Below are 114,064 nucleotides of genomic sequence, written 5' to 3'. Positions count from 1 at the left end.
TACAGCCCGATCAGCGGCACCATCGTCGAGGTCAACTCGGCACTGGCCGACAAGCCGGAAACCATCAACGAAGACGCCTACGGCGATGGCTGGATGTTCGTCGTCGAAGTGTCCAACAGCGACGAGCTCAACGAGCTGCTGGACCCGGACGCGTACGCCGAAGGCCTGGAAGACGAAGAGCACTGAGTCGTCGTTTCCCCGGTACGAAAACGGCCACCCTCGGGTGGCCGTTTTCGTTTTGGGGGAGGCTTCGAACTTATGCCGGCCGGTTCGCCGCATGCCATCGCCATGGCATCAGTCGGTGTTGAGCGCGGGCAAAAGGCGTGCGCAGTTTTGCGCAAATCCGCGTTTCCACCCCCGCGGCGGCGCGCCCGGATGTGAAAAGTTTTTGGCCTTGTTGCAGGTCCGTTGTGCTGGCGTTGGCGCGTGCGTTGCCATGCATGGCCGCGCCGCCGCGTAGTGTTCCGCTTCAGGCCCCTACATGACGCAGAGTGCTTATTTCAAGTGTTTTTTCTTCGCTGTTCGTGCGCAGTCGATGGCAGCGACGATGCGCGATGCAGTGTTTGCCGGCGCTCGCGGAGGAACATCGGCAGGCGCGGGAAGGGCTTCCGGGACGCGGCGGATGTGAAAATTTTTCGCGGGGGTTGTTGACAGTAAAAAAAACCGTGATTAGGTTTCGCCTCAGCAGACCTTGCCTGCCAAACCGAGTGCGCAGAATCAATCGTCCGATGCGAAGCAGCCCCTCGAAGACCACCGCGATCCTGACGACGGTGGAGATGGCCCCGCTTCCCCTCGAGAAATGCAAGGCAACCCCTGTTCCGATGCCTGCTCCGCCGATCGTGGCGGGCATCACCGCATCCGTAACGGCGCGCCCGACGCGCCGGCGGTCCCCGCACGCAGCATGGGCGGGTTTGATCCACCTGGGCGTTTCAACTCCCTATCACTGACGAGGAGCCATCACCATGGCAACCAAGAAAGCTGCGAAGAAAAAGCCCGCCGCCAAGAAAGCGGTGAAGAAGGTCGCCAAGAAGGCCGCTGCCAAGAAGGCAGTGAAGAAGGTCGCGAAGAAGGCGACTGCCAAGAAGGCAGTGAAGAAGGCTGCCAAGAAGGTCGCCAAGAAGGCCACGGCGAAGAAGACAGTGAAGAAGGCGGCCAAGAAGGTAGCCAAGAAGTCCGCTGCCAAGAAGGCCGTAAAGAAGACCGCGAAGAAGGCCGTCAAGAAGGTAGCCAAGAAGGCCACCAAGAAGACTGCCAAGAAAGCCGCCAAGAAGACCACTGCCCGCAAGCCGGCCAAGAAGGTCGCCAAGAAGGCAGTGAAGAAGGCGACAAAGAAGACCGCCAAGAAGGCAGTGAAGAAGACTGCGAAGAAGGCGACCAAGAAGGCTGCCCCGAAGAAGGCTGCCAAGAAGGTTGCCAAGCGCAAGCCGGCCGCCCGCAAGAAGAAGGCCGCTCCGGTGGCCCTTCCGGCAACTCCGGCACCGCTGATCTAAGTACTTCCCGATAGCCGTACCCTGAGACCCCTTCCCCGACTGCCCAGCGGGGAGGGGGTTTTTTTATGGGCTGCCTGCGCCTGGCCAGCTGCGTTCACCCGCTGCGTCGCAGGGAAACCGCTCGACCAGGAAATCCACGAAGCTGCGCAGCCGGGTCGAGTGATAACGGTCGTGCGGATAGACCACGTGCATGGGCCGACCGCGCCGGCCATGTTCCGGCAGCAACGGGACCAGGCCACCCGCATCGATGTCCGCTGCCAGCAGCAGGCTCGACTGCAGGATGATGCCCAGGCCCTGCAGCGCGGCCAGTCGCAACGCTTCGCCGTTGTTGATCTGCAACCGTCCCGAAGGCGGCGCTGGCAATGCCACTTCGTTGCCCAGCCAGTGCGACAGCGCAGCCGGATCCAGCGACAGGCATTGATGCTGCTGCAGCTCCTGCGCGTTGTGCGGCGTGCCATGCCGTGCGAGATAGGCCGGTGATGCACACAGGGTCAGCCGGTAGGGGCTGAGCGGGCGCGCCACCAGATGCGTGGCGTCGGCAAGCGTGCCGATGCGGATGGCGGCCTCGAATCCCTCATCGGCCAGTTCGACCACGCGATCGGTCAGGACCAGTTCGACACTGACCTCGGGGTAGCGGTCCATGTAGGTCGACAGTGCCGGCACCAGCGCATGGGTGCCGAAGATCACCGGTGCACTGATCCGCAGCGTGCCCGCCGGTGCCAGATGGTGGTGCTGGGCCTGCGCATCGGTTTCCTCCACCAGGCGCAGGATCTCTTTGCAGCGGCCGTAGTAGGCCTCACCGAAAGCGGTCATGTGCTGCCGACGGGTCGTGCGGTTCAACAGCTGCATGCCCAGCCGTTCTTCCAGGGCGCGCAGGTGCTTGCCGGCCATCGTCGCGGAGATGGCCAGTGCCGATGCCGCGGCACTGAGGCTGCCCTTTTCCACGGCCAGCACATAGACCTGCATGCTCTCCAACAGGTTCATCTGACACCCCGGGTTCTGAATGTTGAAACCTCGCCGGAGTTTATCAATCGAGGGTGTTCAAAGAGCATGTCCGCACGGCCAGATGGGCCGGAGAACCTGGCAGGGCAACACATGAAACTGGATCTTGAAGGACGTACCGCGCTGGTCACCGGCGCAGGCAGTGGCATCGGCGCAGGTGTTGCGCGGGTACTGGCGAGGCAGGGTGTGCGCGTGGCGATCACCGCGCGGCGGCAGGCGCCGTTGCAATCGGTGGCGGCCGCAATCGAGGCGGCGGGTGGACCGGTACCCGTCGTGTTGGTGGGCGATCTGACCGACGCTGACGATGTGCAGCGCATCGCCAGCGCTTCGCTGCAGGCGCTGCAGCACGTGGACATCCTGGTCAACGCGGCTGGTGGTGCACGGATGGCCGGGGTGGCCGCAGCAGACGAGGTGTGGGACGAGGCGATGGCACTGAACTTCTCGGCGGCACGACGGCTGACGCAGGCGTTGCTGCCGTCGATGCGGGCCAATGGCTGGGGGCGTGTGATCAACCTCAGCGGGTCGATGGAGCCGCGTGCGGTGAATGCCGCGAGCCCGGCGAAGGCGGCGCTGCATCTGTGGAGCAAGGGGCTGTCCTGCGATGTGGCGGGCGAGGGCATCACCATCAACTCGATCGCGCCGGGGCGGATCAACAGCGCGCAGATCCTGGATCGGCTGCATCCCACGGAAGAGAGCCGGCGTGAGTTCATCGCCCGCAACATCCCGATGGGGCGTTTCGGCGAACCAGAGGAGGTCGCGCACCTGGTTGCGTTCCTGGCGTCGCCGTTGGCGGGGTACATCACCGGGGCGGTGATTCCGGTGGATGGCGGAATGCACTACTTCGCCCACTAACCTCCGGCACGAACGGCAAGGGCTTGGCGTCACGTGGAAGACGCGCAAGCGCATACGAAAAAGGGCGACCCGAGGGCCGCCCTTCTGCTTAACGTCGAGCTCGCCAGCTCAGCGCGGCGAGGCCACCGCGCGGTTGCCCGAGGCACCCTTGCCCTTGCGCTTGTCCTGCTGTGCCGGGGTGGCGCCCTCGGCCATCAGGTTGTCGCTGCCGAAGTCGGTGTCCACGTCCAGCCAACGCTGCGACGGCAGGCCGAGGGCTGCGTCGAGCACGGTCGGCAGCAGGCCGCTGGGCAGGCCGCTTTCGCCGTTCCACATGATGGCGATGCCGAGGTCGCGCTCGGGCACCAGTGCAACAAGGCCGCGGTAGCCCTGCACCGCGCCGGCATGGAACACGACATCGTGACCGGCGTAGTCGAAGGTGCGCCAGCCCAGCGCGTAGCCGGCCGAGTGCAGGCGTTCGCGGCGCCAGCCCGAACGCATCTCGCCCGGTGTGTTGATCAGGCTGGAGTGCAGCGTGGCCAGCAGCGGCGCCGGCAGCACGTCCGGACGGTGGCCGGTATGGGCCAGCAACCACTGCGCCATGTCACTGGCGCTGGCGTTGACGCCGGCAGCAGGGGCGACGCGGTAATAGGTCGGCTTCGGCGTCAGCGATACCCAGCCATTGCGGCTGCGCACGTGCGGGCGCGCCCAGCGCGAGCTGGCCTGGATGCCGGCCAGGCCGAGGCTGGCATCGTTCATGCCCAGCGGCTTGAAGATGCGGCGTTCGACCGACTGCTCGTAGAAGCTGCCGGAGGCCGCATACACGACGTCGCCGATCAGGCTGAAGGCCACGTTCTGGTAGGCGTAGCAGTCGCCCGGCAGGCACTTCAGGCTGGTGTTGGCCAGCTTCTGGGTCAGCGCGTAGTACTCGGCATTGCCTTCGATGTCGCGGTCATAGGCGTTGTACGGCAGGCCGACGCGGTGGCTGAGTACATCGGCCACGGTCAGGCGGTCGGTGGCCTCCGGCGAGTTCAGGCGGAAGCCCGGCACGTAGTCGGTGACCTTGCTGTCCCAGCGCAGGGTGCCATCGTTGACCAGCAGGCCAGCCATGGTGCCGGCGAAGGCCTTGGACAGCGACGCCAGGCGGAACACGGTGTGGGCATCGACCGGCAACGGGTTGTTGACGTCGGTGACACCGTAGCCGCGCGCGCTGAGCACGCGGCCGCCCTGCACGATGGCCACTGCCATGCCCGGCACGCGCTCGCCATAGGTGAGCTGCTGCGCCATCGATTCGATGTTGGCGACGTTGAAACCGGCAGCCGGCAACTGCACCTGCGGCACCAGCCCGGTGCGGTAGGCCGCAGGCCGGGTGTGAGCGACGGCGCCACCGGCGGCGGTTTCGATGTTGGTCGGCATCGGCGGCAACGCCGGCGGGGTCTGCGCGGTGGTGGACAAGGCAAGGGGCATCAACATGCCCAGCAAACCGGTGGCCGCCGAACGGATCGGACGACGCAGGCTGTTCTTTTTCATCGGTTGGAACCCGTGCGCGACTGCTGGGGATGATTCTAGCGCCGCTTTTCGCCTGTGCACAAACAAAGCGAAGATGAATGCGCATCTCGTTGAAAAAGTTGGATTTTTGACGCCAGAAAAGCGTGTATCACAAGGTGTCCGCCGGCCCAGTCCGTGACACTGCGTTGCAGCCATCGGCGCCGCCTGCGCTGGCGATGTTGCAGTGCATTGGATAACGTACGCGCTTCACTGCCCCCGGAGCCTGCCATGCCGCTGTCCAACCGCCGTTTGCGGGCGAGGGGAGCCGCGTGAGCGCGGCGCGGGAGAGCGGGGCACTGAAGGGCCTGCTGGCCGCGCTGCGCGAGTCGCCGGCGCTGTGGTGGTCGTTCCTGTACTTCTTCTGCCTGCTCAGCGGCTACTACGTGCTGCGGCCGGTACGTGAGGCGATGGCCGCTTCGGCCGACCTGGAGACGGTGTTCCCGGCGGCGTTGATCGCCTGGTTCGCCAGCCATGGCATCGCCCTGAAGGACTTCGTCCTGCAGTTCCTGTTCTCCTGCGTGTTCGTGATCATGCTGGTGCTGCAGCCGGTCTATGGCTGGCTGGTCAGCCGCTTCCCGCGGCGGGTGTTCCTGCCGGCGGTATACGGCTTCTTCATCGCCACCCTGCTGGGCTTCTACGCACTGTTCGACAGCGGCGTACCCGGGCGAGGCATGGCGTTCTTCTTCTGGATCACCGTGTTCAACCTGTTTGCGGTCGCGGTGTTCTGGAGCTTCATGGCCGATGTGTTCTCCAATGCGCAGGCGCGGGCCTACTACGGCTACATCGGTGCGGCCGGCACTGTTGGCGCCTTCCTCGGCCCGATCATCACCAGTGCGCTGGTGCAGCGGGTGGGCATCGCCAACCTGATGCTGGTTTCGGCCGGCTTCCTGGTCGTATGCCTGTTGTGCATCTGGCGCCTGCGCCACTGGGCGGTGCTGCGCGAGCGTGAGCAGCAGTTGGTGTCGGGTGAGCAGCCGATGGGCGGCAGCGTGCTCGATGGCCTGAAGCTGATCGTGCGCGAGCCCCTGCTGCGCTGGCTGGCGATCATGGTGGTGTTCGGCGTGGGTGTCGGCACCTTGCTGTACAACCAGCAGGCCAGCATCGTACGTGCCTCGTTCAACGATGCAGGCGCTGCCACCGCCTTCTTCTCGCGCATCGACCTGGCGGTGAACGCGCTGGCGCTGTTGATGCAGCTCGGGCTGACCCGCTGGTTGCTGTCGCGCCACGGCATCGCCCCGGCGTTGCTGATTCCCGGTTTTGCGATCCTGATCGGCTTCTCGGTGCTGGCCGCATCGCCGATGCCGCTGATGGTGGCGGTGGTGCAGGTGATGACCCGCGCCAGCGAGTTCGCCCTGGCCAAGCCGGCCCGCGAAACCATCTACACCCGCGTGGACCGGCAGTGGCGCTACAAGGCCGGCGCAGCGATCGACACGGTGGTGTACCGCGGCGCCGACCTGACCTTCGCCTGGCTGCACAAGGGGCTGTCGCTGTTCGGTTCGCACGTGGTGTTCGTCGGTGGCGTGGTCGTCGCCGGCTTGATGACCCTGGCGGCGTTCGGTGTGCTGCGCGAAGAGAAGAAGCTGCCGCGCGACCGTTGATTTTCCGGGGTCGGATCCCTTTCCCACAGGGTAAGGGATCCGACCCCATTCTCCATCCCTGTCCAAGGAACTGCCCATGTACTGGATCGCGCTCGCCCTGACCCTGCTGGTCGCTCTGCTGCACGTTTATTTCCTGGTGCTGGAGATGTTCCTGTGGACCCGGCCGCTGGGCCTGAAGACGTTCCGCAATTCACCGGAGAAGGCGGAGACCACGCGCGTGCTGGCGGCCAACCAGGGCCTGTACAACGGCTTCCTGGCGGCGGGCATCGTGGTGGGGCTGGTGCTGGCGCAGCCGGTGCTGGTGACGTTCTCGCTGGTGTGCGTGGTGGTGGCGGGGTGCTATGGCGCCTACAGCGTGAGCCGACGCATCTTCATGATCCAGGCGGTGCCGGCGATCCTGGCGTTGGTGTTTCGCGCACTGGCGTGATTTCCGGCCAACGGCACAGCCCCTCGTGGGTTGGTCGCGTAGAGCAGTTCATGTGTTTGGTGGGACGGGTGGGCCGTGCAGGGGACGCTGCAAGTACGTCCTTGTAAGCTCGATGGCGCCATCCATGGCGCCAACGCCCCTGCACGGCCCACCCGCCCGACCCCTGACAGGTTCCGTGCGCGGCCAGCCCACGAAGAAGAAAAGAAGATCAAGAGCAACAGCGGGTCGCTGCGTTCGTGGGTTCTGCGCGCATGAAAAAAGCGGCCACCGGGCCGCTTTTGTTTTTGCTTTTGCTCTTCTTTTTCTCTTGCGTGGGTGGACGCCGCAGCGATCTGTCAGAGGCCGGAGGGATGGGATGCGCAGGGGCGTAAGCGCCATGGATGGCGCGCCCGAGCCTACAGGGACGTATTCACGGCGTCCCCTGGGCATCCCACCCCTCCGGCCCAACCGATGAACCGCTTTTCAGCATCCACCCACGAGGGGCTGCGCCGTTCGCGGCAACATCACTTCGCCGGCGACACCCACATGTCGATGACCGCGCTGAACACCTCCGTCCCCGCGCGGTCGCGCACACTCACCGTCACCGGCAACGCATAGCCTTCGGTCGCCACCACGATCGGCTGCGCCGGCAATGCCGTCGCCTGCAGCGTGCCGCGCGCCTTGGCCAGGTACTGCACCTGCATGCCCTTCGGGATCCAGCGCATGCCCTTGGGCAGCGACGCATCGACCATCAGCCCGGCGGTCAGTTCGGCCAGGTTGCACATTGCGATCGCGTGCACCGTGCCGATGTGGTTGCGCACCTTGCGGCGGTCGGCCAGCGTGCCCTCGCAGCGGCCGTTCTCCAGGCGCGTGATGCGCGGGGCGATGCTGGCGAAATAGGGCGCCTTGAAGCACACCGCGCGCGAGAACAGCCAGGTGCCGGCAGGCCAGCGCTGCAGGCGGTGATAGAGCGAAAGCAGGGGCGTGGACATGGCGGTTTCCGGTCGGCGGACAAAGCGACGGCGGGCCAGGCCCGCCGTCGAGGCAACGCGTGTCGCGGGCGATCAGGCCGCCTGCGAGTGCGGGTCCTTGTTCTGGCGGTCGTAGTAGCTGGCCGCACGCAGTTCGTGGGTGTCGAAGTCATCCACGGTGATGGTGTCCAGGGTCAGCGTACGCAGCTCTTCCAGCAGGCTGCGCTCGTCCTGGGTGATCACGCCTTCGGCCACGGCCTCGTCGAGCTGGCTGTTGAAGTCCAGCGCCTCGATGCCCTTGCTCTTCAGCGCCTTCAGGAACTTGCGCTCCACCGGCTCGGCCATGATCGCCTTGCTCAGGTAGCTGTTGATGCGGCCACCCGGGTTGTTCTCGCACGGGGTCAGGAACACGCCGCTGGCGAGGCGGTCGCGGGCTTCGTTCGGGGCCATCAGCAGCGCAGCCACGCGACGGCTCAGGCGGTCGCCCGGGGCCTCGGCACGACGGCCCAGCGGGAAGATCAGTGCCCACATCAACCAGCCGATCGGACGGATCGGGAAGTTGCGCAGGGCAGCCGACAGCGATTCCTCGATCTTGTGCACGCTGTCATGGAAGGCCCAGGCCAGCAGCGGCTGGTCCGCCTGCGGCGCGCCTTCGTCGTGGTAACGCTTGAGCATGGCGCTGGTCATGTAGACATGGCTCAGCACGTCGCCCAGGCGGCCGGACAGCGATTCCTTGAACTTCAGCTTGCCGCCGAGCGTCATCATCGAGATGTCGGCCATCAGCGCCAGGTTGGCCGAGTAACGGTCCAGCTTGCGGAAGTAGCGGCGGGTGTAGGCGTCGCCCGGGGCAGCGCCGAAGCGTGCGCCGGTCAGGCCGAACCAGAACGAACGAACGGCGTTGGAGATGCCGTAGCGGATGTGGCCGAACAGGCTGCGGTCGAAGTCCTGCAGGCCCGCACGGGTGTCGGGGTCCTGCGCGGCCTTCATTTCCTTCAGCACCCACGGGTGGCAGAGGATCGCACCCTGGCCGAAGATCAGCAGGCTGCGGGTCATGATGTTGGCGCCTTCCACCGTGATGGCGATCGGCGCGGCCTGCCAGCTGCGGCCGGCGAAGTTGCGCGGCCCCAGGATGATGCCCTTGCCGCCGATCACGTCCATCATGTCCGAGATGACTTCGCGGCTCATGTTGGTGCAGTGGTACTTGGCGATCGCCGACGGCACCGACGGCACGTCACCGCGGTCCACAGCAGCGGCGGTGGCCTGCGACAGCGCGCTGATCTTGTACGCCTTGCCACCGATGCGGGCCAGCGCTTCTTCCACGCCTTCGAAGCGGCCGACCGACAGGCCGAACTGCTTGCGGATGCGCGCATAGGCGCCGGTGACTGCGGCACCGGCCTTGGCACCGCCGCTGGCGGTGGAAGGCAGGGTGATCGAACGACCCACGGCCAGGCACTCGTTGAGCATGTTCCAGCCCTTGCCGGCCATCGCAGCGCCACCGATCAGCTGGGTCAGCGGAATGAACACGTCCTTGCCGCGGATCGGGCCGTTCTGGAACGTCGAGTTCAGCGGGAAGTGGCGACGGCCGATCTCGACGCCGGCGGTCTCGCGCGGCAGCAGGCCCAGGGTGATGCCGATGTCGCGGGTCTGGCCGATCAGGCCATCCGGATCGTACATGCGGAAGGCCAGGCCGATCAGCGAGGCGACCGGCGCCAGGGTGATGTAGCGCTTGTCGAAGGTCAGCTTGACGCCGAGCACCTGCTCGCCGTTCCACTCGCCCTTGCAGACGATGCCATAGTCGGGAATCGAGGTCGCGTCGGAGCCGGCGAACGGACCGGTCAGGCCGAAGCAGGGCACTTCACGGCCATCGGCCAGACGCGGCAGGTACTGGTCCTTCTGTTCCTGGGTGCCGTAATGCACCAGCAGTTCACCCGGGCCCAGCGAGTTGGGCACGCCGACGGTGGAACTGACCACCGAAGACACCGAGGCCAGCTTCTGGATCACCTTGTGGTGGGCCAGCGCGGAGAAGCCCAGGCCGCCGTATTCCTTCGGAATGATCATGCCGAAGAACTTGTTCTTCTTGATGAAGGCCCACAGTTCCGGCGGCAGGTCGGCATGGACGTGGGTGATTTCCCAGTCGTTGACCATCGTGCACAGCTGTTCGACCGGGCCATCGAGGAAGGCCTGTTCTTCAGCGGTCAGCTGCGGCTTGGGGTAGTTCAGCAGGATGTTCCAGTCCGGATCACCGGTGAACAGTTCGCCTTCGAAGCCGACCGAGCCGGTTTCCAGGGCGATGCGCTCGGTCTGCGACAGCGGCGGCAGCACCTTGCGGAACACCTTCATCATCGGGCCGGTCAGCAGCGGCTTGCGGATGAACGGCAGCAGCAGCGGCACGACGATCACGGCCAGTATCGCGGCAGCGACGATCGTGGCGGTCTGGTTGACGTAGGGGATGAACCAGCAGGCCACCAGCAGGGCCACGCTGATCAGCGTCCAGGTCAGCAGGCGCATGCGGTGGTAGGCGACGAACGCGCCTGCCAGCAGCAGGGCGAGGAAGGGAATGACGAGGCTCATGAGCGTGCTCCGGTGACGTGCTCGTTTATGGCGGACGAAGCTGCAGCATCCGCTGCGGGCAACACGTCCAGATAGTCCAACACAGTAGCGGTAAAGGCGTCGTTGTCATCACCGGCGACCATGTGCGTGGCCTGCGGCAACTGTACGTGGCGTGCGTGTGGCGCCAATGCCAGGAATTCGGCCACCGTCTGCGGGGTGACCAGATCGCTGCGGCCACCGCTGACCAGCAGCAGGGGGCACTTCACCTGGCGCGCGGCTTCGGCCAGTGCGTCCTGGTGCTGCTCGCTGTCACGTGCCAGTTCGGCCACCAGGCGCGGGTCCCAGTGCCAGCGCCAGCGACCGTGGCCATCTTCGCGCAGCAGCGCGCGCAGTGAGTCTTCGGACTTGCGCGGGCGATGCGGCGCATAGGCCGAAATCACATCGGCAGCCTGCGACAGCGAGGCGAATCCTTCCGGATGCGCGGTCATGAAGGCGAGGATGCGCTCGACGCCAGCGGTATCCCAGCGCGGGGTGATATCCACCAGCACCATGGCCGAGAACAGGCCTGGCCAGCGCGATTCGGCCAGCAGGCCGAACAGGCCACCCATCGAGGCGGCCACCAGCACCGGCGGTCGCGGCTGTTCGCCGGCCAGCACGATCAGGTCATCGGCGAACTGCTCACCGTGGTACGCCAGATCGGCCGCATTCCAGTCGGAATCGCCGTGCCCCCGGGCGTCGTAAGCCAGGGTCTGCAGGCCGGCAGCCGACAATGCCTTGGCCGTAGTCGTCCAGGCATGGCGGGTCTGGCCAAATCCATGCGCGAACAATACGCGCCCGCGACGGCCGGAGGTGCTGGCGGTTGCCGCCAGCGAGGCACCGTGGGCCGCCTCCAGGCGCAGGTCATGGAATGCAGCGGGAGTAGGGGACGTAACCATACTCGCTAGTATGGATGGGTTCGGCAGGATGTCAATACTGCACGGTATGGTGCGCTGCGGGAATGCCTCTCGGCTCGGCTGCCGACGGTTTCGGCCGCAACCGCGTACTGCAACGAACCCCGGCGTATGGTTAAATCAGCACATGAATCAACCTGACGCTTCCGCCGGCGAACCGCGTGCCGGCCGCAACAGCCGCCTGAGTGCCGAAGACTGGGCCCAGGCGGCCCTCGATCTGATTGCCGAGCAAGGTGTGAGCGCCGTCGCGGTGGAGCCGCTGGCGCGCCGCCTTGGCGTGACCAAGGGCAGTTTCTACTGGCATTTCCCCTCGCGTGATGCACTGCTGCAGGCCGCGCTGGAACGCTGGGAACTGTTCGAGCAGGAACAGGTGTTCGGCAGCCTGGAAGACGTGCCGGATCCGCGCGTGCGCCTGCGCCAGCTGTTCCAGATGGTGGCGCACGAAGTGCAGCCGCACATCATCTACAGCGAGCTGCTGAAAGCGTTGGACCATCCGATGGTGCGGCCGGTGATCGACCGAGTGTCGCAGCGACGGCTCGATTACCTGATCGCCTCATTCCGCCAGGCGGGCCTGAGCTCGACCGATGCACGCCATCGCGCACGCCTTGCGTATGCAGCGTATGTGGGCTTCCTGCAGTTGTCGCTGCAGCTGCAGCAGCCCAAGCAGGCGCGCGAGGATTTCGAAGCGTATGTCGAACACCTGATCGACACGCTGATTCCGAACGGCTGAGCGTTCTTCATCGCTGGACGCAGAAAGGTCGCGGCAGTGCCGCGGCCTTTTTCGTTGGTGTTGACGCCAGCAACGAGCGCACAAAAAACAACGGCCCCTTGCGGGGCCGTTGCTGCATCAGCTGATCAGTGGAGCGATCAGAACTTCTGCTTGTACTGCATGTACATGTAGCGGCCCGGCAGGTCGTACTGCGGGTCGAACATGTTGTACGAGGTCGAGTAAGAGACCGGCGGCTGCTTGTCCCATGCGTTGTTCAGACCCAGCATGATCGTGCCCTTCCACGGGGTGTTGTAGCGCACCTGGATGTCGTGGTAAGTGGTCGAGCCCATGTGGTTCTTGCGGCCATCCGGATCGGAGCAGTAGCTGCGCAGTGCGCCGCCCAGCAGGCAGTCTTCGGTCATGCCGGACTTGTAACGCAGGCCGTAATTGACGCCGAAGTCGCCGAAGGACCAGTCGACGTACAGGTTGGAGCGGATGCGCCAGTACGGATCCTGGTCGAGATAGCGACCCTGGCGGCCTTCCACCTCGGAATCTTCGGTGGCCTTGGTTTCCCACTTGGAAAGGTAGGTGCTGTCCCAGCTGACGGTGAACTGGCCGAACGAGGTTTCCGGCAGGCGGTACAGCACGCCCAGATCCCAGCCTTCCACCTTGTACGACGCCAGATTCTGCAGCGGCATGTCGACGTTGGTGATGGTGTAGCGTTCTTCGATGGTGCCGTAGGCTGGATCACGGGTGATCAGACCGCAGTACGCGGCCTGTTCTGCCGGGGAACCACCGTAGCAGTAGTTCATGATGTCCTGGATCGCCGGACGGGTGATGGCGTCTTCGATCTTGATCTGCCACCAGTCCAGGGTCACGTTCAGGCCGCTGACAAAGCTCGGGCTCCACACCAGGCCCAGCGTCTTGCTGGTCGAGGTTTCCGGCTTCAGGTTCGGGTTCGACTTCCAGGTGAACGGCTCGGCAGTCTGGGCCGCGCCCGACTGCGGAACGCCATCGTCGTCCTTGGTGTTGGGCTGGACGAAGCCAGCCGGAACGCCCTGGGCGATACACTGGGCCAGCACCGCACCGGTCGGGCCGTTGGCAGCCGCGCACGGATCGGCGTAGGTTTCGAACGAGTCGCCGTCACCGCCATACAGGTTGCTGATGCTCGGCGCGCGGAAGCCTTCCGAGTAGTTGCCGCGGATCATCAGGTCGTCGATCGGCTTCCAGCGGAAACCGAACTTGTTGTTGGTGGTATTGCCGAAGTTGCTGTACTTCGAGTAGCGGGTCGCCGCGCTGAAGTCGAGCAGCTTGGCGCCCGGCAGGTCGGCCAGCACCGGGATCGACAGTTCCAGGAAGACTTCATCCAGGTCGTAGCCGCCCTTGGTCGGCTTTGCGCCGTTGCCGGTGCTCAGGCCTGCAGCGATGAAGGCGTCCGGATCGAACTGACCGGTCTCCTTGCGGTACTCGTAACCGGCAGCGAAGGCCAGAGCGCCGGCCGGCAGCTGCACGATTTCACCGGAGATGTTGGCGTAGTAGCCCTTGGACACCAGGCTGGCCGAATCGTGTGCGGTGAACGAAGTGTAGTCGAGCGCGGCCTGGCTGATCGAGCCTTCCGGGCCCAGAGCGTTGACCGGCACGCACTCCGGAATGATGTCGCCGCCCGGGGCGGTGACGCAGACCGGCACGCCGCCACGCATTTCGGACGGGCCGTAAGCGTTGCGCAGGTTGGCCAGATTGAACAGGCCGTAGGTCAGGTCGTTCTGGTCGGTCTTGTCGTAGCGGTAGCCGACATCCCAGTCGAAGTTACGGTCCGCGAACTCGAAGAAGCCTTCGAAGCCACCGTAGAAGTGCCAGTTCTTGACGTTCTGGTTGAACGAACGGCCGCCGCTTTCATTGAAACGACGGTTGACGCCGGTCAGGTCTTCACCCGTCGGGTTGTACATGCTGTTGGCGCTGAGGCGCATGCTGGTGACCGGCATGGCCGCCAGCAGCTGCTCGGACTTGCGCTCGTTGTACATCGCCTCGGTACGGAAGGTGATGTTGTCGGTAACGTTGTACGAACCAGAAGCGAACAGCGACGTACGTTCCTGCGGGGTCAACAGGTAGTTGTCCGGGGCGGTGTTGTAGCCGTGGACGTTGGCGTTGAACGGCGTCTCCACGCCGTTGATCAGCACATAGCGCTCGTCGTTGCGGATGTAGGAGCCCGGCATGCCGGTGCTGCTCTGGCCGTCGAAGAACGGCGGGCCACCGGCGGAGATCTTGCGATCGCCGGCCATGACCTTGCCTTCCTTGACGTAGGAGACACCCAGCATCAGCGATGCGCGATCGGTGGTGGTGCCGATGGTGAAATCGGCTGCTTCACGCTCGCCGTCACCGTCGCTGTACTGGCCCTTGTAGAAGTTCGCTTCGGCGCCGTCGAAGTTCTGCTTGGTGATGATGTTCACCACGCCGGCGATGGCATCCGAACCATAGATGGTCGAAGCGCCGTCCTTCAGGATGTCGATGCGCTCGATCATCGCGGTCGGGATGGTGTTCAGGTCGACGCTGCCGTCCAGACCAGTGGTCCAGCGACGGCCATTGACCAGCACCAGGGTACGGTCCGAGCCGAGGTTGCGCAGGCTGATACCGGCCGAGCCGTCACCGCCGTTGTTGAAGGTGCGGTTCAGGGCGGCACCGTTGGCGGCAACGCGCTGCAGGATGTCGGCGACCGAGGTCACACCCTGCTTTTCGATGTCGGCGCGGGTCAGGCTCAGGACCGGCTGCGAGGTTTCGATGTCGGTGCTCTTGATGCGCGAACCGGTCACCGAGATGCGATCCAGGTTGGTCGCTTCCTGCGCCTGGGCCGTTACGGACGTCGCCGCACCGGCGATCAGCGCGACGACGACAGCGTCACGCAGCTTGTTGGACTGGAAATTCATTGGCTCTCTCTCTCCAAGAAATCTTGGCTGGGGTAGTGCCTGCGCGGCGGTGCCAAAAAAGAAGGCTCCAAAATCGCGAGGCTGAATCGATAGTAACGGCCCCCAGCCAAAAATTAAAGCTGCGTTAATTCACGCTGTGGTTACACATGAATGCGCTTTGATTTCTTTTATTTCAATGAGTTATCTGAATGTGGGAAGGGGCGCAACCGCGCCTGCCTGCCCTCGACGCACAAAAAAGTTTCAGTTGATGCATGTCGTGATGTATCCGTTTGTAACGGATGGGTGCTTTTCGCACTTGACAGATGCGTCCAGAAACAATTCGGGCGCCCCTGGGCGCCCGATGTTCAACACAGCTTGTTCGCAGTCGATGAGCGACTACAGATCCTGCTCGTAGCGCACGTACGGCACGGTGCCGTCATCGTTGCTTTCGTTGCGCGGGGAGAACGGGTTCTTGCCGCGGCTGATGACGTTTTCCGCGCCGACGGTGAGCTGGCCGGACCACGGGGTGCGCCAGGTCAGGCCGATGCCCAGGCCTTCCCACTTGCCGGGCTTGCCGGGAACGTCAACCACGCGGCCGATGATGCTGCCGCTGAAATTGCCGTAGCCGGCGCCCAGGCTCAGGCTCTTGCTGTCCCAGCGGTCAACGATGGCCGGTGAGGCGTCAGCCAGGGGTACCAGGCGTGCCTTGGCATAGGTGCCGGCGATGGAGACAAAGCCTTCGCGACCGATGTTTTTCTGTGCGAACACGGTCAGGTCATTCTGTTCGGCGCGCAGCGATGGGGTCTTGCTGGGCGCGGCCAGCCAGGCGGGCAGGGTCTCGCGGCCGGTGCCGGCAGTGATTCCCAGGCGGCCGGTGCCACGGTTGAGCGCGGCGGTGCCGGTCAGACGCCGGTTGGAGCCGATGGCATCGTCGTCGTCGCCCAGGCTGGCCAGCATGCAATGGCTGGCCAAGCCGCTGATGCTGGAGCCGCTGCTGCTGTTGCACAGCAGGCCGAGCGAGTCGCCTGAAGACAGGCCGAAGGCGGCATCGAGCGAATTGCGGCCGAAATGCCAGCGTGCGCCCACGGCCTGTTCACCGGTCGGTTCCAGGTACAGCAGGGCCTCGACCTTGCCACTGCCCTTGTTCCAGACCGGAATGACGGTGCGGGTGTCCTTGCTCTGCGCATGCACGCCCGTGATCGCGCCAAGGGCGATCAGCAGGGCCAGCGGTAGACGCAGGAAGGTACGCATCGGACCAGTTCAGACAGGGACGGGCAGTGAAAGTTCCCGCTGGGGCGGGAACTCGATCCTAGGGTGTTTATGAATTCTTAACAAGCCTTGTTCCTCCCCAGATACAAGACTCATTCGTTTTTACTGAAGGCGTTCAGGTGCCGGTACAGCCCCCTGGGCACCGTGGAACAGTATGCCGAACTCCGTCAACGGAAAGTGATACTCCTGTCCGCAGAATTCGCAACGCACGTCCACGGCGCCGGTGTCTTCGGCAGCCGCACGGGCCTCTTCCTCGCCCAGCGAGACCAGCATCGAGGCAACCCGTTCACGCGAGCAGGAGCAGGCGAAGGACAGGGCCTTGTCACCCACCAGCTCCGCCTTCTCCTCGTGGAACAACCGGTGCAGGAGTTCCTCGGCCGGGGTGGCCAGCAGCTCCGCCTTGCCCAGGGTGTCGAACAGCGCGCTGGCGCGGGACCAGCCATCGTCGTCGCCTTCGTCGCCCGGCAGCTTCTGCAGCAGCAGGCCGGCAGTGCCGTCGCGGCCGGCGGCCAGCAGCAGTCGCGTCGGCAGCTGCTCGGACTGGCGGAAGTAGTCTTCGAATGCTTCATCCAGTTCCGGCGCGGTCAGTGCGACCAGGCTCTGGTAGCGCTGCGGCTCGCGCGGGTCCAGGCCGGGATTCTCGATGGTGATGGCCAGCAGGGCGTCCCGGCCCAGGTCGGTCAGGTCACGGGGGGCGTCACCGCCCTCGGCAATCTGGACGATGCCGCGCAGGGTGCCGGCGGCGGTGCATTCGGCGAACAGGGTACGCAGGGCGGTATTGCTGCGCAGCTGGATCGACAGGCGGCCGTCCACCTTGGTGTGGCCGGTGAACAGGGCCGATGCCACGCAGGCTTCGCCGAGCAGTTCGGTGGCGCTGTCCGGATACTCGCCGTGGGACTGGATGTCCTGCCAGGTGGCCTGCAGGCGCACGTGGACGCCACGGACACCGGCGTCGGGGAGCAGGAAACGGATAAGGGAATCGGATTGGGCGGTCATCGGCTCACATCGCGCGGAAACGGGGATGGTTGCCGGATAATGCGCCGACAACCAGGCATAAGAAGGATGCACCAGTAATGGGGGCAGGGGGAGAGCAGGACAAGGTAGTGGCCGCCGCCGACGCGGCACCGCGCAGGCGCTGGCGCTGGAAGCGGCTGCTGTGGCTGCCGGTGCTGTTCGTGGCCTTCAGCTGCCTGCAGGTGCTGGTGCTGCGTTTCATCGATCCGCCGCTGTCCACGGTGATGGTCTGGCGTTTCGGTGAGGCACTGGGTGAAGGCGACTGGTCCTACCGGCTGCACTACCAGTGGCGGGACCTTGACCAGATGGCGCCGAGCCTGCCGATTTCGCTGGTGGCCGCAGAAGACCAGCGCTTCCCCGACCACAGCGGGTTCGACCTGCAGGCCATTGAAAAGGCGCGCGACCACAACGCGCGGGGCGGGCGCCTGCGCGGGGCCAGCACGATCAGCCAGCAGGTGGCCAAGAACCTGTTCCTGTGGCAGGGCCGCAGCTGGATCCGCAAGGGCCTGGAGGTCTGGTACACGGTGCTGATCGAAGCCTTCTGGCCGAAGCAGCGGATCCTGGAAATGTACGCCAACATCGCCGAGTTCGGCGACGGTGTGTATGGCGCCCAGGCAGCGGCGCAGACATTCTGGGGCAAGGACGCCGCGCGGCTGAGCCCTGCCGAGAGCGCGCGTCTGGCGGCAGTGCTGCCGGCGCCGCGCCGCTACAACGCGGCCAAGCCAGGCCCCTACGTGCAGCGTCGTGCGGCGTGGATCCAGCGGCAGGCACGGCAGCTGGGTGGAGCGGGGTACCTGGCGGAGGACTGAGGGGCCACGACACCAGGTGTCCGTGGTGCCTTCCGATGCGGGAAGCGGGTATTTCGAACGCTGGACTGACGGGCTGCATCCCCGTCAACGACGTACAATCCGGCGATGACTCGTGAGCGTCTTACCTTCGTCATCGCCGCACACAACGAAGAGCTGGTGCTGCCCCAGCTGCATCCGCGATTGTGCGCGGTACTGGACGGCCTGGCCGGAATCGATGGTCATATCCTGTACGTGGATGACGGCAGCAGTGACACGACCTGGTCGTTGATCGCCTCGCTGGCCCAGGCCGACCCGCGGGTATCGGCGCTGAAGCTGTCGCGCAACTTCGGCAAGGAGGCGGCGCTGACCGCCGGCCTGGACCATGTGCGCGAAGGCGCGGCGATGATCCTCGACGCTGATGGCCAGGACCCGCCGGAACTGGTGCCGCACTTTGTCGAACGTTGGCGGCAGGGCTACGACAACGTCTACGGCACGCGCCTGGTACGTGACGGTGAGAGCTGGAGCAAGCGTGCTGCCGCATCGGTGTTCTACCGGGTGATTGGTCGCCTCTCGCGCACGCCCATTCCGGCCGATACCGGCGATTTCCGCTTGTTGTCGCCGCGCGCGCTGAGCGCATTGCGCGAGATGCGCGAACGTCACCGGTTCATGAAGGGGCTCTTCAGCTGGGTCGGTTTCCGCCGCGTGGCGGTGCCGTATCACCGGCATGCCCGTTTGGCCGGCAGCAGCAAGTTCAGCCTGTGGCGGCTGTGGAACTTCGCACTGGAAGGGATCACCGGCTTCTCGACGGTCCCGCTGCGGGCGGCCACCTACATGGGGCTGGCCACCGCAGGCGTGGCCTTCGTGTTTGCCATCTGGGTGATTGCGAAGGCGGCGTTGTACGGCGACCGGGTGGCCGGGTGGCCGACCATGATGGCGGTGATCCTGTTCCTCGGGGGCGTGCAGTTGATCGCGCTGGGGCTTATCGGCGAGTACCTGGGACGCCTGTACGAGGAGTCCAAGCAACGGCCGTTGTACCTGGTTGACGCATGGTTGGCCCCTTCCGTGGCAGACTCGGAGCTGCAACCCACCCTGGGAGGGCAGGCAGATGACGTCGGTACGGCAACTGTTGGACGGCAAGTCCCCTGAAGTGCATGCGGTCGCGCCAGGCGCGGCGGTGATCGATGCGATCCGGTTGATGGCGCAGAAGGGCATCGGCGCGGTGCTGGTGATGGATGGCCCGCGACTGGTCGGGATCCTCTCCGAGCGTGATTACGCACGCAAGATCGTGCTCCACGATCGTTCGTCGCGTGACACCGCAGTGTCGGAAATCATGACCGCGAAAGTAGTGACGGTGAGTCCCGGTGAGCAGGTGGAACACTGCCTGCAGCTGGTGACCGATTACCGCATCCGCCATCTGCCGGTGGTCGAGGGCGGGCAGGTACTGGGGGTGATTTCCATCGGTGACCTGGTGAAGTCGGTGATCGATGCGCAGCGGCGCGAGCTGGATCAGCTGCAGCAGTACATCGTGGCGGGGTGAGTTCTGTCGCTGGCGGGCCTGCGGCCCGCCGGCCCGCTTTTTCAAGCAACTGCCAAAGCCAAAGCCAAAGCCAAAGCAGCGCCTTGCTGTTACGCAGGGTAGGCGGAGGACATGGCCGTGCAGGACACGCCGTAAACCCGTCCATGGGGGCTCGATGGCGCCATCCATGGCGCCAACGGTCCTGCACGCCCATGCCCTCCACCTCAGGACACGTTCCTGCGAGCGCGGCTGGCTTCAGCCCCGACAATCTGCCGTTGGTAGATACCAACCTTGGTTGGCACTGCTTTTGATTCTGCTTTCTTCTTTTGATCTTGAATTTCTGCTCTCGTTCCGCGCGTGCAGAAACTGTCCGAAGCCGGAGCAAGGCGGCAGGCAGGACCGTGAGGCGCATGGATGCGCCGACCGAGCCCCCATGGACGGGTTTACGGCGTGTCCTGCCTGTCGCCTTGCTCCGGCTCTCCGCACGGAAAAAAGGCGCCGAACGCCCGCTCTACTTCGCGTAGTGCCCACCGCAGTCGGCATCCTTGCCCGGCCCCAGTTCGATGGTGGCCAGCAGTGCCGCCGGCGGCGCGATGCTGCCCAGCGTCAACGCGACCGCACCCCGGATACCCAGCGCCTTGAAGTCCGGGCGGAACGACGGGTCCTTGAAGCTGCCGCCGATGCGCAGCGGCGAGCGCAGCACCAGGATGCTTCTGTCCTTCGGTCGTGGCTTCAGCAGCAGGTCCAGCGTTTCATCGCGCAGGCTGACATCGCCCTCGCCGAGGATGATCGTATCGGTGGTGTCCACTGCCATCGACCGGGTATGCATCAGGCCCTCGCGCACGCCGAAGTCGGCGAAGGCGCAGCGCAGCGGAATCTGTTTGTCGCCGGTGAACAGGAATTTCAACGACTCGGTGATGTCCAGTCCCGCCACTTCCATCAGCAGGTTGCCGACGTGGCCGCGGCCCATGCCCAGCGCCACGTTGCCGCTGCTGCTGCCGAGCATCGCTGCGATCGAGTTGCCGTTGCCGGTCAGGTCAATGGCGCCGCTGATACCCCCCTTGGCCTGTTCGGCCAGCTTGGCGTCGGGGAACAACTGGCCCAGCTGCACACCGCGCACGCTGGCCTTCAACGAGGTTGCAATCTGCGGGCGACGTGCGTCCATGCGGATCGTGCTGCGGATGTCGCCGCCGGCAACGCCGAAGTTCAGCGGGTCCAGCCGCAGTACACCATCGTCCAGCAGCAGGTGTGCATCCATGTCGTCCAGCGGCAGCTTGGGTGCATTGATGCGCTGGGCCTTCCAGCGCACGTCGGCATCCATCGCGCGCAGCTTGCCCAGGTTGTACGGCGTGGCCGGCAGCACTTTGGCGCTGGCGGCCACGCGCGCAGCCTCGGCCCGCTGTTCTGCATTGGCGGTCTCGCTGCCACCGGTCTTCGGGGGGGCACCGACGAAGCCGGCGAGGTCGTCGAAATCGAGGCGGCGCGACACCAGGTTCGCGGTCATCCGTGGGCGTTCCCTGGAGACATCGAACTGCACATCACCGCCCAGGTCGCTGTCGCCGACTTTGCCGGTGAAGCGCTCGTAACGCCACACCTGGTGATCGCGCTTCAGGCGGCCATCCAGTGCGTAGGGCGGGGAAGGCGGAATGGCGATGCCCAGCAATGGATACAGGTCGGCCAGGTCTTGACCGCTCAGCGCGAACTGCAGATCGAATACCTGCAGCTGGAACGGGTTGGTCAAGGTGCCGCTGGCAACGGCATGGGTGGCCCCGGCGCGGCCATCCAGATGGATGCGGAAGGGGTGTGCGCTGTCGGTCAGTTCCAGCGGCGATTCGGTGCCGCCGCTCAGGGTAAAGGGATTGCCCTGCCAGCGGCCCTTGCCGGCCACCAGCAACGGTGGTGCGGCGTCGGCCTGTTTCGGTTGCCCGCTGCGCACGTTCACCAGGATGTCGGTGCGGCCGAGTGCGTCGAGGAACTGCAGGCGACCGTCGTCGATGAGCAGGCGCTTGAGCTGCGGCGTGGCGCCCCCCTTGCTGTCGCCGAGAAAGTCCCAATTGCCGGGGTCACCTTTGCGCGGGGCGGTTTCCAGCAGTACGTCCGGACGGGTCAGGCGCACTTCGGGCAATTGCACGCTGCCACGCAGCAGCGGCCACACCCGGACGTCGATCTCGACCCGGTCGGCGCTGACCATGGTGGGCTGCTTCGCCCAAGGCGCATTGGCAAAGGTGAGGGTATCGGCGCGAACGGTGCTGGTGCGGCCGAGGTCGACATCCAGGTTGCCGATGTGCAGGGCGCGGCCGGTGCGCGCCTGTACCGCACGTTCGACCGGGCCCTTGAACCAGTTCCAATCCCAAAGGGCGATGAGGACCAGCAGTGCCGCGAGCAGGAACACCAGCACGGCCAGCCAGCGCTGCCCGCGTGGGCCGGGGCGACGCAGGCGCCAGCGCGACGCCTTGGGATCAGCAGGAGCAGAGGCAGCATTCACACCGCCATGGTTGCCCCGTCGGGGTGGACGGGGCGCGAAGCGATCATGTGCATCGTGTGCAGGGCCGGTGCCTGCTCGCCGGGCAGGGGCCTGGCGTTACCCTCAATACGGGGTCACAGCACCTGTCGAGTCACGGCGACGAAGTGGCAGACGCTGCCACCGATCACGAACAGATGCCAGATCGCGTGCGAATAGGGGATGGATTCGCGGTGGTAGAAGTACGTGCCCAGCGTATAGGACAGGCCACCGCCGAACAGCCAGGCAAGCGTCCCACCATCGATCGAGGCCCACATCGGCTTGATCGCCACCACCACCAGCCAGCCCATGGCGATGTAGATCACCGTGGACAGCAGCTTGAAGCGGCCGGTGTAGAACAGCTTGAACACCACGCCGCCGAGCGCCAGCGCCCAGATCGCGGTGAACATGCCCCAGCCCCAGGGGCCGCGCAGGCCGATCAGGGTGAACGGGGTATAGGTACCGGCGATCAGCACATAGATCGCGCAATGGTCGAACACCTTCAGGCGGCCCTTGGCCTGCGGGTGTTGGATGGCGTGGTACAGCGTGGAGGCGGTGTACAGCAGCAGCAGGGCGATGCCGAACACGATCGCACTGGCCAGCTGCCAGCCATCGCCGTAGATCGCGGCCAGGGTGATCAACACCGCGCTGGCGGCCAGGGCAAGCACCGCACCCAGCCCGTGGGTCAGGGCGCTGGCAATTTCTTCGCGGATCGAATCAACGGAAGTCGTGGACATGGCATGGGCATCGTCTGCAGGGAGGGGGACCTGCACCCCCCTATCATCGCCGCGATGGCGGGCGCGTGCACCCCCGCCACCGTATGGTCGCTGGAATCAGTTGCCGGTGACCGTATGCGCGGCTTCACGGGTTGCCGAGAAACGCACGTCCGGCGCACGTTCCTGCGCCAGCTGCAGGTTGACCCGGGTCGGCGCCAGGTAGACCAGGTGGCCGGCCGCGTCGAGGGCCAGGTTCAGCGCGTTCTTCTCGCGGAACTCCTCCAGCTTCTTCTCGTTGCTGCAGTGGACCCAGCGCGCCGTGGTCACGCTGACCTGCTCGAAGGTGGCTTCCACGCCGTATTCGTCCTTCAGGCGGTAGGCGGCCACATCGAACTGCAGCACACCCACCGCGCCCAGGATCAGGTCATTGCTGGTCAGCGGACGGAAGAACTGGGTCGCGCCTTCCTCGGACAGCTGTGCCAGGCCCTTCTGCAGCTGCTTGAGCTTGAGCGGATCGCGCAGGCGGGCGCGACGGAACAGTTCCGGGGCGAAGTTGGGGATGCCGGTGAAGGTGATCGCCTCGCCTTCGGTGAAGGTGTCGCCGATGGAAATCGTGCCGTGGTTGTGGATGCCGATGACATCGCCCGGCCACGCCTCGGCGGCGATTTCACGGTCGCTGGCCATGAAGGTCAGCGCATTGGCCAGCTTCATGTCCTTGCCGGTGCGCACGTGCAGGGTCTTCATGCCGGCAGTGAACCGGCCCGAGCAGACGCGCATGAACGCCACGCGGTCACGGTGCTGCGGATCCATGTTGGCCTGGATCTTGAACACGAAGCCGGTCAGCTTCGGCTCCTGCGGGGCGACGTCGCGACCGGTGGTGGAGCGCGCCTGCGGCGACGGTGCGTGTTCGACGAAGAAGTCCAGCAGCGGCTGCACGCCGAAGTTGTTCACGCCCGAACCGAAGAACACCGGGGTCTGCTTGCCGGCCCGGTAGGCCTGCAGGTCGAACGGGTGGCTGGCACCCTGCACCAGTTCCAGTTCGTCGCGCAGGTCGGCCAGCATCCGCTCGCCGATCTTCTCGGCCAGCCCGGGCGAATCGATCGAGGGGAAGATGGTCGAATCCTGACGGGTGAAGTTGCGGCCCTGCTCGTACAGATGCACTTCGCCGGTGATCAGGTGGACCACGCCCTTCAGGCGCTGGCCCATGCCGATCGGCCAGGTGACCGGTGCGCACTGGATGCCGAGCACGCTTTCAACCTCGTCCAGCAGGTCGATCGGCTCCTTGCCCTCACGATCGAGCTTGTTGATGAAGGTCATGATCGGGGTGTCGCGCAGGCGGCACACTTCCATCAGCTTGATGGTGCGCTCTTCCACGCCCTTGGCCACGTCGATCACCATCAGCGCCGAGTCCACCGCGGTCAGCACGCGGTAGGTGTCCTCGCCGAAGTCGGCGTGGCCCGGGGTGTCGAGCAGGTTGATGATCTTGCCTTCGTACGGGAACTGCATCACCGAGGAGGTGACGGAGATGCCGCGCTCCTTTTCCAGCGCCATCCAGTCCGAGGTGGCGTGGCGGGCAGCCTTGCGGCCCTTCACCGAGCCGGCCATCTGGATCGCGCCTCCGAACAGCAGCAGCTTTTCGGTCAGCGTGGTCTTGCCGGCGTCAGGGTGGGAAATGATGGCGAACGTGCGGCGACGCGACGCTTCGGTGGCGACTTCGGACATGGCAGTGGCGCCCGCACGGGGCGCTTTTCAAAGAGATAAGCGCCCGATTATACCGGCCTGCCGGCGTCGGCGGGTCAGCGCCCGGCGCTGGCGTCCCCGCCGCCCTCACGGGCGAAGTGCAATTCGCCCTGCGGGGCGAGGATGCGCACCGGCACCGAACGCAGCCCCATGCCCCGGTTGAGCTGCACCACGAAGTGCAGGTGCGGTGCGGTGCTGTAGCCACTGTTGCCGGACAGGCCGATCGGCTGCCCGGCCTGCACGGCCTGGCCGGGACGCACGCGCATGCCGCCGGCCTGCAGGTGGGCGTACATCGCCATGCTGCCGTCGCTGTGCAGGATACGAACGAAGTTGGCGCGTCCGGCATCGCGTTCACGGTCCAGGCCATTGCCGCGGAAACCGTCCTGTACCTGCATCACCGTACCCTCGCGGGCGGCCAGGACCTGCGTTGCTTCGGGCAGGGCAAAGTCGATGGCGTCGCGGTTCTCCTCGTCATCGTGGCTGAACCGGCCCTGCGGGGCCTGATCCACGCGCAGCTGGGCAGCCTGGAACGGCAGGCGATAGGCGACGTCTTCGGCGCGCGCGGCCGGATTGCCCGGCACCGACTGCAGACGAAGATCCAGTGCCTTGCCGTTGGCAGGAGAGGGAAGATGGCCCACCACCAGGCTGCCGGTGGCCTGCACCAGTGACTGTAGCGGCAGGCCCTCGACCTGTGTGCCGGGGGCCGCGCGCAGCTCGATCTGCACCGGGCCGGACAGTGGATTGTCGATCCGCGCCTGCCACTGGTCGCCCAGCGACTGCAGGCGCAGGCGGGCCATCGGCGCCGCGTGCGGCGTGGCGTCGGCCGTGCGCGCGGCCGGCGTCTGTGGCACCAGTCCCCAGCCCTGGCGCCAGTCGGCAGCGTTCGCGGGGGCGCTCGCCAACAGGGGCAGCAGGAGGCAGGGCAGGGGCAGGCGGCGCATCGAAGGCTCCAGCGACATGGACCGCCGGGACTCTACGCAAGCTGTCGGGACGGGGGAAGGGTGGGGGCTTTGCATTCATCCATCTCTTTATCCGCATGAAGGGATTGACATGCCCGAAAAGGACTGGCATCGTGGCTCCACCATCGAGACCGGCAGAGGGACAGGCCCTTTGAAGCCGGGGCAGCCCGCAGACGCGAAAGCGCCTGCGTAGGTGCCAAATCCTGCGGGGACCGTGGCGTCCACCGAAAGATGGTTCGAACCTGCACCCAACGTGCACTTCGAACGCGAGCCCCGCGAAGGCTCGATGGCCGATTTCCCTACCGGAACCCGCCATGAGCTTCGCCACCAGCACCGTGCTTCGCCCCGAACCCTTTGTCCCCGTCAGCGTGCCGGTCGATGACCGCGTGCACGCCGAGCGCGGCGAGTTCGCCGCCGTGCTGTCGATGCGTCATGCCGGCCCCTGCCCGGTGCGCCTGCGCTATGAGTGGGTCGGTCCGGTCAACGCACCGGTGGTGGTGCTGGCCGGCGGCATTTCCGCGCACCGCCATGTGGCCTCCAATGCGCAGTTCAGCGAGAAGGGCTGGGCCGAAGGCCTGGTCGGCAGTGGCCGCGCACTGGATCCGCAGCAGCTGCGTGTGCTCGCGTTCGATTTCATCGGCGCCGACGGTGCGTTGGATGTGCCGATCGATACCGCCGACCAGGCCGATGCGTTGGCGCTGCTGCTGGATCACCTCGGCATCCGCGCATTGAAGGCATTCGTCGGCTATTCCTACGGCGCGCTGGTCGGCCAGCAGTTCGCGATCCGCCACCGTGCCCGGGTACGCCAGCTGGTGCTGGCCAGCGGTGCGCACCGCCCGCACCCGTATGCCGCCGCCTGGCGTGCGCTGCAGCGCCGTGCCGTGGCGCTGGGCCAGTTGCAGTGTGGCGAAGACCACGGCCTGGCGCTGGCCCGCCAGTTCGCCATGCTCAGCTACCGCACACCGGAAGAATTCGGCGAACGCTTCGACGCAGCACCGGAGGTGGTCAATGGCCGCGTCCGTGTCGCGGCCGAAGATTACCTCGACGCGGCTGGTGCGCAGTACGTCGCGCGCACGCCGGTCAATGCCTACCTGCGCCTGTCCGAGTCGATCGACCTGCATCGCGTGGACCCGAGCGCGATCCTGCCGCCGACCGTGGTGGTTGCCGTTGAAGGCGACCGCCTGGTTCCGCTTGCCGACCTGGTCGGCCTGGTCGAGGGACTGGGCCCACGCGGCAGCCTGCGCGTGCTGCGCTCGCCCTACGGTCACGACGCCTTCCTGAAAGAAACCGATCGCATCGACGCGATCCTCGCCACCGCCTTCCGCACTTCTGGAGAGTCCGCATGAGCCTGCACGCCGCTGAACCGTCCTGTTGTCGCACCACCGCCGCCGTCCGCGCCGGCATCGATCGGGACACCGCCCATGGCGCGGTCACGCCGCCGATCGTGCTGTCGTCGAACTTCAGCTTTGAAGGCTTCGGCAACAAGCGCCAGTACGACTACACCCGCAGTGGCAATCCCACGCGCGACCTGCTGGGTGAGGCGCTGGCCGAACTGGAAGGCGGCGCCGGCGGTGTGGTGACCGCCACCGGCATGGGCGCGATCAACCTGGTGCTGAACGCGCTGCTGCAGCCCGGCGACACCCTGGTGGTGCCACACGATGCGTACGGTGGCAGCTGGCGCCTGTTCAATGCGCTGGCGAAGAAGGGCCATTTCGAACTGGTCACTGCCGACCTGACCGACCCGCGCGCGCTGGCCCAGGCCCTGGCCACGCAGCCGAAGCTGGTGCTGGTGGAAACCCCGTCCAACCCACTGCTGCGCATCACTGACCTGCGCTTCGTGATCGACGCGGCGCACAAAGCCGGTGCGCTGGTGGTGGTCGACAACACGTTCCTGTCGCCGGCATTGCAGCAACCGCTGTCGTTCGGCGCGGACCTGGTGCTGCACTCCACCACCAAGTACATCAACGGCCACAGCGACGTGGTCGGTGGTGCGGTGATTGCCCGCGATCCCGCCGTGCATGAACAGCTGGTGTGGTGGGGCAATGCCCTGGGCCTTACCGGCTCGCCGTTCGATGCGTTCCTGACCCTGCGTGGCCTGCGTACGCTGGATGCACGCCTGCGCGCGCACCAGGAAAACACCGCCGCGATCGTGGCGCTGCTTGATGCGCATCCTGTGGTGGCCAAGGTCTACTACCCGGGCCTGGCCGATCATCCGGGCCACGCCGTTGCCGCGCGTCAGCAGAGTGGTTTCGGCGCGATGCTGTCCTTCGAACTGGCCAGCTGTGCCGGCGATGATCCGCATGCTGCTGTACGTGCGTTTGTCGATGGTCTGCGTTACTTCACGCTGGCCGAGTCGCTGGGAGGCGTGGAAAGTCTGATCGCACACCCGGCGACCATGACCCACGCGGCAATGACTGCCGAAGCACGCGCGGCTGCGGGCATCAGTGAAGGCCTGCTGCGTCTGTCGGTCGGTATCGAGGGCGAGCGCGACCTGCTGGCCGATCTGGGCAGCGCTCTGGCGCGCGCCGAGGCGGTGATCGATGCGGTGGCGCGCGGCAAACAGGTGGCAGACGCATGAGCGCTTTGCCTGTCGAGATTCCGCTGCTGGGTACCGGCCGCCTGGCGCTGCTCGGAACCGGCACCGTCGGTTCGGCCTTCGTGCAGCGCTACCAGGCGTTGCAGGCGCGTGGGCTGGACCTGCCCAGCGTGCAGTGGCTGGCCAATTCACGCACCGCGCTGGCGATCGACCGCGATCTGGCGTTGCCGCTGGAACTGGCACGGCGTGCGCCGCGTGATGGGCAGAGTTCGCCGCCGTGGGCCAGCGCTGAAGGGCTGGAGCGTGGCGACGTGGTGGTCGATGCCACCGCCAGCGAAGATGTAGCGGCGCGCCACGTGCAGTGGTTGGCGCGCGGTGTGCACGTGGTGACCGCCAACAAGCTTGGCCGCGGTGCGCAGCTGTCGCGCGCGCAGGCCATCGCCGATCGTTGCGCCGACAGTGGTGCGCGTTACGGCGACAGCGCCACCGTCGGCGCCGGCCTGCCGTTGCTCAGCAGCCTGCGCGCGCTGGTTGCCGGTGGCGATCACATCCATGCCATCGAGGGCGTGCTTTCCGGTTCGCTGGCGTGGCTGTTCAATCGTTATGACGGCCAGTCGCCGTTCTCGGCGGCGGTGCGTGAAGCGCTGGCGGCCGGCTACACCGAGCCGGACCCGCGGCTGGATCTTTCCGGCGAGGATGTGCGCCGCAAGCTGTTGATCCTGGCCCGCAGCAGCGGATTGGCGCTGGACGCGTCGCAGGTGCAGGTCGACTCACTGGTGCCGGATGCGCTGGCTGCGCTGCCGCTGGAAGATGCAGTGAATGCGCTGGAGCAGCTGGATGCACCGCTGCAGGCACGTTGGCAGCGGGCGCGCGACAACGGCCGGGTGCTGCGTTTTGTCGGGCGCGTCGATGGCGAGGGTGCGCAGGTGGGCCTGCGTGAGTTGGCTGCCGACCATCCGCTGGCGCAGGGCGCGGGCACCGACAACCGCGTGGCCATCCACAGCGATCGCTACCGCGCGCAGCCGCTGTTGATCCAGGGGCCGGGCGCGGGTGCGGAAGTGACCGCAGCGGCGCTGCTGGATGACGTGCTGCGGATCGTGGGGTGAGCCCGGCCGCTGCTGCGCTCGCCGGGCGTGGCCCGGCGCTACCCACGCCGATCCTCGTAGCGCCGGGCCATGCCCGGCGGTTATGGAACTTCAACGCGCTTTGAGTGCCTTCAACAATGCGGCATTGAACTGCTTCGGGTCCTGCACCTGCGGCGAATGGCCCAGTGCCGCGAACTCGACCAGGGTCGAGCCGGGTATCGCCGCCGCTGCCGCTTTGCCCAGTGCCGGGTAGTTGCCCAGCGTCGACTTCAGTTCGGGCGATGCCTGGTCACGGCCGATCGCCGTGCGGTCCTTCTGGCCGATGAACAAGGTGGTCGGCACCTGCAGGTTCTTCAGTTCGTAGACGACGGGTTGGTTGAACACCATGTCCGAGGTCAGTGCCTGGCTCCAGGCCACCTGCTGCTTGCCCGCGCCTTCGTACATGCCCGACTGCATGCGCGCCCACGGTTCGTACGCCGGCTTCCACTTGCCGTCGTAGTACACATCCAGCTGGTAGCGGCGGATGCTGTCATAGCTGATGTTCATTTCGCCGGCATACCACGCGTCCACGCTGCGCCAGGGCACGCCCAGCGCCTTCCAGTCTTCCAGCCCGATCGGATTGACCAGCGAAAGACTGCGCATGTCCTGCGGATACATCAGCGCATAACGGATGGCCAGCATGCCGCCCATCGAATGGCCGACCACGTGCACCGGTACATCACCCAGCTGCAGCTGCTGCAGCAGCGCATGGGTATTGTCGGCCAGCTGCCCGAACGAATACTGGTAGCGCTCGGGCTTGCTGGATTTGCAGAAACCCACCTGGTCCGGCGCGATCACCCGGTAGCCTGCCGCCACCAGCGGCTTGATCGTCTCCTTCCAGGTTGCCGCGCAGAAGTTCTTGCCATGCAGCAGCACCACCACGCCGATCGGCTTCTTCTTCGGCGCAACATCCAGATAGGCCATCTCCAAGGCCTGGCGCTGCGATTCCAGTGCAAAGGTCTTCACTGGATAGCCGTAGTCGAAGCCCTCCAGCCGCGGCCCGTAGGTTGGCGCAGCGAGAGCGGACAGCGGAAGGCAGGCGAGCAGGGCGGTGGCGATCACGCGCATGGGACATTCCGGGGCAGGGGGATGCCCGAGCCTAACCGGAAAACGGTGACGGTGTTGTCCGGTCGAGAACGGCACTGCAGAGCCGGGTCGATGCCCGGCCCTGCAGTAGAGCCAGGCCATGCCTGGCCCTGCAGACCATCAGCACTCGATGACGTTCACCGCCAGGCCGCCGCGGCTGGTTTCCTTGTACTTGTCCTGCATGTCGCGGCCGGTATCGCGCATGGTCTTGATGACCTTGTCCAGCGACACCTTGTGCTTGCCGTCGCCGCGCATGGCCATGCGCGAGGCGTTGATCGCCTTCACCGCACCCATCGCGTTGCGCTCGATGCACGGAATCTGCACCAGGCCACCGATCGGATCGCAGGTCAGACCCAGGTTGTGCTCCATGCCGATTTCCGCGGCGTTCTCGATCTGGCTCGGGTTGCCGCCCAGCGCCGCGACCAGGCCACCGGCGGCCATCGAACAGGCTACGCCGACCTCGCCCTGGCAGCCCACTTCGGCGCCGGAGATCGAGGCGTTTTCCTTGTACAGGATGCCGATCGCCGCCGAGGTCAGCAGGAAGTCGAACACCCGCTGTTCGTTCGCGCCCGGGCAGAAGCGGTCGAAGTAGTGCAGCACCGCCGGCAGTACACCCGCCGCGCCGTTGGTGGGTGCGGTGACCACGCGGCCACCGGCAGCGTTCTCTTCGTTCACGGCCAGTGCGTACAGGTTGACCCAGTCCAGCGTGGTCAACGGGTCGCGCATCGCCGCTTCCGGCTTCGACGACAGCTCGCGGTACAGCGCCGGCGCGCGGCGGCCCACTTTCAGGCCACCCGGCAGCACGCCTTCCTCGCGGATGCCGCGCGCCACGCAGGCCTGCATTGCGCTCCAGATCTCGCGCAGGTTGTCGCGGATCTCGTCCTCGCTGCGCCAGCATTTCTCGTTCTCGAACATCAACTGGGCGATGCTCAGGCCACTGCGCGCGGTCTGCGCCAGCAGCTCGTCGCCGCTCTTGAACGGGTAGGGCAGCGGCGTTTCGTCAGGCACGATACGGTCATCGGCCGCATCGTCCTGGTTGACCACGAAGCCACCACCGACCGAGTAGTAATCGCGGGTGGCCAGCACTTCGTCATCGGCGTTGTACGCGGTGAAGCGCATGCCGTTGGTGTGGTAGGGCAGCTTCTGCCGCTTGTTCAGGCCGAGGTCGCGCTTTTCGTCGAAGGCGATCTCGTGCTGGCCCATCAGCATGATCCGCTTGCTGCTGCGGATGCGCTCCAGCGTGGACGGAATGATGTCCGGGTCGATCAGGTTCGGACGCTGCCCTTCCAGGCCGAGGAGGATCGCCTTGTCGGTGCCGTGGCCGCGACCGGTCAGTGCCAGCGAGCCGTACACGTCGGCACGGATGCGCGCGACCTGCGCAAGCTTGCCCGGGTCGAGCAGCCACCGATGGATGAAGCGCTCGGCGGCCCTCATCGGCCCGACGGTGTGCGAGGAGCTCGGGCCAATGCCGATCTTGAAAACGTCGAACGTGCTGACAGCCATGGTTGCCGTACTGCGGGTACCGGGAGAGACCGCTATTCTAGCGGTTCACGCCGCACTTCCATGACTGCGGCGCAGCATTTCCGCCAAGGGAGCAAACCCCGGTGTTGACCCTGTTCCAGCGTGACGACTGCCATCTGTGTGACATGGCCCTGGCCGAACTGGCCAGAGCGCGGGCGCCTGAGTTCGAATCGGTGTTCCTCGATGACCAGCCGGCGCTGGAGGCGCGCTATGGGGCGCGGGTGCCGGTGCTGCGCGATGAGCGCGGTGGGCGGGAGCTGGACTGGCCGTTCGATGCGGCCACGGTGCAGGCCTGGCTGTCAGCGGGCAGGTAGCGCCGGGCCATGCCTGGCGAGCGCGAAGCGCGGCCAGCGGTGGAAGCGGCCGGGCATGGCCCGGCGCTGCCAGGACGAAGGCGTCTTATTTCGCGTCGAACTTCACGATCGTGCTGATCGCGGTTTCGTCCGGGATGGTCTTGGTATCAGCCCAGTCGCCGCCACCGACACCGAAGTCCAGGCGCTTGACCGTGGCCTTGCCGGTCAGCACCGGCTGCGCGCCGGGCTTCCAGGTGAAAGTGAAGGTGACCGGCTTGCTCACGCCGCGCAGTTCCAGCGTGCCGTCGGCGGCGAACTGGTCGTTGCCGAGCGCGCGGAAGCCCTTGGCGGTGTAGCGTGCGGTAGCGAACTTGCCGACGTTGAAGAAATCCGCGCCCTGCAGGGTGGAGTCGCGGTCGCTGTTGCCGCTCTTGGCGCCGGCCAGCGGAATCACCACGTCCAGCGAACCTGCGGACGGATTGGCCGGGTCGAAGCTGAGCTTGGTGGCAAAGCCCGGGAAGCTGCCGGTGAACACTTCACCGTCGTATTTGGTGGCAAAGGCCAGGAACGAACCGGCACCCGGCGCCTGGGCGTAATCGGCGGCGAGCGCCGGTGCGGTGGCCAGCATGCCGGCAAGGGCGGCGGCCACAGCGGCCGGGGTGGTCAGTTTCAGGTTCATCGGTCAGTCCTTCTGGGGAGAGGCGAGCCAGCCACGCGGCAACATCCGGGACAGGGTGGCATCGCGCTGGAAAAGGTGGTGGTAGAAGGCGGCACCGGCATGGGCCAGCACCACCGCGATCAACAGCCAGAAGCCGTATTCGTGCAGGGCATGGGATACCGCCACGATCTGCGGATCCGGTCCGCTCAGCTTGGGCACATCGACCAGACCGAACCAGCGGAACGGACGCAGGCCGCTGGCCGAGTCGTACAGCCAGCCCGACAACGGGATGGCGAACATCAGCACATACAGCAGCACATGGGTGGCGCTGGCGATGCGCTCCTGCCAGCCCGGCACGCCGGGTACCGGCTTGGGGGCACCGGCATACAGGCGCCAGCCCAGGCGCAGCACCACCAGTGCCAGTACGGTGATGCCGATCGACTTGTGCGCGGTATAGACCCAGAAATACTTGGGCGTCTTCGGCAGCTCGCCCATGGTCAGGCCGACGATGCCCAGGGCGAGAATCAGCAGTGCGATCAGCCAGTGCAGGGTCTGGCTGACACTCCCCCAGGCGGCAGGGGTGTTCTTGGCGGTCATGAAGGGTCCTTGGTGGCCGTCTGGCTGTCGGAGTGGGGTTGGGGCGGGGGAGTTCCCGGAGAATCGCTGCGGTCGAGCGTGGCTTCAGCCTCGATCCGCACCTGCACCGCATCACCGATCACGCCCGGCCAGGCGGTGATGCCGAAGGCACGCCGGCTCAGCGTGGTGGTGGCGGAGAAGCCGGCCGTACGCCGGAAGGGTGGCAGTGGATAGCGTTTGACCTGGTTCAATGTCACCTCCAGCGCGACTTCCTGGCTGACCCCGCGCAGGGTCAGGGTGCCCAGTACGCGCGCATGGCGGGCATCGATCGGTTCGACATGGCGGGAGACGAAGCGGGCGGTGGGGAAACGTTCGCCATCGAGCAGGCTGCGCGCCAGGGTTGCCTGGTTCCACTTGGCATCACCAAAGTCCAATCGCGACACCGGAATCTCGACGTCCAGTGTCGCATCGCGCCAGTTGTCGCTATCGAACTGCAACTGGCCCTGGCTTCCGGAGATCGTACCCAGCGCCTGCGAGTAGCCGGCATGGTCGATCGCAAACAGCACACGGGTGTGCACCGGATCGATGCGGTAGGCCTCGTTGCCTGCCCAGGCGGGGGCCACGGCAAGCAGCATCGGCAGCAGGGCCAGGCAGTGGCGCATCGGCGGGGGGCTCCGGGAAAAAGACCGTTCGATCATACCCATAGCCCCCGCGCAACGCTGTGTGCACGGCTGCAACAGTTCGTGGTGCCGATGTGGCCGGAAACAGGCTGTTGCAGCGATGGCTGCAGCCCTGTGTGACAATCGGCACAGGACAGGGGGTTCAGGATGAAGAGCGGCTGGCGCCGGTGGTGCCAAGGCATTGCAGGAGCAGGTCTGGTGCTGTTGGCGCTTTCGGCTGCAGCGGCGACCTTGGACATGGCCGGTGAAACACCGCGCCTGCGCCGTTTCGGCGCGGCCGAGGGATTGCCCTCGCGCATGGTGGTGGCGCTGGCCGAAGACCGACAGGGCCGCGTGTGGGCCGCCACCGACGGCGGCCTGGCCCGCTATGACGGCGGTGAGCTGCGGGTCTGGCAGCACGACCCGGCACAACCGGATTCGCTGCCCGGCAACGAGATCGAAACACTGCTGGTCGACCCGCTCGACCGGGTATGGGTGGGCATCAACGGCAAGGGGCTGGCCCGGCTGGATGCCGACCGCGAACGCTTCAAGACCTTCGATTCCGTCACTGAAGGGTGCCAGGGACAGTTCTGGACCCTGGCCTACGCCGAGGATGCGCTATGGGTCGGCAGCAGCAGCCATGGGGTCTGCCGCGTCGGCGAAGATGGCTCGCTGCGCCATTTCCAGCATGATCGGGCGCAGCCCGGCGGTCTGCCGAGTGACACCGTCTTCAGCAGTCTGGTGGATGCGCAGGGACGGCTGTGGGTGGGCACCGAAGCCGGTGTGGCGCGCTGGAACGGCCACGCCTTCGAAGCCGTGGCGCCGCGCGAACTGGCGGCGGTGAGCGTGCTGCGGCTGAGCCGCGATGCCGATGGCGCGATCTGGGTCGGTACGCAGAACGACGGCCTGTATCGCATCGATGCGCAGGATCGGGTGACGCGACCGGCCTGGGCCGACAGTGCCCGCCTGCGCTCGGCACTGGTCCTGGCCGACAGCCACGGAGGCTACTGGGCGGGAACTTCCGATGGCCTGCTGCGTGGTGACGGCCAGGTGCTGCGCAGGCTGGAAGGCGACCGTGGCAGTGGTTTCCTGACCGGTCACAGTGGCGTGCTCGACCTGATGCAGGACCATGAGGGAGGGCTGTGGGTCGCACTGCTGACCCAGGGCCTGGCTTACCTGCCGCCCGACTGGCGACGCTTTTCAACCTGGTACCAGTTCGATGGCAAGCCGCTGGACAGCCAGTACCTGTTGAGTGCTGCCAGCGACGGTCGCAGCTACTACGTCGGCTCTGCGCATGGCGTCTACCAGATCGATGCACAGGGGACGTTGAGCCTGCTGGTCAGCGACCGCGAACTGGGCAGCGGCGCGGTGTGGTCGGTGCTGCCACGTCCCGACGGCAGGCTGTGGCTCGGCCGCGCGGGGCGCATCAGCGTCTACGACCCCGCCACCGGTGTGCTGCGCGACTGGCGCATTGGCGGTGGCGCCGACCTTCGGCAGCGGATCGATCTGATGCGGCAGGCCCCCGATGGCACGGTCTGGGTATCGGTGATGAACCTGGGCCTGCAACAGCGCAGTGCCGAAGGCCGCCTGCTGCGCAGTTTCGACGGCGCTACGCTGCGAGGCAGCACCGACGCGCCGGTCGAGCAGATCCGCTTCGATGCCGGCGGGCACGCCTGGGTGGTCGGGGAAATGGGCATCTGGCGCGAGCAGGGAGACCGCTTCGAAGCGGTGCCCGGCGTTTCCAGGGGGCCCATCTACGATCTGGTATGGATCGATCCCCGGCAGTTGTGGATCGCACGCCAGGGCGCATTCGAGCGCTACCAGTGGGATGGCCTGAGCCTGCGCCTGATCCAGCGCGTCGATGCCAGTGCCGGCGTGCCGCCGGTCAGCATGGGTGGGCTGGCCCTGGCCCGGAACGGTCAGTTGTGGGCGACGACGCCCCGCGGCCTGCTGCGCTGGGATCCGAAACAGCGTCGCCTGCAGATCTTCAATGAACGCGACGGCCTGCTTGATGCCGAGTTCACCGGACGCCCACCGGCAATCGATGCCGATGGGCGGGTGCTGGCCGTTACCCAGACCGGCATGGTGGGCTTCGATCCGAATGCTGCCGACGCCGAGCTGCCGCCCTCGCAGCTGGTGATCGCGCAGGTTCGCGTCCGTCGCGATGATGCGCGCGGCTGGCAGCCCTTGCCGACCTCCGGCCTGCTGTTGCTGGGGCCCGACGACCGTGACCTGCAGATCGATGCACGCCTGCTGTCCTACGCCAACCCGCAGGGCAACCGCTACCGGTTCCGCGTGCAGGGATACGACCAGAACTGGGTGGAACAGGGCGGAGACGGCCAACGCACGTTGTCGCGGCTGCCGCCCGGCACCTACGCCATCGAGGTGCAGGCCGCGACGGCCAGTGGTCCGTGGACGCCCTCGCAGCAGTTGCACATCAAGGTACTGCCCCCCTGGTGGCGCAGCGGCATGGCGATCTTCGGCTATGCAATGCTGGGCTCGCTGTTGCTGTTGGCACTGCTGTGGTCGATCCGCAGGCGGCTGCGGCGACGCCAGCAGTGGCAGTTGACGGTGCACAAGCAGCAGATCGCCGAGCAGGCATCGCAGGCCAAGAGCCGCTTCCTGGCGACCTTGGGCCACGAAGTACGCACGCCGATGACCGGTGTACTGGGTATGAGCGAACTGCTGCTGTCCACCGAACTGGACCCGGTGCAGCGCAGCTATGCCGGTTCGATCCAGCAGGCCGGCAGCCATCTGCTGCGCCTGGTCAACGATGCGTTGGACCTGGCACGGATCGAGGCCGGCCGGCTTGAACTGGACATCCGCCCGTTCGACCTGGGCGGACTGCTGGACCAGGTGCAGGCGTTGATGCAGCCGATGGCACAACAGCGCAGGCTGGCGTTCCAGCGCGGGGAGGCATTGCCAGGCCCGATCTGCGTCAGTGGCGATGAGATGCGCGTCCGCCAGATCCTGCTGAACCTGCTGGGCAACGCGATCAAGTTCACCGAGCGTGGCCATGTCGGCCTGGCGGCGCGCCTGGAAGACGACGGCGGCGCGGTGACGTTCGAGGTCAGCGACAGCGGGCCGGGCATCAATGCCGAGCAGCAGCAGCGCCTGTTCCACCGCTTCGAACAGGCCGATGGCCCGCGTACCGCCTCGCGCTATGGTGGCAGCGGGCTGGGCCTGGCGATCTGCCAGGAGCTGGCGGTGGCGATGGGCGGCCGCATCGATGTCGACAGCCAGCCGGGGCGTGGCGCACGCTTCGCAGTGCGGCTGCCGCTGCCGTGGAGCCGGCAGCAGGCCTCCAGCCCTGGCGAGGCAGCGTCGCCGATGCTGCCTGCACTGCGCATCCTGCTGGTCGAGGACGATGCCACCGTTGCCGAGGTCATCGCCGGTCTGCTGCGCAGCCGTGGCCATGAGGTGGTGCACGTGCTGCATGGCCTGGGCGCACTGTCGGAAATATCCACCGAGGGGTTCGACGTCGGCCTGCTCGACCTCGACCTGCCGGCACTCGATGGCACCGCCATCGCCCGCCAACTGCGCGCGATGGGCTACGAGCTGCCGTTGGTGGCCGTTACCGCGCGCTCGGATGCCTATGCCGAGGCGCAGGTGCTTGCGGCCGGATTCGATGGTTTCCTGCGCAAGCCGGTGACCGGCGATCTGCTGGTGGCAGCCATCGCCCAGGCACGCAGCAAACGCCAGATCATCAGCTGAGTACGGCATCCTGCGGCGTGAATCGCGCAGCTTTCGGTTTACCATGCCGACGCCCACGGCGTGGGCATCATCAACAGCAGCGTGAGGAGGCCATCGGTGGTGTATCTGCGGGCAGTGACGCTGCTGATGCTGCTGCTGTGCTGCCTGGTGCCCGCTGCCGCGCAGCCGGTGCCACCTTCGCCGCGCCAGGTCACCGTGTTCGATGGGCTGCCGTCCAACACCGTCAACCGCATGGCCGAGGACCGCTACGGCTACCTGTGGATTGCCACCAACGATGGCCTGGCCCGCTACGACGGGCGCAACTACCGCATCTGGCGTTCCGAAGACGGCCTGCGCGACAACCGCATCTGGAGCGTGCTGGTCGATGCCCGCAACGAGCTGTGGATCGGCACTGAAAATGCCGGCCTGGTGCGGATGTCGGCCGATCGCCGCCAGCTGCGCTTCTACGATCGCAGCAGCCAGCCGCTGATGGGCAGCAACACCGTCTGGAGCTTGGCTGCGACACCGGATGGCGCGATCTGGTTCGGCACCCACGAGGGCGGCCTGTACCGGCTGGACAGCAATGACCGTCTGCAGCGGTTCCTGCCCGAAGCGAACAACCCGCGCAGTCTGCCGGCCGCGTCGGTGCCCTACCTGGCCACGCTTGCAGACGGCAGCCTGTGGGTCGGCACCAAGCATGGCGTGGCGCGCTGGACCGGTACCGATTTCGAACGCATCGGCGGCGACCTGGTGCCCAGCCTGCTGATCAATGGACTGACCGCAGAACCCGACGGCAGCCTCTGGATCAGCACGCTGGCCGGGGCCACGGTGCGGCGCCCGGATGGCCGTTTCGAATCCGTTCCCTGGACATTGCCGGCCGGCGACCAGGTGCTGGGCATGATGCTGCGCGACGAGCAGGGCGGGCACTGGCTGGACACGCGCAGCGGCCTGGGCCGGGGCATCGATGGCCGCTACCAGACCGTACCGCTGTACAGCGCCATCGCCCGTGGCCTGGTGCGGCCGAACTGGACCGGCGCCTATGAGGACCGCGAAGGCGGCATCTGGCTGGCCAGTACCAACGCCGGCCTGTGGCACCTGCTTCCGCGCTGGTGGCAGTTCTCGGTGTTCTCGCGGCTGGAGGATGATCCGTCCTCGCTGCGCAATTCCTATGTGCTCGGTACCAGCCCCTCCAGCAATGGCGGGGTGTGGACGGTCGGCAGCCATGGCGCGCTGGACCGCTTCAATCCGCGCACGGGCGTGATCGAGCAGCACCGCACCTTCGTCAACGGCATGCACTGGCTGACCTCGGTGCGCGAAGACCGGCAGGGCCAGGTGTGGGTGGGCTCGACCGACGCCCTGATGCGCTACGACCCGCGTCGTGGCGAGCTGCGGCGCTGGGGGCGGGACTCGGGCGCGGACGCGACCATGGAAGGCAACATCGAGGCGATGATGACCTGCGATGGCGACAGCCTGTGGTTGATGCTGTCATCGGGGCTGCAGCAGCGTGATCTGGACGGGCACGTGCGCCGGCGGCTGGAAAACGGCGAGGACGGTCTACAGGCCGGTCAGCTCAATCTTGACGTGGAATGCGGCCCGCAGGACCGGATCTGGCTGGCCAGCAGCCGCGGCCTGCTGCAATGGCAGCCGGATGCGCAGCGCTTCCAGCCGGTGCCCGGTGCGCCGGCCACTGCGGTGTACGCCCTGCACGTGGGCAAGGACGGCCAGGTCTGGTTGTCCGAGGATGGTCGCCTGTCGCGGTATCTCTGGAGCCAGGGCCGGCTGGAACGGCAGGCGGTAGTGGGCGCCGAGCAGGGCTATCCGGCGATTTCCGCTACCGGCCTGGTGGTCGACGCGCAGGGCGTGGCGTGGGCCACCAGTGCCCGTGGCCTGGTGCGGGTGAGTGCCGATGGCGAGAGCGTACGCCTGTACGGGGTGCACGATGGGCTGCCCAGCCAGGAGTTCCGCGAACACACCCTGATCGCCTCCTCAGCGGGGCGCATGGTGGCAGGTACCCCCGCCGGTGTGGTGGTGTTCGATCCCGAGCAGGTTCGACCGTCCACCCGCCGTGCGCCGCTGGTGATCGAGCGGGTGGAGGTACGCCGCAACGAGCAGCTGCTGGACCTGACCCATGACACGCCGCTGCAGATCGCCGATGGTGACCGCGACCTGCGTATCGTCGCGCGCCTGTTGTCCTTCGCCGATTCGGCTTCCAACACCTACCGCTACCGGTTGGCCGGCTACGACCCGGATTGGGTCGAGGTGGGCCCGGCAGGCGAGCGCCTGTTCTCGCGCCTGCCACCCGGCGCCTATCGGCTGGAAGTGCAGGCGCGCTCGGCCGACCACGTGTGGTCGCGGGTGCAGACCCTGGAATTCCATGTGCAGCCGCCGTGGTGGCGCAGCTTGTCCGGCCTGCTCGTGCTGGCCTCGATCGGGTTGCTGCTGACCAGCTGGTTCGCCTGGTTGTACCGGCGCCGGCTGCAGCGCCAGCACGCCTACCAGCTCGCTCTGCACAAGCAGGATCTGGCCGAACATGCATCGGCGGCCAAGACGCGCTTCCTTGCCAATCTCGGCCATGAAATCCGCACGCCGATGACCGGGGTGCTGGGCATGAGTGAACTGCTGCTGGCCTCGCCGCTGGATCCGCAGCAGCGCGGCTATACCCAGTCCATCCGGCATGCGGGCGAGCATCTGCTGCACCTGGTCAACGATGCGCTGGACCTGGCGCGGATCGAATCGGGGCGCCTGGAACTGCAGTCCAACGCGTTCGGTCTCAATCGCCTGCTGCAGGACCTGGCCGCGCTGATGGGGCCACTGGCTGCACAGAAGGGCCTGCGGTTCATCCTCGACAACCAGTTGCCGGCAGGGCTGCAGGCGACCGGCGATGCGATGCGGGTGCGGCAGATCCTGCTCAACCTGCTGTCCAACGCGGTCAAGTTCACCAGCCGCGGCAGCATCACGCTGCACGCGCGTTGCGAGGAAGGGCTGCGTGGGCTGTATTTCGAGGTGCGCGATACCGGTCCGGGCATCAGCCAGGAGCAGCAGCAACGGTTGTTCCGGCGCTTCGAGCAGGCCGACGGTGCGCGCACCGCAGCGCAGTACGGCGGCAGCGGCCTGGGCCTGGCGATCTGCCGCGAGCTGGCACTGGCCATGCAGGGCCGGATCCGGGTGGAAAGCCAGCTGGGCAGCGGTACCTGCTTCGGTGTCAGCCTGCCGCTGCCGCTGCAGCAGGGGGCGGCCAGCGACGGAGGTGCCGACAGTGACGCCGCCGCTGCTGCGGTCAACATGCCGCCGCTGCGGGTGTTGCTGGTGGAGGACGATGCGACCGTGGCCGATGTGATGTGTGGGCTGCTGACCACCCGTGGCCATGAGGTGGTCCACGCGGCCCACGCGCTGGCCGCGCTGCGTGAAATCAGCGCGGGGGATTTCGATGTCGGCCTGCTCGATCTGGATCTGCCGGGCCTGAGCGGTTTCGAACTGGCACAGCATCTGCGCAACCAGGGTTACACGTTGCCGCTGCTGGCGGTGACCGCACGCACCGACCCGGACCTGCAGCAGCAGGTGGAAGCGGCCGGCATCGGTGGTTTCCTGCGCAAGCCGGTGACCGGCGAGCTGCTGGTGGAAGCGATCGCCCGCGTGCTGGGGCGGTAGGGGTTCGGCAGGGCTGCGCCCTGCACCCGCCGAATCAACGGCAAAAGCAAAAGCAAAAGCTGGCATTCCGTGGGATGGCGGGGTGGGTCCGGTTGCGGGGGCCGCTGCAAGTACGTCCATGTAAGCTCGGTCGCCGCATCCATGCGGCTCACGCCCCCGCAACCGGACCCACCCCGCCTTCGACAGATTTCCGCGAACTCTCGGAATGGCATGGCCTGCTCTTGGTGGGTGTCGACCTTGGTCGACACGTAGATCCACGCCATGCGTGGATGAATCTCCGTCGAAATCGAATATTTCGACAATTGAAAGAACAGCATCCGCGCATGGCGTGGACCCATCAGCCACCGGAAAACTGTCAGAGGTGGGGCGGTGTCGGATTGCGGGGTGTCAGCCGCATGGGCCCGAGGCATGCCTCGGGCGGGTTGGGCAGGACGCCCAACCCCGGTCTTGCCGTGTGCGCAGGAAAGCGCACACGAGCAAGCGGCTGCCAAGCCTACAGGGACGTACTTGCGGCGTCCCCGCAATTCGACACCGCCCCGCCATCCCACGGAATACCTGCTGTTGCTGTTGCCGTCGCCCTTGCTTCGGCATCTGCAGGTGCAGGGCGCAGCCCTGCCGAACCCTCTATTCCGCTACTTCTTCTACCTGGCGCGGCTCGGGCTTGGTGTCGGGCAACTGCCAGAAGATCAGCGTCGACGTGAGCGTGATCGCGCCCACGCACAGGAACGTGGCGTGCAGCGCAGCCGTAGCGCCGTGGCCTTCCAGCTGCGTGCCGAATGCGGCCAGCAGGCTGCCTGCGGCGGCTGCACCGAAGCCGGCGGCGAGCATCATCACCATCGACAGCAGGCTGTTGCCGGAACTGGCGAACTCGCGGTCGAGGTCGCGCAGGGTGACGGTGTTCATCACGGTGAACTGCAGCGAATTGACCGCACCGAAGAACGCCAGCTGCAGCAGGCGCACGGCCAGGTGCTGGCCCGGTGTCATCAGGATGAAGCTGGCCATCGCCAGGCCGACCAGCACGGTGTTGGTCATCAGCACGCGGCGATAGCCGTAGCGTTCAACCAGTTTCACCGCCAGCTTCTTCGACACCATGCCTGCGGCGGCCACCGGCACCATCATCAGGCCGGCGTTCATCGGCCCGAGGCCAAGGCCGACCTGCAGCAGCAGCGGAATCAGCATCGGCATGGCACTGCTGCCGATGCGCGAGAACAGGTTGCCGAGAATGCCGATGCGGTAGCTGGGCACGCGGAACAGTGCCAGGGAGAACAGCGGTGCCGTTGAATTTGCCGCGTGCAGCCAGTAACCGACCAGCGCGGCCAGGCCGGCCACGGTCATCAGCATCACCAGCGCGTGTGGTGTGCCGAGCCCGGAAATCCCATCCAGTGCCAGCGACAGCACCACCATCGCAAAGGCCAGCATGGCGTAGCCGCGAAGGTCGAACCGGGTGCGGTGGCTGGCGTAGTGGTCGGGCATGATCTTCATCGCGGCGATGAAGCCGATGACGCCGATCGGCAGGTTTATCAGGAACACCCAGTGCCACGAGGCGATCTCGACCAGCCAACCACCCAGCGTGGGGCCGATCAGCGGACCCACCAGTGCGGGAATGGCGATGAAGCTCATCGCACGCAGGAAGTCCTCGCGTGGCACCGAGCGCATCACCGCCAGGCGCCCGACCGGCAGCAGCATCGCGCCGCCGATGCCCTGCAGTACGCGCGCGGCCACCAGCTGATGCAGCTGCTGCGCCATTGCGCAGGCCAGCGAGCCGAGGGTGAACAGGATGATCGCCACCAGGAAGGTGCGTCGGGTGCCGTAGCGGTCGGCTATCCAGCCGGAGGCAGGAATGAAGGTGGCCACTGCCAGCGCGTAGCTGAAGACCACCGACTGCATCTGCAGCGGGCTTTCGCCGAGGCTGGCCGCCATCGCCGGCAAGGCCGTGTTGACGATGGTCGAGTCCAGCATCTGCATGAAGATCGCCAGCGAAACCAGCCACAGCAGGGGACGCTGGCGGGTGTAGGTCGATGGCGCTGTGGACATGGGGCGTGGCCGGTGCAACGTGGGGGCGCCATGATCGCGCACTGCGGGTCACGGCGCGATCAACATCGCGCCGTGATTGCCTGCGCGATGCTCAGCGTTGGCTGTGTGCGTGCACTGCGTCGACCAGCACCTGTACATGGGCCGGGTCCATGTCCGGCGACATGCCGTGGCCGAGGTTGAACACATGGCCCTCGCGCGAACCACCGTTGCCGGCGGCATAGGTATCGAGCACGCGTGCGGCCGCAGCGGCGATCGCATCAGGCGAGGCATACAACGTGGTCGGATCGAGGTTGCCCTGCAGCGCTACGCGGCCACCGGTGCGGCGCAGCGCTTCGTCCAGGTCCAGCGTCCAGTCCAGGCCGAGCGCATCGGCGCCGGTCTGCGACAGCGCTTCCAGGTGCAGGCCGGTGCCCTTGCCGAACAGGATCAGCGGCGTGCGCTCGCTGCCTTCGCCGCGCTCCAGGCCTTCGGCGATGCGCTGCAGATAGCGCAGCGAGAACTCGCGGTACATTGCCGGCGACAGCACGCCGCCCCATGTGTCGAACACCTGCAGGGCCTGCGCACCGGCCGCGCGCTGCGCGCCGAGGTAGGCAATCACCGCGTCGGTGGTTACCTCCAGCAGGCGGTGCAGGGCCTGCGGATGGTTCAGCGCCATCGCCTTGATGCGCGCGAAATCCTTGCTGCCGCCGCCTTCGACCATGTAGCAGGCCAACGTCCACGGGCTGCCCGAGAAACCGATCAGCGGCACCTGGCCATCCAGTTCGCGGCGGATCAGGCGCACCGCGTCCATCACATAGCCCAGATCCTGCTCCATGTCCGGCACCGCCAGCCTGGCGATGGCCGCTTCATCGCGTACCGGGTGGCGGAACTTCGGGCCTTCGCCTTCGACGAAGTACAGCTCCAGGCCCATGGCATCGGGAATGGTGAGGATGTCCGAGAACAGGATGGCCGCGTCCAGCGGGAAGCGGCGCAGCGGCTGCAGGGTGACTTCGCAGGCGATCTCCGGGTTCTTGGCCATGGCCAGGAAGCTGCCGGCCTTGGCCCGGGTGGCGCGATATTCCGGCAGGTAGCGGCCGGCCTGGCGCATCAGCCAGACAGGGGTGCAGTCCACCGGTTCGCGGCGCAGGGCGCGCAGCAGGCGATCGTTGCGGAGAGGGCTGGTCACAGTGGGCATTCCTTGGGCGAAAAGAGCAGCGGCGCAATCAGTCGCCGTGCGAAAGAATCTGGAAGCCCCGATGCAGTTCGGCATCGCGGGCTTTGTCGTAGGCGTGGCGGGCTTCGTCGGCCGTCAGGTACAGCTCGCGCCGCAGCTGGGAGCGGGCGCCGACGCGGCCGGATTCACGCAGCAGTTCCCAGCCGCCGAACAGGTCCGGGACCAGGGTCAGGCGCAGGAAGCGCGGTGCCTGGGCACCGTCGGCGGGTTGTTGCAGGTGGACGTGCATGGCACCGATTGTAGCGGGGGCGAGGTGAGCCCTGCCGCAACGCTGATCCGGTAATGCCGGCCGCTGGCCGGCAACCTCATGAAACCTCCCAGGTAGCGCCGGGGCATACCCGGCGAACGCGGAAGCGGTCAGCCTGCGCCCAGCACCTTCAGTACCGCCGCTTCATCCACGTCCGGTACGACTTCGGCGCGGCCCATGCCACGCCACAGCACCAGGCGCAGGCGGCCGGCCACGTTCTTCTTGTCCAGGCGCATGCGGCCGAGCAGGGCCTGCGGGTCCAGCCCGGCGGGGATTGCCACCGGCAGGCCAAGCTGTTCAAGCAGCGCCTGCAGGCGCACCCGGTCGGCGTCGTTGGCCAGGCCCAGGTTGGTGGAGAGGCGGGCCGCCAGCACCATGCCCACCGCTACGGCCTCACCGTGGTTCAGCGCATCGCGCCCGGGTGCGGAGTAGCCCTGTTCGGTTTCGATCGCGTGGCCGAAGGTGTGTCCCAGGTTGAGCAGGGCGCGCTCGCCCTTCTCGAAGGGATCGCGCTCGACGATGGCGGCCTTGTGCCGGCAGCTGCGGGCGATGGCCTCGGCGATGACCGCATCTTCGCCGGCCACCAGTGCGTCGGCATGCTGCTGCAGCCACTCGAAGAACACCGCATCGCCCAGCGCGCCGTACTTGACCACTTCGGCCAAGCCTGCGCGCAGTTCACGCGGCGGCAGGGTGGCCAGCACGCGGGTATCGGCGATCACCGCACGGGGCGGGTGGAACGCACCGACCAGGTTCTTGCCGGCCGGGATATCCACGGCGGTCTTGCCGCCCACCGAGGAGTCGACCATCGCCAGCAGCGTGGTCGGCAGCTGCACGCAGTCGATGCCGCGCATCCAGCAGGCCGCGGCAAAGCCGGCGAGATCGCCGACCACACCACCACCGAGGGCGAACACGCAGGCATCGCGGGTCGCGCCGAGCGCGGCCAGCGCTTCGATGACCGAGCCGAACTCGGCCAGGGTCTTGGAGGCTTCGCCGGCGGCCAGCACATGCTCAGCCAGGATCAGGTCCGGGCGTGCGGCCAGCAGGGTCTGCTTGGTGGCATCCAGATAGCGTGGCGCAACCTCGCTGTCGCTGACCAGCAAGACATGGCGGCCACGCACATGGCTGGCCAATGCGGCGCCGTCGGCCTGGGCGCCGGCACCGATGGTGATGGAATAGGGACGGTCGCCGCCAACGGCGACCTGCAGCAGGGCAGGGGAGGTCATGCAGTGGGGTCCTGTCGCTGCCAGTGCGTGGCCAGCTTGACGACAAGCTGGGCAGTGGCATCGGCGGCGGTAAACGGGTCGGTATCAAGAGTGACATCGGCGAGGTCGCGATACAGCGGGTCGCGATGCGCGGCCAGATCATGCAGCACCTGTTCGCGGTCCGGCCGCTGCAGCAGTGGCCGGGCCTTGTCGCGTGACAGACGCTCCAGCTGGGCTGCGACGCTGACCCGCAGGTAGACGACAAAGCCTCGCTTGGCGATCAGGGCGCGATTGTCCGGGTCAAGCACGGCACCGCCGCCGGTGGACACCAGCTGGCCACGGCCGGCCAGCACCTGCGCCAGCGCCTGGCGCTCATGGGCGCGGAAGCCGGCTTCGCCGGAATGCTCGAAGATCGTGGGGATGCTGGCCCCGGTCGCATCGACGATGGCCTGGTCGACGTCGACGAAGTCCAGCGTGAAGCGCTCGGCGAGGCGGCGGCCGATGCAGGTTTTACCGGCACCCATCGGGCCGATCAGGATCAGGTTCGGAGCGGGATTCATGCCCTCTGATGCTAACACCTCCGTGCCTTGGCCTTTACGTTCTTCACGTCAGGGTGGAGGTTCCTGCGGGGTATCCCGCGCCTGATGGAGTGCCTGCCATGTCGGTTGCCAAGGTCATCGAAATCAATGCGTCCTCGCCCAAGAGCGTGGAGGACGCAGTGCGCAGCGGTTTGAAGAAGGTGTCCGGGACGGTCAAGGGCATCCAGGGCGCCTGGATCAACGAGACCAAGGTGGTCACCGACGGCAACGGTGAGATCACCGAATGGCGGGTGAACCTGCGGGTCACCTTCCTGGTGGAGTGAGGCTGCTCAGCGCAGCCCTTGCACCTGGCGCTGGGCATCCAGCGCCACTACCCGGTCGGCAATGGCCGGCAGCGCACGCAACGCCTGCCGGCTGACCCGCTCGTAGTACTGTACGAAGCGCTCCAGCTGGGGTCGGTTCATGCCGTGCCGCCCCGGCTGGGCCGCCTGCAGGTTCTGCTCCTGCTGCCAGCGCCAACGCGGCACCACCGAAAAATCAGGAGGTTGCAGGAACCACAAGCGGTCGCAACGCTGCCACAGCGCCGGATAGTCGCGGGCCAGCGCCTGGTTGCACCAGCGCCGCCAACGGCCATCGGCATCGGCCTCGCGCTCCAGGGCGTTGAGCGGGACATCCAGTTCGGCATCGTCCTGCGCCGGGGTGCCCAGGAACCAGCCCTCAAATACCAGCAGGTCCAGCGGCGTTTGCAGCTGCGGCCACTGCGCTTCGGGCAGGCGCTCGTCGGCCAGCTTGTCGAAGCGGGGCAGCGCCAGAGGCTTTCGTGCGGCCACTGCGTCCAGTACCGCATGTGCCAGCGGCAGGTCGTGGGTGCCCGGTGGGCCACGGGTGATCAACAACGGATGCACCTGCCGGGCCAGGCGCTGGCGTTGTGCGCGGGTCAGGTAGACATCGTCGATGGACAGCGTTGCGGCGTTCAGGCCACGCGCCTGGGCACGGGCAACCACCTGCGCGGCCAGCGTCGATTTGCCGCTCCCCTGCAGGCCGCTGATCGCCAATACTGGAACGGCTGTGCTGCTGCCCAGCGCGTCATCCAGCGCCTGCTCGACCACTGTTTCGGGGAATCCTTTCACCTGGGGCATGTACGCAGCGGCGACCATGCCGCCACAATAGCCCAAACCGTGTGAGAAGAATGCTGTCATGAGCGACCTGTACGCCGAAGCCCTGTCGACCTTTGCCGCCCTATTCGAAGAAGCGAAACAGAGCCGCGAAGTCGAGCCCAATGCGATGACCGTGGCGACCGCCGATGTGCAGGGCCGGCCATCGGCGCGCACCGTGCTGTTGAAGGCGTTCGATGAGCGCGGCTTCGTGTTCTACACCCACCTGGACAGCCACAAGGGCAACGAGCTGCAGGCCAATCCGCAGGCGGCGCTGCTGTTCCTGTGGCGCAGCCTGCGCGAGGCCGGCATCCAGGTGCGCATCGAGGGACGCGTGGAACAGGTGGCCGATGCCGAGGCCGACGCCTATTTCGCCAGCCGTCCGCGCATGAGCCAGATCGGCGCGTGGGCGTCGCTGCAGTCGAAGACGTTGAACTCGCGCGAGGAGTTCGACGCGCGCGTGGCCGAGGTCGAGGCGCGCTTCGAGGGCAAGGACGTGCCGCGTCCGGACGGTTGGAGTGGTCTGCGGGTGGTGCCTGACCGCATCGAGTTCTGGTACGGCGCGCAGTTCCGCCTGCACGAGCGCTGGTGCTATGAAGCCGGTGCAGAGGGGCGCTGGAGCAAGCGCTTGTTGTACCCGTAAGGCACCGTGATGCAACGCGTGCCGCTGTATCGCGTGGTGGTGTTCGTGCCGGTGCCTGCCCTGGAGGCGGTGAAGCAGGGCATCCTTTCGGTGGATGCACTGGTGGCCGGCGATTACGAGCACGGCATGTGGTGGTCCGCGCCGGGGTCCGAACAGTTCCGGCCACGTGTGGGTGCGATCCCCACGCAGGGCGAGGCGGGGCAGACCGAGGTGGTCGACAGCGTGCGGCTGGAGTTCTGCCTGCCGCGCGATCCGCAGCGGCTACAGCGCATCCTCGAGCACGGCATCGTGCCGCATCACCCGTGGCAGGTGCCGGTGGTGCAGGTGGAAGAGATCGAGCTGCTGCTGGCCGGGTAGATCCACGCCATGCGTGGATGGAAAGGTCGGTACACCTGCATCGTAGGGTCGAGCCTGTACGGCTGCCATTGTTCCAACGCGTACCACTGCGAGAGCCGTTTGTCGCGAACGGACCAGCCCGCTTCATCTGCGAGCAGGCCAGCAAACGGCACACTCCGACCGATGCCCTCGAAATCCGGAGTCGCCATGCCCTCCTGGCGTTGCCTGTTTACCGTGCCACCGTCGCGCCAGGGCGTGGAAGCGTACCTGCTGCTGCTCGCCCGCATCGTCGCCGGGGTGATGTTCTGCGTATCGGGCTGGAACAAGGTGTTCACCGACGGCGGGCGCGAGCGGATGGTGCACACCCTGGTCGATGCGGGCATTCCATTTCCAGTAGTCAGTGCGCCGGTGCTCGGCGGCATTGAATGGATCGCAGGTGGACTGCTTGTACTGGGCCTGCTCAGCCGCCCATCGGCACTGCTGCTGGCGGCGATCTGCGCGGTGGCGGCGCTGACCGATGGCATCGCGCGTATCCCTGCGGGACTGAGCGTGCCGGATTGGCTGAGCTGGTTCTTCTACCTGAGCGAAGTGCCGCTGGGCGTGCTGCTGCTATGGGTTGCGGCCGTGGGCAGTGGACGGTTCGCCATCGAAGCGCGCGCGGCGCTCCAGTAGATCCACGCCATGCGTGGATGGGGTACTTGGGAAAAAGCGGTGCGACCCAAGGTTCGCACCCACCAGGCATCGGTTCTGCACCAGCCAGACGGCAGGACGTTACAGCCCCTCCGCGCGCAGCCATCGCCACAGCGTGGTGCGTGACACACCCAGCGCCTGCGCCATGCCTTCGCGGTCATTGCGGTGTTCCTGCAGCAGCGCTTGCAGCTGCGCACGCGGCGGGCGCTTGCCGTTGCTTTCCACTGGCAGTGTGGCGGCGCCTTCGTTCACCAGCTCCGGCGCCAGCTGCAGCAGGCGCGCTGCATCGATCAGCCCTTCACTGGGCTGCCAGTGGATGCGCAGCCTATCCACCAGATTGCGCAGTTCACGTACGTTGCCGGGCCAGTCGGCAGCGCTGAGCAGGGCCAGCGCTTCTGCATCCAGCGGTGCATCGATGCCGCGCAGTTCGCGGAAGAAGTGCGTGGTCAGCAGCGGGATATCGCCTCGACGCGCACGCAGAGTGGGCAGTGCGATGCGCAGCGCGGCCAGCCGGTAATACAGGTCGCGGCGGAAGCTGCCAGCCGCCGCGCGCTGTTCCAGCGATTGCAGGGTGGCGGCGACCACGCGCAGGTCGACCGGGGTCGGTTCGGTGGCGCCCACGCGCAGCACTTCGCGTTCTTCCAGCACCCGCAGCAGGCGGGTCTGCAGCGGCAGCGGCAGTTCACCGATCTCGTCCAGGAACAACGTGCCGCCATCGGCTGCCTCGACCAGGCCGACGCGCCCCCCGCGACGCGCACCGGTGAAGGCGCCGTCGCTGTAGCCGAACAGCTCCGCTTCCAGCAGTGATTCGCTGATCGCACCGCAGTTCAGCGCAACGAAGCGACCGCGACGACCGCTGGCGGCGTGCAGCTGGCGTGCAACCAGTTCCTTGCCGGTGCCGGTCTCGCCGGTAACCAGTACGGTGCTGTCGTGCGGGGCGTACAGCGCGATCTGTGCGCGCACGTCGGCCATCGCAGTGCTGTCGCCGAGCAGGGCATGCGCATCGTTGCGTGCGGCGGTGCGGCGGCGCGGAGCCGGCCGGCTGCCGCCGGAGCGGGCCATGGCCTGGGTCAGCTCCAGCGCATGCTCGAACGCCTGCCGCACCGAATCGGCCGAGTACAGCAGCACGCCGGGCAGTCCGGCCTGTTCGGCATGGTCGATGGCCATGCCGGTGCCGACGATCACTTCGATACCGTTGGCGCGCAGGTCGGCGATGCAGTCGCGGGCATCTTCACGGGTGACGAAGCGGCGGTGCTCGATGTCCAGGCCGAAGCTCTGCTGGAAGCTGCTGAACACCGGCACGTCGCTGGCATGGGTGACCAGGCCGATGCGTGGGGCGATGCGACGGGCGCGCGCCAGTGCTTCCATCAGGTCGAAGCCATTGGCGTGGATCGGTACCAGCGGCAGGTCCAGGCGACCGCGCAACCAGGCTGCATTGGAGCCGCCGGCAATCACCACGTCGCAGTGCTCGCGGCGCAGGCGCTGGCCGATCACTTCCACGGCCTCCTCGAAGCCCAGGTTGATCTGCTCGATGCGCGCGCGGCGGTCGAATTCGGGAATGACATCGCCCAGCAGGCCAGTCAGGCGCGAAACGCTGACCGTCCAGATCACCGGGCGGCCGGGGTCGGCATCGGCGTGGCGCAGGGGCGAACGGGGCAGGTACATGCATGGATACCGGGAAGCGATGTTTCATGATACATCTGTTTCAATGTTTCATATGTTTCAGTGTTGCGGGCCGGTCATCTCCGTGAAATCAACCGCTTGCAGGTTGGCACGGTGTTTGCGCTTACCCCTGTGTCCTTCAACCTGGATCGCCGCATGACCGTTTCGAACCTCTCTTCCGCCGGTGCCCGCTTCCGCGAGGCGCTGGCTGCCGAATCGCCGCTGCAGGTGATCGGCGCGATCAACGCCAACCATGCGCTGCTGGCCAAGCGCGCGGGTTTCCGTGCCATCTACCTGTCCGGCGGTGGCGTGGCCGCCGGCTCGCTGGGCCTGCCGGACCTCGGCATCAACACCCTGGAAGACGTGCTGGTGGACGTGCGCCGCATCACCGACGTCTGCGACCTGCCGCTGATGGTCGACATCGACACCGGCTTCGGGCCCAGCGCGTTCAACATCGCGCGCACGGTGAAGTCGCTGATCAAGGCTGGCGCGGCCGCCTGCCATATCGAAGACCAGGTCGGCGCCAAGCGCTGCGGTCATCGCCCGGGCAAGGAGATCGTCTCGCAGGGCGAAATGGTCGACCGCGTGAAGGCCGCTGCCGATGCCAAGACCGATCCGGACTTCTTCCTGATCGCGCGCACCGACGCCATCCAGGTGGACGGCGTGGACAAGGCCATCGAGCGTGCCATCGCCTGCGTCGAAGCCGGTGCCGACGGCATCTTCGCCGAGGCCGCCTATGACCTGGATACCTACCGTCGCTTCGTCGATGCGGTGAAGGTGCCGGTGCTGGCCAACATCACTGAATTCGGCGCGACCCCGCTGTTCAGCCGCGACGAGCTGGCCTCGGCCGGCGTGGCCATCCAGCTGTTCCCGCTGTCCGCTTTCCGCGCCGCCAACAAGGCCGCCGAGAACGTCTACCAGACGGTCCGCCGCGAAGGTCACCAGCGCGACCTGATCGACAGCATGCAGACCCGCGAGGAGCTGTATGACCGTATCGGCTACCACGCCTTCGAGCAGCAGCTCGATGCGCTGTTCGCCGCCAAGAAATAAGCAGTACCCTGCACCATCAAGTTTCGGAGGGAAACATGAACGATACGACCGCAACCCCGACCTTCAAGCCGAAGAAGTCCGTCGCCCTGTCCGGCACCGCTGCCGGAAACACCGCGCTGTGCAGCGTCGGCCGCAGTGGCAACGACCTGCACTACCGTGGGTACGACATCCTGGACCTGGCCAACACCAGCGAGTTCGAGGAAATCGCCTACCTGCTGGTGCATGGCAAGCTGCCGACCCGCGCCGAGCTGGTTTCGTACAAGGCCAAGCTGAAGTCGCTGCGTGGCATTCCGGCCGCGGTGAAGGCCGCGCTGGAAGAACTGCCGCCGTCGGCGCACCCGATGGATGTGATGCGCACCGGCGTGTCCGTGCTCGGCTGCGTGGCGCCGGAGAAGGACGACCACAACCATCCGGGCGCGCGCGACATCGCCGACAAGCTGATGGCCTGCCTCGGTTCGATGCTGCTGTACTGGTACCACTGGAGCCACAACGGCCGCGCGATCGACGTAGAGACCGACGATGACTCCATCGGTGGCCACTTCCTGCACCTGCTGCATGGCGAGAAGCCGCAGGATTCGTGGGTGAAGGCGATGCACACCTCGCTGATCCTGTACGCCGAGCATGAGTTCAACGCTTCGACCTTCGCCTGCCGCGTCATTGCCGGCACCGGCAGCGACATGTACAGCGCGATCTGCGGTGGCATCGGCGCGCTGCGTGGCCCCAAGCACGGCGGCGCCAACGAAGTGGCGTTCGAAGTGCAGAAGCGCTATGACAATCCGGACGAAGCCGAGGAAGACATCAAGGCCCGCGTGGAGCGCAAGGAAGTGGTGATCGGTTTCGGCCACCCGGTCTACACCGTGTCCGATCCGCGCAACAAGGTGATCAAGGACGTCGCCCGCGAACTGTCCGAAGAGCAGTCGAGCATGAAGATGTACGACATCGCCGAGCGCCTGGAAACGGTGATGTGGGACATCAAGAAGATGTTCCCGAACCTGGACTGGTTCAGCGCCGTCAGCTACCACATGATGGGCGTGCCGACCGCGATGTTCACCCCCCTGTTCGTGATCGCCCGCACCGCCGGCTGGAGCGCGCACATCGTCGAACAGCGTATCGACGGCAAGATCATCCGCCCGAGCGCCAACTACATCGGCCCGGAAGATCGCGACTTCGTGGCCATCGACAAGCGTTCCTGATCATCGCCACTGTTGCACTGCTGCATGCATCCGGCCGGCCCCGTGCCGGCCGGATGCCGTCACCGCCGTATTGCCGGCACCCGGCCCGCCACGAGCATTCCGCCAGCCCATGAATACCGATTACCGCAAGACCCTCCCCGGCGCCTCGCTGGACTATTTCGATGCGCGCGCCGCCGTCGACGCGATCCAGCCCGGTGCCTACGCCACGCTGCCGTACACCTCGCGCGTGCTGGCCGAAAACCTGGTGCGTCGCTGCGATCCGGCCACGCTGACCGACTCGCTGAAGCAGCTGATCGAGCGCCGTCGCGACCTGGACTTCCCGTGGTTCCCGGCGCGGGTGGTGTGCCATGACATCCTCGGCCAAACCGCACTGGTCGATCTGGCCGGCCTGCGCGATGCGATCGCCGACAAGGGCGGTGATCCGGCCAAGGTCAACCCGGTGGTGCCGGTGCAGCTGATCGTCGATCACTCGCTGGCAGTGGAATGCGGTGGTTTCGATCCGCAGGCGTTCGAGAAGAACCGCGCCATCGAGGACCGCCGCAACGAGGACCGCTTCCACTTCATCGACTGGACCAAGCTGGCCTTCGAGAACGTGGACGTGATTCCGCCTGGCAACGGCATCATGCATCAGATCAACCTGGAGAAGATGTCGCCGGTGATCTACGTGCAGGACGGCGTCGCTTTCCCCGATACCTGCGTGGGCACCGACAGCCACACCCCGCATGTGGATGCGCTGGGCGTGATCGCCATCGGCGTGGGCGGCCTGGAAGCAGAGAACGTGATGCTGGGCCGTGCGTCGTGGATGCGCCTGCCGGACATCATCGGTGTCGAGCTGACCGGTCGGCCGCAGCCGGATATCACCGCCACCGACGTGGTGCTGGCCCTGACCGAATTCCTGCGCAAGGAGCGCGTGGTCGGCGCCTGGCTTGAATTCTTCGGCGAAGGTGCCGCTGCACTCACCATCGGTGATCGCGCCACCATCTCCAACATGTGCCCCGAATACGGCGCAACCGCCGCGATGTTCTACATCGACGGCCAGACCATCGACTACCTGCGCCTGACTGGGCGCGAGGAAAAGCAGGTCGCACTGGTTGAAAACTACGCGCGCAGCACCGGCCTGTGGGCCGATGACCTGGCCACTGCGGAGTACGAGCGCGTGCTGCACTTCGATCTGTCGACGGTGGTGCGCAACATGGCCGGCCCGAGCAATCCGCATCGCCGCCTGCCGGTATCGGAACTGGTCGAGCGCGGCATCGCCGATGCCGCCAAGCTGGAAGCCGGCAAGGCCGAGCAGGCACAGGGCCTGATGCCCGATGGCGCGGTGATCATCGCTGCCATCACCAGCTGCACCAATACCTCCAACCCGCGCAACGTGATCGCCGCCGGCCTGCTGGCACGCAAGGCCAACGAGCGCGGCCTGCTGCGCAAGCCTTGGGTGAAGTCGTCGCTGGCACCCGGTTCCAAGGCAGTGCAGCTGTACCTGGAAGAAGCGGGCCTGCTGCCGGACCTGGAGAAGCTGGGCTTCGGCATCGTCGCCTTCGCCTGCACCACCTGCAATGGCATGAGCGGCGCGCTGGATCCGAAGATCCAGCAGGAAATCATCGACCGTGACCTGTACGCCACGGCGGTACTGTCGGGCAACCGCAACTTCGACGGCCGCATCCATCCATATGCGAAGCAGGCGTTCCTGGCCTCGCCGCCACTGGTGATCGCCTACGCCATCGCCGGCACCATCCGCTTTGACATCGAGAAGGATGTGCTGGGCGTGGACACCGAAGGCAATGAAGTGCGCCTGAAGGACATCTGGCCGAGTGACGCCGAGATCGATGCGGTGGTGAAGGCGGCGGTGAAGCCGGAGCAGTTCCGCAGCGTCTACAACCCGATGTTCAACGTACGCGTCGAACACGGCGCAGCGGTGAGCCCGCTGTACGACTGGCGCCCGCAGAGCACCTACATCCGTCGTCCGCCGTACTGGGAAGGTGCACTGGCCGGTGAGCGCTCGCTGGCCGGCATGCGTGCGCTGGCGGTGTTGCCCGACAACATCACCACCGACCACCTGTCGCCGTCCAACGCGATCCTGGCCTCGAGTGCGGCTGGCGAATACCTGGCGAAGATGGGCCTGCCGGAAGAGGACTTCAATTCCTACGCCACCCATCGCGGTGACCACCTGACCGCGCAGCGTGCCACCTTCGCCAACCCGAAGCTGTTCAACGAGATGGTGCGCAATGAAGATGGCAGCGTGAAACAGGGTTCGCTGGCGCGCGTCGAGCCGGAAGGCAAGGTGATGCGCATGTGGGAAGCCATCGAGACCTACATGGAGCGCAAGCAGCCGCTGATCATCATCGCCGGTGCCGACTACGGGCAGGGTTCTTCGCGCGACTGGGCCGCCAAGGGCGTGCGCCTGGCCGGCGTGGAGGCCATCGTTGCCGAAGGTTTCGAGCGCATCCACCGCACCAACCTGATCGGCATGGGCGTGCTGCCGCTGGAGTTCAAGCCGGGCACCACCCGTCTGACCCTGGGCATCGATGGCACCGAAACCTTCGACGTCATCGGTGAACGCACGCCGCGCGCCGAGTTGCGCGTGGTCATCCACCGCCGCGACGGCCAGGACGTGATCGTGCCGGTCACCTGCCGCCTGGACAGTGACGAGGAAGTGGCGATCTACGAGGCCGGCGGCGTGTTGCAGCGCTTCGCGCAGGACTTCCTGGAAGGCGCCAAGGTGGCGTAAGGCATCCGACGGCCCGGCAACGGGCCGTCTTTCATTGCAAGGAACCGTTCCATGGTATTTCTCCCGCAACTCCGTATTCCCGCCACCTACATGCGCGGTGGTACCAGCAAGGGCGTGTTCTTCCGCCTGCAGGACCTGCCCGAGGCCGCGCAGGTGCCGGGCGCCGCACGCGATGCGCTGCTGATGCGCGTGATCGGCTCGCCCGACCCGTATGGCAAGCAGACCGACGGCATGGGTGGGGCTACGTCCAGCACCAGCAAGTGCGTGATCATCTCCACCGCCTCGGTGCCGGATCACGACGTGGATTACCTGTACGGCCAGGTGTCGATCGATACCGCGTTCGTGGACTGGAGCGGAAACTGCGGCAACCTCAGCACCGCCGTTGGTCCGTTCGCGATCGCCAACGGCCTGATCGATCCGGCCCGCGTGCCGCGCGATGGCCTGTGCACCGTGCGCATCTGGCAGGCCAACATCGGCAAGACCATCATTGCCCATGTGCCGATGCGCGATGGGCAGGTGCAGGAGATCGGCGATTTCGAGCTGGATGGCGTGACCTTCCCGGCTGCCGAGATCCAGCTGGAATTCCTCGATCCGTCCGACGATGGTGACGCCGGCGCGATGTTCCCCACCGGCAACTTGATCGATACGCTGGACGTGCCGGGCGTGGGTAGTTTCGAGGTGACGATGATCACCGCCGGCATCCCGACCATCTTCCTCAACGCCGCCGACCTCGGTTACACCGGCACCGAACTGCAGCCGGCGATCAATGAAGACAAAGCCGCGCTGGAGCGCTTCGAGAAGATCCGTGCCTACGGCGCGCTGCGCATGGGCTTGATCCAGAAACTGGAAGACGCGGCGACCCGCCAGCACACGCCGAAGGTAGCCTTCGTCGCCCCCGCGCAGGATTACGTGTCGTCCAGCGGCAAGGCGATCCCGGCCGCGGACATCGATCTGCATGCCCGCGCGCTGTCGATGGGCAAGCTGCACCACGCGATGATGGGCACCGCTGCAGTAGCGATCGGTACCGCCGCGGCGATCCCCGGCACGCTGGTCAACCGTGCTGCTGGCGGCGGCGAGCGCGAGGCCGTGACCTTCGGGCATCCGTCGGGCACGTTGCGCGTGGGTGCGCAGGCCGCACTCGTTGACGGCCAGTGGACGGTGTCCAAGGCCATCATGAGCCGCAGCGCCCGCGTGCTGATGGAAGGCAAGGTGCGCGTGCCGGCCGGGTGATGGCCTGGTAGTCGCCAACCTTGGTTGGCATGGCGCCGGCATTGCGCGGGTGGCGCTGCACCTGCTCTGGTAGGTGCCAACCTTGGTTGGCATGGAAGCGGCATCGCGCGGGTAAGGCCCAGCGCCAACCAAGGTTGGCGACTACCGGGTTTGTCGCAGCGTGCAACCCCACGAGGAGACCGAACAATGTCCGACAGCCACACCCCATCCAACGCCCGTGCAGCCTGGGATGCGCTGCTGGTGGACATCGTCGACTACGTGCGTGACACGCGCATCGACTCGCCGCTGGCGTTCCATACCGCGCATCACTGCCTGCTCGACACGTTGGGCTGCGGGTTGGAGGCGCTGTCCTTCCCCGCCTGCAGCAAGCTGCTGGGCCCGCTGGTGCCGGGTATCAGCGTGGCCAACGGCGCGCGCGTCCCCGGCACCAACTTCGTGCTCGATCCGGTGCAGGCGGCTTTCAACATCGGCGCGATGGTGCGCTGGCTGGATTTCAACGACACCTGGCTGGCCGCCGAGTGGGGCCACCCCTCGGACAACCTCGGTGGCATCCTCGCCGTGGCCGACTGGCTTGGCCGCAACGCGGCCGCGTTGCGACGCCCGCCGCCGACCGTGCATGACGTGCTGCTGGCGATGATCAAGGCGCACGAGATCCAGGGCGTGCTGGCGTTACGCAACTCTTTCAACCGGGTCGGCCTGGATCACGTGCTGCTGGTCAAGGTGGCCACCACCGCCGTCGTCGCGCAGATGCTGGGGCTGGACCGCGAGCGGATGCTCAATGCGGTGTCGCTGGCCTGGGTGGATGGACAGGCGCTGCGCACCTACCGGCATGCGCCCAACACCGGTTCGCGCAAAAGCTGGGCAGCCGGTGATGCGACCAGCCGTGGCGTACGCCTGGCGCTGATGGCCGCCACCGGCGAGATGGGCTACCCCAGCGTGCTCAGTGCACCGACCTGGGGCTTCGAAGCGGTATCGATGCATGGCCAGGCGCTGACCCTCGGCCGCCCCTTCGGCAGCTACGTGATGGAGAACGTGCTGTTCAAGATCAGTTTCCCGGCCGAATTCCACGGACAGACGGCGGTGGAGGCGGCGATCATCCTGCACCAGCAGCTGCGCGCGCAGGGGCGAACGGCCGAGGACATCGAGCACATCGCGATCCGTACCCAGGAAGCCTGCATCCGCATCATCGACAAGCAGGGGCCGCTGCACAACCCGGCCGACCGCGATCACTGCGTGCAGTACATGGTGGCCATCGCGCTGCTGCATGGGCGGCTGGTGGCCGAGGATTACGAGGACGACATGGCGGCCGATCCGCGCATTGACGCGCTGCGCGCGAAGATGACCTGCCATGAAGACCCGCAGCTCAGCGCCGACTACCTGGACCCGGACAAGCGCAGCATCGCCAACGGGCTGACGGTGCGCTTCAACGACGGCAGCGCGCTGCCGGAGATGCTGGTGGAGTACCCGCTGGGCCACGCACGCCGGCGCGCAGAGGGTATCCCGCTGCTGATGGACAAGTTCCGCCGGCACCTGGCGCACCGCTTCCCCACCGCCCAGCAGCAGCGCATCCTGGCCGCCTCGCTGGACCCGGTGGCCTTGGCGGCGATGCCGGTGACCGACTACGTGGACCTGTACCTGCCGGGGTAGGGGGCACTTTGGTAGGTGCCAACCTTGGTTGGCATGGGCCCAACGCCAACCAAGGTTGGCGACTACAGGGCTGCTCTGGTCGACGTCGCCCTTGGCGAAGTTTCCCTGGAGATGGTGCGATCACACGTCCGGAAAGGCTGCGCCGGATCAAACGACATACGTGGAAAGGCATCCGTAGTCTGTTCGCACCGAAATGGCGTTTTCTCCCGTCCATGCAATCTTTGCGGTACGGACCACATGATCGACGGGGAAGCGTCGAATTTCCTTCATGCCCGCGAAGTCATAGACGGCAATCTTCCCACGACGCATGACAGCCAGTCGCTTGCCATCGTTGTCCAATGCAAAGTCAGTTCGCGTCATATCAGCGAACTCCGGCCATCCGGGGCGGGATTCTCCGGTTGCCGTGTCCAAGCACAGCAGGCGCCATTTGCCATACTGTTCCAAGGCCAACAGCCACCGCCCATCCACGCTCCACGCCATCTTGGTGATCATTTCGAAATCGCCTTGATGTTGGCGCACTGTCTTCGCCAGGGCGACATCGATGTACTCGATCTCACCCGGATTGGCACAGCAGGCGAGCGTTGCTGCATCCGGAGAGAGAGCGCCCATCATCTGCGGGGAATGACCTCCTACCATCGCAGCCTTGCGAGGCAAGTGCAGGGTGCGTTTGCCATCCGTGGGCCTCATCACCGTGATCTGCTCACCGGAATGCCACGATACATGTCCGTTGGACGTGGTGAGGAAGGAGGGCGCCATGGCTGTTGCTTCACTGATTCGCTGAGGTGGTGCGCCGTCTGTGGACCAAAGATAGATTCCAGAGTCGAACTGGATCAGGAGTTGGCCTTTGTCGATGATAGGTATTGCGGACCAGGCGAGGTCAGTCTTGCTTGGTCGCCAACGTTGGCTGATATCAGCACCTTCGCCAACGAGCAGAAGCACATCGGTTGCTGCACCAAGCGCGTCTTCATCCTGATGTTGATTGGTCGACACCTTTCCATTGCAACCGGCAATCATCAGGGCGCCCGTGTAACCTCCACCAATGTAACGATGCATGCTCGGTTGCCCTGCGCCAGCATCGGGGTTCACCAGTACGAAGCCCTTTTTCAGCCGAGACCACTCCTGTTGAATGGCCCATTTCAGCGCTTCGTCCGGATTGGGAAAGTCTTTCAACTGTGACTTCAGCTTTGCGGGACTTCCGGAAATCACTTCCACGGAGTGGTCCTCCTGTCGGGTCCCCCATACCTTTGCGGTCGTTGGATCCTGAAGTAGTCGTACTCTTGTCATTACGATGGTCACTTCGATACGGGAAGCATTATGCCGATGCTACAGGCATGACCGGAGGCAGGTCGGGAGATGGCTGATTGAGGGGCATATCCGACATGCGGGGCCGGCTTCGATCTCCTCGATGTACGACGTTGCGTGTCGTGGCGGAACCTGGGACAACGACCGTGACGGATTGACGGATGGCCTTGTGCTCGGGGGGCACGGGAGGTGGGCGGGTCGGGCGGCCCCAGTTGCCTTTGCCGGCCGGGCTTCGGGTCATCGACCCCACCGGGCATGGCCCGGCGCTACCGTTCCGATGCATTCCTGCCGAATCCGCGTCAACGCCTTGACGCGACGCGCCTATAATGGCCACCTCGATCAAGGAGTGACGACATGAGCGGTCCGGCACGGCGGATGCGGTGGGGATGGACGGCAGCATTGCTGGCAGGAGGGCTGTTGCTGGGCCTGGCCGGTTGCCGCAACGACAGCGGGCAGCTGCCGAAGGCCAGCGGCGAAGCCATCGCCACCAAGGCCGAGCAGGTGAAGGAGTTCACCCTGCTGCGTGCCTACCCGGACCAGAAGAGTGAAGGCCTGTCGCTGGCGCTGGAGTTCTCGCGCCCGCTGGTCGGCACCCAGGACTTCGACAAGCTGGTGCGCTTCGAAGAGAAGGTCGGCAACGATGACAGCAGCTGGACCCTGTCCGATGACGGCCTGACCCTGCGCTATCCCTTCGTCGAAGCTGGCAAGGAATTCAGCCTGGTGGTCTCGCCGGACCTGCTGGCCGCCGATGGCAGCCGCCTGGGCAAGGAACTGAAGCAGAAGGTCTTCAGCGGCGAGCTGAAGCCGGTGGCCGGTTTCGCCTCGCAGGGCAGCGTGCTGCCGGCCAAGGACAGCCGCGGCCTGCCGGTGGTGTCGGTGAATGTGCCGGAGGTCGATGTCGAGTTCCTGCGCGTGCGCGAAAAGGATCTGCCGACCTTCTTCAGCCAGTACCAGCGCGGTGGTCGCCGCGGCAGCTGGGAACTGAGCAGCGACTACGAGCGCAGCCCGATCAACAAGCTGGCCGAACCGGTCTACGTCAACCGCTTCATCCTGGGTGGCAAGCAGAACGAGCGGGTGCTGACCTACCTGCCGACCCAGGACATCAAGGAACTGCAGGAGCCGGGGCTGTATTTCGCCCTGCTCAAGCGCACCGGTGACTACGAGGGCGAGTTCGATACCGCGTTCTTCTCGGTCAGCGACATCGGCCTGCACACCCGCGCGTACAAGGACAAGCTGTTCGTCCATACCGCCGCGCTGAAGGACGGTGCATCGCTGAAGGGCATCGACCTGCGCGTGCTCGATGCCAAGGGCGAAGTGGTGCTGAAGGGCAGTACCGACAGCAACGGCAATGCGCTGCTGAACTACACCCTGGATGCCACCCACGTGCTGGTGGCCAGCAGCGGCAAGGACACCAGCTTCCTGCCCTTCAACCAGCCGGCGCTGGACCTGAGCGAGTTCGCCGTGGCCGGCCGTGACAACGCCTGGTTCGATGTCTATGCCTGGTCGGGCCGCGACCTGTACCGCCCGGGTGAGACGGTGCGCCTGTCGGCGCTGCTGCGCGACAACGACGGCAAGCCGATCAAGAGCCAGCCGGTGTTCCTGCGCCTGAAGCAGCCCGATGGCAAGACCTTCCGCGAAACCCGCGTGCAGCCGGGCGAGCAGGGCTACATCAACTTCGAGCAGACCATTCCCGCCGAGGCGCCGACCGGGCGCTGGCAGGTTGAGTTCCGCACCGACCCGGCCAGCAAGGAAGCGATCCAGGGCATGACCCTGCGCATCGAAGAGTTCCTGCCCGAGCGCATGAAGCTGGACCTGGACAGCGCGCAGAAGACGCTGAAGCCGGGTGAAGACCTGCGTCTGCAGGCCAACGGCGCCTATCTGTACGGTGCCCCGGCCGACGGCAACCGCTTCACCGCGCGCATGGCGGTGGCCGCCGAGCAGAAGCCGGTGGAGGGCCTGCCGGGCTACTTCTTCGGCGACCCGACCCTGCAGCTGCCGCGCGAAGCCAAGGATGTCATCGACACCACGCTGCCGGCCAATGGCCAGCTGCGCGAAGACGTGTCGTTGCCGGAAGAGGCGACCAAGGCGAAGGCGCCGATCGCGGTGGTGCTGTCCGGCAGCCTGTATGAAACCGGTGGCCGCACGGTCACCCGCACCCTGAAGCGGGTGGTATGGCCGGCCGCCGCACTGGTCGGCGTGCGCCCGTTGTTCAATCCGGACGACGGCGCTGATTCCAACGGCAACGCGCGGTTTGAACTGATGCGCGTGGATGCGGCCGGCAAGCCGCAGCCGGCCAAGGGCCTGAAGATCACCCTGGTGCGCGAGCTGCGCGACTACCACTGGACCTTCAACGACAACCGCTGGGACTACGATTTCACCCGCCGCTTCGAAAACAAGGAAACCCGTACCGTCGATGCCGGCGGCAGCGCGGTGGCCTTCGACTTCCCGGTGGAGTGGGGCGAGTACCGGGTGGACGTTTTCGATCCGTCCACCGGCCTGACCAGCCGTTATCCGTTCCGCGCCGGCTGGAGCTGGGGCGATGACAACCGTGGCCTCGATGCCCGCCCGGACAAGGTCAAGCTGGGCCTGGACAAGACCGGCTACAAGGCCGGCGATACCCTGGAAGTGACGGTGACCCCGCCGCACGCCGGCAAGGGCGTGCTGATGGTCGAGACCGACCGCATGCTGTACGTGCAGGACATCGACGCCAAGCCCGGTGCCACCTACAAGATCCCGGTCACCGCCGATTGGGAGCGCCACGACGTCTACATCACCGCGCTGGTGTTCCGCGGTGGCAGTGCGCCGAGCAAGATCACCCCCGCCCGCGCGGTGGGCGTGGTGCACGTGCCGATGGACCGCAAGGGCCGCACCGTGGCCGTCGGCCTGGCCGCGCCCAAGCAGATGCGACCGGAGCAGGACCTGCCAGTGACGGTCAGCGCACCGCAGCTGGCCGGCAAGGTCGCGCACGTCACTGTTTCGGCCGTGGATGTGGGCATTCTCAACATCACCCGCTTCCCGGTGCCCGATGCCGGCGCGCACTTCTTCGCCCAGCGCCGCCTCGGCATCGATGCCTATGACATCTACAGCCGGGTGATCGAGAGCTTCGACGGCGGCAGCGGCAAGCTGAAGTTCGGCGGCGACATGGCGCTGCAGGCGTTGCCGCAGGCCAAGCGGCCGACCGCGCGCGTGCAGACCGTGGACCTGTTCTCCGGCCCGGTGCAGCTCGATGCCAAGGGCATTGCCCGCATCCGCCTGAAAGTGCCGGATTTCAATGGCACCCTGCGGGTGTCGGCGCTGGTCTACAGCGATGACCAGTACGGCAAGCGCGATGTGGAAACCGTGGTGCGCGCACCGATCCTGGCCGAGGCCAGCATGCCGCGCGTGCTCGCCCCGGGCGACCGCAGCACGGTGACGCTGGACGTGCAGAACTTCACCGGCAAGCCCGGTCAGTTCAACGTGCGCGTGGACAGCGAAGGCCCGCTCAGCCTGGGCGAAGGCACGCGCAGCGTGCAGCTCAATGCCGATGCCAAGACCACGTTGAGCTTCCCGTTGTCGGCGCGCGAGGGCCACAGCGTGGCCAAGGTGCGCGTGCGTGTGGATGGCAACGGCTTCAAGGCCGACCGCCGCTACGATCTGCCGGTACGCGCGGCGTGGCCGCAGGTACTGCGCTCGCAGGTGCGAACGCTCGATCCGCTGGCGGCGGTGAGCCTGGATGGCAGCCTGATGGACGGGCTGATGTCCGAATCGGTCAATGCCCGCCTGCTGGTCAGCCCGCTGCCGCCGATCCCGTTCGCCAGCGCGCTGCAGGGCGCGCTGAACTACCCGTACGGCTGTGCCGAACAGACCACCAGCAAGGGCTACGCCGCGCTGATCCTGGACCAGGCCACATCGTCCATGCTCGGCGCTGACGGCCTGGACGCGAAGACCCGTCGCGAGCGCATGGAAGGTGCGTTCGGTCGCCTGGCGTCGATGCAGGTGGCCAACGGCAACTTCTCGATGTGGGGTGACGACGGCTACGTGAACCCGTGGCTGACCCCGTACATCGCCGAGTTCCTGCTCGATGCCAAGGACGGTGGCTTCGCGGTGCCGGACAACGTGCTGCAGAAGGCGCTGAACCGCCTGAGCGAAGACCTGCTGTCCGGTGGCAACCAGTTCTACGGACAGGAAAAACGCGAAAGCCTGAAGTTCGCCAACCAGGCGTACTCGGGTTACGTGCTGGCCCGCGTCAACCGCGCGCCGCTGGGTACCCTGCGCACGCTGTACGACAACGAACGCAGCAAGGCCGTGGGTGGTCTGTCGCTGGTGCACCTGGGCGTGGCGCTGTCGCTGCAGGGCGATGCCAAGCGCGGCCAGGCGGCCCTTGCGGCGGGCTTTGCCAAGTCCAGCAGCGAACGCCCGTCGTACTTCGGCGACTACGGCAGTGCCGTACGTGACGATGCGCTGATGATCGCGCTGACCCACGAGAACAAGCTGGCCAAGCCGGCGTGGGATGCACGCGCAGTCGATCTTGGCCGTGGCCTGGATGCGCGCCGCAGCAGCGGGTGGATGTGGCTGAGCACGCAGGAACAGGTGGCCATCGCCCGCCTCGGCAAGGCACTGGCCGCCAACCAGAAGGCGCTGGTGGCCGGTGAGCTGGTGATCGGTGGCAACAGTGAGGCCATCGGCGAACGCAAGCTGTTTGGCCGCAACTTCGATGCAGGGCAGCTGGCCGCGGGCGTGCGCTTCACCCCGCAGGGACAGCCGCCGATGTTCGCCAGCATCGACGTGGCCGGCATTCCGCGCAGTGCGCCGGCGCCGGACAACAGCGTGATCGGCGTGGAGCGAAGCTACTTCGGCACCGATGGCAAGCCGTGGTCGCCGCGTCCGCTGAAGGAAGGTGAAGCGCTGATCGTGCGGGTCACCATCACCGCCGACAGCGAGATGCCCGATGCGCTGCTGACCGACCTGCTGCCGGCAGGCCTGGAGATCGAGAACCTCAACCTGGGCGATGCCAAGCAGTGGGCCGATGTGGTGGTCGATGGCATCACCATCAGCGACCGCAGCGAAGCGGCCGATACCAAGCACGAAGAGTTCCGCGATGACCGCTACGTGGCGGCGCTGAAGCTCTCGCGTGGCAGCAAGGCCAACGTGTTCTACCTGGTGCGTGCGGTCACTCCGGGTACCTACACGGTGCCGCCGTCGCTGGTGGAGGACATGTACCGGCCGCAGCTGCGTGGTGTCGGCCGCAGCAACCCGACCACGTTGACGGTGGTACAGCCGTGACCGTGCGGACGGGCCGCGACGGCGCGGCCCGTCCCACTGGATGCCGTGGATGAAGGTGGGATTGCTGAAAACGCGGCTGCCGCGCCTGCGGCAGCGGCTGCAACCGCTGTGGCCGTGGCTGCGCTGGGGCACGACGGCGTTGCTGGTGCTGCTGCTGGTACTGGATTTCGCCTTCCCGCCGCCGTTGCCCCGGCAACGCGACACCAGCACGCTGGTGGTCGCCGCTGACGGCAGCCCGATGCGGGCGTTCGCCGATGCCGAGGGCGTGTGGCGCTATCCGGCGTCGGTCGACAGCGTGTCGCCGCTGTACCTGCAGGCGCTGCTGACCTACGAGGATCGCTGGTTCTGGCAGCACCCGGGCATCAATCCGCTGGCGATCCTGCGTGCCGGTGGGCAGCTGCTGCGAGGTGGCCGCATCGTCTCCGGAGGCTCGACCCTGACCATGCAGGTGGCGCGCATTCTCGATCCGCATACGCGCACGCCCTGGGGCAAGCTGAAGCAGATGCTGCGTGCGGTGCAGCTTGAGGTGCACCTGTCCAAGCGCGAGATCCTCGCGTTGTATCTGGAGCGCGCGCCCTACGGTGGCACCATCGAAGGCGTGGAGGCGGCCAGCTGGGCCTACCTCGGTAAGCCGGCCGCGCAGCTTTCGCATGCCGAGGCCGCGTTGCTGGCGGTGCTGCCACAGGCACCCAGCCGTTTGCGCCCGGATCGTCATCCCGAAGCCGCGCAGAAGGCTCGCGACAAGGTACTGGCGCGCATGGCCGAGCTCGGCGCATGGACGCCGGAGGAAGTGGAAGATGCGCGCATCGAGAACGTGGTCGCACGCTCGCTGCGTCCACCACTGCACGCGGCACTGCTGGCCCAGCGCCTGCACTCGGCGCATCCAGGGCAGGCGCGGATCCAGAGCAGCATCGACATCGGCCTGCAGCGCACCCTTGAAGAGCGCGTGGCCAGCTATTTCTCCACGCTGCCCGAGCGCACGTCAGCCGCACTGCTGGTGGTCGACAACCAGACCCTGCAGGCGCGTGCGTATGTCGGCACGCTGTCTTTCGGTGATCGGCAACGGCTGGGCCACGTGGACATGGTGCAGGCCTGGCGCTCGCCGGGCTCCACGCTGAAGCCGTTTCTGTATGCGATGGCACTCGATGATGGCCTGATCCATTCCGAGAGCTTGCTGGTGGATGCGCCGCAGAGCTTCGGCAGCTATCGGCCGGGCAACTTCGACATGGCCTTCAACGGGCCGGTCAGTGCTGCCAGTGCGCTGCGCCTGTCGCTGAACGTGCCGTCGGTCGACCTGCTGCAGCGGGTAGGTGCGGCACGCTTCGCCGCGCGCCTGTCGCACGCCGGCATCCAGTTGCGCTTCCCGCCGGGCAGTTCGCCCAATCTGTCGCTGATCCTCGGCGGCACCGGCGCACGGCTGGAAGACCTGGTCGGTGCGTTCGCTGCGCTCAACCGCAACGGCATTGCGGGCCGCGTGCGCTACACCGATGACGAACCGATGATCGAGCGGCGGCTGGCTTCGCCCGGTGCCAGCTGGATCGTGCGCGAGATGCTGGAATCGAATCCGCGCCCGGGGTACGGCGTTGGCACGTTCGACGTTGGCGGGCGGCCGCGCGTGGCCTGGAAGACCGGAACCAGCTATGGCTACCGCGATGCGTGGGCGATCGGCAGTACCCGCCACTACACCGTGGGCGTGTGGGTGGGGCGCCCCGATGGCACGCCGTTGCCGGGGCAGTACGGCGCGGTCACCGCCTTGCCGTTGATGTTCGAGGTGGTCGACAGCCTGCCGCGCCAACGCGGCGATGCGGCGGCCGCGCCGATGCCGGCCAGCGTGACCCAGGCAGACATCTGCTGGCCAACTGGAGAACTGGCCGAAGGGTTGCCAGCGGCACTCTGCCAGCGACGCCTGTCGGCCTATCTGCTGGACGGTGCGGCACCGCCGACGTTCCCCGAACGCGAGGCACGGCGATGGCAGCCTGGCCGCCAACGCTACCTGGCTGACGCGCGCACCGGACTGCGCGTATCGGCTGATTGCAGCGCGCCGCATGAGGAAGTCGCGCGGGAAATCGCGCGATGGCCGGCGCTGTTGTCACCCTGGCTGCCCAAGGCCACCCGCGATGCCTCACAGCTTCCCGCACTGTCGCCGGACTGTCGCGATGATGGTCGCGAGGCCAGCGTGGCCCTGCATATCGATGGCCTCAATGAAGGCGCGACGCTGGCGCGTGCACCCAATGCCGAACACGGCGTACGCCTGCAGCTGCGCGCATTGGGCAGCGAACAGGCCGTGGACTGGCTGCTGGATGGTCGATGGATCGCGCAGACGCGCGGTGCGCAGCTGATGCAGCGCGAGTTCGCCGATCCGGGGACGCATACGTTGACCGCGCTGGCTGCTGACGGCGCCTGGACGCAGGTACGGTTCAACGTGCTGCGGTAGCGCCGGGCCATGCCCGGCGGATGTCACGTGATCGGGCACCAACCCGCCGGGCATGGCCCGGCGCTACCGGTCCGCTAAGACCCGGTAGGTGCCAACCTTGGTTGGCACACGCAGACGCTGCCCACCAAGGTGGGCGACTACCAGGGCGTTCGCCGGGCATGGCCCGGCGCTACCGGTCCACCATGACCCGGTAGGTGCCAACCTTGGTTGGCACGCGCAGACGCCGCCCACCAAGGTGGGCAACTACCAGGGCGTTCGCTGGCATGGCCCGGCGCTACCGGTCCACCATGAGCCGGTAGATGCCAAGCTGGGTGGCACGCGCAGAGGCCGCCTACCAAGGTGGGCGACTACCAGGCGTTCGCTGACATGGAAGGGCGCTACCGGTCCACCATGACCCGGTAGGTGCCAACCTTGGTTGGCACGCGCGGAAGCTGCCCACCAAGGTGGGCGACTACCGGGATGTTCGCTGGCACGGTGCGGCGCTACTCCCCGATCCACCCATCCAGCAGGTCGGCGAACTCATCGGCGTGCTCCTCCTCCTGCGCCAGGATCTCCTCCAGGATGCGCTTGGTGGTGGTATCGCTGTCGCCGATGAAGTTGATCATCTCGCGGTAGCTGTCGATGGCGATGCGCTCGGCCACCAGATTCTCGCGGACCATGTCGCGCAGGTCGCTGCCTTCCTTGTATTCGGCGTGCGAGCGTGCGGTCAGCGTGTCCGGATTGAGGTCAGGCTCGCCGCCGAGCTGGACGATGCGTTCGGCCAGCTTGCCGGCGTGCGCCTGCTCCTGTTGTGCGTGCTCGAGGAACTCGTCCTTGACCGCATCGGCCAGCATGCCCTTGGCCATGAAGTAGTGCCGGTAATAGCGCAGCACGCATACATATTCGGTGGCCAGCGCGTCGTTGAGCAGCTTGATCACCACCTTGCGGTCGGCGCTGTAGCTGTCGGTGATCGCTCCGTCTTCGATGTTCTTCCGTGCCCGCTCGCGCAGGGTCTGGCGATCACTGATGCCAGCGACCTTGGCGGAAGGGGAGGTGTTGCTGGCTTTGGCTGGCTTGTTGGACATGGCTGGCCGGTTTCCTCTGCAGTCAGGGTTTCAGGTGGGCAGGTGATCCAGTACGTAGTCGGCTGATGACACCTCGAACTGGCCGGGCTCCTCGATCCAGGCCGCGCGCACCGTGCCGTCCACCACGTACAGGGCAAAGCGACGCGAACGCGTGCCCATGCCGGATGAACTTGCATCCAGCTCCAGGCCAAGTGCACGGGTCAGTTCGGCATTGCCGTCGGACAACATCAGCAGACCGTCGGGTACGTGCTGGTCGGTGGCCCAGGCTTTCATCACGAACGGGTCGTTGACCGCCACGCAGTAGACATCGATGCCGCGATGGCGGAACGCCTCGAACTTTTCCACGTACCCGGGCAGGTGGCGGGCCGAGCAGGTGGGGGTGAACGCACCGGGCACGGCGAACAGCACCACCTTGCGCCCGTCGAACAGGGCGTGGGTATCGAGGGTCTCGATGCCTTCGCGGATGCGCTTGAGGGTGACTTCCGGAATACGGTCGCCGACATGGATGGTCATGGGAACTCCTTGCTGGGTGAGGGTAGGGGCCAGGAGGGGACGGACGCGTCAAGACATTGGAAAACCCATGTATACACCCCATCTCCGTCGTCCGCGGCGGGCGGTCAGCCACAGCATGGGGCCGAGCGATGGCAGGCGCATTGCGCTGGATCAGTCGGCCTCACCGTTGCCGCACGACCGGCGGCGTAGCATCGCCGGCGCGTAGAATGAACCCGGGGCGGCGCCTACCGGCGCGGCCGAAGCGAATCGAGGTAGCTGGATGGAATTCAAGGATTATTACGCCACCCTGGGGGTGGAACCGAGCGCGGGCGAGGCGGAAATCAAGACCGCCTATCGCCGGCTGGCACGCAAGTACCACCCGGACGTCAGCAAGGAGTCCGGGGCCGAGGACAAGTTCAAGGCCATCAACGAGGCCTACGAGGCGTTGCGCGATCCCGAGAAGCGCGCGGCCTATGACCAGTTGCGTGCGCAGGGCTATCGCCCGGGCGAGGAATTCAACGTGCCGCCGAACTACGGCGGTGGCGGTTTCAATTTCGAGGAAGTGTTCGGCGGCGGTGGCCCCAACGGTGGTTTCAGCGACTTCTTCGAGAGCCTGTTCGCGCGCCAGCGCGGCGGCCAGGGCGCAGGCCCCGGCCCGGGCTTCAGCAGCCATGGCCATGCGCCCAACCGCGATACCCGGGCCAAGCTGTCGGTACCGCTGGAGGCGGCCTACAACGGCGACAGCCTGCGCATCACCGTCAACGGCAAGCAGCTGGACGTGCGCGTGCCCAAGGGCATCCGTCCCGGGCAGGTGATCCGCCTGGCCGGGCAGGGCAATCACGGCGGCAACCTGCTGCTGGAAGTGGAGTACGCCGCGCATCCGCAGTTCGAGGTCGACGGCCGCAACATCCTGTACACGCTGCCGGTCACCCCGTGGCAGGCGGCGTTGGGCACCAGCATCAGCGTGCCGACCCTGGGCGGCGCAGTGGAACTGAAGATTCCGGCCGATTCCGACGCCGGTCGCAAGCTGCGGCTGCGTGGGCGCGGCCTGCCGGGCAGCCCGGAGGGCGACCAGATCGTCGAGCTGGAGATTGTCGCCCCGGCGGCGACGGACGACGCGCAGAAGAAGGCCTATCGGAATCTGGCCAAGGCGTTTGGCGAAACGATCTGAAATCTGCTTTGGTGGGTGCGGACCACGGTCCGCACGTCTTGCGGTAGTGCCGGCCGCTGGCCGGCAGAGGCGTGCCAACCAAGGTTGGCGTCTACCGGAGCGGTGGGTCAGCCTTGACCGGCACGCCCTGCGGTAGTGCCGGCCGCTGGCCGGCAGAGGCGTGCCAACCAAGGTTGGCATCTACCAGAGCAAAGGCGTGCCAACCAAGGTTGGCACCTACCAGAGCAGAGGCGTGCCAACCAAGGTTGGCATCTACCGGAGCGGTGGGTCAGCCTTGACCGGCGAACACCCGCTCCAGCACTTCGGACAGTTCGTCTTCCGAGAACGGCTTGGTGATGTAGGCCTTGGCGCCCTGGCGCATGCCCCACATGCGGTCGGTGTCCTGGTCCTTGGTGGTCACCAGGATCACCGGAATGTGCCGGGTCGCCTCATCGCGGGCGAGCGTGCGGGTCGCCTGGAAGCCATTGAGGTTGGGCATCACCACGTCCATCAGCACCAGGTCGGGCAGCTCGGCCTTGGCGGTCTCCACCCCGGCCGCACCATCGGTGGCGGTCAGGATCTGGTGCCCGAGCTTCTCGACGATGCGCTGTATCCCCAACAGCTGCGACGGTGAGTCGTCGACGATCAGAATGCGTGCCATGTTGTTCCCCATGTGATGCCGGAAGTGTAGTGCCGGCATCCTGTTGGCGGGAGGGCGACGGCTGCCGTCCGTCGCCTGTCTGCGACGTTCAGTCGATCCGCACCACCGTGCGGCCAAGCGAGCCGCCCGCCAGCATGCGATCGAACACCGCAGGCAGACCGTCCAGACCGACTTCGGCGGTGCAGATGCGGTCCAGGTGCTGCGGTTTCCACGCGTCACCCAAGCGTGCCCACACTTCTTCGCGCAGCGCGCGCGGGGCATTGGCCGACGAAACGCCGAGCAGCGAGACACCGCGCAGGATGAAGGGCATCACGGTCATGTCCAGCGTCGGGCTGGCGGCCAGTCCCGCACTGACCACGCTGCCGTAAGGCACGGTCTGGGCCAGCAGACTGGCCAGCATCGGCCCGCCGGCGTTGTCCAGGCCACCGCCGAAACGTGCCGACTGCAGCGGACCGGTGTCGGCAAGGGCGTCACGCGGCAGCACCTCGGCAGCACCGATACCGCGCAGGAAGTCGCTCTGTTCCGGTTTGCCGCTGATCGCGTGTACGGCATAGCCGGCGCGGCTGAAGATGTCCACGGCCAGTGCCCCGACCCCACCGCTGGCGCCGGTAACCGCCAGTGGCCCAAGCTCGGGCCTCTGCCGGTTGTCCTGCAGGCGCAGCAGCGCCAGCGCGGCGGTGAAGCCGGCGGTGCCCAGTACCATCGCCTCGCGTGGGCTCAGGCCCGCCGGCTGGGCGATGACCGCGCTCGATTCCAGTCGCACGTACTGGCTGTAGCCGCCATCACGGGTTTCGCTGAGGCCACAGCCGGTGGCAAGTACCGCATCACCCTCGCGCCAGGCCGGATCGGTGGAGGCGACCACCGTGCCGGCCACGTCGATCCCGCCCACCAGCGGGAAGCGGCGCAGGATGCGGCCTTTGCCGGTGCCGGCCAGGGCATCCTTGTAGTTGACCGAGGACCAGTGAGCGCGGATCAGCACCTGGCCGGGGTTGAGGTCGTCCAGACGCAGCGGGACCAGGCCGCTGCGGTAGCCGGCGTCGTCTTTTTCGATGCGGAAGGCGGTGAACGGGGTGGTGGGGGCCATCGGCGCTGCCTGACTTCGAGGAAAACGCCACCTTACCCGCTCCGGCCCCTTTCAATCCTGCCGGTCCGCCCCATCTTGTATGATCGGTAGTGGTTAACGGCTGGCGTTGCGGGAAGGGCCCGCGTCGCAGCCCACATCTTGATGGAGCGTGCATGGCCTGGAATACACCCGGCGGCAACAAGGGCGGACAAGGCCCCGAGGACAATCGACGCGGGCCGTTCGGGTCGCGTGGCGGTGGCAATGGTGGCGGCTGGGGCGGATTGCCCGGACCGCTGAAGGATCTGTTCGACGGCGGCATCCTGCGTTGGGTGGTGGCGGCAGTGATCCTGCTGGTGCTGTTCTCCAGCTTCCAGCTGATCGGCGAACAGCAGCGTGGCGTGGTGCTGCGCTTCGGCCAGTTCTCGCGCGTCCTGACCCCTGGCCCGAACTTCAAGTTGCCCTGGCCGATCGAATCGGTCACCAAGGTCAACGCCACCGAGATCAAGACCTTCTCGATCCAGGTGCCGGTGCTGACCCGCGATGAGAACATCGTCAATGTCTCGTTGAACGTCCAGTACCGCATCGATGACCCGCAGCAGTACCTGTTCGGCACCGTTGATGCGAACCAGGTGCTGGAACAGTCGGCGCAGAGCGCGGTGCGCGAGGAAGTCGGTCGCGCCGACCTCAACGCCGTATTGAACAACCGTGGCCCGCTGGCCGTGGCCGCCGAAGAGCGCCTGCAGACATTGCTGCGTGCCTTCAAGACCGGTCTGACCGTGACCGGCCTGACCCTGCAGGACGCCCGTCCGCCGGAGGAGGTCAAGCCGGCCTTCGACGAGGTCAACGGTGCCCAGCAGGTCAAGGAGCGCCTGATCAACGAAGCCCAGGCCTATGCGGCCAAGGTCGTGCCTGAAGCGCGCGGCCAGGCCTCGCGTGCCCGTACCACCGCCGAGGGCTACAAGCAGGCCGTGGTGTCCAAGGCCGAGGGTGATGGTCAGCGCTTCAGCCTGCTGCAGGCCCAGTACAAGGACGCACCGGAAGTCACCCGCAAGCGCCTGTGGCTGGAAACGGTGCAGCAGGTGCTGAGCGAGAACCGCAAGGTCATTGGTGGCGATGGCCGCCAGCTGATCTACGTGCCGATGACCGGTGATACCCGTGCCAGCACCTCGGCACCGGCGCCGGTGCCGAACCCCGATGTGGTGATGCCGTCGCTGCCGGGTACCACCGCAGTGGAAGCTTCCCGTGATCCGGGCCGGCCGGTGGGCCGCCCGACCGGGCGTTCGAGCGGCCGTGAGGAGGGCAGCCGATGAGAAATTCAATCTGGATCGCCGTTGTCGTAGCGGTGCTGCTGGGCCTGCTCGGCTCGGTGTACGTGGTTCGTGAGGACCAGACCGCCATGGTCCTGAACCTGGGCAAGGTGGTGCGTTCGGACATCAAGCCGGGCCTGCACTTCAAGCTGCCGGTGGTGGAAACGGTGCGGGTGTTCGACCGCCGCTTCCAGGTGCTGGACACCGCGCCGGCCCGTTACTTCACGGCCGAGCAGAAGGACGTCAGCGTCGACTTCTTCGCCATCGGTTACATCTCCAACGTGGGTGATTACTTCCGTGCCACCGGTGGCGATCCGCGTATCGCCAACGCCCGCCTGGCACCGATCATCACCGACTCGCTGCGCAACCAGATCAACTCGCGCACCCTGCAGCAGCTGGTCTCCGGCGACCGCAGCGAGCTGATCGCCGAGCAGCTGAAGGGCATCAACGAAGCCGTTGCCGGGCTGGGCATGCAGATGATCGACCTGCGCATCAAGCAGGTGGACCTGCCCACCGACAGCCAGGTGATCAATGACGTGTACGAGCGCATGCGCGCCCAGCGCAAGCAGGAAGCCGCCAAACTGCGCGCCGAAGGCGAGGAGCAGTCGCTGACCATCCGCGCCCAGGCCGACCGTGACAGCACCGTGCTGATCGCAGAAGCCGAACGCGATGCCCAGCGCCTGCGTGGTGAAGGCGATGCCGAGGCCGCACGCATCTACGGCAAGGCCGGTTCGGCTGACCCGTCGTTCTACGCGTTCTACCGCAGCCTCGAGGCCTACCGCGGCTCGATGACCGACGGCAACGGCGTGATCGTGCTGGACAAGAACGACCCGTTCCTGCAGTACCTCAAGAACGATCGCTGAGTCCGCACGGCAGTACCTCACGGGGCCCGGCCATACGCCGGGCCTCGTGCTTTTCCGGAGTTCCCCCATGAAAGATCTGTTCGCCGCCGTCTGTCTGGTCGCGGTGCTGGAAGGCCTGTTGCTGTTCGTGGCCCCCGTGGCCTGGAAGCGCATGGCCGAACGCCTGCTGGACCTGCCCAGCCCGGCCCTGCGCAGCTTCGGTGGCCTGGTCCTGCTGGCCGGGTTGAGCCTGCTGTGGTGGGTGCGGCACTAGAAGGGTAGTGCCGGGGGCGGGGCCCCCCCCCCCCGCCCCCCCCCCCCCGCCCCCCCCCCCCCGCGGGGGGGGGGGGGGGGGGGGGGGGGGGGGGGGGGGGGGGGGTTGCGCGGGGGGGGGGGGGGGCGCCACTACCGGGGCGGGGTGGCTGACCGGCTGGTGAAGCCGCCCATCGGAAAGGTGGCACCGGACCCCGGAAACCCGGATAATGCACAAAAGCCGGACGGGCCTCCCCGTTCGGCTTTTTCCGCGTCTGGGCCTTCCATCGCCGGCCGCTCCCCGTTTGGAGCCGCCACCCAAGCGCTGGCCAGCCCCGCTGCGGTTTACCCGTCCGCGGCCCCGATGGCCGCAACAAATAGAGGAACCCGTCATGGGTCAGTCTGTCGTAGTGCTTGGTGCCCAGTGGGGCGATGAAGGCAAGGGCAAGATCGTCGATCTGCTCACTGAGGAAATCGGCGCCGTCGTGCGCTTCCAGGGCGGCCACAATGCCGGCCACACCCTGGTCATCAACGGCAAGAAGACCGTCCTGCACCTGATCCCGTCGGGCATCCTGCGTGACGATGCGCTGTGCCTGATCGGCAACGGCGTGGTGATCTCGCCGGCCGCGCTGCAGAAGGAAATCGCCGAGCTGGAAACCTCCGGCGTGGAAGTGCGTTCGCGCCTGAAGATCTCCCCGGCCGCGCCGCTGATCATGCCGTACCACATCGCCCTGGACCAGGCGCGCGAACGCGCTGCCGGCGGCAAGGCGATCGGCACCACCGGTCGTGGCATCGGCCCGGCCTACGAAGACAAGGTGGCGCGTCGCGGCATCCGCATCGCCGACCTGCATTATCCGAAGCAGCTGGAAGAACTCCTGCGCACCGCGCTGGATTACCACAACTTCGTGCTGACCAAGTACCTGAACACCGACGCGGTCGATTTCCAGAAGACCTTCGACGAGGCGCTGGCCTTCGGCGAGTACGTGCAGCCGATGAAGTCGGACGTTGCCGGCATCCTGCATGACCTGCGCAAGCAGGGTAAGCGCGTGCTGTTCGAAGGTGCGCAGGGCGCGCTGCTGGACATCGACCACGGTACCTACCCGTACGTCACCAGCTCCAACACCACCGTCGGTGGTGCGCTGGCCGGTGCCGGCGTCGGCGCCGATGCGATCGACTACGTGCTGGGCATTGCCAAGGCCTACGCGACCCGCGTTGGCGGCGGCCCGTTCCCGACCGAGCTGGACGATGAAATCGGCCAGGGCATCCGCGACCGCGGCGCCGAATACGGTGCCTCGACCGGCCGCCCGCGTCGCTGTGGCTGGATGGACATCGTCGCGCTGAAGCGCGCCGTGGCCATCAACGGCATCAGCGGCCTGTGCATCACCAAGCTGGACGTGCTGGACGGCATGGAAAAGCTGAAGGTCTGCATCGCCTACGAATACAACGGCAAGCGTACCGAGTACGCGCCGCTGGACGCGCAGGGCTGGGAAGAGTGCACCCCGGTGTACCTGGAGTTCCCGGGCTGGACCGAAAACACCCACGGCATCACCAACTGGGACGACCTGCCGCCGGCCGCACGCGCCTACCTGCGTTCGCTGGAAGAGCTGGCCGGCTGCCCGATCAGCATCGTCTCCACTGGCCCGGACCGCGACCACACCATGGTCCTGCAGGATCCGTTCGCCTGAGTGATGCGGCGATGCCAGGCTGTGCCTGGCAATGCTGCCGCACCGGTAGCGCCGGGCCATGCCCGGCGTCGCTGAAAGAAGAAGCCCCGCGAAAGCGGGGCTTTTTCGTTAGTGTGTACGCAATGCCAGCAGGGAAGCGGATCGATGACCGGCGATGTCAGCGCGAAAGGGACGCGGGTGCTGCGGATCACCCTGTGGGTGTTCTGGGGCCTGTGGGCAGTCGCCTGTGTGGTGCTGGCGGTGGGCGCCGTGGCCAACCACCTGGCGTCACGCACGCAGACCCTGCCGCTGGTGCTGAGCCCCGGTGCTAGCGCGGAGATCACGGTCTACCGCTTCATTGATGATCGTCTGCGGTTGCGGCTGCGTTACCCGCCCAACGCCGCCGACCCAGCCCTCGACCCCGACGTGCTGATGCGTGTCGACACCCCCAACGAGCATGCGGACTTCCGTGCGGGCGTGCGTTCTGGCCCAGCCGGGACGGATGTTGTGCGCAGGCTGGAAACCGTTGAAACGGCTGTTTTTACCGCCGCGTACTTCGGCTATGGCCGCGGTGATGCATTGCCCCGTGGCCGCTCCTGGCTGCGGGTGACCGTGCTGGAAGTGGAGCCGGCGCTGGCCGGCAGGCCGGCAACGATCGAAGTGCAGCCGCCGTTGGATCTTCTGAAACTGACCGACCTGGACTACCTCTGGTTGTGGCCGTTCTTCTTCTGGAAACTGGCAGCGCTGCTGCTGCTGGTTCCAGGCATCGCACTGGTGATCTTCACCATCGCGCTGCGGCGCGGGCGACGCCGCTCTCCGCTGCGGTAGCGCTGGGCCATGCCCGGCGCTCCTGCGGAAAGAAGTCCTGCACAAATAGGGACTTTTTTTCGTTCGTCGGCGCGGATTGCTGTCGCATTTTGCCTTGGATCACTGTGGTGCGACAGGCAGGGGCTTGATAGGAAGCACCGTGTGCCAATGGTTGGCGTCGTGGATGTTGCCCAGCATGCGGCCTGCGCTCGTAGCGTCTTGTCGACTGTCGCATGATTGGTGACTGCCCCGCGGGTCCTGCGCGGTGGTATCTGCCAACCAACGAGGAGAAATCACATGGGCGCATGGGGACACGGTTCGTTCGAGAACGATGACGCGTGCGATCTGGTCTGCGATCTGACGGAATGTACGGATTTGTCGATGTTGGAGGAAGCACTGCGCGCTGCCATCAATCCCGATGACTACTTGGAGGCACCCGAGGCAGGCAGGGCGGTCGCGGCGGCTGAGGTAGTGCTGGCGCTGCTGGGGCAACCAACGGATGCCCTTGCTGAGGAGGAAGAACTACTGGCCTGGGTGAAGGCACGCAACCAGGTCCCATCGGCCACACTATTGTCGCTGGCGCAACTTGCTGTGCAGCGGGTACAGGCCGATGACTGCGAATTGCGGGAATTGAAGGAGGAATCCGGTTCGCTCGACGAATGGATGGCCGAAGTGGACAGGCTGCAGGCAGGCCTGCGCGCCGCAGGCGGCGCAGCCGGTTGATACTTCAGCGGTCGGCCGTCTGCAGCAATGGATAGGGATTGATCGACTCGCCCTTCCACCATTGCTTCTCCGGGCCCAGTACGTGCACTTCGAAATGCAGGTGCGGGGCTTCGGGGTTTGCGTTGCCGGTGCTGCCGACGTAGCCGATCACATCGCCGCGCTTGATGGTCTGCTTTTCGGCCACGCCGTCGGCGTAGCGCTGCAGGTGCGCGTAGTAGTAGCACCAGCGGCCGCTGGGTTCGAACTGGTAGACGGTCAGGCCGCCGCGCTCGCTGTCGAACAGTTTCTCGACATGGCCATCGGCCACCGCCAGCACCGGTGTGCCGGCAGCAGCCATGATGTCGATCGCATCGTGCACGCGGCCTTCGCTGCGTGCGTCGGTGAAGGTGTCCTGCAGTTGCGAGGGCGTGATGCCCTGTACCGGCAGCAGCAGGCCGGAGGGTGTGTCGCCCGTTGCTGCTGGGGCGGGCGCAGCGATTGCCGTTGTCGCCTGCTCCACGGGTACGGCACGGGCGCTGTCGGCTGCAGCGGAGGTCTGCGCCACTGCAAGGGGGCGGGCACCCGTGTCATCGGACGGCGCGCCATCACGCTGCAGCCACCATCCGGCTGCCACGCCCATCACCAGCCCCAGTACGATCAATTGCGCTAGTCGCATCGGCTCACTCCTGCATGACGACCGGTACCGACGTATCCACGGCTGCAGCCACGCGCAGCACATCCCAGTTGGTCATGCGCACGCAGCCGTGCGATTCGGTCTTGCCGACATGGCCGGGCACCGGTGTGCCGTGCAGGCCGTAATGGGGTTTGGACAGGTCGATCCAGACCCGGCCGACGGGATTGTTCGGGCCGGGCGGAATCGTGGCCTTGCGATCGCCCTTCCTGGCATCCCAGAACAGCTTCGGGTTGTAGTGGAATGGCGGGTCCGGGTAGACGCCGAGGATCTTCCACTCACCGATCGGCAGCGGGTCGTGCTCGCTGCCCGACGATACCGGTACCTGCGCGATCACCTTGCCCTGCGCGTCCAGCAGCTGCAGGGTGGAGTCGGATTTGTCGACCACCAGTTTGGCGGCCTTGGGCAATGCAGCGGGCGCAATGTTGGGCACCTGGATGCGGCTGCCGGCTTTGCTCAGATCCACACCGGGATTGAGCGCCTTCAGCAGCTCCGGTGCGGCATGGAAGCGCTCGCCCAGCGATTCCTCCACGCTGCTGAAGCCCAGTGCCTTCAGCTTGGCCTGGTCGGCGGGCTTTTTGGGAACCGCAACGAACGGACCGGCCACGTCCTCTGCGGTCAGCGTGTAGCTGGCAAGGGGGCCGACCGAGTCGGCCTGCAGGGCCTTCCAGGTGGCGTCGTCCAGTTCGCCGCTGACCGTCAGTCCGTGCGCTGCCTGGAAGCCGGACACCGCGCGGCGTTGATTGCTGCCCACTTCGCCATCGATCTCGCCCGGAGAGAAATTGGCGCGGTCCAGAAGTACCTGGGCGTGCAGGGGCGAGTGCGCCGCTGTATCCGGGCCGGCCTTTTCGGCGATGGGTGCTGGCAGGCCGGCGGGCGGGGGCGTCTGCGCAAAGGCGGGCGACATCAGCAGCGACAGGGCGAGCAGGGCGGGGCGGCATACGGGCATGGGCATCTCCAGGCAGATCACGCCTCCACCCTGCCCGTAGACGCTGCGCAGCCGCCGTGAAAGAAAACTGATGCCAGCATGAGCAGTGGGGCCGCGCCGCCGGGCCATCCTCCCGCGGCAGAAGCGGGAGGCCGGGTCTCACCAAGGTGAACGGCTTCCGACGCAGTCGAGCGGGAGGCGATCAAGATTCCCGGCTGGCGGGCCGATATGGGCGCATCCCCCCCGTTTTGGATTCACCCCATGAACTACTTGAGGAACGTCAGGGTCGCCTGGCGTCTTGGGCTTGGCTTTGGCCTGTTGTTGTTGCTGGTTGCCGCCGTGGTCGCTACCGGTGCCACCGCCACGATGGTGCAGAAGCGCGCGATGGAGCAGGTGGTCGAGGTCGGCGTAGCCAAGGTGCGCCTGCTGTCGGAGATGCTCGATGCCAACAACCAGATGATGGTCGTGCGCCGCGAGATGCTGATCCGCCAGGGCGAAGACCGTGCCAACGACGAGCAGCGCATCGCCGCTCTGGTCAAGCGCTACGAGGCCAGTTGGACGGCCTACCAGGCCCTGCCCGGCGATGCCGAAGGCAAGGTGATCGGCGAGACCATCGCCGCCAAGCGCGCGCTCGCCCGTCCGCTCAACAAGCAGACCAGCGAACTGATGGAACAGGGCGATTTCCCCGGCGCCGTGGCGCTGACCCTGGGCCCGGTGCAGGAAGCGGCCAATGGCTGGAACAAGGCACTGGCCGATGGCGTGGCCTATGAAGAAAAGGAAAGCCGCGAGGCCGCTGCCGAGGCGATCCGCCTGGGCGAGCGCAGCCTGCTGCAGCTGCTGGTGCTGGGTGGCGTGGCGCTGCTGGCAGGCATCGCCGCATCGGTGCTGATCGGTCGCAGCATGACCGGCCCGCTGGCGCGTGCAGTGCAGCTGGCCGAGCGCCTGTCCAAGGGTGAACTGGACCAGGAATTCCGCCTGGGTGGCCGGGACGAGCTGACCCAGCTCGGCGAGGCCATGGCCAGCGTGCGCCAGAGCGTGCAGGCCGCCATCGGCGCGCAGCTGCAGATGGCCGAGCAGCATGAAGCCGGTGCGATCCGTTACCGGATGGACGCCAGTGCGTTCCCCGGCGACTTCGGCCGCATGGTGCAGGCCACCAACCACTTGGTCGAATCACACGTGCAGGTGCAGCTGCTGATGGCCGAGGTGATGCAGCGCTATGCCATCGGCGACCTCAGCCGTGATCTGCCCGAGTACCCGGGTGAGAAGGGCACGCTGACCCGTACCCTGGCGGCGGTGAAGCAGAGCCTGATGGCGATCAACGCGCAGATCGATGAACTGGCCCGTGCCGCGCGCGCTGGCGATTTCAGCGTGCGTGGCGACGCCGCGGCATTCCAGTACCAGTTCCAGGCGATGGTGAACCACCTCAACGGCATGATGGCCAGTTCGCAGGCCAGCATCGCCGATGTCTCCGACGTGCTGCGCGCCATCTCGCATGGCAACCTCACCGCGCGCATGGAGGGCGAGTACGAGGGCGTGTTCGCGCGCATGCGTGACGATGCCAATGCCACCACCACGCAGCTGACCGGAATCGTGCGTGGCATCCAGGTGGCCGCCGACAGCATCAACAACGCGGCACAGGAACTGGCGGCCGGCAACAACGATCTGTCGCGCCGTACCGAACAACAGGCCGCGAACCTGGAAGAGGCTGCCGCCTCGATGGAAGAGCTGACCTCGACCGTGCGCCAGAACGCCGAGCTGGCACGCCAGGCCGACAGCGAAGCGCATGCGGCCGGCGTTGCCGTGCGCGAGACCGAGCAGGCCATGGCGCAGATGGCCACGGTGATGGGCGAGATCGACCAGTCTTCGGCGCGCATTTCGGAAATCTCCACGGTGATCGATGGCATCGCCTTCCAGACCAACATCCTGGCGCTGAACGCTGCAGTGGAAGCGGCGCGTGCCGGCGAACAGGGCCGCGGCTTTGCGGTGGTGGCCAGCGAAGTGCGTACGCTGGCACAGCGTGCCGGTGTCGCTGCCAAGGAGATCAAGGAGTTGATCGAGGACGCCGCTGCCAAGGTGCAGAGTGGTCTGGCCGTGACCGTGGAATCGGAAGCCGCCATTGCCCGCGTGGCCCAGGCGAGCTCGCGTACCACCCAGCTGATGAGCGACATCGCCGCCGCCAGCAAGGAACAGGCGGCCGGCATCGAGCAGGTCAACCAGGTGGTGGTGCAGATGGACCAGGTGACCCAGCAGAACGCTGCGCTGGTGGAAGAGGCGACCGCTGCCAGCCGCGCGCTGGAAGAGCAGGCGCATGCGCTGACCACGTCGGTGTCGGTGTTCCAGCTGGAGCAGGGAGCGCGCATGCCCATCGTGCCTGCACGCGCGGCGTAGGCCAACGGCAGCGCGATGTTGGATGGCGCCCTGCATGCGATGACCCGCATGCAGGGCGTCGATGCACGCAACGGTTGAGGGCCGCTAGCGCCCGCGTGCCGAGCGTTCGATCAACCAACCGGCCGCGTACAGCAACAGCAGGGTTGGCGGAACCAGCACCGCATACGCGGTCGACCAGGGCTTGCCGTACAACAGGCTGCCTGCGCCGATGGCATCAAGCGCGGCAGACTGCAGGGTGATGGGGAGTGCCATCAGGATGTAGGTACCCTTCGGGTCGGCGTCTGTCTGTGCGCCGTGGACCAGCCACGCGGTCAACAGCAGGTAGACCACGCACAGCGCAAGGCCTGTCCAGCTCAGCAGTCGTCGCATCTTCATCTGCAGGCCTCCTGTCAACGGACGTCGAAGCGGGCCTGCAGGGGCAGGCTTACATTCCGCAACAGATCCCTGACCACCACCTGCGCGGTCCACGTGCCTTTCGGATCGTCGGGTTCGGCGACGAACTTCAGCTGCACACTGGTCATGTACAGCAGGGTTGGCGGGCCGGGCAGGGCGGCAGTGAAGCAGGGAACATCGCGTTCGTCGACACTGGTACTGCCGTCCGGGCGAAGCATGCGCAGATCGCAGTGCACCTTGGGTACGCGGTTCTCATCCAGTTGCGGGTTGGACAGGAATGTCAGCAGGAACAATTCTCCGCCCAGGTGGACTTCGCTGGCCTCGGTAAAGCTGGGAGTGCTCTCCGGTGGAGTTTCCCATTTGGCCCGCCAGTCGGCGTCGGAGGTGACCAGCAGGGATGCCGCAAAGCCATCGCTGGATTTCATGGCATCGGTCTGCGGCACCGCCTTGCCGTCGCCATTTATCCAGCCATCGCTGGCAAAGGTGGTCAGTGGCAGCATCAGGGCCATCATGGCCAGTGCGTAGGTCCCTCGCATCAAGGCTCTCCTTGGTAGCCGCATCCTGCGGCGGAGCCGGCAGTATCGCGCAACCTTGGCCGGCACAGCAGAGGGAAAGCCAGGAAGAGGTTCCTTGGCCTGCCGATCCGGGCGATGCTTGCCAGCAAAGGAGCTGGCATGGGAACGGGACGTGAGGAAAAAACAGGGCTGTGATGCCGCGTCGGCCGCGCCGCTGCACGTACTGATGCTGCCAGGCCTGGATGGCACCGGCAGCATGTCGACCCCGTTGCTGTCCGCACTGCAGGCTCATGGGATGACGACGCAGGCGATCGCGCTGCCTGCGCAGGGCGGGCAGGATTACGCCACGCTTGCCAGATGGCTGTGGCCGCAGCTGCCCCGCCACCCCTTCATCCTGCTTGCCTAGTCCTTCTCGGGGCCGTTGGCAGTCGAGCTGGCCGCGCGCCAGCCCGCAGCGCTGCGCGGACTGGTGCTGGCCGCGACCTTTGCGCGCCGGCCCGTGCCATTGCCGGCAGCCGGCGCGGTACTGCTGTCACCGGCCTGGCCGGTGCCTCCCGTGGCGATGCTGGCGCGCCTGCTGCTGGGGCGGTGGCGCACCGGCGAGCACATGTCGATGCTGCGCGCTGCGTTGGCTCAGGTTCCAGCGACCACGTTGCGGCAGCGCGCCGCAGCGACCCTGCGGGTGGACGTACGCGCATTGCTGCCGCAGATCGGGGTGCCGACGCTGTGCCTGCAGGCGGGTCATGACCGGCTGCTGTGGCCACCGAGGGTAGCCGAGCTGCAGACCCTGCTGCCGGACGCGCGGCACGTGGCCCTGGACGGGCCGCATCTGCTGCTGCAGGCCTGTGCCGAACCGGCCGCCGCGGTGGTGGCCGGTTGGGTGAGGGCGCTGCCCGCTACCGGCTAACTGCCGGCGCGGGTGCGTGCGGCCTTCTTCGCCGCGGTCCTGCGTACCGCCTTTTTTGCTGCACGGGTCTTCGCGGCCTTCTTCGCAGCGGTGCTGCGTGAGGCGCTCTTCTGCGTTGCCTTCCCGGCGGCCGCCTTCTTTGCAGGGACCTTCGCAGGGGCCTTCTTCACCGCCTTCTTTGCAGCAGTCTTCCTGGTGGCGGCCTTCTTCGCAGGCGTCTTTTTCGCAGCGGTCTTCTTCGCCACCTTCTTTGCAGTCGCCTTGCTTGCGGAAGCCTTCTTCGCCGTTGTCTTTCTGGCCACCTTCTTCGTTGCCTTGCGCGCGCTGCCGCTGCGCTTGCCACCACCATCCTGCTTGTTCACGGTGGCCCAGGCGATGCGCTCGGCGGTGCCTTCACTGGCACCGCGTTCGCGCTCACTCTCTTCGATATGCTCGGCCTGGCGCTTCTGCTTGTCGGTATAGGCGGATTTGTCACCACGGGGCATGGGGATTCTCCTGTCGGATGGTCAGGCCAGCAGGCGCAGCTTCGGCTCGCGTGCCCACTGACGGGTGGCGGCAGCGGCGAGGAAGGCCTTGCTGTCTTCGGCCTCCACGGTGCCGGCATCGTTGCCGACGCGCGCTGCCTTCAGCAGGGCCTGTGCGCCTTCGTCACTCGCGATGGCTTTCAGGTGCGCCCAGGCATCGCTGACAAAGCCCACGGCTGCCGCTTCCTTGGCCAAGGCCTTGCCGGCGTCGGCACTCAGCACGACCGCCACTGCGTCGAACACCACCGACGGGGTACCGGCCAGCTGTCCATCGGCGGCCTGCGTTTTGCCGTCGCTGAGCGTGGCACCGCCAATTTTCGGCGCGACCAGCTTGACGCTGGCGCCGGCCTTTTCGGCGGACTTGCGCAGAGTGGCGATCACCCGTGCATCGGAGCCCTCGTCGAACAGGATGCCGATGCAGCGCCCCTGCAGCAGGGGCTTGTTGCGGCCGATCACGCGGACCTCGGGTGCGGCGGGCAGGTCCTGTGCAGGGGTTGCCGTCGGTGCCGGGGCGGGTAGGGTGCCCAGTGCCAGCCCGTCGGCCACGCGCTTGGCCAGTCCTTCGTCGATGTTGCGCAGATGGCTGACGGTGCGCACGCGCACCTTCTCGGTTTCCACCTTCGACAGCTCGAACACCAGCGCCGAGGCCAGGTGCGCCTGTTCCGGTTTTTCCAGGCTGCGGAAGAACATCCGCGCCTGGCTGTAGTGGTCGGCAAAGCTCTCCGCGCGGGTGCGGCCCTTGCGCCCATCATCGGCGCTGGCGTGGCTGCGGAAACCGGTGGGCGTCTCGCGCGGGCTGTCTTCCTGCAGCGAACTGGGGTCGTAGGCCACGCGCCCCTTCGGCACCTGCATCTGCATATGGCCATCGCGCTGATGGTTGGCGAACGGGCACTTCGGTGCGTTGATCGGAATCTGGTTGAAGTTCGGCCCGCCCAGGCGGATCAGCTGGGTATCCAGATAGGAGAACAGCCGCCCCTGCAGCAGCGGGTCATTGCTGAAATCGATGCCCGGCGGCACGTTGGCCGGGCAGAAGGCGACCTGCTCGGTCTCGGCGAAGAAATTGTCCGGCCAGCGGTCCAGCACCATGCGCCCGATCACCTGCAGCGGCACCAGCGACTCGGGGATGATCTTGGTCGGGTCCAGGTGGTCGAACGGGAATCCATCGGCCTGTTCTTCGGTAAACAGCTGCACGGCCAGCTCCCACTCGGGGAAGTCGCCGCGCTGGATCGCCTCGAACAGGTCGCGGCGGTGGAAATCGTTGTCGGCGGCCTGCAGCTTCAGCGCCTCGTCCCAGACGGTGGACTGCAGCCCCAGCTTCGGCCGCCAGTGGAACTTGACGAAGGTGGAGTTCCCTTCCTCATCCAGCAGGCGGAAGCTGTGGATGCCGAAGCCTTCGATGGTGCGCAGCGAGCGCGGAATCGTGCGGTCGCTCATCGCCCACATGATCATGTGCATCGATTCGGGCATCAGCGAGACGAAATCCCAGAACGTGTCGTGTGCGCTGGCTGCCTGCGGGAAGGCGCGGTCCGGTTCCATTTTCACCGCATGGATCAGGTCGGGGAACTTGATCGCGTCCTGGATGAAGAACACCGGAATGTTGTTGCCGACCAGGTCCCAGTTGCCTTCCCTGGTGTAGAACTTCACCGCGAAGCCGCGCACGTCGCGCGGGGTGTCGACCGAGCCGGCGCCGCCGGCAACCGTGGAGAAGCGGGTGAACACCGGCGTCTTCACCCCGACCTCGGTGAGGATCTTCGCCCGGGTCACCTTGCCCAGCGAGCGGGTCAGTTCGAAGAAGCCGTGGGCGGCCGAACCGCGTGCATGGACGATGCGCTCGGGAATACGCTCGTGGTCGAAGTGGGTGATCTTCTCGCGCAGCAGGAAGTCTTCCAGCAGGGTGGGTCCACGCGGTCCCTGGCGCAGGGAGTTCTGGTTGTCTGCAACCGGAATGCCCTGGTTGCTGGTCAGTACCGGATGGGCGCCTCCTGCGAGCTGATGCAGTTCATCGCCCTGGCCGCGGCTGTCACGGTCGGCGGAGGTGGTGGCGGGAGCGCGCTTGCCGGTCGGCTTGCTGGCGGCCATGGAGGATCTCCTGGAGCGGGTAGGGGGCAGACCCCAGACAGTGGCGCCGCCGGCGTTAATGCACGGTCCCGTGGGAGTGAACGCGCAGACAAATCGGCGGCTCGGGTATGCTTGCCGCATGCGAGTCGAACCCGCCGACATCGAAGCCCTGTTCGACGCCATTCCGGACGTGCTGTTCTTCATGAAGGACCGCCAGGGCCGCTACACCTACGTCAACCAGACCATGCTGCGACGGCTGGGCCTGCGTGCGCGCAAGGACGTGATCGGACGCACCGCGGCCGAGATCTACCCTACCGGCCTGAGTGCGGACTATGTCGACCAGGACGCACGCGTGCTGTCCGGCGAGGTGATCGAGAACCTGATGGAGCTGCACCTGTTCGCCAACCGCGAACCGGGCTGGTGCCTGACCTGCAAGCGTCCGCTGCTGGTGGACGGGCAGGTCGAGGGGCTGATCGGCATTTCCCGCGACCTTGGCCAGAAGGACAGCCTGGGGACCCAGTACGAGCAGCTCCGTCTGGCCTTGGCCCACCTCAATACGCACTACGCCGAGAACGTGCGGATGCAGACGCTGCTGGACATCACCGGATTCTCGTTGTCCAAGCTGGAGCGCAGCTTCCGCAAGGTGTTCCAGATGACGCCGCAGCAGGTGCTGACCCGGCTGCGGATCCAGATGGCCATGCACCTGCTGCATGGCAACGAGAGCATCGCCTGCATCGGCCAGGCCTGCGGTTTCAGCGACCAGAGCGCGTTCACCCGCAAGTTCAAGGCTGAAACCGGTTTCTCCCCGCGCGCCTACCGCGCCCGTATCGGCGGCAATGTCGGCGAGCCGGTACCGGCCTGAGTTTCCTGCTGCGCTGTGCCTATCCCCGCGGCGGCTGGACACGGTAAGGTGTCGCCCTTGTAGCCGCCGCCAGCCCTGCCGATGCCCGCCACCCCCGATACGACCGCTTCGCCCTCCCGCCTCGGCCATTCGCTCAAGCCACGCCAGCTGATCATGATGGGGCTGGGCAGCGCCATCGGCGCCGGCCTGTTCCTCGGCTCCGGCGTGGGCGTGCAGGCGGCCGGCCCGGCGGTGCTGGTGTCCTACCTGGTGGCCGGTGCGCTGGTGATCATCGTGATGAACGCGCTGGGCGAAATGGCCGCGGCCAAGCCGACCAGCGGTGCGTTCTCGGTGTATGCGGCCGATGCCATGGGCGCCACCGCCGGTGCCACCGTGGGCTGGCTGTGGTGGGTGCAGCTGGTCATCGTGATCGCCGCCGAGGCAGTGGGTGCGGCCGGATTGCTGGCCACGGTCTGGCCGGTGGTGCCGGTACCGATGGCGGCATTGGCCTTCATGCTGTTCTTCACCGCGATCAACCTGCTCGGGGTGAAGAACTTCGGCGAGTTCGAATTCTGGTTCGCCATCCTCAAGGTGGCGGCGATCCTGGCCTTCATCGCCGTGGGCGTGGCGCTGCTGATGGGCTGGCTGCCGCAGGTGGCCTCGCCGGGCCTGAGCAACTTCACCGAGCACGGTGGCTTCGCACCGAAGGGCCTGGCCGGCATCGGCGCGGCGCTGCTGGTGGTGGTGTTCGCCTTCGGTGGCACCGAAATCGTGGCCGTCGCTGCGGCGGAGACCGAAGACCCCGAGCGCAGCATCGCCCGTGCCATCCGCACCGTGGCCTGGCGCATCCTGGTGTTCTACATCGGTTCGCTGAGCGTGATCATCGCTGTGGTGCCGTGGACCAGCGAAGCGCTGAAGTCGCCGTTTGCCGCAGTTCTCGATGTCGCCAATATTCCGGGCGCGGCCACCGCCATCACCCTGATCGCGGTGATCGCCCTGCTGTCAGCGCTCAATGCCAACCTCTACGGCGCCTCGCGCATGATGTATTCGCTGGCGCAACGCCGCGAAGCACCGGCCGTGCTGGGCTGGACCGATCCGCGCCAGGTGCCGGTGATCGCGGTGCTGGCCAGCGTCCTGTTCGGCTTTGCTGCCACCATCATGGAACTGCTGTTCCCGGACAAGGTGTTGCCGGTGCTGCTGAACATCGTCGGCTCCACCTGCCTGCTGGTGTGGACGTTGTCGCTGGTCTCGCAGCTGGTGCTGCGCCGTCGCGCCGACCGCCTGGGCACGCGCCTGCCGTTCCGCATGGCGGGCTTCCCGTGGCTGACCGTCTGTGCGCTGGCGATCCTGGCGCTGATCTTCGGCCTGCTGCTGAGTGAAGCGCATACGCGCCTGCAGTTCCTGTCGATGGTGGCGCTGACGGCGACCATCGCGGCCAGCAGCGCCATCGCCCGGCGCATGCGCGAGGCGTGATGGGGCCGCCGGGCATGGCCCGGCGCTACCGATACGCCGCGCCCACATTCCGCGTGCCATCCTGATCGGGTGGGCCATCACCGGCCCGACGAACGGGAGCACCGCATGCTGCGCAGCCGTCCCTTCCTGATGTTCACCGGCCAGGCCGAAGCGGCGCTGGCCCTGTACGCCGAAGCCTTCGCCGAATTCCGCCTGCTGGCCCTGCAGCGCCACCCGGACGGGGCGGGCGCGGGCGTGCCCGGGCAGGTCCGCCAGGCCATTTTCCTGCTCGGCGGCACCCACTACCTGTGCTTTGACAGCCTGGATGTGCACGACTTCACCTTCACGCCCTCGATGTCGCTGTTCGTCGAGTGTTCCGGCGCCGAATCATTCGAGCGTGCCGCGCGCGTGCTGGGTGACGGCGGGCACTGGCTGATGCCGGTGGGCGAGCAGGATTTCAGCAGCCGCTACGGCTGGGTGCAGGACCGCTTCGGCGTGTCGTGGCAGTTGAGCCTGGGGCAGATGCCCGACCCGTGACGCGTCCTGCCGCTGCGCTCGCCGGGCATGGCCCGGCGCTACCGGAAAACAAAAACGGCCCGCTTGCGCGGGCCGTTCTCATTTCCGATGCCGCGATGGCTTACGCCTCGACTTCATCATCCTTGTAGGCATCGACCGGGATGCAGGCACACATCACGTTCTTGTCGCCGTACACGTTGTCGACGCGGGCTACCGGCGGCCAGTACTTCTGCAGCTTCAGGCTCGGCAGCGGGAAGGCGGCCAGCTCGCGCGGGTAGGCGTGGGTCCACTCGCTGGCGGTCACGGCCGTGGCCGTGTGCGGGGCGTTCTTCAGCGGGTTGTCCTCGCGGTCCAGGCGGCCGTCTTCGATCGCGGTGATCTCTTCGCGGATCTGGATCATCGCGTCGATGAAGCGGTCCAGCTCGTGCAGCGATTCGCTTTCGGTCGGTTCGACCATCAGCGTGCCGGCCACCGGGAAGCTCAGGGTGGGGGCATGGAAGCCGAAGTCGATCAGGCGCTTGGCCACGTCTTCGGCACCGATGCCGCTGGTTTTCTCCAGCGGACGCACGTCCAGGATGCACTCGTGCGCGACCAGGCCGTTGCGACCGGTGTACAGGGTCTTGAAGTGCGGGGCCAGGCGCTTGGCGATGTAGTTGGCGTTGAGCTGGGCAACCTGGGTGGCCTTGCGCAGGCCTTCGGTGCCCATCATCGCGATGTACATCCAGCTGATCGGCAGGATCGAGGCGCTGCCGAAGCTGGCGGCGCTGACCATGCCGACCGGACCGTTGTCACCCAGCTTGCCCGGCAGGAACGGGGCAAGGTGCGACTTGACCGCACACGGGCCAACGCCCGGGCCGCCGCCGCCGTGCGGGATGCAGAAGGTCTTGTGCAGGTTCAGGTGCGAAACGTCCGAACCCCACTTGCCCGGCTTGGCCACGCCGACCAGGGCGTTCATGTTGGCACCGTCGGTGTACACCTGGCCGCCATGCTTGTGGATGATCTCGCAGATCTCCACCACCTCTTCCTCGAACACGCCGTGCGTGGACGGGTAGGTCATCATGATCGCGGCCAGGCGGTCGCTGTACTTCTCGGCATTGAGGCGGATGTCTTCAACGTCGACGTTGCCGTTGGCATCGGTCTTGGTGACCACGACCTTCATGCCGCACATCTGCGCCGAGGCCGGGTTGGTGCCATGCGCCGAATCCGGGATCAGGCAGATGTCACGGTGATCTTCGCCACGCGAGCGGTGGTAGGCGCGGATCGCCAGCAGGCCGGCGTACTCGCCCTGCGCACCGGAGTTCGGCTGCAGGCTGACGGCGTCGTAGCCGGTGCACTCGACCAGCATTGCTTCCAGCGAATCGATCAGTTCCTTGTAGCCCAGCGCCTGCTCGGCCGGCACCAGCGGGTGGATCTGCGAGAACTCCGGCCAGGTCACCGGGATCATTTCGGCGGTGGCGTTGAGCTTCATGGTGCACGAGCCCAGCGGGATCATCGTGCGGTCCATCGCCAGGTCCTTGTCGGCCAGCGAACGCAGGTAGCGCAGCAGTTCGTGCTCGCTGTGGTGGGTGTTGAACACCGGGTGGGTCAGGAACGCGGACTGGCGCAGCAGGCCGGCCGGCAGCGCATCGGCGGTGCTGGCATCGAGCGCGTCCACATCAACGGTGGCACCGAACAGCGCGCCTACGGCGACGATGTCGGCGCGGGTGGCGGTCTCGTCCAGGCTGATGCCGACCGAACTGCTGTCGATCGCACGCAGGTTGTAGCCGGCGGCACGGGCCTTGGCATGGATCGCGTCGGCGTCGACACCGGTGACGTGCAGCGTGTCGAAGAAGTCGGCACCGACCTGCACACCGGCAGTGCGCAGCGCGCTGGCCAGGATGGCGGCCAGGCGATGGGTGCGGCGGGCGATGCGGGTCAGGCCTTCCGGGCCGTGGTAGACGGCATACATCGAGGCCATCACCGCCAGCAGCACCTGTGCGGTGCAGATGTTGGAGGTGGCCTTCTCGCGGCGGATGTGCTGTTCGCGGGTCTGCAGGGTCAGGCGGTAGGCCGGGTTGCCCTGTGCGTCGATCGAGACGCCGATCAGGCGGCCCGGCATCGAACGCTTGTAGGCGTCACGGCAGGCCATGAACGCAGCATGCGGGCCACCGAAGCCGAACGGCACGCCGAAACGCTGGCTGTTGCCGACCACGATGTCCGCACCCCATTCGCCCGGGGCGGCCAGCAGGGTCAGTGCCAGCAGGTCGGTGGCCACGGCCACCAGGCCGCCGCGCGCGTGCACGGCATCGACCAGCGCCTTGTAGTCGCCCACCTGGCCGAAGGTGTCCGGGTACTGCAGCAGCAGGCCGAAGGCTTCCGCTTCCAGCGCTTCGGCCGGGGTGCCCACGCGCAGCACGATGCCCATGGGCTCGGCGCGGGTGCGCAGCAGTTCCAGCGTCTGCGGGTGCACGGCGTCGTGCACGAAGAAGGTGTCCGACTTCGACTTGGCCGAGCGCTTGGCCAGGGTCATCGCTTCAGCGGCGGCCGTGGCTTCGTCCAGCAGCGAGGCGTTGGCGATTTCCATGCCGGTCAGGTCGGCGCACAGGGTCTGGAAGTTGATCAGCGCTTCCATGCGGCCCTGCGAGATTTCCGCCTGGTACGGGGTGTAGGCGGTGTACCAGGCCGGGTTTTCCAGGATGTTGCGCAGGATCACGTTCGGCGTGTGGGTACCGTAGTAGCCCTGGCCGATGAAGCTGCGCAGCACGGTGTTCTTGTCGGCGATCGCGCGGATCTTCGCCAGCGCCTGCACTTCGGTGATCGACTCCGGCAGCGCCAGCGGTGCCGGCGACTTGATCTTGGCCGGCACGATGGCATCGGTCATCGCATCCAGCGATGCGTGGCCGATGACGCCGAGCATCTGCGCGATCTCGGCATCGTTGGGGCCGATGTGGCGCTCGACGAACGCCGAATGGTGCTCGAGCTCACGCAGGGAAGGGGTGTTCTGGGACATGGCGAAGGATCCGTCAGGAAAGGGCACACGCACGGGCACAAGCCGCCGGTCGGCGGTCTGCGGGCGCCCCTCTGTCCTTTTGCCTGAGAGTTTAAAAGCGCGGAAAACCGCAGCTTCGTGCCCCTTCGGCGCCGGATCGAACCGGTCTCTCCAGAGTTCTGTTACGGGTGGTATCGGGCCTGAGCGATTACGGGCGTTGCGCCTTCGGCAGCGGTGACCTGCTTCTCCCACCGTGTTGCCCGCCGATTATAGCTCGTTGCCGGCGCCTGACGGTGGCCCGGGCTGGCCTCACGGGGCTGAATGGCCGATGGCCCGGGCGTGCGTTCTGTGCATACGTGCATGGCATCGCGCGCATTCCCCACCTATGATGGTGGGATTCTCGTATTCATCTGGCGCCGTCCCTGCTGCAGGGGATCGGCGCCCGCCGTGCGTGTCATGCATGGCCCTGCCGGACGCTTGCCCGATGACCGCCGCCGTTGCTCCTTCCACCCGCCGCATGGCCCTGTTGCTCGCTGGCCTGGCCATGTTCGGTCCGTTCTCGATCGACACCATCTTTCCCGCGTTTCCGCAGCTGGCCCAACGCCTGGCGGTGGACGAGGTGGCGGTGCAGCAGACCATCAGCGTCTACCTGCTGTTCTACGGCCTGATGAGCCTGGCCCATGGCCCGCTGTCCGATGCGTGGGGGCGCAAGCGGGTGATCCTCGGCGGCCTGGTGATCTTCGTCGGCGCCTCGGTGGGCTGTGCGTTGTCTACCGACCTGACCACGCTGCTGGCGTTCCGCGCACTGCAGGGCCTGTCCGCCGGCGTGGGCATGATCGTCGGCCGCGCGGTGATCCGCGATCTGTACCACGGCCACGACGCGCAGCGGCTGATGAGCCAGGTGTCGATGCTGTTCGGTATCGCCCCGGCCATCGCGCCGATCATCGGTGGCTGGATCCTGCTCAGCGGTGCCGGCTGGCCGCTGATCTTCTGGTTCCTGGTGGTATTCGCGCTGGTGCTGCTGGCGGCCACCGCGCGCTTCCTGCCGGAAACCCATCCGGTGGAGGCGCGGATCGCCCTGTCGCCACGCACGTTGCTGCGCGATTACGTGCGCATCGGCTTCAACCCGCGGTTCCTGCGCCTGGCCCTGGCCGGCAGCATCGGGTTCGGCGGCATCTTCCTGTACATCTCCTCGGCGCCGGCCATCGTGATGCAGCACCTGCATCTGGGTGAAGGTGGCTTTGCGTGGTTGTTCATTCCCACCATCGGCGGCATGACCACCGGTTCGTTCCTGTCCGGGCGCATGGCCGGGCACAGCACACCGACCCGGCAGGTCGCGCTCGGTTTCACCCTGTGTGCGGTCTCTGCCGTGTTGAACATCGGCTACGTCACCCTGGCGCCGCAGTTCGCGCTGCCGTGGGCGGTGATGCCGATCTTCCTTGGCGGCATGGGCATGGCGCTGATCTTCCCGATCCTGGCGCTGGCGGTGCTGGACATGTATCCGCTGCAGCGCGGCCTGGCGTCGTCGCTGCAGGCGTTCGTGCAGCTGATGATCAGCACCGTGGTGGCCGGCGTGGTATCGCCGCTGCTGCACAACAACCCGCTGCACCTGGCACTGGGACAGGCGGGCTTCTTCGCGGCCGGCTTCGTGTTCTGGTACTGGGAGCACCAGCGCGAACGCGCATCAGAGGCAGCCAGCACGGCGCATTGAGCGTCATGCAGGGGTAGGGCGCGTCATCACGCGCGGATCCGTTGCGGCGCTGCGGGCAGGGATTAGGCTGGGGTTTCCAGCGAGCCGGTTCGTGGGTGCACGACAGCCAGCCATTCCGATATCGTCGCATGAGGTACCCGCATGGCTGCGCAGCAGACCTACCGCCTGTTCGAGGTGGCGCTGAAGGAGCGCCGCGTTCTTTCTCCTTCCCTGGACCGCATGGTGTTCACCGGCACCGACGTGGCGCACATGAAGACCGAAGGCCCGGACCAGCGTATCAAGGTGTTTTTCCCCTTGCCCGGCCAGGACGCGCCGGACGTGCCCAGCGGCGAAGACTGGTATGCCCGTTACCGGGCACTGCCTGATGACGCGCGGCCGCCGATGCGCACCTTTACCCTCCGCCAGCTGCGTGCCGGCGAGTGCGAGGTCGACGTCGACTTCGTGCTGCATGGCCAGACCGGACCGGCCTCGCGCTGGGCCACGCATGCACGGCCGGGCGACCGCGTGGTGCTGCTGGCCCCCGATGCCGACTGTGCGGACAGCAGCGAGGGCTGGGAATGGAAGCCGCCAGCCGGGGTAGGCCAGGTGCTGCTGGTGGCCGATGAGACCGCATTGCCGGCGGTGGCCGGCATCCTCGATGAACTGGCCGGGCTGGCCGATCCGCCGCGCACGCTGGCCCTGCTGGAGATCGCCCAGGCCGGTGATGCGGTGCCGCTGAAGGCACCGGCCACGGCCGAACTGGTGTGGTTGCCACGCGGGCAGCAGGCCCATGGGCAGCGGTTGCTGCAGGCAGTACAGGCGCGGCTGGCGGCGGCCGCGACCGTCGCCGGGGCTGCCGAGCTGGACGACATCGACGTTGATGCGCAGATCCTGTGGGAGCAGGCTGACGCCAGCGCGGACGGCGCGCTGTATGCCTGGGTAGCGGGCGAGGCCGGCGCGGTGATGGCGATCCGCCGGTATCTGCTGAAGGACTGCGGCCTGGATCGCCGCGCGATCACCTTCATGGGGTACTGGCGGCAGGGGCGGGTACTGGACTGAGCCGCTACCGCACGGGCGTGAACCGGCATGCAGGGGGTGTGGGTTATCCTTGCGCCCCCGCAATGCAAGCCCCACTGATGTCGACCTCTTCCAAATCCCGCCGCGACCAGCGCCGTCGCCAGGAACAGCAGGCTGCCAACAAGGCCGCCGCCACCGCCTCGCCCGTCGAGCCGCACGCCGAGCTGCGCGACACGCAGCGCACGCTGCTGGCCGGCATCGTCCGTCGCGATGGCGAATGGGTGCTCGGCATGGATGGCCGCATCGCCGGCCAAAGCGAGAGTGCGGCCCAGGTACTGGCGCTGATCATGCAGGCCGGTGAACTGCACGAACGGCAGGGCACGCCGGTGCGCCTGATCTATTCGGATGCGCTGCGCGATGCGGCGCAGGCCGAAGCCAACGAGAAGGGGCAGACCTTCGAGGAATTCAAGGCCGCGCTGGCCGCGCAGCTGGCGGCGAAGAAGAGCAACTGATCGTCATCGCGGTAGCGCCGGGCCATGCCCGGCGGCTTTTCATTACGCCGCTGCGCTCGCCGGGCATGGCCCGACGCTACCGAAACGGAAAAGGGCGGATCCTCGCGGATCCGCCCTTTTTTCATTTCGCCGCCGGTGCCGCGTTGGCCTGCCAGCCGCACATCTGGCCTTCGTTCTGCTGCTTCAACCAGGCATTGACCGGGCTGAAGTACTCGATCATCGGGCCGGCATCGAGCTTGTCCGAGCCGGTCAGTTCCTTCAGCGTGGCCTGCCACGGCTGGCTGGCACCCTTGCTCAGCATCGCCCAGTACTTCTGGCCGGCTTCCTTGTTGCCGTAGAAGGTGCACTCGTGCAGCGGGCCCTTGAAGCCGGCGGCATCGCACAGGCCCTTGTAGAACTGGAACTGCAGGATGCGCGCCAGGAAGTAGCGGGTATACGGGGTGTTGCCCGGCACGTGGTACTTGGCACCCGGATCGAAGAATTCCTCGCCACGGGCGCTGGCCGGGGCCACGCCCTGGTACTTGGCCTTCAGGTCCCACCATGCCTTGTTGTAGTTGTCCGGGGTGATCGAACCATCGAACACGCCCCAGCGCCAGCGGTCGATCATCAGGCCGAACGGCAGGAACGACACACCTGACAGCGCCATGCGCATCTGGTTGTTGATGACCGCTTCGCGGCTCTCGGTCGGCGCGTCGACCAGCCCGATCGAGCTGAGGTACTTCGGCGTCATCGCCAGCACGATGGTGTCGCCGATCGCTTCATGGAAGCCATCGTTGGCACCGCCCTGGAACAGCGGCGGCAGCGGGTTGTAGGCCAGGTCGTAATAGATGTGGCCCAGCTCGTGGTAGATGGTGGTGAAGTTCTCTTCGTTGGGCTTGATGCACATCTTGGTGCGCACATCGCCTTCCATGTTCATGTCCCACGCACTGGCGTGGCAGACCACGTCGCGGTCATCGGGCTTGATGAACTGGGTCTTGTCCCAGTACGACTGCGGCAACGACGGCATGCCCAGCGATACGTAGAAATCCTGTGCACGCTCGGTCATCTGCTTGGCGGTGCGCAGTTCGGCCTCGCGTTGCGCCTTGTACTGCGCGGCTACGTTCGCATCCTTGCCGGCCTTGGCCAGCGCCGCGCTCAGGTTGGTCTGGTACTGCTTTTCCAGCGCTGCAGTGATGTCCAGGCTGCCGGCGCCCGGGTACGGTTCCAGCTGGTCCCACAGGTTGGACCAGTCCTGCTGCCACATGTTGCCCATCAGGTGCGCGGCGATCAGGCCGTTGCCCACCTCGGCCTTGTCCTTGCCATAGGTCTTGTCCAGCTTGCCGCGCGCGTAGCAGTGCAGCTGCTCGTACATCGGCCTGACCTGTTCCCACAGGCGATCGGTTTCCGGGCCGATCTGCTCCGGCGGCATGTCATAGCCACTGCGCCACATCTGCCCGGCATCGGTGAAGCCCATGCCCTTGGCACCTTCATTCACCAGGCCGACGAACTTCTGGTAATCACCGCGCATGCTCTTGGTGGTGCTGTGCCAGCCCTGCCAGGCATCGAGCTGCTGGTCATAGTCGCGGCTGCGCGCCAGCACCTGCTCCAGTTCGCCCAGCTGGCGGCAGGAGTTGGGATCGTTGGCGTCGGTGCAGTACTTGCCTGCGCCGTAGCTGCCTTCCATGCGGGTGGCGATCTGGGTCAGTTCGGCCAGCTTGGCCGGGTCGCGCGGCGCCGGCATCGACGACATCAGCTTCAGCAGGTGGATCGCGCGCTTGCTGTCTTCGCTCATCGGCTTGCCATCGAACTTGCCGGCCTGCTCGATCCAGCTGTTGAGCTGGGTCAGCGAACGCTCGTTGGCCTTGGCCGCGATGCGCTCTGAATCGCTGTTGATGTAGGTGGAGGACAGCCACTGCGCCGAGGTCATCTCCGGGTAGGCCGCCTTGAATTCGGCATTGATGCGGGCCACGAACTGGTCAGCGGTTTCGCCGGCCGGTGCACTGCTGCTGGCGGTCTCGGTGCCTGGGGCGGCTTCCTTCTTGCAGGCGGCCAGGGCCAGCGTGGCGGCGGCGATTGCCGAGGCCAGCAGGAGATGACGGTGTTTCACGGGCGATCCTTGGGTGGTGAACGACCGCCGAAGGCTAGTGGGCAGGCGTTGCCACCGCAAGTGGCGGAAGTCGGCCGGGCGGCGCCCGGGGACCGCGACATCGCATGCGCGCTGTCGCTCCCACGCTTCGCTGCGCGAAACGTGGGCCCCACTTACCCGCTCCCAGACCCCCGCCGCTTCGCGGCCGCCCCCTGACTCAGGGGGCTCTGCCCCAGACGCAATTCGGTGATGGCAGTAGATCCACGCCATGCGTGGATGAGATCTGTCAGAAATCGAGACTCAAATTCGGATCCGACCCCGTGCCGACCAACGGTCGGCACCCACCAACAGCAGCGGAAATCTGTCGAAGGCGGGGTGGGTCCGGTGGCGGGAGTGTCCGCGGCATGGATGCCGCGGCCAAGCCCCCATGGATGGGTTCACGGCGTCTCCCGCCACCGGACCCACCCCGCCTACCCACAGGAAGCCGCTGTTGCTGTTGCTTCGGCCGTTGCCGTTGCCTCTGCAGGTGCAGGGCTGCAAGCCCTGCCGACAAACCCTAACTCTCGCAGCCGGCGAACAGGTCGCGATCCCGCTCGTACAGCGAGGTCTTCACCTGCATCAGCCCCAGCACCGACGGGAACAGGTTGTCGTGGTCGGTGTAGCTGGCCGAGCGCTTGCGCACGCACTGCAGGTCCAGTCCACGGCTGCTGGCGAAGCCCGGCGAGAACCACATCGTCATCGGCACCCGGGTCTGCTCGGCCGGTGCGATCGCGTACGGCACACCGTGCAGGTACAGGCCCTTTTCGCCCAGCGATTCACCGTGGTCGGACAGGTAGATCATCGCCGTGTCGTAGTCCTGCAGGCCCTGCAGCGTGCCGATGGTCTTGCTCAGGAAATGATCGGTGTACAGCACGGCGTTGTCGTAACTGTTGGTGATCTCTTCGCGCGAGCAGCGACCAATGTCCTGGGTGTCACAGGTCGGGGTGAAGCGACGGAAGGCGGCCGGGTAGCGTTCGAAATAGGCCGGGCCATGGTTGCCCAGCTGGTGCAGCACCACCACCCGATCACCCGGGCGCGCACGCACCTGCGTCGCCAGGTCCTGCAGCAGGATCTCGTCCATGCAACGGCCATCGGCACACAGCCCCGGCGTGGTCGCGTCCGACAGCGACTGGAAGTCCAGGCCCTCGCATACGCCCTTGCAGCCGGACTGGTTGTCGCGCCACAGCGGCGCGATGCCCGCGCGGTTCAGTACATGCAGCAGCGACTGGTGCGCACGGATCTTCTTCTCGTCGTACTCGTGGCGTCCCCATGGCGAGAACAGGCAGGGCAGCGAAACCTCGGTGCTGGTACCGCAGGAGTGCATGTCCGGGAAATTGACCACCGCCGCCTGGGCCAGCTCCGGCGTGGTATTGCGGCCACCATTCAGGCCCCAGTTCTGCGCACGCACCGTTTCGCCCATCACGATCACCAGCAGGCGTGGCTTGCTGGTCGCTGCGCGCGGGGTCGCCTTGGCATCGGTACCGATCGGCAGCTTCGGCGCGCGTTGCACCGGGTTGTCGCCGCGCAGGGCACGCGGCAGCCCCAGCAGCACATTGGCAGGCGTGGCCAGGTAGCGCACTTCGCGCTGGTTGCGCATCAGCGCCGACACATCCTGGAAGGACACCAGCGCGCCACCGAGTGCGGTGACCGCAGCGACCAGCAGGAAGCCGATGCGCCACAGCAGGCTGCGGCTCCAGCTGCGGCGGCGCAGGTCAACGCGCCACAGCACCACCATCGGCAACACAGCCAACAGCAGGACCGGCCACAGCAGCGACACCGTCATCAGTTCGCGGCTTTCCTTGGGGTCGGTAGCCAGCACGTTGCGCAGCATGTCCGCATCCAGATAGATGTGGTAACGGCTCATGTAGTGCGCGGCAAACGCGGTGACCAGCAGCAGCACGCTGATCACCACCTTGGCATTCCAGCGCCACACCAGGATGCCCAGCAGCACACCGTGCGCGCCCAGCAGCAGCAACAGCAGTGAAAGCGCATAGCGCAGGCTGCCCGGATGGCTGGCCATGGCGCTGTGCCAGAACAGGCCATTGCCGGCCACAGCGAAGAACAGGCTGGTCAGCACGATCAGTGCTTCGGTGGACAGCTGTGGCCGCCATGCGCGGATGCTGGCCAGTGTCGGCAGCCGCAAGGAACGTTGGACCGATGCGTTCATGCAATCGCCTCCTGGCGGGTCGAGCGATCCAACTGGCGGCGGACCACCAGATACAGGCCCAGCGACAGCAGCCAACAGATCAAGGCGGTGGCAACGTCATGCGAAAGGAAGTGGGCGCCGCGCAGCTGTTGGCCGATGCCGAACACCAGGCCGCTGCCGAGGCCGATCCACAGCCCGGCCCAACGCCAGGCGGGGCGCCACAGCAGCGCGAAGAAGTACAGGCACATCCATGCGTATCCCGCGCTTGCGTGGCCGGCGGGGAAGCAGGCGCGGGCGGGCATGCCGGTCGGGCGGCTGCTGAGAAGACCGACGAACGGATCGTGTCCGCCATAGCGCAGCAGATCCCACGGGCAGTCCATCGGCACCAGCGACTTCAGCAGCGAGATCAGCCCGGTGCCGAGTGCCACGGCCACCACCACATACAGCAGCGCCCAACGCAGCGTGCGATCGCGGCCGCGGCGCCAGTGGTGGAAGCACAGCAGCATCGCCACCAGTGCCGCAGCGGTGCTCAGCCACTTGCCGGCCTTGTGCACCACCGAACGCGTCAGCCATGCATCCTGCAGCGCCCAGCGGCCGCCTTCCAGCCGGAACAGATGGTCGGCCAGCCACTGGTCGCCACCCAGGCCCATCAGCACGGTGAACACCGCAACGCCGATGACAGAAGGCAGCCAAAGATGGGTAGCGGCAAAACGCGACGCCAGCAGCGAGGGCGCAAAGGAGACTGCCGGGGCAAGAGGGCGAGCGGGCATGCAGGGGAAGGGGCCGTTACGGGAATCCGCGGCCATGCTCGTCACTGGCATGTCGGAGAAGGGTCGTACACGCGTTTGCGCCGGGTTAATCCATGCCCGGTGCGAATCACCATTCAGTCTTCTTCATCGTTGGCGCCTGCACGCTCGGCATGGCAGGCCGCATCCCAGGCGGTGCCCGGAAGCAACTGCCAACGATTGCGATTGGCAACACCGATCTCGATGACCTGGGCCGGATCGACACAGGGGCTCATGGCCTTGTCCAGCACCAGCAGCCAGCGCTTGTCCGGCGCCTCGGCCAACCATGGACCGGCATCGTGCCACTGCTCTGCCCACGGCCGCTTGAAGCCGAACTCGCGCACCGGCCGGTCGGCCTGCAGCAGGTTCTGTTCGCGCCAGGCCACCAGCGCCAGTTCCGCATCGGGGCCGATCCGTGTGCCCACCCGGCGCATCACCGCCGACGCCGAGGCGTAGGGGTCCAGCGCCGGTATCAGCACCAGTCCGTACAGCATCCACAGCAGGCCGTGGGTGAGCAGTACCAGCGTGGCCGCGCGTCGTACCCGCAGCCACACCGCCAGCGTCGCCACGGCGATGGCGAAGGTCAGCAGGCCATCGCCGAACACGGGCAGCAGGGTGTCGGGCATCGCCCGCCGTGCCAGCTGCGCCTGCGCCCAGGGGCTGTCGGTCAGCATCATCACGCCAAGCACGCCGGTGGCCAGCATCAGCAGCAGGCTGTAGCCGAACAGGTAGCGGCGCACGCACAGGCGACGCAGCAGGCCGGGCAACAGCGGCGCCACCGCCAGTGCCATCGCTGGCAGCATCGGCAGCACGTACACCTCGCGCTTGCCGGGGCTGGCAGTGAAGAACAGCAGGACCAGCGCGGCCCAGCCCAGCAGCAGCCACTGGCGCTGGTCGCCGCGACGCAGCCGGCGCCACCACGGCTTGACCATCAGCGGCAGCAGCAGCGCACCCGGCAGCCACAGCGTGGCGATCACCTGCAGGTAGTACCAGACCGGCTGGCGATGGTGCCAGGCGTTGGCATAGCGGGTGCCGGTCTGCTTGAACAACAGCTCGTGGGCGTACGACTGCAGCGATGCACTGGGTTCATGCAGCAGCGCCCAGCCCAGCGGTGCCAGCCACACCGCCGTACCCAGCAGGAAGGCCGGAATCAGCCACAGCAGGCTGGCGGGATGGGGGCCGTCCACCGGCTGGCCGCGACGGCGCTGGTACAACCGCCAGCCCAGCCAGGGCAGCACCATCAGCAAGGGCAGGAAGCCCACCCCCTTGGTCACCGTGCCGACGCCGGCGGCGAAGCCGGCCAGCCACAGCGCCGGCAGGTTGCGGCGCTCGCAGAGGTGGCGCAGCAGGCCCCACAGGGCCAGCGTAGTCATGCCCACCAGCACCATGTCGATCTGCGCGCGCTTGGCCATCAGGCCGAACTGCAGGGTGCAGAACAGTGCGCCAAGCGCGTACAACGAATGCCGTGGCGACCATAGCCGGCGTGCCAGGTCGGACACCAGCCACAGGCTGAGCAGCGCAGCCAGCAGCGACGGCAGCAGGAACGACCACTGCCAGCTGCCGACCACCTGGTGGGCAGCGGCCTGCAGCCACATGAACACCGGGGGCTTCTCGGCGTACAGCTCGCTGCCCCGGTGTGGCAGCAGCCACTCGCCGCTCTCCACCATGGCACGTGCGGCCAGCACGAAGCGTGGTTCGTCCGGTGGCTGCGGCTGGCGCATGCCAAGCCCGGCCGCCAGCGCCATCACGATCAACAACCACAGCAGCGGCAGGTGCCAACGGCGGGGCAGGGCAACGGGCACGGGGGGGGCTCCGGCAGCAAAACAGCCATTCTGATGAGCGGCACGTGGGAAAGCCGTCGGAGCGGCCGGCATGGCGACCGCATTCCGACATCCGCAGCGCTACCATGGCATGAACTTCCGTGGATGTTTCGTGCATGCGCCTGTTGGTGATCGAGGACAACCGCCAGTTGGTGGCCAACCTGTTCGACTATTTCGAGTCGCGCGGGCATGTGCTCGACGTGGCCCCGGATGGCATCACCGGCCTGCACCTTGCCGGCAGCCACCCGTATGACGCGGTGATCCTGGACTGGATGCTGCCGCGCATGGAAGGCCCGGAGGTGCTGCGGCGGCTGCGCTCCGAGCATGCCTCGGAAGTGCCGGTTATCATGCTGACCGCACGCGACGAACTGCCGGACAAGATCGCCGGCTTCCGCGCCGGCGCAGATGATTACCTGACCAAGCCATTCGCATTGCCGGAACTGGAAGTGCGCCTGGAGGCGCTGCTGCTGCGCGCTCAGGGTCGCAATCCGCGCAAGCGCCTGCAGGTGGGCGACCTGGTGCTGGACCTGGCCAGCCTGGAGGCGCAGCGCGCCGGCCAAGTGCTGCACCTGTACCCGGCCTGCCGCAAGCTGCTGGAAGTACTGATGCGCGCCAGCCCGGGCGCGGTCACCCGGCAGCAGCTGGAATTCGCCCTGTGGGGTGACGAACCACCGGACGGCGACCTGCTGCGCTCGCATGTGTACGAACTGCGCCGCAGCGTGGACGGCCCCTTTGCCGACAAGCTGATCCACACCCTGCCACGGGTGGGCTACCGGCTGGCGTCCACCGCAGGCGCGGACGCACGGAACGATGACGATGGCGCGTAAGCCCGGGCCGCTGTATCGGCGGGTGGTGTGGTGGCTGCTGGGCTACCTGGCGCTGATTTCGCTGGCGGTGTTCAGTGTGGGCAACTACGTGCACGAACACGCCGAGCACGCGGCGTGGCGCGCGCTGCTCAATTCCGAACTGGACAGCATCGTCGAGCACACCGAGCACGAGCCGCACTATCGCTGGCAGGACTCGGACACGCTGAGCCTGTTCCGCTTCAATGAAGCCAACATGCCCGCCAGCCTGCGCACCCTGCATCCGGGGTTGCATGACGGGGTGATGATCGGCGAGCGCGAGACGGCGGTGATGGTGCGCGATACCGGCTCGATGGGGCGGGTTGCGCTGGCCCTGGACATCTCCGATTTCCACGATCTGGAACAATTCGCAACGCGCTGGGTGATGCTGGCCGGCATCATCATGATCTTCGTCACCGTGTTGATGGCCTCCTTCGGCATGGAGCGCATGGTGCGCCCGTTGAGCCTGCTGGCCCAGCACATCGGTGCACTGCGGCCCGGCGTGCAGGGCCAGCGCATTGACGTCGATCCGCGCGGCAGTTCTGAGCTGCACACCATCGCCGATGCGCTGAACGATTACCTTGATCGCAACGAGCAGTTCGTCGAGCGCGAGCGGGTGTTCATCAGTACCGCAAGCCATGAACTGCGCACGCCGATCGCCGTGATGACCGGTGCCGCCGAACTGGCGCTGGAGCAGCCCGGCCTGCCTGAGCGCGCACGACAGCAGATGCAGCGCGTGCTGCGTACCGCGCAGGGCGTTGAGCAGCTGATCGAGCTGTTGCTGGTGCTGGCGCGTGATCCCGCTCGCCTGGCTGCCCGTGCCGAGCGCATCGCGCTGGACCAGCTGCTGCCGGAGATCGTCGACGACCATCGCCACCTGCTGGGCGACAAGGACCTGAGCATCGGCATCCAGGCCGCGCCGGTCGACATCGTCGCGCCGCTGGCGGTGGTGCAGGCAGCGATCGGCAACCTGCTGCGCAATGCCATCGAGAACAGCGGCCGCGGTCATATCGAGCTGCGCCTGACCTCGGCAGCGGTATTGACCTTGCAGGACCCCGGCCATGGCATGAGCCCGGAGGAGATCGCAGCGATCCACGCGCGGATGGCCCGCGGTGAGCGCGGCGACCGCGGCGGCATCGGCCTGGAACTGATCGCGCGGCTGTGCGAGCACCTGGGCTGGACCCTGCAGCTGCAGCCCTGCCAGCCGCGCGGCACCCTGGCCTCGCTCGACTTTGGTACATCGCGGCCAGGCTGACCTGTCCGTCGACCAAGGTCGACGCCTACCAGGCAATGGCCGCGTGCGTTCCGGTAGGTGCCAACCTTGCTTGGCACGCTGGCCGCGTCACCGCCCCGTTGGCCGCGCCACGTGCTGGTCGATCAGGATCACGTTGCCATCGGGATCGGTCAGCTGCAGATAGGCCGGACCTTCGCCATCGGGATCGGCACGCGCTGTGAGCGCGATGCCCTTGGCGTCCAGCTCGGCCTGTACCTCACGCACGTCCTGGAAGGACGCCAGTTCCTGCTTGTGCTGGTCCCAGCCGGGATTGAAGGTGAGCAGGTTGCCCTCGAACATGCCCTGGAACAGGCCGACCACGATGCCGTTGTTGCGCAGTACCAGCCAGTTCTGCGCCGCATCACCACCGGTCACCGAGAACCCCAGCGCTTCGTAGAACGCACGTGAGGTGGCCAGGTCCTTCACCGCCAGGCTGACTGAAAAAGCGCCGAGTTGCATGGGGCAGGCTCCAGTAGGGAATGCAGCGATTCTCGGCAGGCCCACGCGCTGCCGCAAGCAGCGCAGCATGACCCTGCGTGAAGACTATGTTAATTTCGACCCGCGCCGCTTATGCGGCGCTTTTCTTTTCCGCTCTTTCGATCGACAGAGGATCCCATGCCGACCGAACCCGCTACTGCCCTGATCAGCAACGACATCGTTGGCCTGGGTCTGATCGCCGCCACCCTTGCCCTGATCTTCTGGGCCGCGAGTGGCCCGACGCCCCTGCTGAAGAAGATCTTCGCCTGGGTGCCTGCACTGCTGCTGTGCTATTTCATCCCCGCCATCTACAACACTGCCGGTGTCATCGATGGCCACAACACCTCGCTGTACAACCCGGTCGCCCGCGATGTGCTGTTGCCGGCGGCGCTGGTCCTGCTGACCCTGTCGATCGACCTGAAGGGCATCGCCAAGCTGGGGCCGAAGCTGCTGCTGGTGTTCTGCGCCGGCACCGCCGGCATCATGCTCGGCGCCATCGTCTCCTTCCAGGTGATGAAGCTGATCCATCCGGAAACCGTGGCTGGCGACACCTGGGCCGGGATGGCCGCGTTGGCCGGCAGCTGGATCGGCGGTGGTGCCAACATGGTCGCCATGCGCGAAGTGTTCGGTACCGATGCCACCACCTTCGGCCAGTTCGCGGTGGTCGACGTGGCCTGCGCCAGCCTGTGGATGGCGATCCTGCTGTTCATGGCCAACCGCGCCCAGCAGATCGATGCACGCAACGGTGCCGACACCCGCGCCATCGATGAAATGAAGGCGCGCATCAGCGCCTACGAGGCACAGAACGCGCGCATCCCCAGCATGACCGACCTGATGGTGATCGTCGGCGTGGCACTGGGCGGCGTCGGCCTGGCCCATGCCATCGCCGCACCGCTGTCGGGCTGGTTCAAGGCCAATATCAGCTGGGCCAGCCAGTTCAGCCTCGACAGCCAGTTTGTGTGGGTGATCCTGCTGTCCACCGCGATGGGCCTGACGCTCAGCTTCACCCGTGCACGCCGGCTGGAAGCGGCAGGCGCCTCGCGCCTGGGTACCGTGTTCCTGTATTTCCTGATCGCCTGCATCGGCATGCAGATGAACCTGTTGTCGCTGCTGGATCGTCCGTGGCTGTTCCTGCTGGGGGCCATCTGGATGGCCACCCACGTGCTTGTGCTGTGGATCGTGGCCAAGCTGGTGCGTGCGCCGCTGTTCTTCTTCGCGATCGGTTCGCAGGGCAACATCGGCGCCGCCGCCTCGGCACCGGTGGTGGCGGCAGCATTCCATCCGACGCTGGCGCCGGTGGGCGTGCTGCTCGGTACGGTCGGTTATGCCACCGGTACCGGCCTGGCGTATGTGACCGGGCTGATCCTGAAGTGGATGGCCAACGGCTGAGCCCTCTCGCGGCCAGCGACGGAAATCAGGAACGGGTAGAGCCGAGCCCACGCTCGGCTGCTTTTCGCCGGACACTGCCGGAACTGTGCGGCACATACCGGAACGTATGGGGCGTGCGTCGTAGCGTGGAAAGCTCCTGCCGGCGTTGCCGGCGACGTTCGATGGGGCCGTCGATGATGAAGCAATGGAGGTTTCGGGTTTCCGCACTGGTGCTGTTGCTGGCCAGCACGGGGGCCTTCGCGCAGGGGCCGGTGAGGGCCGGCGGCGCCGATGTGCAGGTGCTGACCGATGCCGGTGCGCGCGAGGTGGCGGCACTGATCGCCCAGCCAGGGTTCGCCGATGCAGTGCGCAGCTCGCTGCATGCGGCGCCGGAGCAGGGCGTGCCGGTGCAATCGTTGATGGGCCGTTTCGATCCGCAGGCGCATACGCTGGCCAGTGCATCGCTGGCTGCTGGCGACCGCCAGCTGCGCCAGCGCAAGGGGCTCCCGGCACAGGGGCAGGGGCTGCTGCAGCTGCGTGCGTACGTGCCCGAGGGGCACTCGCTGGCGGCCATCAATGCGCATCCGCTGTGGGTGGCCAGTCTGCCGCGTGGCAATGATCGCGACTGGACCACGATCACCGCCTACGACGCGCAGGGCCGCGCGCATGTACTGGATGCGAAACGGGCCCCGGACTTTCCGGTGCTGATCGTCGACGTCGACACGCGGCGTGCCGTGCAGGAAGGCATGGCCTTGGTCAATGCGGGGCTGAAGGCCCGCGGCCTGCAATCGCCCGAACGCATCCAGCTGTCGGCTGACGGTACGCAGGCGTCGCTGGATATCACCCGCCTGGACCGCATCCGCCTGGCGGACGACCAGGAGCCCTGGGCGCTGGGGGCAGCCGAGGTGTTCGCTGTTGTTTCCGGTCTGCAGGTGAGCGCCACCGCACCGGAGATGGTCACCGTCGACATGCCGTACCTGGACTACGACGGTACCGACTACACCCCGCAGCAACCGCTGATCATCTGGGGCAACTATCGCTTCAACGCCGCCAACGTGCAGCTGTTCGAAGATGACGGCGATACCAATTACCAGGAGCTGCTGGTGGCGCTGAGCAATGGCGTCAAAGCCGCACTGGGCGCCTTCGCCCCTGAGTATGCCGTCATCGCCGACATCGCAGGCGCGATCCTCAAGGCCATGCCCACGTCGTGGTTTGCCAACGACATCGACTATATCGACAGCTACTACCTGTTGCAGCGCGGCCAGGCCTACCAGGACCGGATGGGAGCGGCCAACAACGCCAAGGTCACCCTGACCCCGATCACCCTCACGGAATAGTCCCGCCGGGCGGCGCCCGCAACCGCCATCCCCGGATTGATTCCACCGGCATCCACGAACAGAAAGGGGCCTGATCCGTTCTCCAGGGAAAACGGATCAGGCCCCGGATGATTCGCACCGTCACCGTAAATCTGTCAAAGGTGGGGCGGTGTTGGATTGCGGGGTGTCAGCCGCATGGATGCGGCTGCCAAGCCTACAGGGACGTACTTGCGGCGTCCCCGCAATCCGACACCGCCCCGCCAAACCCACAGAACCCCAGAGCCGACGCTCCAGCAGTTGCAGTTGCAGTTGCAGTTGATGTTGCCGTTGCCGTTGCCGTTGCCGTTGCCGTTGCCGTTGCCGTTGCCGTTGCCTCTGCGGGCGCCGGGCTGCAAGCCCGGCACCCACCGGGAACCTCAACAGCAGCGACCACCGTTGCGCCCGCCATACCGCGCTTCCTGCCGCTCGCGGAAGAACGTCTTGTAGTCCATCGGCTCGCGGTCCGGATGCTTCTCCCGCACATGCCGCACATAGTTGTCGTAGTCGGGAATGCCGCAGCACAGCCGTGCCGTCTGCACCAGGCGTCGCCAGATCCGGCGATGCGCCTGGTACTGCCCCACCGGAACCAGTTGTGTATTCATTACAGGTCCACCATTTCATGCGGCTTCAGCGCCACGTACGGGGTCTCGCGGTCGCTGCGCTGCGGATTGCGGCGCGCTGCCACGATCGTCTTGATCGAATACACCAGCACAGACGCCACCACCAGCAGGAACAGCGCGGTCAAGCCGGTGTTGACGTAGGCGTTGACCACGATCTGCTGCATCTGCGCGACCGACTTCGCCGGTGCGGTGATGGTGCCGCTGGCCAACGCGTCCTGGAACTTGTGTGCCTGTGCCAGGAAGCCCTGCGCCGGATTGCTGTCGAAGATCTTGATGAAACCGGCATAGGTGGTGCAGATCAGCAGCCACACCGCAGGCACCGCGGTGACCCACGCGTAGCGGTCACGCTTCATCTTGAACAGCACCACCGTGCCCAGCATCAGCGCGATGCCCGCCAGCATCTGGTTGGAGATGCCGAACAACGGCCACAACGTCTGGATGCCCCCGAACGGATCGACCACGCCGGTGTACAGCAGGTAGCCCCACAGCGCCACGCAGCCGGCAGTGCCGATGATGTTTGCAGTCCAAGACTCGGTCTTCTTCAGCGCCGGCACGAAATTGCCGAGCAGGTCCTGCAGCATGAAACGACCGGCACGTGTGCCCGCATCCACCGCGGTGAGGATGAACAGTGCTTCGAACAGGATGGCGAAGTGGTACCAGAACGCCATCATCGCGTCGCTGCTGCTGGGGATCGCCTCATGCAGGATCTGCGCGATGCCCACCGCCAGGGTGGGGGCACCACCGGCACGATGCAGGATGGTCGGTTCACCGATCGCTGCCGCCGTGGCCGTCAGCTGTTCGGGGGTGATGGTGAAGCCCCAGGTATTGGTGATGTAGTGCGCGGCCGAGGCGGCATCGGCACCGATCACCGCCGCCGGGCTGTTCATCGCGAAGTAGATGCCCGGATCGATGATCGAGGCGGCCACCAGCGCCATCACGGCCACGAACGATTCCATCAGCATGCCGCCGTAGCCGATGTAGCGCATGTGCGCTTCATTGGCCAGCAGCTTGGGCGTAGTGCCCGAGGAGATCAGTGCATGGAAACCCGACACCGCACCGCAGGCGATGGTGATGAACAGGAACGGGAACATGCCGCCTTTCCACACCGGGCCGTCGCCGCTGGCCGCGAACTGGGTCAGCGCCGGCATCTTCAGTTCCGGCATCACCACCAGGATGCCGATGGCCAGCGCGATGATCGTACCGATCTTCAGGAAGGTCGACAGGTAGTCGCGCGGTGCCAACAGCAGCCAGACCGGCAGCACCGAGGCGACGAAACCGTAGCCGATCAGCATCCAGGTGATCTGGGTACCGGTGAAGGTGAAGGCCGGGCCCCAGGTCGGGTCTGCCGCCACCTTGCCACCGAACCAGATCGCGGCGAGCAGCAGCACCAGGCCCACCACCGAGATCTCACCGATCTTGCCCGGCCGGATATAGCGCATGTAGACGCCCATCAGGATCGCGATGGGCATCGTCGCGATCACCGTGAACATGCCCCACGGGCTTTCCGCCAGTGCCTTGACCACCACCATCGCCAGCACGGCCAGGATGATGATCATGATCAGGAAGGCACCGAACAACGCGATGGTGCCGGGCACCTGGCCCATCTCCTCGCGCACCAGGTCACCCAGTGAGCGGCCGTTGCGGCGGCTGGACAGGAACAGGACCATGAAGTCCTGCACCGCACCGGCCAGCACCACGCCGACCACCAGCCACAGCAGGCCGGGCAGGTAGCCCATCTGCGCGGCCAGCACTGGGCCGACCAGCGGGCCGGCACCGGCAATGGCGGCGAAGTGGTGGCCGAACAGCACGTGCTTGTTGGTCGGTACGTAGTCCAGGCCATCGTTGTTGATCACCGCCGGGGTGGCCCGGGTCGGATCGAGCTGCATCACCTTGTCGGCGATGAACAGGCTGTAGAAGCGGTAGGCGACCAGGTACAGCGATACCGCCGCGACCACGATCCACAACGCGTTGATGTGCTCACCGCGCCGCAGCGCAACCGTGCCCAGGCAGAACGCGCCGAGCAGGGCGAGGGCCGCCCAGCCTATTTTGGAAAAACCTTTCATGAGGTGCTCTCTCCCGGAAAGACAGGCAAAGAGTCCCGCGTGCCCCTGGCAGGGTCAATGTGCACGGGACCATTCGGCGGTAGTACTTTGGTCGTACATGGGTGTGGCAGGTGGCGATGTTCCTTCGCAGCCGACAACGCAGGCGGTGCCGGCGTGCGGACATGACGTGCGGCGAACACCAGGGATGGAACAATCGGTTGCGACGGCATCCATTGGCGTTGCGCGCTGCAGCGTCCATTTTTAGCGGCATCCATCCAACAGGAGTCACCATGAGCCTTCCCGAGCCGGTCCGCGTCCTGCGTACCATCCGTGGCATGCCCACCTCCGACGGTGCCGGTGTTCGCCTGACCCGGGTCATCGGCGGCCCCTCGCTGCCCGACCTCGATCCGTTCCTGCTGCTCGACGAATTCGGTACCGATCGCGCCGAGGACTACATCGCCGGTTTCCCCGAGCATCCGCATCGTGGTTTCGAGACCGTCACCTACATGCTCGATGGCCGAATGCGGCATCGCGACAATCACGGCAACGAGGGCCTGCTGACCCCGGGCAGCGTGCAGTGGATGACGGCCGGCCGTGGCCTGGTGCATTCGGAGATGCCCGAGCAGGAAAGCGGGCAGATGCGCGGCTTCCAGCTGTGGGTGAACCTGCCGGCGCGCGACAAGATGACCGCGCCGAAGTACCAGGAATTCGCTCCCGAAAAGATCCCGGTGGTGCAGCCGGCCGAAGGCGTGCAGGTCAAGGTGATCGCTGGCACGGTCGAGGGCACGGCGGGGCCGATCGCGCAGCCGGCGACCGATCCGCTGTATCTGGACATTGCACTGGAGGCCGATCGTGCCTGGACCTACTCCCTGCCCGAAGGCCACAACGCGTTCGTCTATGTGTTCGAAGGCGGGTTGACGGTGGGCGAGCAGGATGCGGCGCGCGACGTGGCGCGGCAGGAACTGGCGGTGCTGGGCGGCGGCGAGCAGCTGCATCTGTCGGCAGGCAGCGACGGCGCGCGTTTGATCCTGGTGGCGGGTCGTCCGTTGCGCGAGCCGGTGATGCGTCATGGCCCGTTCGTGATGAACACCCGCGAGGAATTGATGCAGGCCTTCGTCGATTTCCAGGAAGGCAGGTTCTGAGGTCGCGCTGCGGGCCATGCCCACAGCGCATCGGTAGCGCCGGGCCATGCCCACAGCACATTGGTAGCGCCGGGCCATGCCCGGCGGATGTCCAGAAGAGCCGACACGACAGAAAGCCGCCGGGCATGGCCCGGCGCTACCGATGGATCGGGTGGAAGTGCGGGAATGCTGCCAGGCAGTCATCCCCGCAGCGCCTCAGCGGCCGTCGGCCACGGCAGAGGGCGTCAGGTTCATGCCCTGCGCAAGCTGCTGCAGCGTGCCCAGTTCCTGGGAACTGTCGGGATACAGCGCGATCTGCGCGTAGCGGCCCTTGTCCAGCTTGACCACGCTGATGCGGCGCTCGGCATAGCCCGGCGGCTGCTGGCCGCCCAGATCCGGCTGGTACCAGTACATCGATTCACCGGCAAAGCTGCCTTTTTCCTGGCGCAGCGAGCGGGTCAGCGGAATGCCCGGATCGCGCTGGCTGAGCATCAGGCTCAGTACTTCGCGCCCGTCACTGGTGGCCGCGCGGCAGACCAGGAAGCCGGACTGTGCCTGCTGCTGCCATTGCAGGCCGCTGCTGGCGGGCAACGAAGGACAGTCGACCGGGGCCTGCGCGCAGGCAGACGCCGCAACGAACAACAGGCTCGACAGAACAACAGGCGCGAACTTCATGCATCCCCCAAGGTGGCGTGTCGTTGGCACCGCCGGTGACACCGGCGGTCGAGGCATCCCATCCCCGGATGCCGTCCTGCCCGGCGAAAGCACGGGCGGATGACCAGACCTTAACGGAACGTGAGCGATCGCACAAATCGCGGTTACATCCGTAACCATTGCGGCCGAGGGTCGGCCGCAATGGCACGGTCATGGCTCAGCGGTCGTTGCCGATCCACTTGTAGATGATGCCGCCGATCGCACCGCCCAGCAGCGGGGCGACCCAGAACAGCCATAGCTGGCCGGTTGCGCCACTGCCGGCGAAGAAGGCCACCGCCGTGGAGCGGGCCGGGTTCACCGACGTATTGGTCACCGGAATGCTGATCAGGTGGATCAGGGTCAGGGCCAGGCCGATGGCCAGCGGCGCGAAGCCCGCCGGCGCCTTGCCATGGGTCGCGCCCATGATCACGATCAGGAACACCGCCGTGAGCACCACTTCGCACAGGAACGCGGCCGCCACGCTGTAGCCACCAGGTGACAGCGCGCCATAGCCGTTGCTGGCGAACGCGCCGGCCTGGCTGCCATCAATGGCGAAGCCGCTGGCACCGGAGGCGATCTGCAGCAGGATGAAGCCGGCCAGCAGGCCGCCGGCCACCTGCGCGATGATGTAGGGCACCAGATCCCGGGTCGGGAAGCGGCCACCGGCCCACAGGCCCACGCTGACCGCTGGATTGAAGTGCGCACCGGAGATATGGCCGAACGCGTAGGCGCCAGTCACCACGGTCAGGCCGAAGGCCAGGGCCACGCCGAGGAAACCGATACCCAGCGGATTGCCGTCGCCACCGAACTTGGCGGCCAGCACCGCACTGCCACAGCCACCCAGAACCAGCCAGAACGTGCCGAGGAACTCAGCGGACAAGCGTTTACCCATGCTCATGTGTTGCACTCCTTTGACGGTCTAAAGTGTGATTTATGTCACATTTCAGTGATCAGCGGGTGACTGTAGCGTCAACGCCGGGTGCAGGGATACACCTTCGGATGTGTGCAACACGCGATGCTCAGTACTGGGGCAGGGGAATGAATTCCTTGTCGTCGCCGGGAATGGTGCCGAAACGTCCGGCTTCCCAGTCGTGCTTGGCCTGCTCGATACGTTCCTTCGAGCTGGAAACGAAGTTCCACCACAGATGGCGCGGGCCATCCAGCGGTTCGCCGCCGAACAGCATCGCCTTCACCGGCGTCTTCGCCCGCAGGCGGCCGCGCGCACCGGCTTCGGGAAGCACCAGGTGCTGGGCGGGAATGTCCACACCATCCAGCTGCGCTTCGCCTTCGAGGATGTACAGCGCACGTTCGCGGTGGCCATCATCGATGTCGATCTCTGCATCCGGGTCCAGGTCGATCGCCACGTTGAGCGTGTCGGCGAACACCTTGACCGGCGACTCCTCGCCATAGGCGCGTCCGGCAATGACGCGCAGCCAGGCGCCGTTGCGGCGCTGCTCGGGCAGGGTGGCGGCGGCATGGTGGTAGAAGGCCGGTTCGATTTCCTCATGCGACTTCGGCAACGCAACCCAGGTCTGCATGCCGTGGATCGGGTTGTCATGGTCGCGGTCCGGTTGCGGCGTGCGCTCGGAATGGGCGATGCCGCGGCCGGCGGTCATCCAGTTGACGTCACCGGGACGGATCACCTGGTCCGAGCCCAGCGTATCGCGGTGGCCGATGGCACCGGACCAGAGGTAGGTGACAGTGGCCAGGCCGATATGCGGGTGCGGGCGCACGTCGATGGCGGTACCGGGGTGCATGAGTGCCGGGCCCATCTGGTCGACGAACACGAACGAACCGATGCTGCGGGCCTGCAGGGTGGGCACGGCGCGGCGCACTTCCAGGCCGCCGATGTCGTGCACGCGCGGGGCGATGATGGTGGTCATGCGGGCGTTCTCGCTGGCAGGGATCAAGGCGGTCAGCATCGCATGCGGTGGTGGCGGTGACATTCCCCGTCCGGGTAACAGGTTGTTCCAGCCAACGGCGCAGCCCCTCGTGGCTGTGGGTTGGTCGCTGAAGGCAAAAGCAGAAGCCGCGCTTGGCCGGGCGGGTGGGTGGCGCAGGACACGCCGTAAACCCGTCCATGGGGGCTCGATGGCGCCATCCATGGCGCCAACGGTCCTGCGCCACCCACACCGCCCCGCCTCTGACAGATTCCTGCAGCTGTCGGTAGGTGTCGACCTTGGTCGACACTTCTGTC

General features: G+C 66.5%; 94 protein-coding genes and 2 riboswitches (1 of these 96 cut by a window edge). Of the genes, 47 read left to right on the top strand and 47 right to left on the bottom strand.

Translation table 11 applies throughout. The features are described from left to right. Positions 1–186, top strand: the 3' end of a protein-coding gene (gcvH, locus tag M2299_RS13025; RefSeq protein ID WP_025877788.1) for a glycine cleavage system protein GcvH. The gene continues 210 nt to the left of window position 1, outside the view; the window shows 186 of its 396 coding nt (coding positions 211–396); its start codon lies off the left edge, out of view; its stop codon occupies positions 184–186. A gap of 283 nt (positions 187–469) precedes the next feature. Here the strand turns inward: gcvH and M2299_RS13020 are convergent, their stop codons facing one another. Next, positions 470–850, bottom strand: a complete 381-nt coding sequence (locus M2299_RS13020) for a hypothetical protein (protein ID WP_280884487.1) — start codon at positions 848–850, stop codon at positions 470–472. A 112-nt stretch (positions 851–962) separates the two neighbouring features. Between M2299_RS13020 and M2299_RS13015 the strand changes: the two genes are divergently transcribed. Continuing rightward, the gene (locus M2299_RS13015) at positions 963–1,490 is read left to right on the top strand and encodes a hypothetical protein (RefSeq protein ID WP_025877789.1); all 528 of its coding nucleotides are present in this window, start codon (positions 963–965) and stop codon (positions 1,488–1,490) included. Positions 1,491–1,553: 63 nt separating this feature from the next. Here the strand turns inward: M2299_RS13015 and M2299_RS13010 are convergent, their stop codons facing one another. Next, positions 1,554–2,474 carry a LysR substrate-binding domain-containing protein gene (locus M2299_RS13010; RefSeq protein ID WP_280884486.1) on the bottom strand — a complete coding sequence of 307 codons (921 nt, stop codon included), beginning with the start codon at positions 2,472–2,474 and terminating at the stop codon, positions 1,554–1,556. A gap of 111 nt (positions 2,475–2,585) precedes the next feature. On the opposite strand from M2299_RS13010, the gene M2299_RS13005 reads away from it, so the two are divergent. Then, on the top strand, positions 2,586–3,344 hold the full coding sequence (locus tag M2299_RS13005) for an SDR family oxidoreductase (protein ID WP_280884485.1): 759 nt from the start codon (positions 2,586–2,588) through the stop codon (positions 3,342–3,344). Between the two features lie 108 nt (positions 3,345–3,452). On the opposite strand, the gene M2299_RS13000 is transcribed toward M2299_RS13005, so the two are convergent. Continuing rightward, a complete protein-coding gene (locus M2299_RS13000) occupies positions 3,453–4,853 on the bottom strand; it encodes a serine hydrolase domain-containing protein (protein WP_280884484.1) in 1,401 nt (466 codons plus the stop codon). Positions 4,854–5,140: 287 nt separating this feature from the next. Between M2299_RS13000 and M2299_RS12995 the strand changes: the two genes are divergently transcribed. Both M2299_RS12995 and M2299_RS12990 read left to right on the top strand, forming a co-directional pair. Continuing rightward, positions 5,141–6,469 (top strand): MFS transporter, encoded by a 1,329-nt coding sequence (locus tag M2299_RS12995; protein ID WP_099843351.1) that lies wholly within the window; start codon positions 5,141–5,143, stop codon positions 6,467–6,469. A 76-nt stretch (positions 6,470–6,545) separates the two neighbouring features. Then, positions 6,546–6,896: a DUF1304 domain-containing protein gene (locus M2299_RS12990; RefSeq protein WP_033831781.1), complete on the top strand. Its 351-nt coding sequence runs from the start codon at positions 6,546–6,548 to the stop codon at positions 6,894–6,896. Between the two features lie 503 nt (positions 6,897–7,399). Here the strand turns inward: M2299_RS12990 and M2299_RS12985 are convergent. From M2299_RS12985 to M2299_RS12975, 3 genes are all read right to left on the bottom strand, one after another. Beyond that, entirely contained in the window at positions 7,400–7,867 is a 468-nt protein-coding gene (locus M2299_RS12985) for a hotdog fold domain-containing protein (protein ID WP_025877801.1), read from the bottom strand. Between the two features lie 72 nt (positions 7,868–7,939). Further along, positions 7,940–10,417, bottom strand: a complete 2,478-nt coding sequence (locus tag M2299_RS12980; RefSeq protein WP_025877803.1) for an acyl-CoA dehydrogenase — start codon at positions 10,415–10,417, stop codon at positions 7,940–7,942. After that, positions 10,414–11,331: an alpha/beta hydrolase gene (locus tag M2299_RS12975; RefSeq protein ID WP_280884483.1), complete on the bottom strand. Its 918-nt coding sequence runs from the start codon at positions 11,329–11,331 to the stop codon at positions 10,414–10,416. The genes M2299_RS12980 and M2299_RS12975 overlap by 4 nt, the downstream gene beginning before the upstream one ends. A 142-nt stretch (positions 11,332–11,473) precedes the next feature. On the opposite strand from M2299_RS12975, the gene M2299_RS12970 reads away from it, so the two are divergent. Beyond that, the gene (locus M2299_RS12970) at positions 11,474–12,076 is read left to right on the top strand and encodes a TetR/AcrR family transcriptional regulator (RefSeq protein WP_025877807.1); all 603 of its coding nucleotides are present in this window, start codon (positions 11,474–11,476) and stop codon (positions 12,074–12,076) included. Positions 12,077–12,213: 137 nt separating this feature from the next. Here M2299_RS12970 and M2299_RS12965 read toward each other — a convergent pair whose 3' ends face one another. From M2299_RS12965 to M2299_RS12955, 3 genes are all read right to left on the bottom strand, one after another. Then, on the bottom strand, positions 12,214–14,976 hold the full coding sequence (locus tag M2299_RS12965) for a TonB-dependent receptor (RefSeq protein WP_025877809.1): 2,763 nt from the start codon (positions 14,974–14,976) through the stop codon (positions 12,214–12,216). A gap of 375 nt (positions 14,977–15,351) precedes the next feature. Further along, a complete protein-coding gene (locus M2299_RS12960; protein WP_099785096.1) occupies positions 15,352–16,206 on the bottom strand; it encodes a hypothetical protein in 855 nt (284 codons plus the stop codon). A gap of 120 nt (positions 16,207–16,326) precedes the next feature. Next, positions 16,327–17,220 (bottom strand): Hsp33 family molecular chaperone HslO, encoded by an 894-nt coding sequence (locus tag M2299_RS12955; RefSeq protein WP_099785094.1) that lies wholly within the window; start codon positions 17,218–17,220, stop codon positions 16,327–16,329. Positions 17,221–17,297: 77 nt separating this feature from the next. Here M2299_RS12955 and mtgA point away from each other — a divergent pair, with 77 nt between their 5' ends. The 3 genes from mtgA to M2299_RS12940 all read left to right on the top strand — a co-directional run bounded on the left by mtgA (position 17,298) and on the right by M2299_RS12940 (position 19,563). Beyond that, positions 17,298–18,047: a monofunctional biosynthetic peptidoglycan transglycosylase gene (gene mtgA / locus M2299_RS12950; RefSeq protein WP_025877813.1), complete on the top strand. Its 750-nt coding sequence runs from the start codon at positions 17,298–17,300 to the stop codon at positions 18,045–18,047. Between the two features lie 105 nt (positions 18,048–18,152). Then, a complete protein-coding gene (locus M2299_RS12945) occupies positions 18,153–19,172 on the top strand; it encodes a glycosyltransferase family 2 protein (RefSeq protein ID WP_025877815.1) in 1,020 nt (339 codons plus the stop codon). After that, the gene (locus M2299_RS12940) at positions 19,132–19,563 is read left to right on the top strand and encodes a CBS domain-containing protein (protein ID WP_025877817.1); all 432 of its coding nucleotides are present in this window, start codon (positions 19,132–19,134) and stop codon (positions 19,561–19,563) included. The genes M2299_RS12945 and M2299_RS12940 overlap by 41 nt, the downstream gene beginning before the upstream one ends. A gap of 490 nt (positions 19,564–20,053) precedes the next feature. Here the strand turns inward: M2299_RS12940 and M2299_RS12935 are convergent, their stop codons facing one another. From M2299_RS12935 to M2299_RS12920, 4 genes are all read right to left on the bottom strand, one after another. Further along, the gene (locus M2299_RS12935) at positions 20,054–21,979 is read right to left on the bottom strand and encodes an AsmA family protein (RefSeq protein WP_280884488.1); all 1,926 of its coding nucleotides are present in this window, start codon (positions 21,977–21,979) and stop codon (positions 20,054–20,056) included. Between the two features lie 161 nt (positions 21,980–22,140). After that, the gene (locus M2299_RS12930; RefSeq protein ID WP_025877819.1) at positions 22,141–22,779 is read right to left on the bottom strand and encodes a hemolysin III family protein; all 639 of its coding nucleotides are present in this window, start codon (positions 22,777–22,779) and stop codon (positions 22,141–22,143) included. 96 nt (positions 22,780–22,875) lie between these two features. Then, complete coding sequence (locus M2299_RS12925; protein ID WP_025877820.1) at positions 22,876–24,480, bottom strand: peptide chain release factor 3; 1,605 nt, start codon at positions 24,478–24,480, stop codon at positions 22,876–22,878. 74 nt (positions 24,481–24,554) lie between these two features. After that, complete coding sequence (locus M2299_RS12920) at positions 24,555–25,439, bottom strand: M23 family metallopeptidase (RefSeq protein WP_280884482.1); 885 nt, start codon at positions 25,437–25,439, stop codon at positions 24,555–24,557. A gap of 137 nt (positions 25,440–25,576) precedes the next feature. Then, a riboswitch (SAM riboswitch) is annotated at positions 25,577–25,695 on the top strand. A 76-nt stretch (positions 25,696–25,771) separates the two neighbouring features. Between M2299_RS12920 and M2299_RS12915 the strand changes: the two genes are divergently transcribed. From M2299_RS12915 to M2299_RS12905, 3 genes are read left to right on the top strand one after another with little or no spacing between them, the layout of a single operon-like run. Then, positions 25,772–26,803, top strand: coding sequence for a homoserine O-succinyltransferase (locus tag M2299_RS12915; RefSeq protein WP_025877822.1), 1,032 nt, complete (start codon positions 25,772–25,774; stop codon positions 26,801–26,803). Beyond that, positions 26,800–28,035 carry an O-succinylhomoserine (thiol)-lyase gene (locus M2299_RS12910; protein ID WP_099843338.1) on the top strand — a complete coding sequence of 412 codons (1,236 nt, stop codon included), beginning with the start codon at positions 26,800–26,802 and terminating at the stop codon, positions 28,033–28,035. Before M2299_RS12915 ends, M2299_RS12910 begins: the two co-directional genes overlap by 4 nt. Continuing rightward, positions 28,032–29,099 carry a homoserine dehydrogenase gene (locus M2299_RS12905; RefSeq protein ID WP_099843336.1) on the top strand — a complete coding sequence of 356 codons (1,068 nt, stop codon included), beginning with the start codon at positions 28,032–28,034 and terminating at the stop codon, positions 29,097–29,099. The genes M2299_RS12910 and M2299_RS12905 overlap by 4 nt, the downstream gene beginning before the upstream one ends. Positions 29,100–29,189: 90 nt before the next feature. Here the strand turns inward: M2299_RS12905 and M2299_RS12900 are convergent, their stop codons facing one another. Both M2299_RS12900 and M2299_RS12895 read right to left on the bottom strand, forming a co-directional pair. Beyond that, positions 29,190–30,185 carry an alpha/beta hydrolase gene (locus tag M2299_RS12900; RefSeq protein ID WP_099843334.1) on the bottom strand — a complete coding sequence of 332 codons (996 nt, stop codon included), beginning with the start codon at positions 30,183–30,185 and terminating at the stop codon, positions 29,190–29,192. 138 nt (positions 30,186–30,323) lie between these two features. Beyond that, on the bottom strand, positions 30,324–31,706 hold the full coding sequence (locus M2299_RS12895; RefSeq protein ID WP_025877828.1) for an L-serine ammonia-lyase: 1,383 nt from the start codon (positions 31,704–31,706) through the stop codon (positions 30,324–30,326). A 101-nt stretch (positions 31,707–31,807) separates the two neighbouring features. On the opposite strand from M2299_RS12895, the gene M2299_RS12890 reads away from it, so the two are divergent. Continuing rightward, entirely contained in the window at positions 31,808–32,038 is a 231-nt protein-coding gene (locus M2299_RS12890) for a glutaredoxin family protein (RefSeq protein ID WP_099785088.1), read from the top strand. Positions 32,039–32,123: 85 nt separating this feature from the next. On the opposite strand, the gene M2299_RS12885 is transcribed toward M2299_RS12890, so the two are convergent. Genes M2299_RS12885 through M2299_RS12875 form a run of 3 tightly spaced genes read right to left on the bottom strand, consistent with a single transcriptional unit; the run spans position 32,124 to position 33,913 of the window. Beyond that, a complete protein-coding gene (locus M2299_RS12885) occupies positions 32,124–32,696 on the bottom strand; it encodes a YceI family protein (RefSeq protein ID WP_099843332.1) in 573 nt (190 codons plus the stop codon). Between the two features lie 3 nt (positions 32,697–32,699). After that, positions 32,700–33,272 (bottom strand): cytochrome b, encoded by a 573-nt coding sequence (locus M2299_RS12880; RefSeq protein ID WP_025877835.1) that lies wholly within the window; start codon positions 33,270–33,272, stop codon positions 32,700–32,702. Then, positions 33,269–33,913 (bottom strand): YceI family protein, encoded by a 645-nt coding sequence (locus tag M2299_RS12875; RefSeq protein ID WP_280884481.1) that lies wholly within the window; start codon positions 33,911–33,913, stop codon positions 33,269–33,271. The genes M2299_RS12880 and M2299_RS12875 overlap by 4 nt, the downstream gene beginning before the upstream one ends. A gap of 165 nt (positions 33,914–34,078) precedes the next feature. Here M2299_RS12875 and M2299_RS12870 point away from each other — a divergent pair, with 165 nt between their 5' ends. Further along, on the top strand, positions 34,079–37,624 hold the full coding sequence (locus tag M2299_RS12870; protein ID WP_280884480.1) for an ATP-binding protein: 3,546 nt from the start codon (positions 34,079–34,081) through the stop codon (positions 37,622–37,624). 96 nt (positions 37,625–37,720) lie between these two features. Next, positions 37,721–41,251: a hybrid sensor histidine kinase/response regulator gene (locus M2299_RS12865; RefSeq protein ID WP_280884479.1), complete on the top strand. Its 3,531-nt coding sequence runs from the start codon at positions 37,721–37,723 to the stop codon at positions 41,249–41,251. A gap of 624 nt (positions 41,252–41,875) precedes the next feature. On the opposite strand, the gene mdtD is transcribed toward M2299_RS12865, so the two are convergent. From mdtD to M2299_RS12840, 5 genes are all read right to left on the bottom strand, one after another. Next, the gene (gene mdtD, locus M2299_RS12860) at positions 41,876–43,285 is read right to left on the bottom strand and encodes a multidrug transporter subunit MdtD (protein WP_025876990.1); all 1,410 of its coding nucleotides are present in this window, start codon (positions 43,283–43,285) and stop codon (positions 41,876–41,878) included. Between the two features lie 91 nt (positions 43,286–43,376). Continuing rightward, positions 43,377–44,459, bottom strand: coding sequence for a uroporphyrinogen decarboxylase (hemE, locus tag M2299_RS12855; protein WP_032951968.1), 1,083 nt, complete (start codon positions 44,457–44,459; stop codon positions 43,377–43,379). Between the two features lie 28 nt (positions 44,460–44,487). Beyond that, positions 44,488–44,727, bottom strand: a complete 240-nt coding sequence (locus M2299_RS12850) for a WGR domain-containing protein (protein WP_025876992.1) — start codon at positions 44,725–44,727, stop codon at positions 44,488–44,490. A 128-nt stretch (positions 44,728–44,855) separates the two neighbouring features. Beyond that, entirely contained in the window at positions 44,856–45,968 is a 1,113-nt protein-coding gene (gene aroB, locus M2299_RS12845) for a 3-dehydroquinate synthase (RefSeq protein ID WP_280884478.1), read from the bottom strand. Then, positions 45,965–46,507: a shikimate kinase gene (locus tag M2299_RS12840; protein WP_032976596.1), complete on the bottom strand. Its 543-nt coding sequence runs from the start codon at positions 46,505–46,507 to the stop codon at positions 45,965–45,967. Before M2299_RS12840 ends, aroB begins: the two co-directional genes overlap by 4 nt. Before the next feature lie 98 nt (positions 46,508–46,605). On the opposite strand from M2299_RS12840, the gene M2299_RS12835 reads away from it, so the two are divergent. After that, positions 46,606–46,809 (top strand): dodecin family protein, encoded by a 204-nt coding sequence (locus tag M2299_RS12835; RefSeq protein WP_025876997.1) that lies wholly within the window; start codon positions 46,606–46,608, stop codon positions 46,807–46,809. Positions 46,810–46,815: 6 nt separating this feature from the next. Here M2299_RS12835 and M2299_RS12830 read toward each other — a convergent pair whose 3' ends face one another. Next, positions 46,816–47,643, bottom strand: a complete 828-nt coding sequence (locus M2299_RS12830; protein WP_025876999.1) for a kinase — start codon at positions 47,641–47,643, stop codon at positions 46,816–46,818. 40 nt (positions 47,644–47,683) lie between these two features. Between M2299_RS12830 and pdxH the strand changes: the two genes are divergently transcribed. From pdxH to M2299_RS12815, 3 genes are all read left to right on the top strand, one after another. Beyond that, on the top strand, positions 47,684–48,283 hold the full coding sequence (pdxH, locus tag M2299_RS12825) for a pyridoxamine 5'-phosphate oxidase (RefSeq protein ID WP_033831770.1): 600 nt from the start codon (positions 47,684–47,686) through the stop codon (positions 48,281–48,283). Positions 48,284–48,292: 9 nt separating this feature from the next. Then, positions 48,293–48,640 carry a hypothetical protein gene (locus M2299_RS12820; protein WP_099843323.1) on the top strand — a complete coding sequence of 116 codons (348 nt, stop codon included), beginning with the start codon at positions 48,293–48,295 and terminating at the stop codon, positions 48,638–48,640. Between the two features lie 186 nt (positions 48,641–48,826). Beyond that, a complete protein-coding gene (locus M2299_RS12815) occupies positions 48,827–49,291 on the top strand; it encodes a DoxX family protein (protein WP_223486417.1) in 465 nt (154 codons plus the stop codon). Positions 49,292–49,390: 99 nt separating this feature from the next. Here the strand turns inward: M2299_RS12815 and prpR are convergent, their stop codons facing one another. After that, positions 49,391–50,974 (bottom strand): propionate catabolism operon regulatory protein PrpR, encoded by a 1,584-nt coding sequence (gene prpR / locus M2299_RS12810; protein WP_223486415.1) that lies wholly within the window; start codon positions 50,972–50,974, stop codon positions 49,391–49,393. Positions 50,975–51,127: 153 nt separating this feature from the next. Between prpR and prpB the strand changes: the two genes are divergently transcribed. From prpB to M2299_RS12785, 5 genes are all read left to right on the top strand, one after another. Beyond that, a complete protein-coding gene (gene prpB, locus M2299_RS12805) occupies positions 51,128–52,021 on the top strand; it encodes a methylisocitrate lyase (RefSeq protein ID WP_223486413.1) in 894 nt (297 codons plus the stop codon). A gap of 35 nt (positions 52,022–52,056) precedes the next feature. Next, entirely contained in the window at positions 52,057–53,214 is a 1,158-nt protein-coding gene (gene prpC / locus M2299_RS12800) for a 2-methylcitrate synthase (protein WP_025877010.1), read from the top strand. Between the two features lie 109 nt (positions 53,215–53,323). After that, positions 53,324–55,942, top strand: a complete 2,619-nt coding sequence (gene acnD / locus M2299_RS12795) for a Fe/S-dependent 2-methylisocitrate dehydratase AcnD (protein WP_099785071.1) — start codon at positions 53,324–53,326, stop codon at positions 55,940–55,942. 51 nt (positions 55,943–55,993) lie between these two features. Further along, positions 55,994–57,172, top strand: coding sequence for a 2-methylaconitate cis-trans isomerase PrpF (gene prpF, locus M2299_RS12790; RefSeq protein ID WP_280884477.1), 1,179 nt, complete (start codon positions 55,994–55,996; stop codon positions 57,170–57,172). Between the two features lie 186 nt (positions 57,173–57,358). Then, positions 57,359–58,819: a bifunctional 2-methylcitrate dehydratase/aconitate hydratase gene (locus M2299_RS12785; RefSeq protein WP_280884476.1), complete on the top strand. Its 1,461-nt coding sequence runs from the start codon at positions 57,359–57,361 to the stop codon at positions 58,817–58,819. A gap of 147 nt (positions 58,820–58,966) precedes the next feature. Here M2299_RS12785 and M2299_RS12780 read toward each other — a convergent pair whose 3' ends face one another. After that, entirely contained in the window at positions 58,967–60,031 is a 1,065-nt protein-coding gene (locus M2299_RS12780) for a WD40 repeat domain-containing protein (protein WP_157804418.1), read from the bottom strand. Between the two features lie 444 nt (positions 60,032–60,475). Between M2299_RS12780 and M2299_RS12775 the strand changes: the two genes are divergently transcribed. Next, the gene (locus M2299_RS12775) at positions 60,476–65,383 is read left to right on the top strand and encodes an alpha-2-macroglobulin (RefSeq protein ID WP_025877025.1); all 4,908 of its coding nucleotides are present in this window, start codon (positions 60,476–60,478) and stop codon (positions 65,381–65,383) included. Positions 65,384–65,432: 49 nt separating this feature from the next. After that, positions 65,433–67,817, top strand: coding sequence for a penicillin-binding protein 1C (pbpC, locus tag M2299_RS12770; RefSeq protein WP_280884475.1), 2,385 nt, complete (start codon positions 65,433–65,435; stop codon positions 67,815–67,817). 482 nt (positions 67,818–68,299) lie between these two features. On the opposite strand, the gene M2299_RS12765 is transcribed toward pbpC, so the two are convergent. Both M2299_RS12765 and M2299_RS12760 read right to left on the bottom strand, forming a co-directional pair. Beyond that, complete coding sequence (locus tag M2299_RS12765; protein ID WP_099785064.1) at positions 68,300–68,881, bottom strand: ferritin-like domain-containing protein; 582 nt, start codon at positions 68,879–68,881, stop codon at positions 68,300–68,302. A gap of 30 nt (positions 68,882–68,911) precedes the next feature. Then, the gene (locus M2299_RS12760; RefSeq protein ID WP_025877032.1) at positions 68,912–69,394 is read right to left on the bottom strand and encodes a peroxiredoxin; all 483 of its coding nucleotides are present in this window, start codon (positions 69,392–69,394) and stop codon (positions 68,912–68,914) included. A 259-nt stretch (positions 69,395–69,653) separates the two neighbouring features. Between M2299_RS12760 and M2299_RS12755 the strand changes: the two genes are divergently transcribed. Further along, positions 69,654–70,544, top strand: a complete 891-nt coding sequence (locus M2299_RS12755; protein ID WP_100436778.1) for a DnaJ C-terminal domain-containing protein — start codon at positions 69,654–69,656, stop codon at positions 70,542–70,544. A gap of 268 nt (positions 70,545–70,812) precedes the next feature. Here M2299_RS12755 and pilH read toward each other — a convergent pair whose 3' ends face one another. Together pilH and M2299_RS12745 are read right to left on the bottom strand one after the other, a co-directional pair. Then, positions 70,813–71,184 (bottom strand): twitching motility response regulator PilH, encoded by a 372-nt coding sequence (pilH, locus tag M2299_RS12750; protein ID WP_005410644.1) that lies wholly within the window; start codon positions 71,182–71,184, stop codon positions 70,813–70,815. Between the two features lie 88 nt (positions 71,185–71,272). Continuing rightward, positions 71,273–72,268 carry a YhdH/YhfP family quinone oxidoreductase gene (locus M2299_RS12745; protein ID WP_280884474.1) on the bottom strand — a complete coding sequence of 332 codons (996 nt, stop codon included), beginning with the start codon at positions 72,266–72,268 and terminating at the stop codon, positions 71,273–71,275. Between the two features lie 152 nt (positions 72,269–72,420). Between M2299_RS12745 and hflK the strand changes: the two genes are divergently transcribed. The 6 genes from hflK to M2299_RS12715 all read left to right on the top strand — a co-directional run bounded on the left by hflK (position 72,421) and on the right by M2299_RS12715 (position 77,842). Further along, on the top strand, positions 72,421–73,557 hold the full coding sequence (gene hflK / locus M2299_RS12740; protein WP_280884473.1) for an FtsH protease activity modulator HflK: 1,137 nt from the start codon (positions 72,421–72,423) through the stop codon (positions 73,555–73,557). Then, the gene (locus M2299_RS12735) at positions 73,554–74,417 is read left to right on the top strand and encodes a protease modulator HflC (RefSeq protein ID WP_025877040.1); all 864 of its coding nucleotides are present in this window, start codon (positions 73,554–73,556) and stop codon (positions 74,415–74,417) included. The genes hflK and M2299_RS12735 overlap by 4 nt, the downstream gene beginning before the upstream one ends. Before the next feature lie 67 nt (positions 74,418–74,484). Continuing rightward, complete coding sequence (locus tag M2299_RS12730) at positions 74,485–74,670, top strand: DUF2065 family protein (RefSeq protein ID WP_025877042.1); 186 nt, start codon at positions 74,485–74,487, stop codon at positions 74,668–74,670. A gap of 370 nt (positions 74,671–75,040) precedes the next feature. Then, positions 75,041–76,333 carry an adenylosuccinate synthase gene (locus tag M2299_RS12725; protein ID WP_025877044.1) on the top strand — a complete coding sequence of 431 codons (1,293 nt, stop codon included), beginning with the start codon at positions 75,041–75,043 and terminating at the stop codon, positions 76,331–76,333. A 144-nt stretch (positions 76,334–76,477) separates the two neighbouring features. Next, on the top strand, positions 76,478–77,140 hold the full coding sequence (locus tag M2299_RS12720) for a hypothetical protein (RefSeq protein ID WP_100436776.1): 663 nt from the start codon (positions 76,478–76,480) through the stop codon (positions 77,138–77,140). Between the two features lie 276 nt (positions 77,141–77,416). Next, positions 77,417–77,842, top strand: a complete 426-nt coding sequence (locus M2299_RS12715) for a DUF4259 domain-containing protein (RefSeq protein ID WP_100436775.1) — start codon at positions 77,417–77,419, stop codon at positions 77,840–77,842. Positions 77,843–77,846: 4 nt separating this feature from the next. Here M2299_RS12715 and M2299_RS12710 read toward each other — a convergent pair whose 3' ends face one another. Further along, positions 77,847–78,497 carry a M23 family metallopeptidase gene (locus M2299_RS12710; RefSeq protein WP_100436774.1) on the bottom strand — a complete coding sequence of 217 codons (651 nt, stop codon included), beginning with the start codon at positions 78,495–78,497 and terminating at the stop codon, positions 77,847–77,849. A 4-nt stretch (positions 78,498–78,501) separates the two neighbouring features. Continuing rightward, on the bottom strand, positions 78,502–79,467 hold the full coding sequence (locus tag M2299_RS12705) for a L,D-transpeptidase family protein (RefSeq protein ID WP_033831753.1): 966 nt from the start codon (positions 79,465–79,467) through the stop codon (positions 78,502–78,504). Positions 79,468–79,701: 234 nt separating this feature from the next. Here M2299_RS12705 and M2299_RS12700 point away from each other — a divergent pair, with 234 nt between their 5' ends. After that, on the top strand, positions 79,702–81,828 hold the full coding sequence (locus M2299_RS12700) for a methyl-accepting chemotaxis protein (protein ID WP_032976616.1): 2,127 nt from the start codon (positions 79,702–79,704) through the stop codon (positions 81,826–81,828). Positions 81,829–81,912: 84 nt separating this feature from the next. Here M2299_RS12700 and M2299_RS12695 read toward each other — a convergent pair whose 3' ends face one another. Then, positions 81,913–82,203 (bottom strand): hypothetical protein, encoded by a 291-nt coding sequence (locus tag M2299_RS12695; RefSeq protein ID WP_032951973.1) that lies wholly within the window; start codon positions 82,201–82,203, stop codon positions 81,913–81,915. A 14-nt stretch (positions 82,204–82,217) separates the two neighbouring features. Next, a complete protein-coding gene (locus M2299_RS12690; RefSeq protein WP_099843305.1) occupies positions 82,218–82,757 on the bottom strand; it encodes a hypothetical protein in 540 nt (179 codons plus the stop codon). A gap of 151 nt (positions 82,758–82,908) precedes the next feature. On the opposite strand from M2299_RS12690, the gene M2299_RS12685 reads away from it, so the two are divergent. Then, positions 82,909–83,142 (top strand): hypothetical protein, encoded by a 234-nt coding sequence (locus M2299_RS12685; protein WP_280884472.1) that lies wholly within the window; start codon positions 82,909–82,911, stop codon positions 83,140–83,142. 15 nt (positions 83,143–83,157) lie between these two features. Continuing rightward, positions 83,158–83,643, top strand: coding sequence for a hypothetical protein (locus tag M2299_RS12680; RefSeq protein WP_280884471.1), 486 nt, complete (start codon positions 83,158–83,160; stop codon positions 83,641–83,643). Here M2299_RS12680 and M2299_RS12675 read toward each other — a convergent pair. Next, entirely contained in the window at positions 83,640–84,128 is a 489-nt protein-coding gene (locus M2299_RS12675) for a hypothetical protein (RefSeq protein WP_099843301.1), read from the bottom strand. The genes M2299_RS12680 and M2299_RS12675 overlap by 4 nt on opposite strands. A 21-nt stretch (positions 84,129–84,149) precedes the next feature. Beyond that, the gene (locus M2299_RS12670) at positions 84,150–86,246 is read right to left on the bottom strand and encodes a catalase (protein WP_099843299.1); all 2,097 of its coding nucleotides are present in this window, start codon (positions 86,244–86,246) and stop codon (positions 84,150–84,152) included. 118 nt (positions 86,247–86,364) lie between these two features. Here M2299_RS12670 and M2299_RS12665 point away from each other — a divergent pair, with 118 nt between their 5' ends. The 3 genes from M2299_RS12665 to M2299_RS12655 all read left to right on the top strand — a co-directional run bounded on the left by M2299_RS12665 (position 86,365) and on the right by M2299_RS12655 (position 89,055). Beyond that, the gene (locus M2299_RS12665; RefSeq protein ID WP_025877061.1) at positions 86,365–87,087 is read left to right on the top strand and encodes an AraC family transcriptional regulator; all 723 of its coding nucleotides are present in this window, start codon (positions 86,365–86,367) and stop codon (positions 87,085–87,087) included. 75 nt (positions 87,088–87,162) lie between these two features. Beyond that, a complete protein-coding gene (locus tag M2299_RS12660) occupies positions 87,163–88,539 on the top strand; it encodes an amino acid permease (RefSeq protein WP_025877063.1) in 1,377 nt (458 codons plus the stop codon). 105 nt (positions 88,540–88,644) lie between these two features. Continuing rightward, positions 88,645–89,055: a VOC family protein gene (locus M2299_RS12655; protein ID WP_025877065.1), complete on the top strand. Its 411-nt coding sequence runs from the start codon at positions 88,645–88,647 to the stop codon at positions 89,053–89,055. A 100-nt stretch (positions 89,056–89,155) separates the two neighbouring features. Here the strand turns inward: M2299_RS12655 and gcvP are convergent, their stop codons facing one another. Further along, positions 89,156–92,023: an aminomethyl-transferring glycine dehydrogenase gene (gene gcvP / locus M2299_RS12650; protein WP_025877067.1), complete on the bottom strand. Its 2,868-nt coding sequence runs from the start codon at positions 92,021–92,023 to the stop codon at positions 89,156–89,158. Between the two features lie 61 nt (positions 92,024–92,084). Further along, positions 92,085–92,187, bottom strand: a riboswitch (glycine riboswitch). A 299-nt stretch (positions 92,188–92,486) separates the two neighbouring features. Between gcvP and M2299_RS12645 the strand changes: the two genes are divergently transcribed. The 3 genes from M2299_RS12645 to M2299_RS12635 all read left to right on the top strand — a co-directional run bounded on the left by M2299_RS12645 (position 92,487) and on the right by M2299_RS12635 (position 95,221). Beyond that, positions 92,487–93,713: a multidrug effflux MFS transporter gene (locus M2299_RS12645; RefSeq protein WP_025877069.1), complete on the top strand. Its 1,227-nt coding sequence runs from the start codon at positions 92,487–92,489 to the stop codon at positions 93,711–93,713. Positions 93,714–93,854: 141 nt separating this feature from the next. Further along, the gene (locus M2299_RS12640; RefSeq protein WP_280884470.1) at positions 93,855–94,751 is read left to right on the top strand and encodes a siderophore-interacting protein; all 897 of its coding nucleotides are present in this window, start codon (positions 93,855–93,857) and stop codon (positions 94,749–94,751) included. A gap of 77 nt (positions 94,752–94,828) precedes the next feature. Beyond that, positions 94,829–95,221 (top strand): hypothetical protein, encoded by a 393-nt coding sequence (locus M2299_RS12635; protein WP_025877073.1) that lies wholly within the window; start codon positions 94,829–94,831, stop codon positions 95,219–95,221. A 121-nt stretch (positions 95,222–95,342) separates the two neighbouring features. On the opposite strand, the gene M2299_RS12630 is transcribed toward M2299_RS12635, so the two are convergent. The 4 genes from M2299_RS12630 to M2299_RS12615 all read right to left on the bottom strand — a co-directional run bounded on the left by M2299_RS12630 (position 95,343) and on the right by M2299_RS12615 (position 102,058). After that, positions 95,343–97,307, bottom strand: coding sequence for a M2 family metallopeptidase (locus tag M2299_RS12630; protein ID WP_280884469.1), 1,965 nt, complete (start codon positions 97,305–97,307; stop codon positions 95,343–95,345). A 535-nt stretch (positions 97,308–97,842) separates the two neighbouring features. Then, entirely contained in the window at positions 97,843–99,492 is a 1,650-nt protein-coding gene (locus tag M2299_RS12625; RefSeq protein ID WP_280884468.1) for a phosphoethanolamine--lipid A transferase, read from the bottom strand. Further along, on the bottom strand, positions 99,489–100,241 hold the full coding sequence (locus M2299_RS12620) for a phosphatase PAP2 family protein (protein ID WP_100436768.1): 753 nt from the start codon (positions 100,239–100,241) through the stop codon (positions 99,489–99,491). Before M2299_RS12620 ends, M2299_RS12625 begins: the two co-directional genes overlap by 4 nt. Before the next feature lie 113 nt (positions 100,242–100,354). Continuing rightward, positions 100,355–102,058: a glycosyltransferase family 39 protein gene (locus M2299_RS12615; protein WP_100436767.1), complete on the bottom strand. Its 1,704-nt coding sequence runs from the start codon at positions 102,056–102,058 to the stop codon at positions 100,355–100,357. Positions 102,059–102,192: 134 nt separating this feature from the next. Here M2299_RS12615 and M2299_RS12610 point away from each other — a divergent pair, with 134 nt between their 5' ends. Beyond that, positions 102,193–102,903, top strand: a complete 711-nt coding sequence (locus M2299_RS12610; protein WP_025877081.1) for a response regulator transcription factor — start codon at positions 102,193–102,195, stop codon at positions 102,901–102,903. Next, complete coding sequence (locus tag M2299_RS12605; protein WP_032951976.1) at positions 102,893–104,173, top strand: HAMP domain-containing sensor histidine kinase; 1,281 nt, start codon at positions 102,893–102,895, stop codon at positions 104,171–104,173. The genes M2299_RS12610 and M2299_RS12605 overlap by 11 nt, the downstream gene beginning before the upstream one ends. An 87-nt stretch (positions 104,174–104,260) precedes the next feature. On the opposite strand, the gene M2299_RS12600 is transcribed toward M2299_RS12605, so the two are convergent. Continuing rightward, entirely contained in the window at positions 104,261–104,650 is a 390-nt protein-coding gene (locus M2299_RS12600) for a VOC family protein (RefSeq protein ID WP_025877085.1), read from the bottom strand. Between the two features lie 156 nt (positions 104,651–104,806). Here M2299_RS12600 and M2299_RS12595 point away from each other — a divergent pair, with 156 nt between their 5' ends. Both M2299_RS12595 and M2299_RS12590 read left to right on the top strand, forming a co-directional pair. Further along, positions 104,807–106,057: a DUF819 family protein gene (locus M2299_RS12595; RefSeq protein WP_280884467.1), complete on the top strand. Its 1,251-nt coding sequence runs from the start codon at positions 104,807–104,809 to the stop codon at positions 106,055–106,057. Between the two features lie 176 nt (positions 106,058–106,233). Further along, complete coding sequence (locus tag M2299_RS12590) at positions 106,234–107,373, top strand: DUF3103 family protein (RefSeq protein ID WP_280884466.1); 1,140 nt, start codon at positions 106,234–106,236, stop codon at positions 107,371–107,373. A 395-nt stretch (positions 107,374–107,768) separates the two neighbouring features. Here M2299_RS12590 and M2299_RS12585 read toward each other — a convergent pair whose 3' ends face one another. Further along, a complete protein-coding gene (locus M2299_RS12585; protein ID WP_280884465.1) occupies positions 107,769–107,993 on the bottom strand; it encodes a CstA-like transporter-associated (seleno)protein in 225 nt (74 codons plus the stop codon). Continuing rightward, positions 107,993–110,074 carry a carbon starvation CstA family protein gene (locus M2299_RS12580; protein ID WP_025877093.1) on the bottom strand — a complete coding sequence of 694 codons (2,082 nt, stop codon included), beginning with the start codon at positions 110,072–110,074 and terminating at the stop codon, positions 107,993–107,995. The genes M2299_RS12585 and M2299_RS12580 overlap by 1 nt, the downstream gene beginning before the upstream one ends. Before the next feature lie 269 nt (positions 110,075–110,343). Here M2299_RS12580 and M2299_RS12575 point away from each other — a divergent pair, with 269 nt between their 5' ends. Beyond that, positions 110,344–111,195 carry a pirin family protein gene (locus M2299_RS12575; RefSeq protein WP_032977239.1) on the top strand — a complete coding sequence of 284 codons (852 nt, stop codon included), beginning with the start codon at positions 110,344–110,346 and terminating at the stop codon, positions 111,193–111,195. A 195-nt stretch (positions 111,196–111,390) separates the two neighbouring features. Here the strand turns inward: M2299_RS12575 and M2299_RS12570 are convergent, their stop codons facing one another. The 3 genes from M2299_RS12570 to M2299_RS12560 all read right to left on the bottom strand — a co-directional run bounded on the left by M2299_RS12570 (position 111,391) and on the right by M2299_RS12560 (position 113,750). Beyond that, positions 111,391–111,849, bottom strand: a complete 459-nt coding sequence (locus tag M2299_RS12570) for a hypothetical protein (RefSeq protein WP_025877096.1) — start codon at positions 111,847–111,849, stop codon at positions 111,391–111,393. 196 nt (positions 111,850–112,045) lie between these two features. Then, on the bottom strand, positions 112,046–112,765 hold the full coding sequence (gene aqpZ, locus M2299_RS12565; protein WP_032951977.1) for an aquaporin Z: 720 nt from the start codon (positions 112,763–112,765) through the stop codon (positions 112,046–112,048). Positions 112,766–112,886: 121 nt separating this feature from the next. Further along, positions 112,887–113,750: a pirin family protein gene (locus M2299_RS12560; RefSeq protein ID WP_099786112.1), complete on the bottom strand. Its 864-nt coding sequence runs from the start codon at positions 113,748–113,750 to the stop codon at positions 112,887–112,889. Positions 113,751–114,064: the final 314 nt, after the last annotated feature.

This window comes from Stenotrophomonas sp. 1278, assembly GCF_029892765.1.
Lineage (GTDB): Bacteria > Pseudomonadota > Gammaproteobacteria > Xanthomonadales > Xanthomonadaceae > Stenotrophomonas > Stenotrophomonas indicatrix.
This window is presented reverse-complemented; position numbering and strand designations above follow the sequence as displayed.

What these genes read in the sequence shown, in the direction of transcription:
- M2299_RS13020 (WP_280884487.1), bottom strand. Translation starts at nt 850, where the DNA reads ATGCCCGCCACGATCGGCGGAGCAGGCATCGGAACAGGGGTTGCCTTG.
- M2299_RS13015 (WP_025877789.1), top strand. Translation starts at nt 963, where the DNA reads ATGGCAACCAAGAAAGCTGCGAAGAAAAAGCCCGCCGCCAAGAAAGCG.
- M2299_RS13010 (WP_280884486.1), bottom strand. Translation starts at nt 2,474, where the DNA reads ATGAACCTGTTGGAGAGCATGCAGGTCTATGTGCTGGCCGTGGAAAAG.
- M2299_RS13005 (WP_280884485.1), top strand. Translation starts at nt 2,586, where the DNA reads ATGAAACTGGATCTTGAAGGACGTACCGCGCTGGTCACCGGCGCAGGC.
- M2299_RS13000 (WP_280884484.1), bottom strand. Translation starts at nt 4,853, where the DNA reads ATGAAAAAGAACAGCCTGCGTCGTCCGATCCGTTCGGCGGCCACCGGT.
- M2299_RS12990 (WP_033831781.1), top strand. Translation starts at nt 6,546, where the DNA reads ATGTACTGGATCGCGCTCGCCCTGACCCTGCTGGTCGCTCTGCTGCAC.
- M2299_RS12985 (WP_025877801.1), bottom strand. Translation starts at nt 7,867, where the DNA reads ATGTCCACGCCCCTGCTTTCGCTCTATCACCGCCTGCAGCGCTGGCCT.
- M2299_RS12980 (WP_025877803.1), bottom strand. Translation starts at nt 10,417, where the DNA reads ATGAGCCTCGTCATTCCCTTCCTCGCCCTGCTGCTGGCAGGCGCGTTC.
- M2299_RS12975 (WP_280884483.1), bottom strand. Translation starts at nt 11,331, where the DNA reads ATGGTTACGTCCCCTACTCCCGCTGCATTCCATGACCTGCGCCTGGAG.
- M2299_RS12970 (WP_025877807.1), top strand. Translation starts at nt 11,474, where the DNA reads ATGAATCAACCTGACGCTTCCGCCGGCGAACCGCGTGCCGGCCGCAAC.
- M2299_RS12965 (WP_025877809.1), bottom strand. Translation starts at nt 14,976, where the DNA reads ATGAATTTCCAGTCCAACAAGCTGCGTGACGCTGTCGTCGTCGCGCTG.
- M2299_RS12960 (WP_099785096.1), bottom strand. Translation starts at nt 16,206, where the DNA reads ATGCGTACCTTCCTGCGTCTACCGCTGGCCCTGCTGATCGCCCTTGGC.
- M2299_RS12955 (WP_099785094.1), bottom strand. Translation starts at nt 17,220, where the DNA reads ATGACCGCCCAATCCGATTCCCTTATCCGTTTCCTGCTCCCCGACGCC.
- mtgA (WP_025877813.1), top strand. Translation starts at nt 17,298, where the DNA reads ATGGGGGCAGGGGGAGAGCAGGACAAGGTAGTGGCCGCCGCCGACGCG.
- M2299_RS12945 (WP_025877815.1), top strand. Translation starts at nt 18,153, where the DNA reads ATGACTCGTGAGCGTCTTACCTTCGTCATCGCCGCACACAACGAAGAG.
- M2299_RS12940 (WP_025877817.1), top strand. Translation starts at nt 19,132, where the DNA reads ATGACGTCGGTACGGCAACTGTTGGACGGCAAGTCCCCTGAAGTGCAT.
- M2299_RS12930 (WP_025877819.1), bottom strand. Translation starts at nt 22,779, where the DNA reads ATGTCCACGACTTCCGTTGATTCGATCCGCGAAGAAATTGCCAGCGCC.
- M2299_RS12925 (WP_025877820.1), bottom strand. Translation starts at nt 24,480, where the DNA reads ATGTCCGAAGTCGCCACCGAAGCGTCGCGTCGCCGCACGTTCGCCATC.
- M2299_RS12920 (WP_280884482.1), bottom strand. Translation starts at nt 25,439, where the DNA reads ATGCGCCGCCTGCCCCTGCCCTGCCTCCTGCTGCCCCTGTTGGCGAGC.
- M2299_RS12915 (WP_025877822.1), top strand. Translation starts at nt 25,772, where the DNA reads ATGAGCTTCGCCACCAGCACCGTGCTTCGCCCCGAACCCTTTGTCCCC.
- M2299_RS12910 (WP_099843338.1), top strand. Translation starts at nt 26,800, where the DNA reads ATGAGCCTGCACGCCGCTGAACCGTCCTGTTGTCGCACCACCGCCGCC.
- M2299_RS12905 (WP_099843336.1), top strand. Translation starts at nt 28,032, where the DNA reads ATGAGCGCTTTGCCTGTCGAGATTCCGCTGCTGGGTACCGGCCGCCTG.
- M2299_RS12900 (WP_099843334.1), bottom strand. Translation starts at nt 30,185, where the DNA reads ATGCGCGTGATCGCCACCGCCCTGCTCGCCTGCCTTCCGCTGTCCGCT.
- M2299_RS12895 (WP_025877828.1), bottom strand. Translation starts at nt 31,706, where the DNA reads ATGGCTGTCAGCACGTTCGACGTTTTCAAGATCGGCATTGGCCCGAGC.
- M2299_RS12885 (WP_099843332.1), bottom strand. Translation starts at nt 32,696, where the DNA reads ATGAACCTGAAACTGACCACCCCGGCCGCTGTGGCCGCCGCCCTTGCC.
- M2299_RS12880 (WP_025877835.1), bottom strand. Translation starts at nt 33,272, where the DNA reads ATGACCGCCAAGAACACCCCTGCCGCCTGGGGGAGTGTCAGCCAGACC.
- M2299_RS12875 (WP_280884481.1), bottom strand. Translation starts at nt 33,913, where the DNA reads ATGCGCCACTGCCTGGCCCTGCTGCCGATGCTGCTTGCCGTGGCCCCC.
- M2299_RS12870 (WP_280884480.1), top strand. Translation starts at nt 34,079, where the DNA reads ATGAAGAGCGGCTGGCGCCGGTGGTGCCAAGGCATTGCAGGAGCAGGT.
- mdtD (WP_025876990.1), bottom strand. Translation starts at nt 43,285, where the DNA reads ATGTCCACAGCGCCATCGACCTACACCCGCCAGCGTCCCCTGCTGTGG.
- hemE (WP_032951968.1), bottom strand. Translation starts at nt 44,459, where the DNA reads ATGCCCACTGTGACCAGCCCTCTCCGCAACGATCGCCTGCTGCGCGCC.
- M2299_RS12850 (WP_025876992.1), bottom strand. Translation starts at nt 44,727, where the DNA reads ATGCACGTCCACCTGCAACAACCCGCCGACGGTGCCCAGGCACCGCGC.
- aroB (WP_280884478.1), bottom strand. Translation starts at nt 45,968, where the DNA reads ATGACCTCCCCTGCCCTGCTGCAGGTCGCCGTTGGCGGCGACCGTCCC.
- M2299_RS12840 (WP_032976596.1), bottom strand. Translation starts at nt 46,507, where the DNA reads ATGAATCCCGCTCCGAACCTGATCCTGATCGGCCCGATGGGTGCCGGT.
- M2299_RS12835 (WP_025876997.1), top strand. Translation starts at nt 46,606, where the DNA reads ATGTCGGTTGCCAAGGTCATCGAAATCAATGCGTCCTCGCCCAAGAGC.
- M2299_RS12830 (WP_025876999.1), bottom strand. Translation starts at nt 47,643, where the DNA reads ATGGTCGCCGCTGCGTACATGCCCCAGGTGAAAGGATTCCCCGAAACA.
- pdxH (WP_033831770.1), top strand. Translation starts at nt 47,684, where the DNA reads ATGAGCGACCTGTACGCCGAAGCCCTGTCGACCTTTGCCGCCCTATTC.
- M2299_RS12820 (WP_099843323.1), top strand. Translation starts at nt 48,293, where the DNA reads ATGCAACGCGTGCCGCTGTATCGCGTGGTGGTGTTCGTGCCGGTGCCT.
- M2299_RS12815 (WP_223486417.1), top strand. Translation starts at nt 48,827, where the DNA reads ATGCCCTCCTGGCGTTGCCTGTTTACCGTGCCACCGTCGCGCCAGGGC.
- prpR (WP_223486415.1), bottom strand. Translation starts at nt 50,974, where the DNA reads ATGTACCTGCCCCGTTCGCCCCTGCGCCACGCCGATGCCGACCCCGGC.
- prpB (WP_223486413.1), top strand. Translation starts at nt 51,128, where the DNA reads ATGACCGTTTCGAACCTCTCTTCCGCCGGTGCCCGCTTCCGCGAGGCG.
- prpC (WP_025877010.1), top strand. Translation starts at nt 52,057, where the DNA reads ATGAACGATACGACCGCAACCCCGACCTTCAAGCCGAAGAAGTCCGTC.
- acnD (WP_099785071.1), top strand. Translation starts at nt 53,324, where the DNA reads ATGAATACCGATTACCGCAAGACCCTCCCCGGCGCCTCGCTGGACTAT.
- prpF (WP_280884477.1), top strand. Translation starts at nt 55,994, where the DNA reads ATGGTATTTCTCCCGCAACTCCGTATTCCCGCCACCTACATGCGCGGT.
- M2299_RS12785 (WP_280884476.1), top strand. Translation starts at nt 57,359, where the DNA reads ATGTCCGACAGCCACACCCCATCCAACGCCCGTGCAGCCTGGGATGCG.
- M2299_RS12775 (WP_025877025.1), top strand. Translation starts at nt 60,476, where the DNA reads ATGAGCGGTCCGGCACGGCGGATGCGGTGGGGATGGACGGCAGCATTG.
- pbpC (WP_280884475.1), top strand. Translation starts at nt 65,433, where the DNA reads ATGAAGGTGGGATTGCTGAAAACGCGGCTGCCGCGCCTGCGGCAGCGG.
- M2299_RS12765 (WP_099785064.1), bottom strand. Translation starts at nt 68,881, where the DNA reads ATGTCCAACAAGCCAGCCAAAGCCAGCAACACCTCCCCTTCCGCCAAG.
- M2299_RS12760 (WP_025877032.1), bottom strand. Translation starts at nt 69,394, where the DNA reads ATGACCATCCATGTCGGCGACCGTATTCCGGAAGTCACCCTCAAGCGC.
- M2299_RS12755 (WP_100436778.1), top strand. Translation starts at nt 69,654, where the DNA reads ATGGAATTCAAGGATTATTACGCCACCCTGGGGGTGGAACCGAGCGCG.
- pilH (WP_005410644.1), bottom strand. Translation starts at nt 71,184, where the DNA reads ATGGCACGCATTCTGATCGTCGACGACTCACCGTCGCAGCTGTTGGGG.
- M2299_RS12745 (WP_280884474.1), bottom strand. Translation starts at nt 72,268, where the DNA reads ATGGCCCCCACCACCCCGTTCACCGCCTTCCGCATCGAAAAAGACGAC.
- hflK (WP_280884473.1), top strand. Translation starts at nt 72,421, where the DNA reads ATGGCCTGGAATACACCCGGCGGCAACAAGGGCGGACAAGGCCCCGAG.
- M2299_RS12735 (WP_025877040.1), top strand. Translation starts at nt 73,554, where the DNA reads ATGAGAAATTCAATCTGGATCGCCGTTGTCGTAGCGGTGCTGCTGGGC.
- M2299_RS12730 (WP_025877042.1), top strand. Translation starts at nt 74,485, where the DNA reads ATGAAAGATCTGTTCGCCGCCGTCTGTCTGGTCGCGGTGCTGGAAGGC.
- M2299_RS12725 (WP_025877044.1), top strand. Translation starts at nt 75,041, where the DNA reads ATGGGTCAGTCTGTCGTAGTGCTTGGTGCCCAGTGGGGCGATGAAGGC.
- M2299_RS12720 (WP_100436776.1), top strand. Translation starts at nt 76,478, where the DNA reads ATGACCGGCGATGTCAGCGCGAAAGGGACGCGGGTGCTGCGGATCACC.
- M2299_RS12715 (WP_100436775.1), top strand. Translation starts at nt 77,417, where the DNA reads ATGGGCGCATGGGGACACGGTTCGTTCGAGAACGATGACGCGTGCGAT.
- M2299_RS12710 (WP_100436774.1), bottom strand. Translation starts at nt 78,497, where the DNA reads ATGCGACTAGCGCAATTGATCGTACTGGGGCTGGTGATGGGCGTGGCA.
- M2299_RS12705 (WP_033831753.1), bottom strand. Translation starts at nt 79,467, where the DNA reads ATGCCCATGCCCGTATGCCGCCCCGCCCTGCTCGCCCTGTCGCTGCTG.
- M2299_RS12700 (WP_032976616.1), top strand. Translation starts at nt 79,702, where the DNA reads ATGAACTACTTGAGGAACGTCAGGGTCGCCTGGCGTCTTGGGCTTGGC.
- M2299_RS12695 (WP_032951973.1), bottom strand. Translation starts at nt 82,203, where the DNA reads ATGAAGATGCGACGACTGCTGAGCTGGACAGGCCTTGCGCTGTGCGTG.
- M2299_RS12690 (WP_099843305.1), bottom strand. Translation starts at nt 82,757, where the DNA reads ATGCGAGGGACCTACGCACTGGCCATGATGGCCCTGATGCTGCCACTG.
- M2299_RS12675 (WP_099843301.1), bottom strand. Translation starts at nt 84,128, where the DNA reads ATGCCCCGTGGTGACAAATCCGCCTATACCGACAAGCAGAAGCGCCAG.
- M2299_RS12670 (WP_099843299.1), bottom strand. Translation starts at nt 86,246, where the DNA reads ATGGCCGCCAGCAAGCCGACCGGCAAGCGCGCTCCCGCCACCACCTCC.
- M2299_RS12665 (WP_025877061.1), top strand. Translation starts at nt 86,365, where the DNA reads ATGCGAGTCGAACCCGCCGACATCGAAGCCCTGTTCGACGCCATTCCG.
- M2299_RS12655 (WP_025877065.1), top strand. Translation starts at nt 88,645, where the DNA reads ATGCTGCGCAGCCGTCCCTTCCTGATGTTCACCGGCCAGGCCGAAGCG.
- gcvP (WP_025877067.1), bottom strand. Translation starts at nt 92,023, where the DNA reads ATGTCCCAGAACACCCCTTCCCTGCGTGAGCTCGAGCACCATTCGGCG.
- M2299_RS12645 (WP_025877069.1), top strand. Translation starts at nt 92,487, where the DNA reads ATGACCGCCGCCGTTGCTCCTTCCACCCGCCGCATGGCCCTGTTGCTC.
- M2299_RS12640 (WP_280884470.1), top strand. Translation starts at nt 93,855, where the DNA reads ATGGCTGCGCAGCAGACCTACCGCCTGTTCGAGGTGGCGCTGAAGGAG.
- M2299_RS12635 (WP_025877073.1), top strand. Translation starts at nt 94,829, where the DNA reads ATGTCGACCTCTTCCAAATCCCGCCGCGACCAGCGCCGTCGCCAGGAA.
- M2299_RS12625 (WP_280884468.1), bottom strand. Translation starts at nt 99,492, where the DNA reads ATGAACGCATCGGTCCAACGTTCCTTGCGGCTGCCGACACTGGCCAGC.
- M2299_RS12620 (WP_100436768.1), bottom strand. Translation starts at nt 100,241, where the DNA reads ATGCCCGCTCGCCCTCTTGCCCCGGCAGTCTCCTTTGCGCCCTCGCTG.
- M2299_RS12610 (WP_025877081.1), top strand. Translation starts at nt 102,193, where the DNA reads ATGCGCCTGTTGGTGATCGAGGACAACCGCCAGTTGGTGGCCAACCTG.
- M2299_RS12605 (WP_032951976.1), top strand. Translation starts at nt 102,893, where the DNA reads ATGGCGCGTAAGCCCGGGCCGCTGTATCGGCGGGTGGTGTGGTGGCTG.
- M2299_RS12600 (WP_025877085.1), bottom strand. Translation starts at nt 104,650, where the DNA reads ATGCAACTCGGCGCTTTTTCAGTCAGCCTGGCGGTGAAGGACCTGGCC.
- M2299_RS12595 (WP_280884467.1), top strand. Translation starts at nt 104,807, where the DNA reads ATGCCGACCGAACCCGCTACTGCCCTGATCAGCAACGACATCGTTGGC.
- M2299_RS12590 (WP_280884466.1), top strand. Translation starts at nt 106,234, where the DNA reads ATGAAGCAATGGAGGTTTCGGGTTTCCGCACTGGTGCTGTTGCTGGCC.
- M2299_RS12585 (WP_280884465.1), bottom strand. Translation starts at nt 107,993, where the DNA reads ATGAATACACAACTGGTTCCGGTGGGGCAGTACCAGGCGCATCGCCGG.
- M2299_RS12580 (WP_025877093.1), bottom strand. Translation starts at nt 110,074, where the DNA reads ATGAAAGGTTTTTCCAAAATAGGCTGGGCGGCCCTCGCCCTGCTCGGC.
- M2299_RS12575 (WP_032977239.1), top strand. Translation starts at nt 110,344, where the DNA reads ATGAGCCTTCCCGAGCCGGTCCGCGTCCTGCGTACCATCCGTGGCATG.
- M2299_RS12570 (WP_025877096.1), bottom strand. Translation starts at nt 111,849, where the DNA reads ATGAAGTTCGCGCCTGTTGTTCTGTCGAGCCTGTTGTTCGTTGCGGCG.
- aqpZ (WP_032951977.1), bottom strand. Translation starts at nt 112,765, where the DNA reads ATGAGCATGGGTAAACGCTTGTCCGCTGAGTTCCTCGGCACGTTCTGG.
- M2299_RS12560 (WP_099786112.1), bottom strand. Translation starts at nt 113,750, where the DNA reads ATGACCACCATCATCGCCCCGCGCGTGCACGACATCGGCGGCCTGGAA.